This window comes from Petrotoga sp. Shatin.DS.tank11.9.2.9.3 (assembly GCF_003665005.1).
Classification (GTDB): domain Bacteria; phylum Thermotogota; class Thermotogae; order Petrotogales; family Petrotogaceae; genus Petrotoga; species Petrotoga mobilis.
In genome coordinates this window covers 257192-360798 of sequence record NZ_JGVT01000005.1, presented here as the reverse complement: position 1 = coordinate 360798, position 103607 = coordinate 257192, and the positions used below count along the sequence as shown (strand labels likewise).

Sequence of the window (103607 nt, the reverse complement as noted above, 5' to 3'; positions counted from 1 at the left end):
TCATTTGTTCATATTTCATTTTTTCTACCCACACTTTTTGGAAGAGAACCTTTTCTTTACTTTTTTGGTTTCGACAAAATGAATACTTTTCAATTTTTCTATTGAGACATTCATACTTTCTCTTATCTTTCTCAATAATTCATCCTGAACGTCTCTTATAGTCCAAGAAGTACTCCCAGCCGGTTTTTGAATGAAATCAAAAGCTCCCTTTTCTAAACATTCTATCGTAATAGAGGCCTCTTTTGAAGTTAAACTGCTCACCATAATAACCCTTGTTGGAGATTTTAACATTATCTCACTTAAAGCATCGAGTCCATTCTTTTTAGGCATTTCAACATCTAAAGTAATCACGTCTGGTGTTAAGGATAAAGCTTTTTCTACAGCTTCAACTCCATCTTTAGCCAATCCAACTACCTTCATGTCAGGTTCTTTATCTATAATGTCTTTTAGAACCATTCGCATGAAAGCAGAGTCATCAACTATTAAGACCCTTATCTGATCCAAGTATCTTCCTCCTCATTATTTTTCTCTTTTTTTATATATAAAGCCACATAAATTCAAAAAAAGCAAAAAAACTATTGCTAAAATTATACCATATTTAGGGTTCAGATTGAAAAAAGCATGACCGAAGATAATTATTCCAATTGCAACTGCGAAGATGGAAGTTATAAAAACCGATGCAGCAGAAACATCTTTGATTATCTTTACCGAAGAGCTATAAAAAGGATGAAGAAAATCCAACAGTTGTTCTGTTACAGTATTCACTGTTTCCATGATCAGCACCAGCATGACTGTGAATATTAAAAGTATAAACTCTACTTGAGTTAAGTTGGCAAAAATAGCAACAATTAATACTATCAGTCCTATTAAACTTTGTATTCTAAAGTTTCTTTGAGATTTATAAATTTCGATGAGCCCTTGCAATGCGTAAGAAAAACTTTTTTTTAGACTTCTATTTTGATTATTTTTATTCATAACCTTTCCCTAATTTTTTATACATTTTAGTTGATTCTAACGGATACCTTTTTTTGCACAAATCATAGCCAATTTTGATGGCTTTTTCATCAATCTCTATATAATTTTTCGATACGTTCAATTTGACTTCTTCTATAAGACTTTCCAAACTTATTATCTGAGTTACTGAGCAAAGAACCCCTAATCCTACCATATTTGCGACATTTTTGTTTGAGAATTCTTCTATTGCTATTTGTGAAGCTGGAACCTTGATTATTTTCTTGGTGATTCTTTCTACATACTGAGGTATACTTTCAACGAATTTTTCATCGTAGAATAAAATGCCATTTCTTTTAAGATTTCCAATATGATTTAAACCAACATTATGCATCAAATACAATATATCAAAATTTTTAGCTTCAGGATAATCTATAGGTTCTTGATCAAAAAGCACATCACAATAAGAAAGTCCTCCTCTTACCTGTGCACCATAATGCTGGGATTGAACAACCCAAAATCCTTCTTTCACCAGTGCTTTTGCAAATATTATTCCCATTAAGATGTTACCTTGACCGGCTTCTCCACTGAATCTGACCGAATTAGGTGTACTAATTAAACTACTCACTTCGGCGATACCTCCTGTGAAACCAATTTTTTCCTTAATTTTTCATACCTATCAACGTACCCTTCTTTTTCAACATTCAGAAATTCACCTATTATAATCTTATCTTTCAAGTCATTTTCATCCATATTTTTGGCTTTGCTTAGCATTACGGAGTTATCTTTAAAATATTGCAACATTTGGGTAGGTTCCGTCATTTTGTTGTATCTCCCATAATAAGTATGACAATTTGTAACTATTTCAACAACCGACATACCTTTATGCTTTAAGGCGTTTTCTATGTATTTAACGGATAACATGTAATGGAAAACGGTTGATCTAGCGACGTAAGTGGCACCAGAAGTTATAGCAAGATTAACTGCATCAAACTCGTTTTCTAAATTCCCATAAGGAGAAGTTGAAGCGTAGGTTCCGGCAGGTGTTTCAGGTGAATATTGCCCGCCTGTCATTCCATAAATAGAATTGTTGAATATAATAACTGTTAGATCCATGTTTCTACGGCAAGCGTGAATAAAATGATTTCCACCTATTGCCAGTATATCTCCATCTCCACCCATTACTACCACATTAAACTCTGGCTTTGCTAATTTAACCCCAGTGGCAAAGGCAATAGCCCTTCCATGAAGCGTGTGCATAGTGTTAAAATCTAAGTACCCGGTGACTCTTGAAGAACATCCTATACCCGATACAACTGCCACCTTATTTTTATCTAAACCTAAATTATCGACCGCTTCCACAAAATTTTTCATTATTATTCCATTACCACATCCTGGGCACCAGACGTGAGTCATTCTGTCTTTTCTTAAATATTTAAAGTATCTCTCTACAGGCATTTTATCCCACCTTTCCATTTTGATATTTATTTTGATCATTCGACAATTTTTGATTGTATGTTACACGTATCAAAAAACAATTGTGTTAGACTATCCGGATAGCCTTCTCTATAATAAACCTTTTTTATTCCAGCGTTTATTATCAACCTGGCACATACGGAACAAGGTTGATGTGTGATATAAATTGATGCGTTATCAGTACTAATCCCAAATTTAGCAGCTTGCATCAAGGCATTTTGTTCTGCATGAAGGCCATAACAAATCTCTTGGTTTTCTCCACTTTTTATACCCAAATCGTCCCTTATGCAGCCTATATCATCGCAATGGGGAAAACCAGATGGCGGTTGATTGTAACCAGTCGCTAAGATCCTTTTTTCTTTAACTATTACGGCTCCAACCTTTCTATGCAAACAGGTGGACCTTTTACTTACCAAATCCGCTACTTCCATAAAATATCTGTCCCAATCTTTCCTTTCTTTGAATAAGTTGGGATCATTAAAATTTTTATTCTTCAAATAATTTTCAACTTCGTCCTTTTTACCCAAAAATAAGCCTCCCTTAAGTTGGAGATACCTCTAACAAATTCTCAAAAACATACCTTGAAAAATTCAAGCCTTTTGTAGTTAATTTAATAGAATCATCAATAGATATATACTCTTCCAAATTCTTTTTTAACTGATTTAAGACATTGTCAACCAAATTTTTGGGGAACCTTTGTACCAAAGAATCATAGGTTATTCCCCTTGTTAGTCTCAAAGACAAAAAAAGGGTTTCTATCAATTCGGTAAACTCATCGTTCACATTTTTTGTGTCGTATGGAAGTTCCTCATTATTTAATTTTGTAATATATGCTTTAACATCTGAAGTATTGACATATCTTTCGTTGTTGATATGCCCTCCTGCGGAAACCCCAAATCCTACATAATCTAGGTTATACCAATAAAATTTATTGTGCATACATTCTTTGTTGGGTAGAGACCAACTTGAAATTTCATATCTGTTATATTCTAATTTTTCCAATTGATCATAGATATAATCAAGAAGTTCATATACAAAGTCTTCATCCGGAAGTTTCATTTCCTTGGTTTCAAGAAAATGTTTTAAAGGAGTATCGTGTGAAGAATCCAATAAATAATAAGAAATATGAGAGGGTTTCATCTTTTCTATAAACTCTAAATTACTATTAACCGTTTCAAAATTTTCATAAGGTAATCCAAGAATAAAATCCACATTTATATTATCATAAAAAGATGCCAAAAGTTTATAAGATTCTAAGCCTTTATTAAAATCATGGGCTCTTCCCACGGTTTTTAATATCTTATCAGAAGTACTCTGGAACCCCATAGATATTCTGTTAATCCCTATTTCTTTGTAAAACTGCACTTTTTTCTCATCAACACTTTCTGGATTTACCTCTATCGTGAATTCCTTTAAATCAGATAAATCCATATTTTCTTGTAATGAACGAAAGGTTTGCAAAATAAACTCTTCCTCAGTAAAAGATGGGGTTCCACCTCCAAAATAAATCGTTCTAACCTTCCTATCTTTTAATTTTTTACCTTTCAAAGCGATTTCTTTGTATAATGCGTTAAAATATTCTTCTTTTAAGGATAAATCGGTTGTAGATACATAGTCACAATAAAGGCATCTCCTCACACAAAAAGGTATGTGTAAATATAATGCAATATAATTAGAATTCAAAAAACAAACCTCCTCCTTTTTCGTTGAACGAAAAAAGTAGAGGCAACTTAAGATTTTCATTATAAATATAAAATTCGTAAAAAAAATCTTGACCAAAAGCTATTCTTGTACCAAGATGCAACTGCTGATCGAATATATTCATTGGAACTGAAAATCCAATATTTGGGTACCATTTTTGTTGTATTAACGCTGCTCCTACGTCGATTGTATCTACATAGTAGCTGTCTAGGTTAACGAGAGGAACATTTAAATAGAAACCATTTGAATAACCTAAACTAATTGGTATTTCTATAGGCCTATATATTCGAGCTTTTACTTCAAATAGATTTATATTTTTATTGTTAAAAAGAAATAAATTTCCTATAGCATATGAAGGGGCATTGAACTTAGCTTGAGTGAAGTTATATATATCGTGGTCGACATTTTTAACCTCAACTCTTTGAAAATTTTTTACTGTCAAAACTCCTAAAAAATTATTTTCAAGTTTGTACTCATATCCTACACCAAATTCACTGTTGTATACTGGTACATTCACAAACACATTAAAAAAAGACTCTCCAGTTTTCAGTTTTATCGTCCTGTTGAAGAGTTTATTTTCTATATATAAAGAGTGGTAATCGGAATAACCGATCTCTAATCCAAAATCTTCAAAAGACGATGTAGACAGTGTAAAGGTCGCACCTTTATTTTCTATCTCTGGACCGAAGGGAGTGTACCCTACATAAGATAAAAGTATTGTTGAAATAAACATAAAAAATCCGATAAAATACAATTTTCTCAAGGATCATCACCTCGTGATGATTTTCAATTATCTTCAAGTAATTCATTGAGTATTTCGTTCGTTTTTTGAGGGTTAGCTTTGCCCTTTGTTTGCTTCATAACTTCGCCAACAAAAAATCCCAAAAGTTTCTTTTTACCATTCTTATACTTTTCAACACTATCGGGATTTTCTTTTAAAACATTTTCAATTATTTTTCTTAACTCATCTTCATTTTCTATTTGTTTTAAGCCTTTCTTTTCAACGATCAGTTTGGGGCTATCACCTGTTCTATACATCTGGGGAAAAATATCTTTAGCGATCTTTGTTGAAATTGTATTTGTATCTAAAAGCATTTTTAATTCCGCAAAATGCTCGGGTTTAATTTTTACATTTTCGATACTATCCTCATTTTCTTTCATCTCTCTTAATAACTCAGTTAAGATAAAATTACTAACAAATTTGGCATCCTTAGTCAATTCTACGCATCTTTCATAATAATCAGCTAACTCTTTGTCTGAAGAGAGAATTTGTGCGTCATATTCAGGTATGTTGTACTGTGCAACAAACCTTTTAGTCTTCTCTTCTGGCATTTCAGGAATGAGTTTTTTTACTGTTTCAATAAGTTCATCGTTCAAAATTAGGATGGGGAGATCTGGTTCAGGAAAATATCTGTAGTCCATCTCTTCTTCTTTTGTTCTCATCGAAAATGTCTCTTTTTTGTTGGCATCCCACCCTCTCGTTTCTTGTATTAACTCCCTACCTTCTTCTAAATTATTAATAATCCTATCTCTTTCATATTCTAACGCTTTTTCTACAAATTTGAATGAGTTTATATTCTTAATCTCTACCCTTTTACTTATTTCTTCGTTTTTTTGGTTGAGAATAGAAATATTTGCATCACATCTCAAAGCTCCTTTTTCCATATCACCCGTTGAAATATCAGCGTATCTAAGCAAATTTCTTAATTTCTCCATAAATATCCTTGCCTGTTTAGGAGTCTCTATATCCGGCTCGGTTACAATTTCTAAAAGAGGTATGCCTGCCCTATTAAAATCGATTAAACTTTCTTGAGCATAGGAAATCTGATCCCCTTCATGAAGCATCTTAGCCGTATCTTCTTCCATATGCATCCTTCTTATTCTTATCTTTTTGCCTTCAACGTCTATGTATCCTCCACTTACTATGGGATGAAAATACTGCGTAATTTGATAACCCTTTGGCAAATCGGGGTAAAAATAATTCTTTCTATCGAACCTAGAAAACTTATTTATACGTCCATTTAATATTAATCCAGCTTTTATCGCAAGTTTAAGCGCTTCCTCGTTTAATACCGGCAACGTTCCAGGTTGGCCTGTACATACTGGACAAATATTAATATTCGGCTCAGCTTCATAATGCTCTGTACTACATGAACAAAAGGCTTTGGATTTTGTTAGTAATTGGACGTGTATTTCTAATCCTATAATGGTTTTATACATAATTTTTCAACTCCCTGGAGGTCTCTTTAAAGAAATTGTCTGCTATAGTTAATAATTCCTCATCCTTCATATATCGACCAATGAATTGTATACCAAAAGGTAACCCTTGGACATCACCAAAAGGAATACTTATGGCAGGTGATCCATTTAAATTCGCAGGGATTGTAAAAATATCCATTAAATAATAATCTAAAGGTTTTAACTTTTCCCCTATCTTTGGTGGGAGAACAGGAGATGTGGGGGTCATTATCAAATTATAATCGTTTAAAACTTCCTTTATTTTGTCACTCAACAATTTTCTTACTTTTGAGGCTTTTGAGTAATATTGATCGTAATAAAGAGAAGATAGATTAAAAGTTCCCATCATTATTCTTCTTTTTACTTCCATACCAAAACCAACTTCTCTAGTAGATTTATACATTCTATTCAAACCTAAGGCATCGTTCCTCAACCCATATTTGACACCATCGTATCTTGAAAGATTGGATGAAGCTTCAGCAGGGGCTATTATATAATAAATTGCTACTGAATATTCAAGTTCCGGTATGTCTTTTACGTCAACTATTGCTCCTTTGCTTCTCAAAAAGTTAATAGCCCTTTCAAATTGTTTTATTACATTATTATCTGCATTTTCATGGTAAACAACCTTTGGAATGCAAATTTTGGTTTTGGATAAATCTATATCTACATCTTTTACCAGATCTTTATTGTGCTCCAACGTGGTTGAATCCTTGGGATCTTTTCCTTTCATAATTTCTGTAACAGTTCTAACGTCCTTAACATTATTTGCAAAAACACCTATTTGATCCAATGAAGATGAAAAAGCGGTTAAACCGTATCGTGATATCATACCGTATGACGGCTTAAATCCAACAACACCACAAAAAGCGGCAGGTTGTCTTACTGAGCCTCCGGTATCGGATCCTAGAGAAAATGGAACGTACCCTGCTGCTACAGCTGCAGCTGAACCTCCACTACTACCCCCCGGGACTCGTGCCAAATCCTTAGGATTTCTTACAGCTCCAAAGGCTGAATGTTCGTTGGTATTACCCATGGCAAACTCGTCCATATTAGTTTTCCCTACCACTGTAAAACCTGCTTTTAAAAGCCTTTCAACGGCAGTTGCGGTATAAGGAGAATTATAATTTTCAAGGATTTTAGAACCGTTTGTTGTTTTAGTTCCTTCAACTAAAATGTTATCCTTGACCAAAAAAGGTATGCCAAAATAGTCGCCATCTTTATTCCCTTCTACCTTTTCTATTCTCAAAACTGAATTTATTTCTTTATCCTTTTCATAAATCTTTTTGATACTTTCTTCTATGACATTTTTACCAACCAAATCATCTATGGTCAAATACATCACCTCAAAAAAGAGTTTTAATTAAAATATGTAGTATCTAAAATCGAATATCAAAAGTAAAACAAAACTTGCAATAATTAATCCGTAAGACAAGTAAGAAAGCGTTCTCCACCCTTGGTAACTCCTCTTTGTGTACCTTATAGGTGTTAACCAACCAAAGGTAAAACCTATTCCTAATCCTCCTAAATGTGCAAAATTGTTTATATTAGCACCTGGTAAGAATCCCCAGATCACGTTTATTAAGATAATTGGGAGTAAAGCGGTCCCTGTTACAGGTCTCAATATAGTTGGGGTATCGTGCCTAAATCCCGCCCCAAAAAGTAGTCCTATCAATCCGAATATCGCACCTGATGCTCCTACAGAGATTGCACTAGGTAAAAATAAGTGGGTTAAAAGATTACCAAAAATACCTGATAACATGTATATTGAGATAAATCTTTCTTTTCCATAAGCCCTTTCAACTATGTTACCCACGTAAAATAAAGCGATCATATTGAAAAATATGTGAAATAACCCACCATGAACAAACATTGATGTAATCAATCTGAACCATTCTCCGGCTGTGATTAAATTACCCAATTGTGCACCAAAAAGTATGTATATACGTGGGTTAGAAAAAGCGCTAAAACCACCAAATAAAAACATCATTATAAATATCAAAACATTCAACATTATTAAGTAACTCGTGACATTTCTTTGCATCTCTTTCTCCTTTCTTTGTCTATGTGTATGGTATGCCTAGGATTCTCGAAGTTTGATCCCTTTATTGTTCAAACTTTCTAAAATAGATCTTTCGACTTGATTGACTTCTTCTTCTGTCAAAGTTTTATTTTCTGATCTATAAACTATTGAAACGGTAATACTTGTTTTATCTTCTTCTATATTTTTTCCTCTGTAAACATCAAAAATTTTAAAATCTTCTACGATATCTGCCACACTTATTATTATTTCTTGAATCTCTTTAAATTCGATGTTTATAGGAACAATCATAGAATACTCTCTTTTGATAGCAGGAAAATCTACTTTTCTGAATTCCCTTTTTATTTCTTTCTTACCTTCAAATATTTTATCCAAATTTATCTCACAGATATATATAGGGTCTTTTATTTCGTAATAATTATCGGCTATCACCGGATCAAGTAGACCTAAAAAACCAATTTCTTCGTTGTTGATAAATAGACGAGCACTTTGAGCTTTCAAAAAACCAGGTTGATCACTTCTTACGTATTCTATTTTTATATGGAATTCATTCAATAAGTTTTCTAAAACACCTTTTACAGAATAAAATGTAACCTCTCTCTTATCCGTGAAATCATCATTATTTTCTCTTCCAGTTGCCACAAAGGCAAGGTTAGTAAATTCCTTTGCACCTGTTTCACTGTCTTTATCTGCTTGGAAAACTTTATCAATTTCGAACATTTTTATATCTTTTGTTTGGTTTCTATAATTAAAAGAAACTGAATCTAACAAACCATATATCAATTTGGATGACATGTATTCTAATTCTGAGGAGATAGGATTAATCAATCTTAACTCCAATTCGTTTTCCATCCACATTCTGTTGCCATTGTTCAACGGAAAGGTCTTTGCCTCATGATAACCGTTAGCCAACATAATATTCGCTACTTTCTCTTTAAAAGAAACAAAATCTCTCTTACTTCCTATCAATCCATTTAGATTTGGGAAAGCAGGCTGAATTTTTGAGTAACCGTAAACTCTACCAACCTCTTCAACGAGATCAATATCTTGGGTAATATCTGGCCTTTTTGTGGGAATAGAAACGTTCCATTCTTCATCTATTATATCCCAAGGTAAATCAATCATCTTGACTACATCTTCCATTGCCTTCTGCTGCGAACTTTTTTCCACTATTGTGAAAGAGAAATCTAATTTTTTTAATATTTGTTCAATTTCTTTTTCTGCTAAGTCTTTCCCCAACCTATCGTTTATAAAACTTTTTTTAATCAATATTTCTTTATTTTCTATAGGCTTAGGATATATATCCGTTGTAGCTCCTTCTACCTTTCCTCCTGCCAATTCGTTAATCAATTTAATCAATCTCCCCATAACCATCTCACTATCGTTTGGATCAACTCCTCTTTCAAAACGATACGAAGAATCAGAGGTTATCTTATGGTAAGTAGAGGACTTTCTTATATTGACAGGATCGAAATGGGCAACTTCTAATAAGATATCTTTCGTATTTTCATTGATGCCGCTTAATTCTCCCCCCATTATGCCACCAAGTGCAATTATGTTGTCACCATCGGTTATAAGTGTTTCTTCCCCTTCCATGGTGTACTCTTTACCATCCAAAAGCAAGATTTTTTCGCCTTTTTTAGCTTTTCTAACTACTATTTGGTCACCTATAAGATCTAAATCGAATGCATGGATGGGGTGACCTGTCTCTAACATTACATAGTTTGTTATGTCTACAATATTATTTATACTTCTTATTCCTGACCTTCCTAACCTTTTAACCAGCCACATTGGGGATGGACCAACTTTTATATCTTTTACAACTGTTGCCATATATCGATTACATTTTTCATATTCTATTCTTACCGGAAACCCCTCACCCTTACTAATTTTTATATAGTCAGGTAAATTAAATCCCACACCACAATCTATTGTTTCTAACTCTTTGGCAACACCTAAGTAAGACAGTAAATCAGGCCTATTGGGAAGTATATCTAATTCCAAAATTTGGTCATAAAGATCAAAAAATTTTACAAAATCCGTTCCATTCGGAACGTCATCCACTATTCTGTAAATTTTATCCGCATCCCCAGATATACCTAATTCCTTCAAAGAACACATCATTCCCTCAGAGATAACTCCCTTGAATTCTCGTTCTTCTATTTTTATATTGTTTGCTAAAGTTGCCCCAGGAAGTGCAACTGGAACTTTTTCTCTAATCTTAACTGTAAGATCCCCGGTGACTATATTTTTGATATCTTTCCCTACGTCTATCTTACAAACTACTAAATTATCAGCATTTTCAAGTGGGGTTATTTCCATAATCTCTCCAACTGTTATATTATTAAGATTATTCCCCGCTTTTTCAAAACCTTCTACATCTACCGAGTGGAGTTTTATTTCTTTTACTAATTCTTCGATATTTTTTGTGACTTTTATATAATCTTCAAGCCAATTTAAAGATACTTTCATCGTTACCTCCCTCTAAAATTTTGCTTGCCAATGACGGATAATTGATTATGAATTTTCTATAAACCTAATGTCGTTTTTGTATAATTCTCTCATATCTGGAATGTTATATTTCAACATCGCTACTCTTTCAATCCCCATTCCAAAAGCAAAGCCTTGCCATGTTTTTGGATCGTAATTAACGCTTTGAAAAACGTTTGGATGAACTAAACCGGCTCCCAATATTTCTATCCATCCGGTATTTTTACAAACATTACACCCTTTTCCTCCACAAAAGATACAACTGATATCTACCTCAAAACTTGGTTCGGTAAAAGGGAAATAGCTCGGACGCAACAAGACCGAAACTTTATTTCCAAAAAATTTTTGAGCAAAAACTTCAAGATACATTTTTAAATGGGAAACGGAAACATTTCTATCAACATAGAGCCCTTCTACCTGATGAAAAACCGGGGAATGAGTGGCGTCTAATTCATCTTTTCTGTATACCCTTCCCGGGGATATTATAGCCAAGGGGGGCTTACTTTTCAACATAGTTCTCACTTGAACGGGAGAAGTATGCGTCCTTAAAAGCTTTTCTTTGTCCAAAGACAAATAAAAAGTATCCTGCATTTCTCTGGCAGGATGCCATTCAGGAGTATTAAGTGCGTCAAAATTGTACCAAGAATTTTCAATTTCTGGACCTTCAGCTACCGAAAAACCCATTCCAATGAATATTTCTTCTATTTCTTTCCTTGTTTTTGTGATCAAATTCTCTTTTCCTATCTTTCTACGAGCCCCAGGAATCGTAATATCAACCCAGTTTTTTTTCTCCTTTTCTTCTCTTTCTTTTTCTTTCAACTCACTTAACTTCTCATCAAAAAGGGTTTCTAATTCTTCTTTTAGTTCATTTACACTTTTACCATACTCTTTTTTTAATTCTACATCATCGATATCTTTAAGACTGTTCATTAGAGACTTGATTAAACCTTTCTTACCTAAATATTTAGATTTTAGATTTTGAAATTCCTGCATATCTGTTATTTCTTGTATTTCTCTTTTTAAAGTACCTATGATTTCATCTCTGTCTATTGTTAAAGCCATCAAAATCCTCCTAAATTTTAAAAATTTTAGCTTTGAAAAGTACTTTTTTCTGAATTATCATTTGAAATAATCTTTTGATCCAGATATGATAGGTTCTCCCAACATATTAACTACTCTGTCTGTGGTAGCTTGCAATAGTTCAAAAGAATCACTTATCACTAATATACTGCAATCCTTTCTATAATAAGAAATGATCGTTGAAATGTCAGAAAGCTCGTCGTAATTAATATCACACTTTTTTGCTCCTATAAATATCAAATGACGCCTTTTAGGTTTGTTTTTAAGTATGTTGTATATGCTATCTTTCCAAATTTGAGGAACCACTATATGAGTAAAAGATCTTCCCACCCAATTCATACCATTTGCAAGAAATCCATTTATTTTAACTTCCTTTGCGTACTTTTCAGGTTCAGAAATTAATTTAAAGAAATACGATGTCATTAATTCAGTCTCACTGGTATATAAACCTAACGAATTACCTTTTTCCAACTTAATCTCTGGAAAGGTGATAGAAGGTTGTACAATATCCAGCATGATGCTATTTGAAATTTCCTCTTCAATCACCTTGCACACCTCTTTTTATCATTTTTTGAATCTCTCAAAGCACTTATCTATTAAAGCTATTTTAAGACACTATTATCTAATTTATAAAGAACTACTTTTAATTGTAATCAGGTACAAAGGCATAACAATTTTTTCAGTGAATTGATTAATACCAATAGTTATCCCTCCAAAAGAAAATTATACCATAACAATAGAAAAAACTGACATCTTTATTGACAATTTGAAAAAAAGAGTTATAATTACAATATCGATTTCCGATATCGACATTAGATATAAGGAGGGAATAATTTTGATCGAATTTAAAAATGTTTCAAAAAAATTCCAAGATAAGTACGTTCTAAGAAATTTTAATCTCAAGGTTCAAGAAGGGAGTAAAACTCTTATCTTTGGAAAATCCGGAATTGGAAAAACCACTATTTTTAGATTACTTTTAGGATTCATTAAACCAGATGAAGGACAATTACTATACAAAAATGAAGAGTTGAATGGTAAAAATGTATGGGATTTAAGAAGAGATGCTGTGTACATCGGGCAGGAATTAGATATTTCTGATGGAACCGTAAGAGAAATAATTCGTACTATATTGAATTATAAAATAAATCTCAAAGTACCTTTTGAAGAATCAAAATTAATAAAATTATTTGATTTTTTTGAACTACCAGCAAATATTTTAGATAAAGACTTCCAATCTCTTTCAGGTGGAGAAAAACAAAGAGTTTTGATATCTATTTTTACACTTTTAAACAAAAAATTATACTTACTAGATGAGATTACCTCTTCTCTGGATAGAGAAATGAAAAATAAAGTCATAGAATATTTACTATCAAAAAAAGAGTGGACTTTGATTGCAATATCTCATGATCAGGAATGGTTAAATAAAGAAGGTTTGAATATAATAGAAATGGGAGGGAATAATAATGGAACCTACAACTGATATTTCTTTATTTTCACTTGCAATGGCGTATTTGTTAATATTTTTCCCCATTATCTTGAGTTATATTTTTAATTTAAAAATTACCCGAGATACTTTAATTTCAACATTCAGAATGAGCATTCAGCTTTTCATCATGTCTTTAATTTTAGTATATCTTTTCCAATTTGATTATACATGGTTGAATATAGGCTGGTTATTTTTTATGATTTCTTTTGCTGTATTTCGAGTTATTGGTAGCAGCGGTTTAAATTTCAAAAGGTTCATCTGGCCAGTATTTTTTGCCCTTGCAATTTCTAATTTTATAGTACTTTTTTACTTCGATTTTATAATTTTAAGATTGGATGATATTTTCACCGCAAGATATTTCGTTGTCCTAGGTGGAATGCTCTTAGGTAACGCTTTAACAGGAGATATTATTGGAATTAGTAATTTTTATAAAGATATAGAAAGAAATAAACAACGATATTTTTTTGCTTTGGGAAATGGGGCTACCGTTTATGAAGCCACACTTCCATATTTAAGGAACGCATTAATATCTGCCCTTAGACCAACCATAGCAAGTATGGCTACAGTTGGAATCGTGTATCTGCCTGGAATGATGACAGGTCAGATTTTGGGAGGTGCATCTCCACAAACAGCTATAAAATACCAAATTGCCATATATGTAGCTATTTTAACATCGGTTTCTCTTTCTGTAACCTTAACGATATTATTCACAATGAAAAGTAGCTTCGATGAGTATGGGATACTTCGCCAAGATATCTTTAAAAAATAAGCAAAGGAAGGTGTTCTAAAACGAAAAAAACAGCTATTGGTTTTATAGTTGCTATGGGAATTGTGAGTTTATTCGCAGACATCACACATGAAGGAGCAAGAAGTTTAATCGGTCCTTATTTAGGTTTATTAGGAGCAAGTGCTACAGCGGTGGGAATCATTTCAGGTTTAGGTGAGTTCATAGGTTATGGTTTAAGGTTGTTAACGGGTTATTTAAGCGATAAAACTCATAGATATTGGCTTTTCACATTTTTAGGTTATGGAATGGATCTATTTGCTGTTCCTTTATTGGCTCTTGCCGGAAGATGGGAAATAGCAGCCATGCTAATAATTATGGAAAGAACAGGAAAAGCTATAAGAAAGCCTTCGAAAGATACCCTTATGTCTTATGCAGCACGAAATGTGGGAAGTGGTAAAGGATTTGCCATAGCAGAGGTCCTTGATCAAATTGGAGCTGTCTCAGGACCTGTTATTTTAAGTTTGATTCTATTATTCAAGTCGGGGGATGAGTTAGCAAATTACCGATTCGCATTTGCAATATTATTGATACCTGCATTGATTACTTTAATCTTGTTGTTGATTAGTAGATTGAACTTTCCACAACCCGAGAAGTTTGAAGTGAAAGAGGAGAAAATCAACTTTGAGGGAATATCAAAATCGTACTGGTTGTATTTAGTAGCCATTTCCCTGATTGCTGCAGGTTTTGCGGATTTCCCTTTGTTGGCGTTCCATTTTCAAAGAATTGATATTTTCAATTCAACTATGATACCTTTTATGTATGCGATAGCTATGGGCGTGGATGCTATTTCTGCATTGATCTTCGGCTTCCTTTACGATAAAGTCGGAGTTACAAGTCTTATAATTGCCTCCAGCCTCTCAATATTCTTTTCACCCTTTTCATTTTTATCTGAATCTTCACTGTTAGTGATTTTAGGTGTTATTTTGTGGGGAATCGGAATGGGTGCCCAGGAATCCATTTTAAAATCTGTAGTAGCCGATATCGTCACCCCTGAGAAAAGAGGAACAGCATATGGTTTTTTTAACGCTATCTTTGGCCTTTTTTGGTTCATAGGTAGTGCAGTTATGGGAATCTTGTACGATCGCGCAATCGTGAGTTTGGTTGTCTTTTCCATGATAGTAGAAAGTGCAGCCGTTTTCACTCTTTTTCTGCTTAAATCTAAGCTTGGCAACCCTCTAAATTAAAAAGAAAGGGGGAAATAATCATAAAAGAATCAAAAGATTATATTGAAAAGAATAAATATTTGAATAAAATCTTGAATGGTTTGATTCAAATACATATATTGCACCATTCACAAAAAGCTCCAATCTATGGAAGCTGGATGATTTATGAATTAAAAAGGCATGGATACAATATTAGCCCAGGTACTTTGTATCCTTTATTACACAAGATGGAGAAAGAAAATCTTCTGAGTAAAAGAATTGAAATAGTAGAAGGTAAAAAAAGAATATACTACTCTATTACGAGCCAAGGAGAAAACTTATTAAAGGAATTAAAGGCAAAAGTAAAAGAACTATTTCATGAAATAATATAATTATATAAAAAAGGTGAGATTTGCCTTTACTTTCACATTCAAAAAGTTATGATATAATTAAAAAACATAGAAAAAAGAACGGGGAAAAGATCGACAGAGGGAGGGTATAATAGTGAATTTACAGGAATATGTCTTAAATAAGGCAAAAAAGGCTAAAGATACTTCAAGAAAATTTAGCTCCTCTTCCGAAACAGATAAGATCAGAATTCTTAACTATATTTCGGAAGAGCTAATGGCCAATAAAAACTATATAATATCAGAAAACCAAAAGGATGTCGAATCGGCTAAAAACACTGGGATGTCAAGCAGTCTTTTAGATAGATTGTTACTGAACCAGGAAAGAATCACCAAAATGGCTGAAGGTGTCCAAAAAGTCGCACAACTTCAAAGTAGTGTGGGCAACATCTCTCAGATGTGGAAAAGACCAAACGGCTTGATGATTGGAAAGATGGTAGTTCCTTTAGGGGTAATCGCCATTATATATGAAAGCAGACCAAATGTAACAGTAGATGCAGCTGCTTTATGTATAAAATCTGGTAATTGTGTGGTATTAAGAGGTGGTTCTGAAGCGATTCATTCTAACAATGCCTTAGTAAAAATTATCCACCAAGCTATTGAAAGAGCTGGTTTCTCAAAGGATATAGTGCAGTTCATTGAGATTACAGATAGGAAAGCCGTTGATGAATTGATGAAACTGTACGAATACATCGATGTTTTGATACCTCGAGGCGGACCATCTTTAATTAAAAATACCGTTGAAAATTCTATGATCCCTGTTATACAAACGGGGGCTGGAAACTGTCACGTTTATGTTGATAGACAAGCAGATCTCGAAAAGGCACTAAAAATCGTTGAAAACGCTAAAATAAGCAGACCATCAGTATGTAACGCCGCAGAAAAATTGTTGGTTCACAAAGATATAGCGGAAGAGTTTCTACCAAAAATATATACACTCTTTGAAAAGAAAGTAGAATTAAGAGGTTGTGAAAAAACCTTGAAAATAATACCTCAAATGAAAGCGGCACAAGAAGAAGACTGGTCAACTGAATATTTAGATTACATAATGGCAGTAAAAATTGTTGATAGCACTGAAGAAGCGATAAACCATATAAACAAGTACAGCACAAAACATTCTGAAGCCATTATAACCGAAAATTATACGATCGCTCAAAAATTTCTAAACGAAATAGACTCTGCTGCGGTTTATGTCAATGCTTCTACGAGATTTACCGATGGTGAAGAGTTCGGTTTTGGTGCAGAAATGGGAATAAGTACACAAAAATTACATGTTCGAGGACCGATTGGAATCAACGAGTTAACGACCACCAAATATATTATCTTGGGAAACGGGCAGGTTAGATAGTATGAATGAAAAACTGTGTGTAATAGGATTGGGAAAAATGGGGAGCACTTTAGTAAAAGGTCTAATCCAAACAAAAACACTTAAAAGAGAACAAATAATCGGAACAGATCTCTTTGAATACGATTCTGAAAAAAATTCTAATTACTCCGACATAAAAACTATCTCGGATAACGCAAAAGCGGTGAAAGAATCCGACATCGTTCTTTTAGCTGTGAAACCACAAGTAATAGACAAAGTATTGGAAGAAATAAGTTCTTCTTGTGAAAACAAGATAGTTATATCAATAGCTGCAGGAGTAAGTCTGCGCCATTTGGATAAAGCTTTACCAACTTCATCAAAGATAATAAGAGCTATGCCCAACACCCCTATTTTAGTAGGTGAAGGTGTTATTGCTATTAGCAAAAAGAAGAACGTTGACGAAAATGACTTGAAAAGGGTTAAGGAGATTTTGGAAAGCGTTGGAAAGGTATATTTGGTTGAAGAGGATATAATGGATGCGATAACGGCTTTAAGCGGGAGCGGACCAGCATATGTCTATATGATGATAGAGGCTTTATCCGACGGCGGTGTCCTGATGGGTTTACCTAGAGAGCTTTCCACTGAATTTGCCGCAAGAACATTACTTGGCGCTGCAAGGATGGTTTTAGAAACGGGAAAACATCCTGGAGAGTTGAAAGATATGGTTACTTCCCCAGGAGGCACAGCAATTAAAGGAATAGAAGTTTTAGAATCTCATGGTTTACGAGGTATCCTTATGGACGCAGTAAAAGAAGCAACTATAAGGTCAAAAGAACTTAATTCACAAAGGGGTGTGGATGTTGATTGAAAGGTACTCTCTTTCTCCAATTAAAGACATTTGGACTTTAGATGCCCAGTATAAAAGATGGCTTGAAGTAGAAATAGCTGTAATAGAAGCCTTTGAAGAACTTAACCTTGCTCCCAAAGGCACATCCCAAAACATTCGACAAAAAGCAAAATTAGACGTTCAAAAAATATTAGACACAGAAAAAATAGTGGATCATGACGTGATAGCCTTTATAAAAGTGGTAACTGAAGACATGGGAGATGAGGCAAGATACTTTCACAAGGGTTTAACATCATCAGATGTTGTCGATACAGCTTTATCCTTAGCTATAAAAAGAGCAGAAGAGATTATTCTTGATGAGCTAACTCAATACATAGCTAACCTCAAAAAATTAGCTGTGGATCATAAGTATACTATTATAGTTGGAAGAACCCATGGGGTACACGCTGAGCCAACATCTTTTGGATTAAAAATTTTAGGATTTGTTGCGGAAGAAGAAAGAAACAAAGAAAGATTAGAAAAGGCTATAGATAACATTTCCCAAGGAAAACTCAGCGGGGCGGTTGGAAATTATGCTAACATAGAACCAAAAGTAGAGGAAATCGCTTTGAAAAAACTCAATCTCAGACCTTGTAAAGTATCTACTCAAGTTTTACCAAGGGATCTTCACGCTGAATTTTTCAGTGTTTTAGCTATGATAGGAAGCAGTATAGAAAGACTTGCCATAGAAATCAGGCACCTTCAAAAAACAGAGGTCCTGGAAGTAGAAGAACCTTTTAAAAAAGAGCAACGGGGCTCTTCAGCGATGCCACATAAGAAAAACCCCATATTGTGCGAAAGGTTGACCGGGATGTCAAGAATGCTAAGATCTTATCTATCTTCTGCTTATGAGAATATCTCCTTATGGCACGAAAGAGATATTTCTCATTCGTCTGTAGAAAGGGTGTTTATACCGGATGCAACCATGCTTACTTACTATATGTTGAATAAAGCAAATTACTTAGTTGAAAACTTAGTGGTTCACAAAGATAGAATGAAAGAAAACATAGAAAAATCGTATAATTTAATTTATTCTCAACGGGTATTGCTGAAGTTAGTTGAATTAGGGGTAAGTAGAGAGGAAGCTTATAAAATAGTTCAAGAAAACGCGATGAAAGCTTGGAATGAAAGGCGTGATTTTAAAGCAATTTTATTGGAAGATAATAGAGTAAAGGCAAAATTATCAGATAAAGAAGCATTTGAAGATATATTCTCACCTGATTATTATCTAAAAAATATAAATGAAATTTATGAAAGGTTTGAACTTTAGTAGAGGGCTGCAGGCCCATTCCTTAGAAGGGTGGGGAGCGGGGCGAAGGGGCGCTATTAAACAAGTTTTTAGAATTTTTAACAACGGTAAAAGTGCAAATAATGGAGGCGTAGATAATGAAACTAACTTTAAGTGATTTTGAAATTAAAATCCCAGATATCAAAATCGATAACACTTCAGAAATAAAAATTGGTTCTTATCAAGATTACACCATACAAACGGCTGCTTGTGAAATTTTACAATTTGCCTTGGAAAGCAGCAACGATTCAAACAATGTTTTCTTAGTTGGTCCAAATCGTAGTGGTAGAAGAGGTATGACTCGAAAGATAATCGAAAGAATATCGTTAACTCAAAAAGCTCCTCAAGATCTTATGTATGTTTTTAATTTTAAGGAAGAAAAGAAACCCAAGTTGTTGAAACTGCCCGCCGGAGAAGCCAAAAATTTCAAATCTGAATTGCAATCTATTATTAATTCCTCTGTACAAGTTTTAAATAAAACGATGCAGACAGAAGAATTTCAACAAAGGTTAAGTTCGTTAGAAAAAGAATACAACGAGCAGAGGGAAAAATTGTGGTCAGATCTGAGAAAACAGGCTCAAGCTCTTGGTTTTATACTTGAGGCTTCTGAAAAAGGTATAGTGAGCGTTCCAGTGTACGATGGCAAAAAAATAAGCACCTCTGAGTTTGAAAATCTTCCGGAAGAGATAAAAGAGTATTTTCGAAAAAATTCCGAGAAGTTGCGAGAATTAATTGAAAAAACAATGGTAAAGATCACGGAGATGGATAAAGAATACTGGGAGGAAGTTAAAAACTTACGACGTTACTGGGCAGCTTTTAGCTTAGCTAAGCTTTTCGAACCCCTTGAAAAGAAATATCTCAAATATTCTGATGTTTTTGAATACCTTCAAAACTTGAAAGAGGACATAGCTTCTCACCTATCCCAATTAACTTCCGAAAATCAAAATCTAATAACTTATCTTAAAGAAAAAAGATACAATGTCAACATTATAGTGGATAATTCTTATCTACAAGGTGCACCTGTGATAGAAGAAGACAATCCCACTTTTTCAAATTTAGTTGGTAGAATAGAGTATTATTCCCAAATGGGACTCCTTCAAACGGATTTTACAATGATAAAATCTGGAGCTTTTCACAGGGCAAACGGTGGTTATCTAATAATGGAAGCAGAAAAAGTTTTAAGAAAACCTTACGCGTGGGAGGTAATTAAAAGGTTTTTATCGGAGAAAGAAGTAAAAATTGAAAATATTCAAACCGCTGAAGGCTATTCGAGTGTTGAAAGTTTGGAACCAGAACCTTTATCTTTAACCGTTAAAGTGATTCTCATAGGAGAAGAATGGGTGTACAATTTATTAAGAGTTTACGATAGCGAATTCGAAAAACTTTTTCCCATAAAATCACAATTTGACTATGAGGCAGAGTTAAGCAACGAGAATTTAAATAAATTTTTAGCTTTCTTAAGCAACACAGTGGAAGAAAACGATATCTCACACTTTACAAAAGATGCGATTGAAGAGATTATCAAGTACAGTTGTAGGATGAATGGAAACAACAAAAGGTTCTCCTTAAGATTGGGGGAAATTAAGAATCTACTAATAGACTCTTTCAACATTTCACGGAAAAATGGATCAAGCCCATACATAACCGCCAAAGATATAAAAGATACTATAAAGTTTAGAGAAAAAATGTTTTCCTTTCATAAGAAAAAATTATTTAATGCGATAAAAGAACAAAAGATTGACATAAGAACTGAAGGCTCTGAAGTCGGACAAATAAATGGATTGACTGTTTTGGATACAGGAGATTTCACCTTTGGGCATCCCATCAAAATAACAGCAAAAAGTTACAGATCCTCTTCTGAAAAAATCATAAACATACACAGGGATATCGATTTAAGCGGGAAAATATACAAAAAATCCTCATTGATCATAGAAAACTATTTCAAACATAAATTTTCTTCTTTCATAGAAACAGGTTTCGGTGTATCTTTAAATTTTGAACAAGTTTATTCTATCATCGAAGGAGACAGCGCTACAATAGCAGAAACGCTGGCTTTAATGTCTTCCATAGCTAACATTCCATTGAAACAAAATATTGCCATCACCGGATCTATGAATCAAAACGGAGAAGTTTTGCCAGTTGGAGGAATAATCGAAAAAATTGAAGGATTTTACGACGCCTGTAAAAATCTCAATTTTACTGGAGATCAAGGGGTGATTATTCCAAGTAAAAATATCGATAATATCGTATTGAAAGACGAAATAAATGAAGATATACAAAATGGAAAGTTCCATATTTGGGCTATTGATAATATAGATGAAGGGATCGAACTAATGACAGATTACAAAGCAGGGACACCAAATGAAAACGGTGAATACGAAGAAGGCACATTTTATTACTATGTAAGTGAAAACCTCAAGAAATTATCAAAAGAGGAGAAAAAAGAAAAAGACGAAAAAGATAACAAATAGCTGTGATTAATTTTAAAATCCCCCATCGTATATAGATGGGGGATTTTAATTATAAACCATAAATTGCAGAAAACTTTTCTTTTATATACTCTACAAAATATTTGGGATTAAGAGTTTCACCTGTAACCTTTTTCAAAAGTTCTTCTGGTTCGTACATTTTACCGTACTTATGGACATTCTCAACCATCCAGTTCAAAACTTCTTTTGAATCTCCTTTTTCTATTTGAGATGGATAATCTTTTAGATCTTTTTTCAATTTTGAGAACAATTGAGCACTGTAAAGATTACCCAACATATATGAAGGAAAATAACCAAATTGTCCATTTGACCAATGAACATCTTGCAAAACACCTACTGCGTCGTTTGGCGGCACAATACCTAAATATTCTTTCATTTTATCGTTCCATACCGTTGGAAGTTCATTTACTTTTATTCTATCGTTTATCAGTGCTTCTTCGATTTCAAATCTCAGCATAATATGAAAGTTGTAAGTTACTTCATCTGCCTCAGTTCTGATGAAATCTTTTTTAACTATATTAACACCTTTATACAGCTCATCACTACTTATTCCTTCAAAAGATGGGAAAATATCTTTTAACTTTTTAGAAAAGAAAACCCAAAAATGAGGCCCTCTTCCTATAATATTTTCCCAAAATCTTGATTGGGATTCATGCACAGCCATAGAAGCACCTTCATCCAAAGGAGTCTCTGAAAATTCCTCAGGGATATGAAGTTCGTATAAAGCATGTCCACCTTCGTGCATAGTTGAAAATAAAGAATATCTCAAATCTTTGTTGTTGTATCTTGTTGTAATTCTTACGTCTTTTGGACCAATTTTTGTTGTGAAAGGATGAGCAGACATGTCCATACGTCCAGAATCGAAATCGAAATTCATAAATTTTAACGCTTCCAGGGATAACTCTTTTTGCTTATTTACGTCGAAATCTCCTTCAAAGAAATCGTATCTTGGTTCTTTTCCCTTTTCTAAAAGCTCTTTCAGAAAAGGTAGTAGATACTCTTTTAAATAATTTATTGTACCTTTCACCGTTTCTGTTTTCATTCCAGGTTCGAATAAGTCTAAAAGAGCATCGTATCTATTTTTTTCATATCCCAAAGCCTCTGCTTGCTCTTTTTCTAAAGATACGACTTCTTGCAAATAAGGCTCAAATAAAGAAAAGTTATTTTCCTCCCTGGCTTTTTTCCAAAAATGACCTGCTTTTGAAGTCGTTTCGGCTAATTTTCTGACAAGCTGTGGAGGTAACTTTTTAAACTTATCGAAATCTTTCTTGGTTACTCTTACCATTGCTTGATCAATTTCACTCAATTCATCATAATTTTCCTTCTTTGAAAAATAATCCAAAAATTCACCCATCTGATCAGAAACAGACATTCTAAAAAGTGCCTCCATAAGTTCTCCCAAAGCTTTAGAACGATACTCAAAAGCATTGTTGGGAGCGTTAGTTTCTAAATCCCAGTGCATGAGTGCGATAGCCTGACTGTATCTTGAAATCTTGGCTTGAAACTCTTTAAATTCTTCCAATTTAGACATCTTTTTACCCCCTCTTACATAAATTTTTTCACTCTTTAGATATTCTAAAACTTGTTATAGCGCCCCTTTGCCCCGCTCCCCACCCTTAAGGATAAAGGAGTAACACAAATTTTGTTAGTTATCCTTATTATATCAGATTTCTTGAACTATCACAAAGTTTGCTGTATAATATTGTAACGACAACATAATTATACAAGAAACAAGATTTTCAAAATATAATCCATGGGGGTATATATGAAATATCTACTTACTTTAATTTCAGGTGTTTTAACCGGTTTGGCTATGCCGGGTAATTTATTTTCTTTTTTCATCTGGTTTTCATTGGTTTTCTTTCTTAGAAACATAGCCAGATCAAAAACTCATTATGAAAGATTACTTCATACGATAATATATTCCTCTTCCATGCTTGTAACTACTCTTTGGTGGCTGCTTCCTACTTTGTCTAAAAATATACCCCAAATTTTAAAAAATTATTCTCCAATAGTAGGTTTTTTTGGATACGTTGGAATGATAATACTTTTAATGATACCTTACCTCATCATTTGGCTGTTATCAGAACTTTACCATCGAAAAGATAGGCAATACAATTATCTTTCTTTGGTTTTTTTCTATTCTTTTGCCTACACTGTTGCGGAAATTTTGAGGGGTTTTGGAGATTTGGCTTTTATGGGAGGAAATTTATCCTACGCCCTTTACGATCATACAGGGATAATACAAATTGCCTCAATTATAGGGTCTTTTGGTCTAACTTTTATCATAGTTTTTGTCAATGCCCTGATTGCTTTCGATAATTCACGTGATAAGGTATTTAAAATTCTTGCTATATTTACTACTATATACATTTCTAACTTTGCTATAGTGAGGTATCTACCTCCCATTAATGGCACAAACGATTCCATAAAAGTTGGAGCCGTTCAAACGAATGTTCCTCAAGAGATAAAATACTCCTCAAATCCAATACAAGATTATTCAACTTTTTCTAAGAATATCGAAGAATTTAAAAATAGGGATGTGGATGTAGTAGTTTTTCCAGAATCAACTTTTCTTGAAGACATCTCAAAATCAGAAATAGAAAGTCAAATGGTAAGAGACATTCAAAACTTATACAAACCTGTAATATTAGGACACCCAAGGATAGGAAACGATAACCATTTTAACTCTGCCTGGGTATATAACCCACATGGGAGTATTGAGGGTATCTACGATAAGGTTAAATTAACACCATTTGCCGAATTTTTACCGTATGAAACTATATTTGGAAACTTTGATGTTTTTAGATTATTAAACTATTATACCCCTGGGGAAGATTACCTAACCTTTTCATTGAACGAAACTGATATTGGAGTACAAATATGTTTTGAAACCTATTTCCCGGAAGTCGCAATTAATCAAGCTAAGAATGGAGCAAATTTATTGATTGCAATATCTAACGACGGTTGGTTTAATTCGAAAACAGGCCTGTTTCAACACTTCAGTCAGGGCGTTTTTAGAGCAGTAGAAACGAGAAGAGATTTCATCCAGGTTTCAAATACAGGCTTAACCGGCTCAATCGACAAATATGGAAGAATTACCAACATATTTGAATCCAAAGAAGAAAAAACGGGAATCTTTTTTGTCAATCCAAACGATAACATCTCTTTTTATTCTAAGGCTTCAGATATATTAAAAATCTTATTTTTTATCGGAGCTCTTCTGCTTGCAATTCTTTAAATTCAGTATCCAAATTCTAAATCAATTAAGTCTTTTGCCGTACCATCTTTTAGAAAACTTTTTATATTTTCTACAGTTTCATCGATACTGTACTTTGTAGCTTCAGTGTTATAGCCTCCAACATGTGGAGACAAAACAACGTTATCAAAGGTATGAATTGGGTAATTAGCTGGCAAGATCGATGGCTTTTCTTTGGAAGGATAATTGTACCAAACATCTATAGCGGCTCCAGCTAATTTTTTAGATTTCAAAGCCTCGTATAGTGCCTTTTGATCTATAACATCACCTCTTCCAACATTTATTATGTATTTGCCAGTCATCTTATTAAACACCTTTTCGTCGATAAGACCTTTTGTATATTTCGTCAAGGGCAAAGTTACGAATACAATTTCACTTTTTTCTATTACATAATCTAAATTGGAACTAATCTCATCCACATTTTCAATATCTATATTTGCGTTTCTTTTATAACCAACAATTTTACAGTCAAAGGTTTTAAGCATTTGTGCAAGATTTTTTCCTATATTACCTAACCCCAATATTGCACAACTTTTGTTCTGAATAGATACCCATGAATCTTTAACGCTTTCTCCGGCACTAAATCCATGCCAAATTCCTTCTTTTAAATCGTTATGATAAGGTACAATTTTTCCAAGAAGAGCTAAAGCAAGAGTAAAAGCCCTTTCTGCAACTATTCTAGCATTACCATGACTATTTGCAACGCTAATGCCTTTTTCTTTAAGTATTTCTAAAGGTAATTGGTTCACTCCAGCATAGGGAACAAAAATTATTTTCAAATTCTTTGATTTTCCCAAGACGTTCTCGTCCAAGTCTCCACCAAACACTATTGCATCTGCAACTTCCATTGCATCTTCAATATTGCTGATTTCATCACTATCTAAAAATTCATCGTTGGGAAATAATTTCTTCAATTCACTAATTTTTTCTCTCCAATACGAGTTTAACTTGTTCATAAACAATACTTTCAATTTTTTCAATGCCCCCTCGAAGTGATTAATTTTACTATCTTTAGCGCCCCTTCGCCCCGCAGCCCGCCCATAAGGATAAAAGTTCTTTTCCCTTTTCCCCAGTAACCATCATTGTTTAATGATCAATAATAATTATATCACAAAAAAAGTCGGAATTAAATTAACAATTTTAAAAGCGGCTTTAGCCGCTCTTTTTATATATCATTTTTGAATTTTTGCCAACTCTTCGAAATTTCCCTTCAACGATTTATACAAATTCTTGTAAGCCTCATAATAATCATCGTAAATCTTGATATCTTGATAATTAGGTTCAATAATTTCTTTGAATTTTACCCATTTTAAAACATCTTCAAGCTGTTGGCCATCTCCTACTGCAGCCAACATAGCCGCTCCATAAGCACCACCTTCATCAATCTTTGGCATTTTAACGGGCATTTTGAAGTTTGTTGCAACTATCTTTGCCCAAGTTTTATTTTTAGCTCCTCCCCCCACTATCCTCATATCTTTTATTTCAGTTTTTTCTTTTATAAGTTCAAAGGAATCCCTCAGGCCGAAGGTTATACCTTCCATTGTTGCTCTTAGTATGTCATTTTCAGTATTCAAAGAAGAAATTCCAAAGAAAACACCTCTTGCGTTAGGGTCTCTATGTGGGGTTCTTTCTCCGTTTAAGTAAGGAAGAAAAATAATACCGTTTGAACCTGGTACTGATTGGTTTATTCTTTTTTCTATTTCTGTCCAATCTGAACTGTGAAAAAATCGATTCTTTACCCAATTTAGAGAATGAGCGGCTGAAAGCATTACCCCCATGTAGTAATATTTATCTTGTATTACACTGTTAAAGTAATGTATTTTTCCCGATAAGTCAGGTTCTTTTTTATCAGTGAGGGTTAAAACAGTGCCTGAAGTTCCGATACTAACCATCGACTCTCCTGCTTTTGATATACCTATTCCAAATGCAGCTGATGCATTATCTGCTCCCCCAGAAACAACCTTTGTGTTCTTCCATCCCAATTCTTTTTGTAAACTTTCTTTTACTTCCCCTCGAATCCCATAAGAAGGATACAATTCAGGCATTATATCCATATTAATACCAAAAGTTTCCAAAATCTCTTCATCCCAATAATTTGTTTTTACATTAAAACACGCCGTTCCAGACGCATCCGAGTAATCTATACCAATGGTTCCTGTTAACTTAAAAACTACATAATCCTTAGGTAGAAGAATCTTCTTTATTTTTTTAAAATTCTCTTTTTCATTTTCTTTTAACCACAGTATTTTGGGGAAAGTGAAACCTTCTAAAAAGGGATTGCCTATTTTGGAGATAACCTTTTCTTCGCCACCAAAAGCTTCTGTAGCTTCTTTGCACTGTGGGGTCGTCCTTTGATCACACCAAAGGATTGCAGGCCTAATAGGCTCATTATTTTCATCCAAAACCACCAAGCTATGCATTTGTCCGGAAAACCCTATTACATCTATTTGATGCGTTCTAGACACTTTTTTTAATATTTCGTATACACCAATCCACCAATCTTCAGGCTCTTGTTCAGCCCATGCCGGTTTGGGAACTTTCATATCTAATTCATAGGAATAACTATCCAATAATTCTCCTTCTTCAGATACTACTAAACCCTTCAATCCAGTTGTCCCAACGTCAATTCCTAAGTACTTATGCAAACTGATCACCTCATTCTAAATTACCGCTTTTTCTGCAAAATCATCCATTACCCTTAAATTTGCTCCTGTTAGACATGCTGTATCTATATCAAAAACAGGCCTCATAGGCTTTTTGAAAGATTTTAATGCTGGTTTCAGAGCCCGCGTCCTTATAATATTTTCAATCTCTGTGAAATACTCATCCGGAAAAAGATACCCATACCCCCCAAAAATTACAAACTCAGGATTTAAGATATTTATTAAATTAACCGTTCCTACTCCCAAATAATACAACATCTGTTTAATTATTTCATTGGCGTTTCCTTCCTTCTTCTCTGCTTTTAAAAGAAGATTTCTGAATTTTTCTTCGTAATTGTTGCCTTCCAATCGCCCATTGCTGTATTCGTATATCTTAGAAACGGTATCAATTGAAGCAAACGTCTCCCAACATCCTTGATTATTACAAAAACATTTTCTCCCATCTTCATCGATACTCATGTGACCAAACTCACCTGCTGTGTAATTAGGTCCTAAATGAATTTGACCGTCTATAAGCAAAGCTCCTCCTATCCCCTGAGATATGAAAACATAGACTCCGTTGTTTAGGTTGGCAATATTCTTGTTAAAATACATCTCTGCTTGTAGAGCTAACTTTGCCTCATTTGCAGCGAAAATTGGCTTGTCACATTCGGGTAGTTCTTTCAAAATAGCTCCTTTAAGATCGATCTCACTCCAATTAAAATGAGGTACGTATTCGATGATCAAGTTTTTTCTATCGATCATTCCTGGAAAAGAAAAAGAAAGACCCACAATATTATTCCCATTAGCGTTTTCATATATTCTTTTTATCTCAACAGCTAATTTACCAATAAAAACATTAAAATTTTTTGGGGTTTCAAATTCAACAATCCTATTTATTGAATTGTTCATATATCCAAGACCTACGACTGTTTTTTCAACTCCAACCTTAACGATAATGGAAGCAGCAACGCCTTTCGCTGCTTCCAGTTTTATAGGTTTCCTTCCAACCCTTTTGGAAGATTTTCTATCTCCTTCTTCTATTAAGTTTTTAGAAATCAAATCATACGTAATCTTTGTCACCGTACTTTTATCTAAACCTGTAAGCTTAGAAATCTCATTTCTGGAGATGCCAGAATAATATCTGATTAAATTGAAAACCATTAATTTGTTTGAGTATCCCATTCTTTCTGCATTGATTTTCTTTATCTTCAAAACAAAGGCCTCCCAATTTGTCGTCTATTCGTAGATGTATAGATTCAATAAGTTTTCCAAATATTCTTGTCTTCCCGATTTTGGTACTCCCACTTTTTTATCTAGTACATACTCTTCGAGTTCTTTGAAATTAGTTCGTCCATCCACTATCTTTTTACCCATTCCCTCATTAAAAGTATTATACCTTTTTTCTACAAAGTCTTCCAAAACCTTGTCTTCTAAAATCTTGTTGGCTAATATCAATCCTAACGCAAACGCATCCATTCCTGCTATATGTGCGTAGAACAGATCAATATTTTCGTAAGAAGGCCTTCTGACATGTGAGTCAAAGTTCAAACCACCTGGAGCTATCCCACCATTTTTAAGTATTTCATACATTGCCAAAACGTTTTCAAATACGTTTGTTGGGAATTGGTCTGTATCCCATCCTAACAATAGATCACCCATATTAGCATCAACGCTGCCCAATATATTATTTATTCGTGCATACCTTAATTCATGCTGAAAAGTATGACCAGCAAGGGTGGCATGGTTTGCTTCTATATTGAACTTGAAATACTTATCAAGATCGTACTTTTGTAAAAATGCATAAGAGCTTGCAACATCAAAATCATATTGATGTTTTGTGGGCTCTTTTGGTTTGGGTTCTATCAAAAATTGGCCATCAAAACCAATTTCTTTGGCGTAATCTACAGCCATGTGCATAAAATTAGCCAAATTGTTCAATTCCAACTCCATATTGGTGTTTAAAAGGGTTTCATATCCTTCTCTTCCACCCCAGAAAACGTAATTTTCACCATTTAATTCCTTAGTTATTTCAAGTGCCTTTTTCACTTGTGCAGCGGCATATGCATACACATCCGCATCACAAGATGTAGCCGCACCCTGCATAAACCTTGGATGAGTGAAAAGATTTGCTGTTCCCCAAAGAAGCTTTATACCTGTTTCTTTCATTCTCTCCTTTATTCTTTCTACTACTTTATCTAATAACTTATTGGTTTCTCTCAACGTCTCTTGTTCATCAACCAAGTCTCTATCATGGGTACAAAAATATTTAACTCCTAATTTGCTCATGAACTCAAATGCTGCATCACATCTTGCGTAAGCTTTATCTAAAGGATTAGAAAATTTGTTCCATTCTCTGTTGGCACTTTCGACCCCGAACATGTCCCTTCCTTCTGCGGTGAAAGTGTGCCAGTAAGCCACAGAAAATCTCAAGTGTTCTTCCATAGTTTTATTACCAATTTTTCCATTGGGATCATAATAGTGAAAAGCTAATGGATCCTTTGATTCCTTACCTACATACTCAACCTTTTTAATATCTTTGAAGTATTCTGCCATTTTAAGACCTCCTATATGTTATTTTGCAAATAGTTATGCCTCTTTCTTTTTATTTGCAACATCAAACCATACCGCAAATATTAATACTAACCCTTTTATTATAGACTGCCAAAACACAGGGACATTCATAAGACTCATTCCATTGTCTAAACTTGCCATAACAAGCGCTCCAATTACTGCACCAACAACTGTACCAATTCCTCCCATTAAGCTTGTACCACCTATAACACACGCAGCTATTGTATCTAACTCCGCTCCTTCTCCGGCTGAAACAGAAGCTGCATTAAGTCGAGAAGTTAAAAAAATACCTCCAAAAGCTGCCAACAATCCATTAATCATAAAAACTATAAGTGTAATCTTTTTTACGTCTATCCCAGATAAAGTTGCTGCTTGACTATTACCACCAATTGCATATATATATCTTCCAAAAACTGTATTTTGAGAAAGATAAGTGAAAAAAATTAAAAGAATAATAGTTATTAATACGGGAAAGGGAACTCCTTGATAAGAATTAAAAATTAGAATAAAAATAACTATTAATAAAGTATAAGCTAATAATTTTAAAAATTCTACTTTTAAAGAAGGAGCATTTAATCCATGAGATTTTTTCTTTTTCCATGAATTAAGTTCTGCTAATATTATGAGAATAGCACCAATGACTCCGATTACTATCCCTACAGTATTGGATAGATAACCCTTTCCAAGAAACTCAAAAAAACCTCTCATTGGACCAATAGTAGTACCTTTTGTAATTCCTAAGAGTACTCCCCTGAAAATGAGCATGCCACCTAACGTAACAACAAAGGCTGGTACTCCTCGATAGGCTACCCAATATCCATTCCATAAACCTATCAAAAGTCCAATACCTAAAGTAATGATGATAGAAATAAGAGGGTCCATTCCGTACCATACATGCAAAATTGCTACAATACCCCCAGTTAGCCCTACAATAGAACCAACCGAAAGGTCTATTTGCCCCAATATTATAACAAACACCATACCCATTGCTAATACCGATAGAAACACTGATTGTCTAAACAAATTAGAAATATTCCTAGCACTTAAAAAAGAACCCTCGGTCAAAATAGCAAAAAATACCCAAATTACAATGAGAGCTATTATCATCATGTAAGATCTTAAATTTAAATTAATCTTTTTCTTTTTCAAAACACCCCTCCTCCTTTAGTCGCAGTTGCAAGGTACATAACTTCTTCTTGAGTTAAATCGTGGTTAATATTTTCTAATGCTCCCATAAATTTACCTTCATGCATAACTATTACCCTATCGCTCATACCTATTATTTCTGGTAATTCAGAAGAAATCATAATTATTGATATACCTTGAGATGTTAAATCATTCATTAATGAATATATTTCTTGTTTTGCTCCAACGTCTATTCCTTTTGTAGGTTCATCCATAATCAATATTTTTGGTGTCCTTATCAAATTTCTACCAAGCAAAACTTTTTGTTGATTCCCTCCACTTAAAGTAGTGATATTCGCTTCTGGAGTAGAAGTTTTAATATTTAATTGTTTGATCATTCTAAGAGCTTCTACTATTTCCTCTTCTTCAGATATTTTAAAATAGCTACCAAACTCTTTAATAAAAGTAATTGAAAGGTTTTGTCTTACAGATAGATTGGGAAATATTCCTAATCTCTTTCTATTTTCGGATAAATAAGCTATTCCTAGTTCTAACGCTTGCCTTGGTGAACTTATTTCTAATTCTTTAGAGTTCAAAAAAATCCTTCCACTTTTATTACTCAAATTGAATCCTATTATACTAGTCATTAATTCTGTCCTACCGGCACCAACTAATCCAAAAAGACCTAAAATTTCTCCTTTTCTTAGGTTAAAACTAACATCTTCAACGACTTTTCTTTGAGGATCGTATTCCTCAAAAAGAGTATAATTACTCACTTCAAATATTATTTCGTTGGGAATATAACGTCTTTTGGGGAACATTTGATTTATTTCTCTCCCCACCATCATTTTTATTAGATCGCTTTCTTTCACTTCGCTAATCGGTCTTGTGTCAATTAATTTACCATCTCTTAGAATGCTTACTGCATCAGCTAACTCAAAAATTTCGTCAAGCTTATGTGAAATATAAATAGACGTAACCCCTTCAGATTTCAATTCTTTCAAAATATCAAATAATATCTTTGTTTCATTTTCAGTTAAAGATGAAGTAGGTTCATCCAAAATCAAAATGTTACAATTTTTAACTAAGGCTTTAGCAATCTCAATTAACTGTTGTTTTGCGGAACCTAAGTACTTTACTTTAGTAAGAACATTTTCATTTTCCATCTTCAATTTTTTTAGCCATTCCTTAGCTTCCTTGATCATCGCATTCCAATCTATTGAAACACCTTTTACAATAGCTTTTCCCATAAAGATGTTTTCAACAATATTTAATTCATCAAATAGACTCAATTCTTGGTGAACAACAGCGATTCCAGCTTCTTCTGCCTCTTTAGGATTTCTAAATTTCATTTTTTCTCCATGTAAATAAATTTCTCCTTCATATGTTCCTACCGGATATATTCCACCTAAAATACTTATTAAAGTAGACTTCCCTGCCCCATTTTCTCCACAAATAGCATGGATTGTATTCTCTTCTATTTTTAAATTGATATTTTCAAGGGCTTTTACTCCGGGAAACTCTTTTGATATGTTTTTTAATTCTAAAAGTGTGGCCATTTAATCACCTCAATTGTTATACTGTGATGATAGAAATCAGACTAAAGGGTTAGGGATTGACCCCTAACCCAAATATTCAACGTTTTGTTTAATCTACTTTCGGCCATTGGGATTTAGGAACATTTTTATAAACATCTTCTAACTTTTGGAAACCATCTTTTATAACTGTTTCTACTATGTTAGTTTTATCAACAGGAATTGGCTCCAAGAAGAAAGTAGGTACCTCTTTATACTCATTGTTAATTGTTCCGTTTGTTACAATATGAATATCCTTAGCCGCTGAAACAGCCATAATAGCAGCCATAGTAGCTATGTCCCTTATAGGTTTATAGACAGTCACTGTTTGTGTACCTTCAACTATTCTTTGGCAGGCAACCAAATCTGCATCTTGACCAGATACTAAAACTTTTCCTGCTAGTCCCTGTTCTTTTAATGCTTCTACTGCTCCTCCAGCTGTACTATCGTTGGAGGCAACAATAGCATCAATTTGATTTTGAGTTGCTGTTAAAGCATTTTCTACAATTTTCATAGCTTCTTGTGTGGACCAGTCTTTTGCCCATTGGTCTCCTACTATTTTTATTGCTCCACTGTCAATATAAGGTTGAAGAACCTTCATTTGACCTTCTCTAACGAAGTGTGCGTTCATATCGGTCGGAGATCCTCCGAGTAGGAAATAATTACCTTCTGGTTTCTTATCAACCAAGTATTGTGCTTGAATTTCTCCGATTCTTATTGGATCGAAAGTAATGTAATAATCTAAATCACATTCCATTAAAAGACGATCGTAAGCAATTACTGGAATTCCATTAGCATGAGCCTCTTCAACCACACTTCCCATAATATAACCATCATGTGCAATGATAACTAATACATCAGCTCCCTGATTCATCATATTTTCAACCTGAGAAACTTGCAATAAATCATCGTTATTAGCCGATTGTACAATAACCTTTGCACCAAGTTTTTCGGCAGTATCAACAAAAATATCCCTATCTTTTTGCCATCTTTCAAGTTGCAAGTTAGCAACAGAAAGCCCAATCAAAATCTCATCCTTCGCGAGTACAGCACCACCAAACGTTAATAAAAACACCAAAAAAACCAAAAGAACTTTCTTCATTTTACTAACCTCCCCTTTTTTTTATTTTTTTACCATTAGTACTAATGGTAAAAACCACACCTAACTACTCCAATTCTAAAATATTCTATTTAGCCTTGTCAATAGTAAGTTTATCCAATCAACTAATATTAGGAGCGATTACGGACAATTATTTGCGATTAGGAAGCTTTTTCTTAGTTTTTCTTAATTTTTGTAAAAAATTGTTTTCTAAGATTTCGTTAGATTTTCTCGTTTAATCGACTTAGATTGCTTTTAATCACCATTAATTAGCTCTATTTGAAAGTGAGAAATTTTTTTCACAGTGTTATAATTTTGTTAGAAGATGGGAAATTTTTGTTTGATCGAAAGTGAGGTCTTATATTTGAAAAAGGTCTATATAGACGGTGAACACCTGAGTTTGGAAGATGTGACTAATGTAGCTAGTCATTATTACGAGGTGGCTATCGATAAATCTGTCCTTGAGAACATTGAAAAATCCAGAAAAATTGTAGAAAAGTTTGCAGAAGAGGAAAAAGTCATATATGGTATAACTACTGGCTTTGGAGAACTCTGCAATGTTTTCATTTCGAACGATAAAACAGAGAAATTACAAAAGAATCTGATCAGAAGCCATGCATGCGGAATTGGGGATCCTTTGGATATAGAAACTGTTAGAGCGATTATGTTGCTTCGTGCGAATTCTTTGGTCAAAGGTTTTTCTGGAATAAGGTTATCCACCATACAAACTCTGATTGATATGATCAACAAGAAGGTTCACCCAATAATACCAGAAAAAGGATCTTTAGGAGCCAGTGGTGATCTTGCTCCTTTAGCCCATATGGTTTTACCGATGATAGGAGAAGGAGAAGCTTATTACGAGGGCAAACGGTTAAATGGAAAAGAAGCAATGAAGTTGGCTGGAATAGATACGATAAATCTTGTTGCAAAGGAAGGTCTTGCTTTGATAAATGGAACACAAGTTATGACGGCTATAGGTGCATTATCGATATACGATAGCATAGAACTTTTAAAAACGGCAGACATAATTTCATCGTTGAGTTTTGAGGCGCTGAACGGTGTCATCGAGGCTTTTGATGAGAGGGTACACAATCTAAGACCTCATAAAGGACAGATTGGGTCAGCTAATAATTTAAGGAAAATACTTGAAGGTAGTAAAATGGTATCTCATCAAGGGGCATTACGTGTTCAAGATGCTTATTCCTTGAGATGTATCCCGCAGGTTCACGGTGCTTCACGTGATGCGGTAAATTATGTAGAAGATATCATCGTGAAAGAGATGAATGCAGCAACCGATAATCCTTTGATATTTTCAAAAGAAGAAGAAGCAATATCCGCGGGGAATTTTCACGGCCAACCAATTGCATTGGGCATGGACTTTTTGGCGATTGCTTTGTCTGAAATTGCAAATATATCAGAAAGACGAATAGAAAGGCTTGTTAATCCTAAATTGAGTGGATTACCTCCTTTTTTGATAGAAGAAAGTGGCTTGAATTCTGGGTTTATGCTTGTTCAATATTCAGCCGCCTCGTTGGTTTCAGAAAACAAAGTCTTAGCCCATCCTGCAAGTGTTGATTCAATTCCTTCTTCTGCAAACCAGGAAGATCACGTTTCTATGGGTACAATCGCAGCGAGAAAGGCAAAGAATATTCTAAACAACGTCCAAAAAGTATTAGCTATGGAAATGCTGTGTGCTTGCCAAGCGATAGACTTACGAGGAAATAAAGGTTTAGGAAAAGGTTCAAAGATAGTATATGATATAGTTAGAGATAAGGTACCGAAGATAACCGAAGACAGAGCGATGTACGAAATGATAGATAAGAGTGAAGAAATCTTAAAATCTGGCATAATCGTTAAAGAAGTGGAAAAAGAAACTGGTAAATTATTTTAAAGAAAGGAGAAATTATCATGGTGAACAATATTGATATTTCAAATGCAATGTCCATTAAGTTGGATGATGAACTCCCTCCTATGCCCAAATTCATCGAAGGCATAAGAAGGGCACCTAAAAGACCTTTAAACTTATCAAAAAGAGAAGTAGAACTAGCCCTTGCAAACGCCTTAAGGTACGTGCCGGAAAATTTGCATGAAAAATTGGCTCCAGAATTTCTGCAAGAGTTGCTTACTCGAGGTAGAATTTATGGATACAGGTATAGGCCTGAGGGCAACATTAAGGCAAAACCTATAGATATGTACAAGGGTAAATGTACTGAAGGAAAGGCATTTCAGGTCATGATCGACAACAACTTGGATTTCGATGTTGCTTTGTATCCTTATGAACTGGTAACCTACGGTGAAACCGGTCAAGTATGTCAAAATTGGATGCAGTACAGATTGATTAAAAAGTACCTAGAAGAACTAACAAGGGAACAAACTTTAGTTGTGGCTTCAGGACATCCCCTTGGCTTGTTCAGATCAACACCAAATAGTCCACGAGTGATAATAACAAACGCCTTGATGGTTGGGATGTTTGATGACCAAGAACATTGGATCAAGGCACAAGCTATGGGAGTTGCCAACTACGGGCAAATGACTGCGGGAGGTTGGATGTATATAGGACCTCAAGGTATCGTTCATGGCACTTACAATACCTTGTTGAACGCTGGAAGGTTGAAATTAGGGATACCACAAGATAGTGATCTAAGAGGACGTTTGTTTGTTAGTTCAGGTTTAGGTGGAATGAGCGGTGCTCAAGCTAAAGCGATAGAAATCGCAAGAGGCGTTGGAATAATTGCAGAAGTGGATTATTCGAGAATACAAACAAGACTAAACCAAGGTTGGCTAAAAACCTACAGCAAAGATTTGGACGAAGTTTTTGAAATAGCCTTCGATCATCTGAATAGAAAAAAATCCATTTCCATAGGTTATTATGGCAATATTGTAGATCTATTGGAATATATTGTAAAGAAAGGTATAAAGGTAGATTTGCTATCAGATCAGACGTCTTGTCACGCAGCCTACGAGGGAGGGTACTGCCCGCAAGGCTTGACTCATGAAGAGAAGAATCAGCTCTTAGAAACAAATAAAGAGAAATTTGTTGAATTAGTCAACAATTCATTGAGAAGACATTTCGAGCTTATAAAAACAATGGTTGAAAGGGGAACCTACTTTTTTGACTATGGGAATAGTTTCATGAAGGCGGTTTTTGATGCAGGAGTGAAAGAAATAGCAAAAAATGGGTTAGATGAAAGCGAAGGGTTCATATTTCCCTCGTATGTGGAAGATATAATGGGGCCATTAATATTCGACTATGGTTATGGACCTTTCAGGTGGGTATGTTTAAGTGGAAAAAGGGAAGATCTATTGAAAACGGACAAAGCAGCGATGGAATGCATAGATCCCAATAGAAGGGGCCAGGATAGAGACAACTACATATGGATTAGGGATGCAGATAAAAACAATCTTGTTGTTGGTACTCAAGCACGAATTCTTTATCAGGATGCTATGGGAAGGATGAAGATAGCCCTTAAATTCAATGAAATGGTTAGAAAAGGGGAAGTTGGTCCCATTATGCTTGGAAGGGATCATCACGATGCGGGTGGAGCTGACTCTCCTTTTAGAGAGACAGCGAATATAAAAGATGGGAGTAATATAATGGCGGATATGGCAACCCATGATTTCGCTGGAAATATAGGAAGGGGAATGAGTTTGGTAACACTGCATAACGGAGGTGGAGTTGGTATCGGTAAGGCCATTAACGGTGGCTTTGGCTTGGTTCTGGATGGAAGTGAAAGGGTGGATGAAATAATAAAGAACGCAATTCCATGGGACGTTATGGTTGGTGTCGCCAGGCGATCATGGGCTAGGAATGAAGCTTCTATAGAAACATCAATAGAGTACAACAAAGAAAACAAAAATACAGATCACATAACTTTGCCGTACATTGCTGATGAAAATATGGTAAAAGATTTAGTTGATAAATATTATCAGGGTTAGGAGGTAGATACTTTGAACAAAATTGTAGAATGTGTTCCAAATTTCAGTGAAGGAAGAGATAAAGAAAAATTAGAGCGTATTGTAGATGAAATAAGAAAACAAGAAGGAGTAAAATTATTAGATTACTCTATGGACAGAGACCACAACAGAAGCGTAGTTACTTTTGTGGGGGAACCAGATCAAGTAATAGAAGCAGCTTTTAACGCTTGTAAAAAAGCGGCTGAGTTGATAGATTTGAGAACCCATAAAGGCGAACATCCAAGAATGGGGGCTACAGACGTCATACCGCTCATTCCAATTAAAAACATATCGATGCAAGAGTGTGTAGAGTACTCTAAAAAATTGGCAAAAAGAATAGGAGAAGAGTTGAATATCCCCGTAATATTGTATGAAAAATCAGCCAGCCGACCTGAAAGAGAGGATTTAGCTGTTATAAGAAAAGGCGAGTTCGAAGGAATGTTTGAGAAGTTAAAACAAGAAGCGTTCAAACCAGATTTTGGCCCAGATAAACCGCATGAAAGTGCAGGAGTTACCGCCGTGGGGGCAAGGATGCCTTTGATAGCTTTCAACGTGAACCTAAATACCAACAACATAGACATTGCAAAAAAGATAGCCCAAGCGGTTAGAGGTAAAAGTGGAGGATTTAAATATTGTAAAGCGTTGGGTTTTGAATTGAAAGAAAGGAATATAGTCCAAGTTTCCATGAATATGGTTGATTACACAAAAACACCTTTGTACAGGGTATTTCAAGTGATAGAAAATGAAGCGAACAGGTATGGAGTGAACGTTGTTGGAAGTGAAATAGTTGGGTTGGTACCCTTGAATGCCCTTGTTGATACAGCCGATTATTTTTTAAAATTAGAAGATTTCAGTTATGACAAAGTTTTGGAGAATAGGATTTATGGCGATTGATATGAGCGAAAAAGCTACTTTAATAATAAAAAACATCTCAAATTTAATAACGATGAAAGGGCCTAATAGACCAAGAAAGAAAGAGGAAATGTCAGAAATTGGCTTAATAAAAAATGGCATCATTGCTGCTTCAAAAGATAAGATTATCTACGTTGGAAGTGGTGATTTGCCAAAAGACATAGAAATAGCTCAAGATGCAAAAATTATAAACGCCCAAGGGAAAACTGTAACACCCGGTTTAATAGACTCTCACACTCATTTGGTCCATGGTGGCTCAAGGGAATACGAATTATTTAAAAAATTAGAAGGTGAAAGTTACTTAGATATTTTAAATTCTGGGGGAGGAATATACGACACCGTCGAATTAACTAAAAAGGCATCTTTTGATGAATTACTTAAAAAGGCAGAAAAGAGTTTAAATAGAATGTTGTCTTACGGAGTAACAACCGTTGAAGCAAAAAGCGGTTATGGGCTTGATGACTTTGACACAGAATTAAAACAGCTTGAGGTCATAAGAGAACTCAATAGAATCCACCCCATAGATTTGGTTCCTACATTTTTGGGGGCGCATGCCGTACCTAAAAAGTACCAAGACAACGTCGATAAATTCGTAGATATACTCATAACTGAAATGATCCCGTATGTAGCAGAAAAAAATTTAGCTAAATTTTGTGATGTATTCTGTGAAAAAGGAGTTTTCTCAGTTGATCAATCCAGAAAAATACTTTCTGCTGCAAAAGAACACGGTCTATTCCTCAAAATTCACGCAGACGAAATAGAACCTTTAGGAGGTACCGAATTAGCTGCTGAGTTAGGCTGCGTTTCAGCAGATCATTTGGTAGGTGCAAGCGATGAAGGCTTGAAAAAAATGGCTGAGAACAACGTTATAGCTACCCTTCTTCCTACAACAACCTTCTTTTTGCAAAGTGAGAAGTATGCAAACGCTAGAAAGATGATTGAACTTGGTATACCAATTGCATTGTCGACTGATTATAACCCAGGAAGTTCGCCTACAGAAAATTTACAATTGGTTATGACGTTTGGGGCAATAAAATTACATATGAATCCAAGGGAAATAATTACATCGGTGACTATTAACGCAGCCTGTGCGTTGAAATTAGAAGATAAAATTGGTAGTTTGGAAGTAGGTAAAAAAGCTGATATGGCGATTTTCGATGTTCCAAATATAGAATACTTAATATACCACTTCGGAGTAAACCACACTCAAACTGTTATCAAAAATGGTGAAGTGTATGACATAGCCACGGTCTCTTGACAAAGCCTATAACGTAGTGTATAATAATTTTGATATATTGACATAAATAACTTTTTCGCCGGGGTGGTGGAATTGGTAGACACGTATGGTTGAGGGCCATATGAGTATTTACACTCGTGCGGGTTCAAGTCCCGCCCCCGGCACCAGAATAAAGGATCGTGTTTTACGATCCTTTTGTTTTTTGAATTAATTTTATTATATTCCTGATTGATAATCTCACTTCTGATTTCTATCTACTGGGGGTAAAAGTATAGAAAAGAGCCCTGAAGTTAATTTCCCCTTTTTTATTGAATTATTCATTGCCTTTTCTTTGTTATTAGTACTTTCCTACTTGAATAAAGCCGCAGTATTAATAGGCTATATTGTGTTTCTTCTTCTTTTAAAAATCTTAGAGAAAGATAAATTAAAAGTCTTTTTAATCGGTGTCTTGTTGTTTCCTGGCTTGTTATACATTCCCATCAATCTCAATTCAGAAGTAGGTATTTTAGGGAAAATTATAGACAAAAGAGGAAATTATTATACGGTATTTTCAAAAAAAATCTATTATGAAAATCAATGGCAGAAATACAGGAATTATTATAAATTTTACTACGGTGAATTCAGCACGGTTCCCATCACTACGGGCAAAAACGTCTACATATACGGAACCATTGAAAACGATTTTCTTAGAGCTGAATATATGGCTCCCGCCAACAACAATTCGATTATGAAGATAAAAGATCTTGCAACCAATAGATTGTCTGAAAACATTCAAAATACCGAGGCACTTGATATATTAACGAGCTCTTTTATGGGTAACATACGGGATAAAGAGGTATTTCAAAAAACAGGGACTTTGCATCTATTTGCCGTTTCAGGTATGCACGTGTACATAATTTACTCGATGATCAGCTTCTTTCTCAACTTTTTTATCTTGAAAAGGAATTTAAGACTCATCTTATACTCCACTATTATCACTTTTTATTTGGTTTTTACCGGATTCACCCCAAGTTCTGTACGGGCTGTATCGCTTTTAGTCACTTTAAACTTATTCAGACTTTTCGACGTTCCTGTTAGCTCTTTCAACATCTTAGGATTAATAGGATATCTCAACCTATTGTTCATTCCCAATAATCTAATGAACGTTAGTTTCCAAATGAGTTATGCTGCAACTTTTATGATTTTATTTACAACGAACCATATAGAAAATCAATATTTCAGGTCTTTATCTGTCCCTATAGCAGCATACGTCGGTATATTCCCTATAGCTCTGATACACTTTGGAGAAATTTCTTTGATTGGACTTTTCATAACTCCTATTCTAACCCCTGCTATTTCATTACTAATCTTATGTAGCGTTCTTTCAATATTATTGCCTTTCAATTTTGTTCATTCTTTTTCAACTTTTTTTGCTTTGTCAATAAAAAACTTCGTAAATCTTTTTACATTTTGGGAGCCAATTGAATTTAATTCTTTATTTATTCCGTTATTTCTATGGAGTTTGATCTTTTTGCTTTATGTCTGGCTTCTTCAAGTTAACAAAAGAAAAAAGGACCCCATTTAATAAGGGCCCTTAATTTTGAATTATACTTGTCTACATTGGAGGTTCTTCATCCAAAAGATCTTCTATTTCTGATTGATCAGAAATTTCAATTTTTACAATCCATCCTTTATTTTCGGCGTCTTCGTTTATTATTTCTGGATTGTCTTCAAGATCTTTGTTAACTTCAACAATTTTTCCACTTAAAGGTACATATATATCTTCGGCTGACTTCACAGATTCTATGGTGCACAGGACTTCACCTTTTTTTACTTCTTTCCCAACTTCTGGTAATTCAACGTAGGTTACATCACCCAATTCTTCAGCAGCCTTCGCAGAAATCCCAACAGTTGCAATATTTCCTTCTATTGTTACATATTCGTGGGTAGCTGTGTATTTCTTCATAATACTTGACTCCTCCTTTTAATTTGTAATTTTTGTTGTCTATAGAAATCAAAAAAGTTGCTATAGCGCCCTTCCCCCGCATCCCACCCAAATGATGAGATAATCAATAGCCTGCCTTTTTTACCGCTCTGATTACCCCAACAGTTATTAAAATCGCTATTATGATCTCTGGAATACCGTTTGTTAGGCCTATAGCCAACACTACCCCACCTACGGCTTCCCTTGCTACTCCCATAGCGGTAGCTATCCTGTCGGCAAATAAGAGATACATCATACCTAAAACACCTGCGGTGTTAGTAAAAGTTCCTAAAGCAGCACTTACACCAATAGATACGCTATCTCTCCATTTTGAAACTTTTTCTTTATTACTCGAGAAAAGTTCAAATACTAACCTGTATGAATAATATGAAACTAAACCAATCAATATTCTTGGTAATACAGAAACTAAAGGATTAACAAAAGCAAAAGACAATATATTTGGTCTTAAAAGTGCTTGAATTATACTAGACACCCCAAATATCAAACCTATAACCATTCCTGCCACAGGTCCTTCTAATATTGCCCCAATTATAACTGGAATATGCATAGTTGTTGCATTCGCTGGAGGAATAGGGATAAATCCCAATGGAGTAAATCCTAGAACAAAAGAAATACCAGATAACAACGATATAGTTACCAAGCGTTTGGTTTTTGATCTCATGCTTTTTCTCCTTTTAATGTGAAAAGTTAGCTACAAACATTTAACTATTTTAAATAATTGTCAAACCACGCGGTAATCTCTTTTAATCTTCTTACTCGATGTTTTGGTTTTCCACTTCTGCTCAACTCATGATTTTCTCCTCTGAACATAACCAATTTTGATTCCACGCCATTGTATTTGAGTGAAGTGAACATCTGCAATCCTTCAGCCAACCAACAACGGTAATCTTCTTCCGAATGTATAAAAAGAGTTGGAGTTTTAACGTTATCTGCGTATTTCATAGGTGAATGGAACCATAACTTTTCATAATCACTCCAGGGGGTGGCTGTTTGTTGATCTTCAACGAAATAGTAACCGATATCGGTAGTGCCAAATTTAGCTATCCAATTCGCTATACTTCTTTGAGAAACAGCAGCCTTGAACCTATCAGTATGTCCAATTACCCAGTTGGTCATATAACCACCATAAGAACCACCTGTTACCCCTATTCTATTTTCGTCTATGAAAGAGAACTTTTCCAATACTTTATCAACAAAGTCCATTATGTCTTCATAGTCTATTGTTCCATACTTTCCTCTGATATCTGCAAACTCATCCCCTCTTCCATCACTTCCTCGGGGATTACAAAACATAACAACATAACCTTCATTTGCCCAATACTGCATTTCATGGAAAAAAACATCTCCACCATAAACGGTTTTAGGGCCACCATGAATATCTAAGATTGCAGGGTATTTCTTGTTCTCTTCAAAATTAACAGGTTTCATAACCCATCCTTCAATTTCTATTTCACCTTTACCGAGAAAGGTTATTCTTTCTGGCTTAGATAAAGTTTTTTCTTTCATTATCCATTCATTGAAAGTAGTTAGTTGTCTCTCTTCATTGCCTGCTAATTCGTATAGTTCTTGAAGTTTAACATCTCTCATCCCCACAAAGATGATACGATCTTTAAATACATCAAAACCATCAACGGATCCGCTTTGTGTTGTCAATTTTTCTCTCTTGCCCTTCTCATCTATTCTATTTATGAAAGAATTTCCATATTCTGTGGTTTCAAAATAAAGGTAATCGTCCTCCACTTTGAATTCACTATTAGAACCATATCTACAATCAGAGCCTACAGAACTCCAAGTACTATAATCAAAATCAGTTTGAATTTGTTTTACTTCTTTTGTTTGTAAATCCATCAAATAAAACTTGGGGTTTTCGTTGATTCCGTACTCTTTCATGTTGGAACCTAAGAAGATTATTTTCTCCTTGAGAAAGTCTGCATATACGTAATTGAAAGGGTCTTCGTGAGTTAATTTTTCAAAACTTTCTTTCTTTAAGTCGTATAAATAAAGATCGGATCTTATTTCCATTTTATCTTTAAAAGTATTGGAAATAAAAAGCATTAAATCTTTTCCTTTATTCAATTTAAAACCTTCTACGTTTGTCAATTCATCCGTTATTGGGGTAATTTTTTTATCTTTTAACGTATAAATGTATAATCTATTCCTTTTCTTGTTGGTAAATCCCCTCCCATTCGACCAGAAAGGTATTTCATCTAAAACTTCGTAATCTTTTTCTTCTTTGAGCTTATCCAATTCCTTTTCTTTTTCTTCCTTTGAAAGGCTCTCCAAATTCTTATATTTCGGATCGTAAATACCAGTTACAACAAACTTATCTTTAGATATGGGTTCGATATCTGATGCAAAGAACGGAAGTTCAAAATATTTTTGAGCCTCTCCTCCTTTGATGTTTATTATATAATAAATTGTAAAAGGTTCTCCTTTTTCCTTTCTCTTTTTATCTTTTTCTTCTCTCACCGTTGAAAAGATGATATTTTCATTGTCTAACCATAGATAAGAACTTTCTTGATTGAAAGTGGTGAGCTTGTTGATCGTTTTATTATCAACATTGTAAAGCCATATGTTTGATAGATACTTGTTTTCATCTACATCCATCTCAGAGACAACAAAAGCTAAGTTTTTACCATCCGGTGAAAATTTAGTGTTCGATATAAATTTGTACTTTGTAAAATCCTCTAAAGCTAACTTCTCCATTATGCAACCTCCTCGCAAAATATAATTATTACTGTCATTAGAAACTCTAATACTTAAACTTTTTTAAAATCAAAACCTAATTTTCAGTTTGATAGATCTTTGGTTGAGATATTTCAACAAAAGGATCATTTTGAAATATTAAAGCGTTACTTTCCATACTTTCTTGCCTGTCAATGTTGTCTATAATTTCTGGACCATAGGTAAGCTGATACAAAGAGTAATTATAAGGGATACCTATTTCTCTCAACCTTTTAATATCTCTCAACCAATCTGGTTCTTCAACTGGGGCATCTGATGAAATAAAAAGAGGCACTTGTGAACTGTATAAATCATAAAATCTAAAGGCATCTTTTACCCTTTCACCCAATCTATCTTCAATAAAAACCTTATCGGATTCTATGAATTGAGGTTGTATATCTACAACAAGATTATGTTTTTTAATTCTTTCTATTTGATTAGATCTAAGCACTATAGCATGAATTATTCTATGCCTTAATTTAGGATTGACCTTTTCAAAAACTCGTAAAATTTGTTCTATAGCCCCATCTCCTATAGCATGAGCAGCTAAATGAAGCCCATTGTCTTCACAAAACTCAACGACGGAAGTTAGCTCAGCATCTTCCCATAATTTTTCCCCGTACGTATCAGAATCGTTGTACTTATTAAGCAACAAAGCTGTTCGTGCTCCTAGGGAACCATCCAAATATATTTTAACACATTTAAATTCTTCAAAGTATCCTGATTCATAATATTTTGAAAGCTCATTATAATCCTTAATAGCAACTTTTTCATATACAAAAAACTCATTATCATGTACAAACGGCAAGTTATCTTTATAAATACCATGTAAATCATCTGAATGCACAAAACCATAACCTTTATTTTTTAGATACTTCTTTGAGGTTTCGTAATTATTTTTCACGTCTGTGAAAGGGCCAAAAGTTTTATAAAATTTATCGATAGCACTTTCTTTGATTTTTCCTTCTTCAAAATCCACGTAATTACTTGAATCTGAAAAATCAATACTCTCAAAAACCTTTGAATTCACAACCGCAAAATGTCCACATCTTCTAACCAGCATGATAGGGATTTCTCTGTTTATTGAATCCAAAAAATCTTTCTCAGGATTGGCAAATTCTTCGGTCCAACCTCTTAAAACAATTTTATAGGGTCTTTTACTGACAATTTCTTCTATGATACTTTTAATTTCAGATAGTTTCTTTTTCTCCAAAGTTGGTTGAGATAACTTTTCTCCCAATCCCAATATATGTAAATGTGAATCTGTTATCAATGGAGTAACGAATATCTGCTTGTTGTGTTTAGTGCTTACAAATTTAAACTTACCATTTCTACTGAGTTTAAACAAAATTCACTTTCCCCCTTTTTAAACACTATTTCCTATCTTATTACAATATTTTACCACTAATCTTTTTTTATTTTTTAAATTAAGCACAAGTTTCAATTTTTAAGATTTATGCTCATAATTGACTATAAAGATTAATAATTGACTAAAATCGTAAATAATCGCTTGCTATCAAGATTGCTTTGATATGTAATTGTTGGTATAATTTTTTGTGTGCATCTTGCAAATAATTATTTTGTCATTTATATTAAGGTTTAAAAAAAGGTGATTTAGTTGATTTTAAAAAACGAAACTCAATTGAAAATATTGCGTGAAATATGGCTAAAGAAAAAAACAACCATGTCAGAAATTAGCAACAATCTACAAATAGATAGATCAAACGTATCAAGAAATTTAAAAAACTTAAGAAGTATAGGTTTAGTTTATTATTCTGACAACAAGATAAAAAATACCAATCGTGGGAGAAAGACTTTACAATTACAAATCAATTACTCTTTTGCATACAATATAGGGATCGCTGTTACAGAAAATTTCTTTCTTGTTTTATTGATGGATCTGAATTTTAACGTAATCAGAAAAGAAACAATTTTCAAAGAAGTAAATGAAAAAACAATAGTCGATGATTTGATTAATTGCATAGAAATTTTTTCGGATTTTTTAGATCAGGTTCTCTTCATAGCAATATCTTTTCCGGAACCGGTTGATGATGAAAAAGGGTTGATCTTGTCTTCTGGTATTTTCCCTATAAAAGATATGTATTTGAAAAATATATTGGAAGAGAAAATAAACATCCCAGTCCATTTAGAAAATGACGCCAATGCAGGAGCTATTTATCACTATTATAAGAATAACGGTATTTATAGATTTATAAATTTCATGTTTTTAAGTTTTTATGTTAACAGAAAAAGTATTAATGCAATTCAAGGGAACGGAATAATAATTAACGGTGAGATTTATAAAGGAGCTCATAGTTTTGCGGGTGAATTACCTGTAATTATTCCCATTTGGCAACAGAACGAAAAAGATTATCTGGATATTTTAAAATTCCAACATTATATAAAAGATGAAAAAAAATCTCATATCCTGGAAGATTATATCGAGAAATACTCGAAAGCAGCTTCAATAATCATTAATTTTTTAGATCCTGAAATTTTTATATTTGGAGGGTACACAGAGATACTTCCAAAATTTTCATTAAAATCTATGGTTATTAAAACAAGAGAAAAAATTATAGATAATGAAAGAAGAAAGATAAAAATCTACATCGATAATGATGGCTTAGAAAGCATAGCAAAAGGTTCTGCCATGTCTTTTATGAATAAAATTATGAACAATTATAATCTGGCAAATAAAGCTTTTCTTAAGTTGAAAAAACCAACATTTTCTAATTTTTGATTCCTTTTTTACTCCCTTTTTATACTTCAAAAGTATTCAAAAGTGGTAGTTTTTCTTAGTGAAAAACTGGTGAAATCAAAAAGGAGGTAAGTTAGCATGAAAAAGAAAGTATGGCTAGTAACGTTGGTTGTTCTGTTGGTCGGCATAGCTTTTTCTCAGGTCTTACCAACAATTCCAAGAAGCGAAACACTCATTGTGGATAACCTACATGGACGTGTTGGTAACCCTGGAAATTTTAACTTATGGATACCAGGATCTCTCGCCGGTCATGGCCCTCAACAGGTTTTGATGGATGCTCTATGGTATGTTGATCCACAAACTGGTGAATGGATAAACGCTTTAGCTGCCCAAGAACCTGTTTACAATGAAGATTTTACACAAATAACCATTAAACTCAGACAAGGACTTTATTGGAGTGATGGTGTTCCTTTCACCGCTGACGATGTAGTATTCACTGTAAAAAACATTGCAAGCCATCCAGGTATGAATTCGAGTGCCCAACTTCAAATGTACGTAAAAGACATTTACAAAACGGATGATTACACTGTAGTTGTAGAACTTAATTCCCCCAATCCAAAAGCTCACAACATTTTTACTTCCCTAGTTTATGGAGCTCTTTTTATTCAGCCAAAACACATATGGGAGAAAGTAGATAATCCATTAACTTTCACCTTCAATCCTCCAGTTTCAATAGGGCCATATGTACTTGATAGTTACGATCCTCAAGGGTACTGGTTCTTATTCAAAAAACGTGAGGATTGGCAAAGAACAAGCGTCGGTCAATTATATGGAGAACCAAAACCCAACTATGTCCTCTTTATTTACTACGGTACCGATGACAGAAAAGTTGCGGCTCAAGCCCGCCATGAATTGGACATGATTTTCGATTTAACTCCAGAAGCATTCGAAGTCTTAAGGGCTAGAAACGAGTATTCCGTCGTATGGTACGAAGATTTCCCTTGGGCATGGATGGATGATGTTAACTCAAGAGGAATGTTCCTTAACAACGCTAGATATCCTTTAGACAACAAAGATGTCAGATGGGCATTAACCTTGGCTATAAACATTGAGGATGTTGTTATTTCGGGATATGCTGGAATAGAGAGAGTAACAGCTCTTCACTCGTGTCCAACCCAGTATTTTACTGAAATATATTATGAACCTCTAGAACCATGGCTCGAAAACTTCACGTTGGACGATGGATATAAACCTTACGATACAAACGTTGCCTACAGAATAGCTGAATGGGCTGAAGAATCTTACAATATTGAAGTGGAAGATCCCGAAGCGGTCTGGGGAATAGGTTGGTGGAAATATGATCCTCAAGAGGCAGAAAAGCTACTTTTGAATCTCGGGTTTTCAAAAGATAGAAATGGAAGATGGTTGCTACCAGATGGTACTCCCTGGAAGATCAGCATAATTGCACCAGCTGATTTTGAGATAGATGCCACAAGATTGGCATTTGCAGTAGCTGATCAATGGAGAAAATTTGGTGTTCAAGTTAACGTAGAAACCTTAGAAGCAGGCCCATTATGGACAAGACAAGCTCTCGGCGATTACGATGTTGGGTCTTTCTGGGGTGGCATGTTAGCATCCTCAGGTATTCCAGATATTTGGACGTTCATCAATGGTTTTAAATCTGACTTCTATACTCCTTTAGGAACCGCAGTTACAACTCCAAATAATTATAGATGGAAGGTTCCAGATAAAGTAGATCAAATAATTGATGAGATGGGTGCATCTTACTTTGCAGACCCGAAAGTTGTGGAATTGACAAAAGAGTTCTACAAAGTAGCTGTTGAAGAAATGCCTGTGATTCCAATGGTAATAAACAAAAAATTCAATGCCAATGATAACTATTATTGGACAAACTATCCAAATGCAAACAATCCTTATATGGCAAACGTTTCTTGGTGGGCAGAGTTTAAGTTCATGTTGCCAAGACTTGAGCCAACTGGAAGAAAATAATAGATCTTGTATGGATCACAAGCCCGCTCAATTGGGCGGGCTTTTGTTTAAATTTTTCAAAAAAGGAGGAACTTAATTTTGAAAGTTTTAAAAACATACATTATTCCTCGATTAATTCAATATTTACTAGTAATATTTATAGGGATAACTATAACTTTTATTATTCCTAGATTAACTCCTATAGATCCAGTACAGTCTGCTATAAATAGATTAACCTCTTATGGTGGAGCTTATATGGAACCTGAGGCAGTTGCAAGTTTGCAAAATACCCTAAAAGAATTATATGGATTGGAAGGGAGCTTAGTAGAACAGTATTTTGCTTTTTGGAAACATCTCTTTACTTTTGACTTTGGTCCTTCCTTATCTATGTTCCCCACACCTGTTACTGAAATTATTGCCAACTCTCTACCATGGACCTTTTTCTTACTTTTTTTCTCTCTAATCATTTCCTGGATTATAGGAAATATTTTAGGAGGATTAGCTGGATATTTTAAAGATAAAAAATGGTCCAACGTGTTAGCTGTAGTTGCAATGTCTATATATCCAATTCCATACTACGTTATGGCTTTAATTTTAGTTATTTTGTTTGTTTATATCTTTCCAATATTTCCAATGATGGGAGGATACAGCATAGGGATTCAACCATCTTTTACTTGGACATTTTTTTTGGATATCTTAAGACATAGTATTTTACCTGCAATTTCTTTGATTCTAGTAGGCATAGGTTGGTGGTTCTTAAGTATGAGATCACTGACATCCAACATAGTTGCTGAAGACTTTGTTACTTACGCTGAATTTGCGGGCTTACCCAAAAATAAGTTGTTATACAGTTATGTTATGAGAAATGGTATATTACCACAAATTACTGCTTTGGCTCTTCAAATAGGCGGAATATTCAACGGGGCCATTATAACTGAAGTAGCTTTTTCTTATCCTGGAGTCGGCTCCTTGTTACAAAAATCCATCACAAACGGCGATTTCAATTTAATGATGGGGATATCCGTTCTCTCCATAATAGCCATAGCAACTGCATCGTTGATAATAGATTTAATATACCCATTATTTGACCCAAGAATAAGGTATAGATGAGGTGATCATATGTTTGTAATACTAAAAGATCTTCTAAAAAGAGATAAAAAATTTTTGTTTGGATTCACAGTAATATCTATTTTGGTTTTCTTAGCTATTTTATCAGCATTTTCACCATACGATCCAAGGTCATGGAATGTTGTACCAAAAGATAAACCACCTAGCTTCCAGCATCTTTTAGGAACAAATTCGATGGGGCAAGATATATTCTGGAATACCACACACGCTTTAAAAAATTCTTTCATTTTAGGGTTAACGGCGGCTTGCATTTCAACTATAATAGGCACCTTAGTTGGACTAATAGCGGGTTACAGAGGAGGTATTTTAGATCGAGTTCTAATGTCCATAAACGACAGTTTCATAGTTTTGCCTTCTTTACCAATACTCGTATTCCTTTCTTTTTCCCTAAGAGAAAAAATGACCATCTTTGTTATGGGAGCGATACTTTCAATATTCTCCTGGCCTTGGGGTGGAAAACAAGTTAGAGCCCAAGTTCTAAGCCTGAGAGAAAGAGAGTTCACATACACTTCTGTATTTTCAGGGATGAACATGTGGAAGGTCGTTTTCAAAGAACATCTTCCTTTCGTGATACCCTGGGTAATAGCTAATTTTATTAACACAATTCTTTGGGCTTTAGGGATGGAGATAACTTTATCGGTTCTTGGATTGACTAGTCTAGAGACACCTACTATAGGCACAACAATCCATTGGGCAATGCAATATCAAGCAATTTTCAGAGGAATATGGTGGTGGATGCTAACTCCAATAATTTTATCTATTATATTTTTTGTAGCATTATACATGCTTTCAGTTAGTATAAGTGAATTTCTAGACCCACGAACCAGATTGCAAAGAATAAAAATGGGAGGTTAATATAGATGTCTTTACTTGAAATAAAAGACCTAACTGCTTATTATATTACCCATGTATTCGGTGTAAAAAGGGATGTAAAAGCGGTAGATAATCTGACATTTTCAGTTGAAGAAAATGAGATCCTGGGGTTAGCGGGTGAATCAGGTTGCGGAAAAAGCACGTTGCTAAAAGTTCTTTTATCTATGGTCAAGCCTCCTTTGAAAGTACTAAAAGGGGAAGTAAATTACTCATATGATAGTAAGAATTTCAATCTATTGACCTTAGATGAAGATAGCCTAAGAAAAGTACGGTGGGAAGACATATCGTATATTCCACAAGGCTCTATGAGCACGCTCAACCCTGTGAGAAAAATACGAAAAACCTTTGAAGATGTTATAAAAACACATAAAAAAAGCGCTGATAAAGAAGTTTATGAAAAACTTATGGAAGAGCATTTAAAATATTTAGGACTGCCTTTGGAGGTTTTAGATTCGTATCCCCACCAACTTTCAGGAGGTATGAGACAGCGAACAACTATCGCACTTGCAACTATACTAGAACCGAAAGTAATATTCGCTGATGAACCTACAACCGCTTTGGATGTCGTAGTCCAAAGGGGGGTTATACAGATGCTTAAACAGCTTCATAGAGAGCATAGAAATACAATGGTAATGGTTACGCATGACATGGCTGTGCACGCTAACGTTGCTGATAGGGTTGCTGTAATGTATGCTGGAAAGATAGTGGAAATTTCCAAAAAAGAACAATTGTTTACAAATCCTAGCCATCCTTACTCTAAATTTCTCATAAACTCTCTTCCAAAGATAGGAGATAGAAGGCAAAGGGCAAGTGCACCTGGTAATCCTCCATCTTTGGCGAATTCCCCTGAAGGATGCAGGTTCCATCCAAGATGTCCTTATGCCAAAGATATCTGTAAAAAATACGTACCAAAACTAATAGAAGATGAAAAAGGGCATTATGTTGCATGTTTCTTATTCTCTGATGAAGTAGAGGAAGGTGAGAAAGTTGTCCAACAAACTACTCGAGGTTAAAGATTTGGAGAAAGTATTCCATTTGGGTGGAAGATTCTTTGGAACTAAATTAAAAGCAGTAAATAGGGTAAATTTTGATTTAGAAGCAGAAAAACCTGAAATCCTTACTTTTGCTGGAGAGACCGGGAGTGGAAAAACGACTGTAGCTAGAATGATCCTGGGGCTTGAGACTCCCACTTCTGGAGAAGTTATATACAAAGGAAGGAACGTCACACACATAAAAAAAAGAAAAGAACTTTTAGAATATATGAAATACGTGCAACCCATCTTTCAAAATCCTTTTGAAACATTTAATCCGCTAAAAAAAGTAGATTCGTATCTATTTGAAATGGCTGAAAATTATAAAATAGCAAAAACAAAAGAAGAGAAACAAAAAGCCGTAGAAGAATCTCTTAACTCAGTTGGACTGACACTAAAAGAAATTAAAGGAAGGTACCCCAACGAATTATCTGGTGGGCAGTTGCAGAGAGTTTCTGTTGCCAGAGCTCTTGTAACAAGGCCTTCACTTCTAATAGCCGATGAGCCTGTTTCAATGGTTGATGCCTCTTTAAGAATGTCTATAGTGAATTTGTTTGCTGAATTAAAAACAAAGTATAACGTATCCGTTTTATACATAACTCATGATCTTGCAACCGCTTACTACATAAGTGACAGAATAGCCATAATGCTTAGAGGGGATGTGGTCGAATTTGGAGACATAGATAAAGTCATGCTTTCCCCTCTCCATCCATACACCCAAATACTTATAGAATCTGTTCCTCAGCCAGATCCAGAGGGTACGTGGAAAGAAGATATAAAATTATCCTCCTTAGAAGTCAAAGAATTTTCAAGATTAGGCTGTAAGTTCTATGAAAGATGCCCATTTGCCATGAAAATTTGTAAAGATGTTGAACCTCCATATGTTTTTAAAGATGGGAGAAAAGTGAAATGCCATCTTTACTCTGAAGAAATTAAAAACACTCAAAAGTTTGAAACAACTGTAAACTAAGTAATATTTAGAAACAGTAGGCATTGAAAAAAATAAAGGCGCTGAATTTCGAGGCCTTTATTTTTTAATGATATATATACCGAAATTTGGTAAGTTGAAATTGTAGAAGAAATATTAATTCACTTTGAAAAAATAGCTAGATATCCTAAATTGACGAAACGATATTTGATATCTTCAAACCTCATTTCGTTTATTATAATATTTGATATCAGCCTTTGAAAAGGTAGCCAAGTAATATGATCGATGGGGACCGTCATCCTTCTAGGTCTTGCTAAGTTTTCCCATAGAACCCTTCTTGTATTTTTGGGTAAGGTTTTATCAAAAGCTGCTTCTAAGAATGTTACCTTTTCTCTGTTTAAAAATTTGGCATAGGCTGCAGGATCAACCTTCATCAATGGATGTATATCTGAATTTAAAAACTCTTGAATGTTCTTAAACTCTCCTATCCTCTTTAAATCGTTTTGAAAGGTCTTTCTTAGCCTTTCTCTATCGCTTAAATAAGCTATTTGGTCTTTCTTTTTAAGCAATTCCCTTCTTGTAAATTCCAATGTAGGTGATTCCCATATAAGTTCAGCCATGTTTCCACCACTGGCTATAATGAAATTGTGCTTTATTTCAGGATTTAAAGCGTTAGCGATAACAGATACCATGCCCCCAAGGCAGTATCCTATCATGAAGTTTCGCTCGTGCCAAAGCGCGTTCGCTTTCAAAAAATCTATGATACTTAATACGTCAACAACCGCATGTTCCCAGGTGTTCAAGGTTGTATAAATATCGGCAGAAAAATAATTTTTACCACTCATAGATCCGTTAGATGTTCTGGTATAATTGTCGGGTAATAATGGTACTACAGCCCTTATGCCTAATTTGGAAAAATATCGCCCCATTTTTAAGATATAGGTAATGTTTTTAGTTCCCAAACCATGAAGTATCAAAGCAACACCCAAAGCCTTTCCTCGGGGTTCAAAAAGATAGATTTCATTAGTTTCGGTACCTTTTTTATTATATTTGTATAAAGAATTAAATTTTATTAATGATTCTCTATAATTTTTACCTTTATTTATGAAAGCTTGAGTAAATTCTATATTTTGTTTTGCATAACTAAAATCTATTTTAAAATTCTCTTGTAGCATATGTTCATCTCCCCATCTTCGTAGATCTTTATTTCTAAACAGCTCTTCTATTTAATGTATCATCAGTTTCTTTATTTTGGCATACTTTTTTAATAAAACTCACCGTTTTTTCAACAAATTTCTGGGTTAAAACATCTTTTAATTCTAATTCGAAAGAATGCTTCCCTTTTGGATGAATTAACAATGTAGAAGGAACACCACATTCTTTTATCTTCTGGTTTAACTTTATAGAAGTTGTTACAGGGACGGTAGCGTCTTTTTTCCCATGTACTAACAGTGTTGGAACCATTCTTTCAGATATATAATTTATAGGTGAATATAACTTATATTCTTCAAATTTTGTTTTAGGCGTTCCTTTCATTGTGGTTGTAACTGCAAATTGTGCAAAAAGAGAATCTACTTGATTACTCCACAGATCTAAAAGATCCGATGGAGCGTACCAAGCCACAACTCCCTTTATTCCCTTCATCTTTTCAAAATGATTGTAGTAAGAATTATATGCTGCATAATAAAGTGACAAAGTACCGCCTGCGGACGTGCCCATCAACACGATATTTTCTTTGTCTAAACTCAGCTCTTCACTATGATCTTTTATATAATTTAGGGCGTCGTGGTAATCTTCTATCAACTCTTCATATTTGTTTAAATAGCTATACCTGTAATCTATTGCAACAACGGCAAATCCTCTACTCGCTAAAAATTTTGCCCATGCGGTAACGCTTGATAATTTCCTACTTCCAGTTATCCACCCTCCTCCATGAGCAAAAAAGACTACGGGAAATTTGCTTTTTACTTTAGAAGGATAGTAAACATCTAATTTCAAAGGTAACTTTTCCTTTTTATACTCCACAGTAATTGCATCAGTATAGGAACCTTTCTTAACTTCCAATGGAAGGTTCCCAAATACAGATTTCTTAATTGTTTTTGCATTCAATAGAATTATTAGAAAAAAAGTCATCAAAGCATTCCAGAAAAAAAGAAAAAACAAAAGAATTAATCCAAAGATTTTAGCAATTTTTTTATACTCATTTTTGTCGGAATTTTCTTCATTCACCTTTTCGTTGTTTATTCAAATCACTCCGATAGAGTTTTATTGTTCGTTCATATTGATCTTTTCTCTGTTTATAACAAAAATATCAGATTCTGAATAATAATTAGTAAAAAAAACATATTTTTTGTCGGGTGTATATGTTGGATAGAAGCAGTCATTTGTCAACATGCCTGATAAATTCCTTTTTTCTCCATCATCGTATTCATATATACTGAAATAGGTTCCGTTAAACTCAGAAAACACAAGAAGCTCTGAACCATTTGACCAATTATCGGTTTGATTATTTTGTTGTGCTATTAACGGTGAGATACTGTTTTCTTCGTCAACAAAATAAACATTCATATTCGCCGTTTGATGATCCACACCATAAAAACTGATTTTGTTACCATCCCATTTGGTGGGTCTAAATTTCAAAAGATCCTTTGATTCCGTTAATTTCTCAAGTTTATCGTAGTATAAGTCATAAATCCAAACTTCCGTCCACTGACCACTATCTTCATCCATAGTGAATAGAATCAAAGTATTATCATAAAAATATGGTGAATAAGCATTCTTATCGGGTGGACTGATTTTTTGAATCTCCTCAGTTTCTAGATTATACAATACAATATCCCATTTTCCAAACAATGTAGTTTGAAAAGTTAAATACTCATCGTTTGGGGAAATATCAGGAAAATACTCAGCAGAATATTCCAATGGAATCTTATCTTGTGTACCTTCTTTAAAGTCAAAAATATAAATTTCCCTATTACCAATATATCTGTCGCTTACAAGATACAACTTATTATTTTGAAAAACAGGGTATTCATCTACCCCTTTCCAAAAAGTGATCTGTAAAACATCCCAGTTTTCTCCATACAAAAACCTTTGAATGGATAATGTCTCCAGAGTTTTTACCGCAAACTTTTCTACCCAATCACTAGTTTCACCAGATTCTTCAGAGTATGAAAAACCTCCGCCATCAAAGTATCCAAACGCAATTGTGATATTTTCCTTAGTATTTGTAAATATATTCATTGTTACATCATAATCATTGATATTTATGGAGTTAGACATCGCATCTTTTATGTTTATATTGTACATATAACTTCCGATACTTTTTATTTTTTCTGCAATTTGATTTGTTATCCATGTATCATCGTTTAAATTTATAATCATATTATCTTTTGATAGATTTGCAGCAAAAGAGACTACTATAATGGGAATAAATGCAAAAACCAAAATTATCTTTTTTATCATACCTTTTCTCACCTTATAAATTTTCTGCAATTTTCCTGAAATGGTAACCGTAAATTGAAAGAGAAATCATTTTTGGAAAAGCTTTAGGTTTCTTAAACAAACTCCAAAAAAACATTTTCCAATATTGTTTTCTTTCTTTACCAACAATCCCTAAAATAAAGATGGATTTAATAAAAGCACTAATTTCTTGAAAACCTATCTTAGCCTTGGAGAATCCAGGTACTTTATAATTAACCAAAAATTTCTTCAAACGATCATAATAGTTTTTGGGCTGATAAAGCTTAGCAACAAGATTTTTGTAATTTTTGATTAGGAATTCCAAGTTCATCTTTGGAATTATATTCGTATTGATATCCACATTGTTTCCACTTATTTCTCCCCGTAACCTATTTTCCTTGAGTAATCTTGAGTATAATTCACTTCCCCTTGGTGCATTTAAAATGCCAACCATGGCGGTAACTATGCCGTTTTTCTGAATAAACTCGAATTGCTTATCGAAAATTGTGGGCTTATCACTGTCAAAACCGACAATAAATCCTCCCTGAATTTCAAAACCAAAACTTTGAATTTTTTTGATAGACTCTTCAAGATTTTGCTTAATATTTTGATACTTATTAGCTTCTCGTAGACTATCCGGATCAGGGGTTTCTAAGCCAATAAAAACTCTGTCAAAACCCGCTTTGAACATCAAGTCCATGAGTTGATCATCATTAGAAAAATCTACAGACACTTCGGTATAAAAAGAAAACGGGTAACCATGAGCTTTTTGCCACTGTATTATTGCGGGTAACACATCTTTTTTTAATTTTGATTTATTTGAGATAAAATTATCGTCTACAAAGAAAACAGAACGCCTCCACCCTGCATCGTACAAAGATTGAAGTTCTTGAATCAACTGTACGCTTGACTTAGTTCTGGGTTTTCTACCATTCAAGGCGGCAATATCGCAAAATTCACAATTATAAGGGCAACCTCTAGAATACTGGATGCTCATGGACCCATACCATTTGAGATTTAACAGATCCCACCTGGGAACAGGCGTAGTTTCAATATTGCAAAAATTAGGTTTTGCATAATATCTTTTTAATTTGTTATTTTTTATATCTTCAACCAACTCATCCATTAATTCTTCCGCTTCTCCAAGAACAAAATGGTCAACAGTATTTTGAAATGTGTCGGGTTCCATTGTAAAAAGAGGACCACCGGCAACTATAGGTTTACCACAGTCGTTACATTGTTTGATCACTTTTATAGCAGACTCTCTTTGAACAGCCATGGCGCTTATAAAAACATAATCTGAATTTAGAATATCTTCTTTTTTTAATTTTTCACAATTCATATCCACCAACCTGATGTTCCATTCTTCGGGTAGATAAGAAGCTATTGTAATCAAACCCAAAGGCGGCAATGCAGCGCGTTTGGAAATAAATTTCAGTGCGTGTTTGAAACTCCAAAATGTTTCAGGATAAGCGGGATAAACCAAAAGTATGTTCATAGTTACCCCTCCTTCTAGGTGCTTTATTGCAACGGGGCTAACGATCCATTTATAATTTAATTATACCACATTTTTTAATTTTAAATTTTAAAAGTAAAAAAAGTGAATATCTTTAGGAAACGTTTTCATTTCTTTAAAAAAAGAGTGGTAAAATAACCAGAAGTAAACTATGGGAGGAATTTTATGTTTTTAGGATACCACATTCTAATAAAATTTTATAAAAATGGAGAATTAACAAATGATTTTCCAAAGGAGAGTTATCGCTATTACGAAAAAAATGCAATAGATGGAGATCTTCAAGGTGTCATTAAAGAATTAGACTATTTAAAAGAGCTTGGGATAGATTTGATATATCTTGGGCCTATTTTTAAAAGTAAAACCACACACGGATACGATATTACCAATTATTTTTCTATCTCAGAAAACATAAGTTCCAACTCCGAAGAAGATGCTAAAGCGATCTTTAAAAAGCTTATTGAAGATGCTCATAAAAGAGGAATAAAGGTTATCATAGATCTCGTACTTAACCATGCTTCAAAGGAGTTTGATTTTGATTCCGTTCCCAAAGATTTGAATGTTAAAACCGAATCTCCACGTTCACCCCAAGAAGAAAGATGGCAAAGATCCTTTTTGTTTTGGAATCTCGATGATAAAGAGACAAGAGAATTTTTAATAAGAGTTGGGGAGTATTGGCTAAAAAACTTTGAATTAGACGGATTTAGATTGGATCATGCCTTAGGCTTGCCATTAAACTTTTTAGAGGAATTTTCTACAAGGATGAAAAAAATAAAAAAAGATGTGGTAATTTTAGGTGAAGTATGGGAAGACGAGGGAGATAAGATAAAAAATTTTAATCTCCTTAAAAAGTTCAAAGGAGAAGATGCTCAACGTTTTACCAGTCTGTTTGATTTTGCTACATACGATACAATTAAAGAAGTTTTAGGAAAGAAAAATGGGTCGTTACTCGATTTATATAATCAAATAGTATTATCAAACCAATTAAATGAAAAGGAGTTCCAGCTAACTTATTTTATTGAAAATCACGATCTCCCAAGGTTCATAGATATATGCCAAGAATTAGAGACATTTTACATAGCACTTGGCTTATTAATGGCTCTTACAGGAAATGTGATTCTAGAATATGGCAATGAGATAGCTTTAAAAGGAGACAAAACAATTCAAAATTTTCACGAAAGTGGAAGAGTTGCCATGAGATTCAAAGAAGATTGGTCAGATCTAGAGAAACAAACTTTCAATTATTGTAAAAATCTCATTAAATTAAGAAGAGTTCACCCCTCTCTTTCATCAGGGAGTTATGAACTTATTACTTCAGAAGAAAATTTACTAATTTTTAAAAAGAAAGCAGCATGTGATGAGATAAAAGTACTAATTTATACTGGAGAACAAGAGTATCAATTAGATAAAGAATATTTTGACCTAATTAGTGATACAAAAGTTTTGAAATTAAAAAAAGGCATTTATTACCTTCAATGAATTTAAAGTATATTTTTCAGCTCTATAAGCTTGGATATAGCGAGAACATCCTTTTCTTGGATTTGAAGAGATTCCTCATGATTTTTAAACCAGATGGCATCAATTCCACATTTTATTGCCGGTAGGATGTCATTTTCAAGATCATCACCAACGTAAATAATTTCATCTTTAGACTTTTTAGACATTAAAATGGCATAATTAAAAATCCTTTCATCGGGTTTCGGAAAACCGACATCTTCTGAACTAACTAAAATACTAAAATAGTCATATATTCCCGAACTTTTCATTTTAACAATTTGAGTTTCTCTAAAGCCGTTTGTCAAAATTCCCAATTCATATTTATCTTTTAAATACTCCAAAATTTCCACTGTCCCTTCGACGAGGAGTTTTTGATTCGATAAAATATTTAGGTAAGTATTATTCATCTCTTCTATCAAATCTTCCCTATGCTTTATCTTTAAAGCATTCAAAGAAATTTCAAAACGAAGAAGTTTTAATTCATGTTGACCTATTTCTTTTTTCCTATACATTTCCCATAACTTTTTATTGATCTTTTGGTAGGATTCTACAAACTTGTCCAAAGACGTTTCACGAAAAACGTGACCGTACTTTTGATAGACCAACTTCAATGCTTCTTGTGAATTACTTTCAAAATCCCAAAGGGTATGATCTAAATCAAAGTAGATCATCTTTACTTGGTTTTTCAAATATTTCACCTCTATTCTTCAACTAGATAAAATTACTGAAAAAAATCTCTTTTTTAATTATAACATTAAACCTTTTTTATTCAAAACTTATGAAATAACCATTATTTAATCTTTCTTTATTAAAAAGCTGACAAAGTTAATTCTATTTTTACTTTTTTTTGTTAGAATAATTTTGAATCGTAATTAGTGAAAGAACTAACAATTAAAATTTTAGTGTTTAAAAATATTTTATATTTTTTCATACTTCGTGAACTATTTCACAAAGGGGGTGAAGCCTAAATATTAAACTAATGTTCTAGTAAAACTATTCTTTTAGAAATTTCAATCTTTTGTTTTAAAAATGCCTTTAGACAGGAGGAAAAAGTATGACTAAAACAGTAGAGAAAGTCCTTGGTTTGTTAAGTTTTGCACTAATTCTCATCCTAGGGAACACGCTTTTAGCAACAGATATGCTTTTTTTTAGACTCTTGATAGGAGCGGGTTTTGGATACACCTTAGCTAGAGCTTATACAGGGTTTGCCGGAAGTGTCAATAGAGCTTATAGAACCGGATCTACTCAACTCATGCGCGCGATGATTTTCATGTTTTTTATAACCTCTTTGATGATCATGGGATTTTTGTTTAATTCAGATCCAACTAATTACAGCCTTTGGATAAATCCGATTAATTTTGGTTTACTGTTAGGAGCCTTCCTGTTTGGTTTTGGTATGTCCCTTTCTGTTTGTTGTGCTACAGGTGTACTTACCGACTTAACTATGGGATTTACAAGAGCTTTGATCACATTAATATTCTTTGGAATAGGTGTTTTTCTCGGATTTCCTATTCAAAGAACCGCTGGATGGGTTACCAATTCCTGGTTTACATCACCAACTGGAGCTAAGTTCAATGGAGGCGTTTTTTTGCCAGATTTATTTACATGGGACGGTTTTCAAGGTTATTTGGGGGCTATCTTATTGCTAGCACTATTTTCCTCAATAGTGATTTTTGCATCTTACCAATATGAAAAAAAGAGAAGGAATGAAAAAACTTATTTTGGAGTTCCTTCAGAAAAGGAACAAGAAAACAGGAAAAAATTGGATATTTCTAACTTCAAACTTTTTAGTCAGGAAACTTATAATCACATATTTGTGAAACCTTGGACTTTAACTGAAGGTGCAGTAATATTAAGTGTACTCTTTGTCCTATTGTTTGGAGTTACAAAGGCTGGTTGGGGAGCTTCTACTCCACATGGGGTGCTAATAGGCAAAATACTAATGGTTTTTGGTGTTTCTGGGGAAGCTCTCGCTGAGTTTACAAAAATGCCTGCTGCTACCTTTGCTACACCTTTTTTCCAAAATCCATCACTGGTTCAAAACTTTGGAATAGTAGTAGGAGCGCTAACTTATCTTCTATCAGCAGGTAAATTTGTTGAGTCTTTTAAATCAGAGCTCCGTGTAACTGGAAAAGAAGCCTTTTTATACGCGTTGGGCGGTATTTTGATGGGATTCGGAACTCGTTTTGCCAATGGTTGTAATGTTGGAGCATTATATAGCCCTATAGCCGAATTTTCACTATCTGGTTGGATATTTTTAGTTTTCATGGTTTTAGGTGCTGTTGTTAGCAATAGGATATTTTATAAGATCCCATCAAAAACTGAGTTTAAAGTAGATAAGAATTAACACAATAGTTGTGAACTATAAAAAAAGATGAATTTCATTGATGCAATGCGATTCAGACTTTTTTTGGTCAACTAAAGGAGGCCTTTAAAATGGGTAAACGAATACTTATAGTTGGAGGAGTTGCTGGAGGTGCCTCAGTAGCAGCAAGAGCAAGAAGGCTTGATGAATCTGCTGAAATAATAATGTTTGAAAAAGGACCTCATGTTTCTTTCTCCAATTGTGCCTTACCATTTCACTTAAGTGGTATGGTAGAAAATAGTGAAGATTTAGTTTTAATGACACCAGAACAATTTAAAAAACAGTATAACATCGAAGCAAGGGTTAACAATGAAGTTATAAAGATTATAAGAGATCAAAAGAAAGTCGTTGTTAGAAATACCCAAACGGGCGAAGAATACGAAGAGCATTATGACAAATTGGTTCTTTCTCCAGGGGCAAAACCAATTCTTCCAAAAAGTATTGAAGGAATAGACAGAGCAAATGTATTTACAGTCAGAAACGTAGTAGATATAGTTAGAATTAAAGACTATATTGAAAAAAATAACATAAAAGATGTTGCAGTAGTTGGAGGAGGTTATATTGGAATTGAAGTTGCGGAAAATCTTAAATTAGCTGGTTATAACGTTCATTTGATAGAAGCATTAGATCAAGTGATGCAACCTTTTGACTACGATATGGTCCAGATCTTACATAAAGAGTTATACGATAACGGCGTAAACCTTATTTTAAGCGATTCTGTAACTAAAATTTTTGACGATTGTGTAGAACTAAAATCAGGGAAAAAAGTAAATGCTAGAGCTGTTATAATGGCTGTAGGAGTATGCCCTGAAACCTCTTTGGCAAAAGAAGCCGGCTTAGAAATCGGTGAAACAGGCGGGATTAAAGTAGACCATAACTACAGAACAAATGATGATGATATCTATGCTGTTGGAGACGCCATAGAAACTTATTGTGCTTTATCGTGTAAACCCTTAAGATTACCTCTTGCTGGACCTGCCCAAAGGCAAGCAAGGGCTGCAGCAGATCACATTTATAATATACCTCACATAAACAAAGGTACGATTGGGTCATCGGTTGTGAAAGTTTTCAATTTAAATGCGGCTGCCACAGGGTTCAATGAAAAAAAAGCTAAAGCTAACGGTATTCCTTACGACTTTGTTTATATCATTCCTCAGGATAAAGTCGGCTTAATGCCGAATAGTTATCAGCTACATTTAAAGTTGATATACGAAGTTCCTACCGGAAGAATACTGGGAGCACAAGCGATTAGCAAAGGTGATGCTGTTAAACGAATCGATGTTATAGCCACACTAATTCGTATGAATGGGACATTAGAAGACTTAAAAGAATTAGAACTATGTTATGCACCTCTGTTTTCCACTGCCAAAGACCCAGTTAATCACGCTGCGCTAGTTGGTTTAAATCTGTTACATGGAAGATTCAGACAAGTTCCTGTATCTAAAGTTAGAGAACTTGTCGAAAATGGCGCTTTCATCATTGATTGTCGTGAAAGAGATGAATACGAAAAAGGTCATCTAAAAACCGCTGTTAACATACCGTTGAGTGAACTTAGGGAAAGACTGAATGAAATACCTAAAGATCGTCCAGTCTATATTCATTGTCGTTCTTCTCAAAGAAGTTATAATGCGGTTATGGCCCTTCAAGGAAGAGGTTTCAATAATGTCATTAATATTTCCGGTTCATTCTTGGGTATAAGTTATTATGAATATTATTTAGACCAAACCACTGGTAGAGAAAAGATAGTTACGGCCTATAATTTTGATTGATTTATGTTTAGACTAAAATTGTGATACAATTCATAGGCCATCAAGAAAATTGATGGCCTTTCATTTAAAATCTTTGTAAAAAGAGAAGGAATTGTTTGCATGAATAATAATGAATCAAACAAAAAAAACAATCATATTTTATTAACAGTATTCACTTGGTTAACGATATTTTTAGCCTGGTATATTGTTACAAAACTAGAAATATTTACTCCAACCCTGCTACCCTCACCTCAAAGAGTCTGGTCCGCTTTTTTAACTTTGATCAGAGATGGATACAACAATATTCCATTATGGGTGCATATAGGAACAAGTTTCAAAAGGTTATTCGTTTCCTTAGCTTTTGCTATATTATTTGCTTTACCTATAGGGCTTTTAAGTGGCTATTTTAAAAGAGTGGAAGCAATAATAGATTCTATCGTAGAATTTTATAGGCCCTTACCACCTTTAGCTTATTACACGATCCTTATTTTATGGTTTGGTATAGGAGATTTATCAAAAGAAGTTTTACTTTTTTTAGCCGCCTTTGCTCCCATATACATAGCTTGCGTTTCCGCTGTGAGAGGAATAAACCAAGATTATATATTGAGTGCAAGATCTTTGGGAGCAGATCAAACGAATGTGTTTTTTAAAATTGTTTTACCTGCATGTCTACCAGAAATATTTACCGGTATCAGAACTTCTTTTGGTGTTGCATACACAACTCTTGTTTCTTCTGAAATGGTTGCAGCTACCTCTGGTATTGGTTGGATGGTAATTGACGCCTCTAACTATTTAAAAAGCGATGTCATATTCGTTGGCATTTTTATAATGGGAATCAGTGGTGTTTTAATAGATTATGGATTACGATCTTTAGAAAGAAAATTAATTTTCTGGAAAGGTAAGGTTTAAAAACTGGTTTCTCCTCAGAGGAGGTGTTATGGCATATATGAAAAGTAGATTAATGAAATCTTTAATATTTTTGGTTTTAATTACATTGATAACTCTTATTTTTACAAGCTGTAATAAGGGTCAGCAAGATTTACCCAAAGAGATTAACATTGGAATTTTAAGGGTCCCGAATGATGAAACTATTGCTATCGAAGAAGGGATATTTGATAAATACTTTTCTGATAAAGGTATCAAATGTAATTTTATAGTTTTTGATTCTGGAGTAGAAGCCAATCAAGCTTTCGCCTCAGGAAGTATAGATTTTGCTACCATGGGGAACATAAATTCTATCATTGCTTTCGTTAGAGACCTTGATGTAGAGTTAATTTGGATACACGAAGTCTTGGGTGATATAGAGGCCCTGGTCGTTAGAGAGAACGATGAAATAAACAGTATAAACGATCTTATTGGTAAAAAGATAGCAACTCCTTTTGCTTCCACTAGTCATTATATTTTACTGAATATTCTCAAAGAGGCAGGAATAGAAGATAAAGTTCAACTGCTAGACATGAAAACAACCGAGATAGTTGCTGCCTGGTCAAGAGGAGATATAGATGCTGCTTATACTTGGCAACCTTCTTTAGGTGAACTTATAGCAAATGGTGGAAGAGTTTTGATTTCCAGTGAGGATATGTTAGAACAAGGCTATATTACAGCAAATGTGGCTTTAGTTAGCAAAAAGTTTTCAGAAAAGTACCCTGATTTAGTTGTATCTTTTATAGACTGTTTGGCTGAAGCAAACGACATATATTTAAATGATCCAGAACGTGCTGCTGAAATAGTTTCGAAAAATTTAGGAATATCTCCTGAAACTGCTTTAACCCAAATGCAAGGCTCAATTTGGCTTACAAGAGAAGAGATGATCAGTTCTATGTATATGGGAACAAGTGAAAAACCTGGTAATTTTGTAAGAGTCATGAAAGATACGTCAGATTTTTTAAAAACTCAGGGCTATATCGAAAGTTCGCCAAGTTTAGAAGAATTTATTGAATATATTAACCCTTATTACATTGAAAAATCCTTGGAAAAGGATGATGAAATATAGACAATCTTTATAAAGAAACTTTGATAAAAATTGAAAATTTGAGTGTCAATTACGAAACAAAAACCGGTGTGATAGAAGCTTTAAAAGACGTTAATTTAGAATTGAAAAAAAGCGAGTTTCTTTGTATTTTAGGACCCTCCGGTTGCGGAAAAAGTACATTGTTAAGAGTAATAGCAGGTTTCATCCCATTAACATCAGGGAAATGTTTGATGCATGAAAACCCCATAGAAGGGCCAGACTGGCATAGAGGAGTTGTATTTCAATCTCCTACTCTATATCCATGGTTAACTGTTAAAGGAAACATCGAGTTTGGGCCAAAAAGCAGGGGTGTCGCAAAAGACAAAATCGAAGAAATTTCAAAATTTTTTATTCAAGAAGTTGATCTTACCGGTTTTGAAGAAAAATATCCCTTCGAGCTTTCCGGAGGTATGAAACAGCGAGTAGCTCTTGCAAGAGTTTTAGCAAATTATCCTGAAGTTATCTTAATGGATGAACCTTTTGGATCCTTAGACGCATTTACTAGGAGCAACATGCAAAATTTGATTCGAAATATTTGGCAAGAAAATAATTGCAGTATATTTTTTATAACTCATGATGTAGACGAAGCTTTAATGCTCGGTACGAAAGTTTTAGTTATGTCTCCCAGGCCTGGAAAAATAATAAAGGAGTTCACCCTGGATTTTACTTACAAGTTGCTAACTCAAAAAGCAAAAGACATACTTCATACAGAAGAATATTTTAATACAAAAAGCGAAATTTTAGATTTAATAAATTTTCAAAGTGTAATATAAAAAGATTATTCTTTTTTTGCTCTTAAGTTTTTTGCCTCATGTAAGTATACAAAATTTTGGGTGCTGCTTTCACAAATAATCAGCACCCTTATTATTTTTTTTCGAGAATCATTAAAGGAAGCTTCTTCTAAACTCATAAAAGGGACGTTATTAAGATCTAATTTCTCACGTAGAATTGTAGCAGGATTGAGACTTTTGATGTCAGGGGTTACAGAGAATATCACTGATATTATACGTGATATATCGTTTTTATTCATTATTTCATTCCATAACTCTATAACATTTTCAGTTAATTCTATTGGATGATCTTCGTTTAAGGAAGTCGCTCCTCTTATTCCCACTATTTTATATTCAGAATCCATATTATCATATCCCCATTTATTATCACCAAAACACTTAATTATTTAGTTTTTTGTTCCAAACCTAATTCTCGCTTAACGAATACATGCTTATAAAACTCTAATTCATCACCTTTAGTGAAATCTTCGAAATTTTCAAATTGAATTCCACATTCTTTAGGTGCTTCAATAGATTTAACTTCATCTTTATAATGTTTCAAACTCTTAATTTTTACATCGGCAATCAAACCGCCATTCCTGTAAATTCTAACTCCGCCATCTCTTTGAACGTACCCTTCATTTACTTGAACACCAGCAATTTTCCCTACACCTTTTATCTTGAACTCTTCCTTAATTACACCATTTCCCGTGAGTTCTTCCTTTTGAATAGGCTCTAACATACCTTCTAAAGCTTTCTTGATATCATCAATCAAATCAAATATAATATTGTATCTTCTGACTTCTATTCCCTCAGCTTCTGCCATCTTTAATGCCTTTGAATCAGCTTTTACTCTAAAACCCAAAACAATCGCATCTGAAGCGGAAGCTAACATTATATCGCTTGTGCTTACTGGACCTATTCCAGCATGTATAATTTCAATATTTATTTCTGGATTTTCAAACTTTTGGATAGCATTCCTCAAAGCCTCTATTTCTCCATAAGTACTAGCTTTTAATAAAATATTTAATTTCTTTTTTTCTTCCTCTTCCATTTTTTGCATAATATCTTCAAGCTTTACGTGCCTTTTAGCTGGACCTTTACTTTTTTCTTCTTCTTTTTCTTTTATTTTTTCTGCTAGCCCTCTGGCTTCTTCTTTTGAATCAATAACGTATAAAATAGAATGTGTGTTTGGAACATCGTTAAACCCCAAAACTTGAACAGGGGTGGAAGGAACGGCTCTTATTAAACTTTCTCCTTTGTCATTTATCAATCTTCTGACTCTGCCATAAGTAGAACCCGAGATAAAGTCATCTCCAACTTTCAATATTCCGTCTTTAACAATAACCGTTCCCAAAGGGCCCATAGCTTTATCAACGCGACTTTCAATTATTACTGCTCTAGCTTTTCCATCGGGAATACATCTTATCTCCTGCATTTCAGATTCTAGGAGAATCATTTCCAACAATTCATCGATTCCTTCGCCTGTTTTTGCTGAAACAAGAACTGTTATTGTATCTCCTCCCCAATCTTCCGGAATAAGATTGAGTTTAGAAACCATCTGTTGTTTTGTTAATTCAACATTGGCATTAGGTTTATCAATTTTATTTATAGCCACTATTATAGGAACGTTGGCACTTTTTGCATGATTATAAGCTTCTATTGTTTGAGGCATTACACCATCATCTGCCGCAATGATAAGAACAACTATATCAGTTACTTGAGCTCCTCTGGCTCTCATTTCTGTAAATGCTTCGTGGCCAGGGGTATCAATAAAAGTAATCCTTTGGCCGTTGTACTCTATCTGGTAAGCACCTATAGATTGAGTAATACCGCCTTCTTCTTTATCAGCGACGTGGGTATTTCTAATTTTGTCTAACAAGGTTGTTTTCCCATGATCAACGTGTCCCATAATAGTGACAACCGGAGGGCGTGGAGCCAATTTGTCTTTCTCTTTTTCATAAATATCGTTCCATTTTTTGGCAAGGATGGCTTCTATATCTTGTTCTTTTCCTTCTTCTGTTTCCTTTTTTTCAATTTCGAAATTCAATATAACGTTATAGCTCATAGCAATATTTTCTGCCAGGTTTTTATCTAGTTTCTGGCCAGGTTTTAATACTATGCCTTTCATAAACATGTCTTTTATAATATCGTTTTGTTCTAATCCAATTTGTTTTGCTAAAATATCAAGCGTTAAATCGTGGGAAGGTAAAGTAACCTCTCTTAAAAGCTTTTCTTCAACAGGTTCTTCTTTTGGTTTTTCCGTGATTTTTACTTGTTCTGAAGATTTACTTTTCTCTTTTGAAGGTTCTTTTTGCTTTTTTACTTCTTTTTTAGTTTGCCTTTCTTCTTCAATAAGATCCTTGATAACTTGCACAGTTTCTTCTTCTATAGTGCTCATATGACTTTTGACAGAAATATTTAATTCCTTTTCTAAAAATTCCATTAATTCTTTAGAGTTCATTCCCAACTCCTTTGCAACTTCATATATTCGGGTCTTCGACACCTATAAACCACCTCCACTATTGGAACATTTTCAATATTCCTTCGACGATATTTTCATCTGTAATTCCTATGACACTTATATTTTGTTTACCAAGAGCCTTAGCTAATGTTGACTTTGAGCAATATAATTCTATATAAGGTACATCAAAAATTTGACAATGTTTTATTACGTCTAGTTTCACTCTTGAACCAACATCCTTTGGAATAAGTATTAATTTCTTTTTTTGAAATGAGCGTATATAATTCCTCAATCCTTGCTTACCATAAACAATCTTCTTCGCTTTAGCAGCAAAACCCATATAACTCAAAATCTTTTGTTCATTTAAGGAATTCCCATTCCCCATGCTTTATTCAAAATCCCCTTTTTCGTGATTCTTGATTTCTTTTTTATTATAACATTTTATTGCTGTCATTCAAAATATTTTTTCATTACATTTTAAGAAAACCCAAAATAAAAAGGATAAAAAATATCCGTATTTGTACTTTAAAAAGTATGGTAAAATAAAAATAAGAAAACTTTCACAATTTTTAGAGGAGGGATACTTGTGACAAAGTTAGTAAGAAAGAACTATCTCATGGCTCCAGGACCAACCCCTGTTCCAATTGATCTTTTATTGGAAGGTGCAAAGGATACCATCCATCATAGAACCCCACAATATTTAGAAATTCAAAGCACAGCCCTAGAAAATCTTAAATATCTCTTTCAAACAAAGAATAATGTATACACCTTAGCTGCTTCTGGAACAGGAGTAATGGAAGCTGCAGTTGCCAACCTTATTTCACCAGGTGATACGGCTATTGCTGTAAATGGAGGTAAATTTGGGGAAAGATGGTGCGAATTGTGTAAAGCTTACGATGCAAATTTAGTTGAAATCGATATCGAATGGGGAAAATATGTTCGAGTAGAACAAATAAAAAAAGAACTAGAAGAGCATCCAGAAACAAAAGCTGTTTTCACCACCATAAGCGAAACCTCTACAGGTGTTGTACATCCTATCAAAGAAATAGCCGAGATTGTAAAAGAAACCAATGCAGTTTTAGTTGTTGATGCTATTTCTGGAATGCTGGCTGAACCTTTAAAAATGGATGAGTGGAACATTGATGTTGTAGTAACTGGAGTTCAAAAGGGATTTATGATGCCTCCAGGAGTAGCCATGATAGCTTTAAGTGACAAAGCAATGAAAGTTGTAGAAAATTCTAACAACCGTAGATATTACTTTGATTTAAGAGCATATAAAAAAAGTTTTCCGGATTCTCCATATACTCCTCCTGTTAACCTTGTTTATCAGTTAGCAAAGGCAACCCAGACGCTAAAAGAGGAAACAATTGAAAACGTTTGGGAAAGACACAGAATCTTGGCAGAAGCAACAAGGGCTGCTATTAAAGCGATGAACTTAGAACTTTTTGCAGAAAGACCTGGAAATGTATTAACAGCAATAAAGGTACCTCAGAATATTAATGGTGAAGGTATAGTTAAATTCTTGAGAGATGAATGGGGAGTTACCTTTGCAGGAGGACAGTCCCAGCTAAAAGGAAAAATAATAAGAATTGCTCATCTTGGTTACATGTCAAAATTTGATGTTATTGTCGCTGTAAGTGCCTTAGAAATGGCTTTTAATAAATTTGGTTTCGAAGTTGAACTTGGAAAAGGTGTAAAAGCTGCCGAAGAAGTTTTCATGAAAGAGGGGGTTTAAATAACTATGAAAATTCATATAAACGACCCTTTGGATGAAAATGCCTTAAAAAAATTACAAAATGAATTACCTGATGTTGAAATTACTTCGGAACACCTCGAAAAAGATGTTCTCAAAGATAAAATTAAAGAAATTGACGTATTAATTGTAAGAAGTGCAACTAAGGTAACGAAAGAAATATTAGAACACGCAGATAAATTAAAGATTGTCGCAAGAGCGGGCATGGGATTAGATAATATAGATGTAGATACTGCTAAATCGAAAGGAATAACCGTCTTAAATACTCCTGGCCAGAATTCCTTATCCGTTGCAGAATTGGTTATAGGAATGGTTTTAGATATTTATCGACACATTACAAGAGGGACGATCGGTTTAAAAAATGAACAATGGGAGAAAAAACAACTAGAAGGATTGGAGTTGTCGCAAAAAACCTTTGGCATCATCGGTTTTGGCTATGTAGGAAAAAATTTGGCAAAATTACTAAAAGGTTTCCAGACCAATACTCTGGTGTATGATGTTTTTGAGATAAGTGCAGAAGAGCAAAAGAATTATAACGTTAGACAGGTATCTTTGGAGGAGTTACTCCAAAATTCTGACATTATTTCTTTACATATTCCAAAAAACGAAAAAACTTACCATTTTATAAGTGAACCCCAAATCAAAATGATGAAAGATGGTGCAGTAATAATTAATGCTGCAAGGGGGGGCGTCCTCGACGAGGATGCTGTGCTTAAATATTTGAAAAATGGCAAGCTCCTTGGAGTAGGATTGGATGTTTTCGAAGAAGAACCTCCAAAGGGTGATCTATACAAGGAACTTTTTGCTTTACAAAACGTTGTCGTAACACCCCATATAGGTGCTTCTACAAAAGAAGCGCAAGAACGAGTGGGAATAAATATAATAGACAGAGTGGTAGAAGAAGTTAAAAAACAGAACTGACGAAATGAAGTTATATTTTCTTAAATCAATTTTTAAATTTAATTGAGTAGATATATGGTATAATCAGATGGCTTTAATTAGCATATGTAACAGATAGCAAAGATTTTAAAAACTATTTGGAGGTGTAGCTATGAAGATAGTTATTGACAAAGAAGCTTGTATAGGAGACGCTATATGTGAAAGTTTATGCCCAGACGTATTCCAAATGGCTGATGATGGAAAAGCCGAAGTTATTGATGAACAAAGTGACGCACCATGCGTGCAAGATGCTATCGATGCCTGCCCAACTGAAGCTATAAGTATCGAAGAATAATACGGTAACAAAAATAGTTTTTAAATTAATCGGGGATTTCTCCCCGATTTTTTTATTTTTAATCAATTTGTAGTATAATCTGTTTAGCCCTTAGAATATTATAACTTTTTTAATTTTTAAAAAATGGGCAATGTTTTCTAGTGGAGGGGTAGAGATGGAAAATGCAAAGGTGTTTGTTATTACCTCTGGAAAAGGGGGAGTTGGTAAAACTACCATCACAGCTAATTTAGGGGCCACCTTAGCAAAAAAAGGTTACAATGTTTGCCTTATAGATGCAGATATTGGATTGAAAAATCTGGATTTGATTTTGGGGTTGGAAAACAGAATAGTTTACACTATAATGGATGTTGTAAGTGGTAACAAAACTGTTATGGAAGCACTCGTAAAACACAAACAATTAAAAAATCTCTCTCTACTGGCTTCTTCTCAAATTGCCAACAAAGATTTAATGTCCCCTCAAGATATGAGCGATATAGTCTCTAAACTCTCTAAACATTTTCATTACATTATTATAGATTCCCCAGCAGGAATAGAAAGAGGATTCCAAAACGCTGTTTCATCTGCACAACACGCTATCGTTGTTACTACACCAGACCTGACTGCCATAAGCGACGCAGATAGAGTCATAGGGTTGCTTGAAAATCAAGGTTATACCGACGATCGCATATCATTAATTGTGAATCGATTAAAATTGAGACTTGTTAAAAGAAACGAAATGCTTTCCGCTGATGATATTAAAGAAGCTCTAGCATTGAATTTAATCGGAATAATACCTGATAGTGAGGAAATTTTACTTTCTTCCAACGAAGGAACTCCAATATCGACAAACCAAGAAGCTAAACTTTATTCTGTTTTCAATAATATAAGCGATAGAATCTTAGGAAAAGATATACCTTTAGAAAAAGATTTGATAGATGTCGACCACGCCCCTCAAGGATTTATAGAATTCATCAAAAGAATATTCAGAAGAGGGTGAAAGTAAATGTGGCCTTTCAAAAGTAAAAAGACTAAAACTCGGGAAACCGCAATAAAAAGAATGAATTCTTTCTTAAGTACCTCAGACCGAAAAAATGGAGGAAAGAGCCAAATTAGATTTGAAAATGTCAAACAAGAAGATTTGGATTTCGTAATAAACTATATTAAAGATTATGCTGTTAAACATCTGTCAGTAAAAAAAGAAGATGTCAAAGTACATGTCTCCAAAGAAGACAACTCTATCACTATTGTTGCTAATATATTTTACCAGTAATAAATAAGGAGTTGAGGATTATGATATATACCTACTCTTTAAAAACCCATAATAGAGAAGAAATGATCGACATAACCAGCTATATTCAACAGAGTGCCGAAAATTCAAAAATAGAAGAAGGCATTTTGATAGTATATGTCCCCCATACAACTGCCGCCGTAACAATCAACGAAAACGCAGATCCATCTGTAAGAAAAGACATCACAGATTTTCTAAGAAATAAAATCCCTAAAAGCAAAGAATATGCACATCTTGAAGGCAATGCTGACTCGCATATAAAATCAACGCTCGTTGGACCAACATTGTCTTTAATTATTGAAAATGGAAAGCTTTTATTGGGGACATGGCAAGGAATTTATTTCTGTGAGTTCGATGGTCCAAGAAACAGAAATTTTATAGTAAAAATCATCGAAGGTTAAAGTTTAAAGTTAATAATCTTTTATTACAACAAAAATTGACTGGAAATATTCCGGTCAATTTTTTTTAATTTACGTCATTTGCAAAGCAAATGAGGGTTTGAACGTTGTTTCAAAAGCATTACGAAAAAAGATTTTGCACAAATCGGCAAAATAGTTGCATTGTGAACTACTTATCTCTAAAGAGGTAAGCTTCCTAATTCAGCGACCGTTGCGAAACATCCTAGAATGAATCTAAGGGTGCTCGACTTACACAGTCTCCAAAGGCTTTACTTTCCCCAGTCCCTGGGGTAGAGTCAGTTTATACAGTGACTAGCTGTTTCCTTATCTGCCGTAAGGCAGTGTTGCAAATGCCTGTTTTAATCCAAACTGCCTAATGTTAACGGCAGCATTTATATCTCTATCATGTTTAGTTCCACATTCAGGACATACCCATTCTCTATCAGAAAGTTTTAAACCTGCGTTCTTATACCCACATACACTACAAGTTTTAGACGAAGGTTCGAACGTTCCTATCTCGATTACTTTCTTACCTAGTCTTTCTGCTTTGTATTTTAGGAACGTCTTGAATTTGTACCATCCTAAATCTGAGATACTTTTAGCTAAGTGATGATTCTTTAACATGCCTCTTATGTTGAGAGTTTCTACAACAAAGACATCAGCTTGGTTCTCACTGATTTCTTTTGTTAGTTTATGTAGAAAATCCTCTCGTGTATTTTTTATTTTCTCATGTATTCTAGCAACTTCTAATTTTGCTTTGTCCCAATTCTTTGACCCTTTTTCTTTGCTTGAAAACTTTTTATATGCGTGTTTTAATTTCCTTTCGTACTTAGACAAAACTTTAGGAGCTGGATACTTTGTTCCATCGGATAATACAACAGAATCTTTCAATCCCATATCCATACCAATTGAGTTCTCATAGTCTATATATCTTTCGGGGTAAGAACCTTCGACTTCAAATGTTATAGATACAAAATACTTACCTGTTGAAGTTTTAATGAAAGTACAATTTTTTATCTTTGCATTTGGATCTATTTTTCTATGTACTCTTACTTTGATACCTTCTTTAAACTTTGGTACGAATAGAATACTGTATTTATCGTTATTTTCATTTTCATATAGTTGTATATGTTGAGGGACTCTAAAAGATTGTCTACTTGATTTCTTTTTAAATTTAGGATGCTTAGCTTGTTTCTTGAAGAAACGTTTAAACCCACTTTCTAAATCTTTTATAGACTGTTGTAATGATTGAGAGTTGACATCATTCAACCATCGATACTTCTCTGTCTTTTTAAGAACCGTAAGCACTTTAGCCCACATATAATAATTAGTATACGTTTTAGTATTCTTATATGCCTTGTTAGCAAACTCTAAGAATAGGTTGTAAACAAATCGAGTATGTCCAAAATGTTGGCTAAATTTCTCAATTTGTTCGTTAGTTGGATATATACGAAACTTGTATGTTTTAAGCATATTCAATCACCTTAATTCGATAATTGTATGATATAATACAATTGTATCACATATACATATAATTAACAACATTTTTTGATTCAAATTCGTTTTGTGTTTGAAGCTAGCTATCATCTCTCCAATAAATTGGAGAGTGTTCTCGTTGGATTTTCACAAAATAGTAGAAAAGGGGATAGCCCTAGTTCCTGAAGGTAGACGTATTTTCCCTAATCTCACTGTTTTAGAAAACCTCCGATTGGGTTCGTATTCTCGCAAAGACTCTGAAAAAATAAACGAAGATTTCGATTGGGTACTTACACTTTTCCCACGATTAAAGGAAAGACTCAAGCAACTTGGAGGCACACTATCTGGGGGAGAACAGCAAATGCTGGCGGTTGCAAGAGGGTTAATGTCAAGGCCAAAGGTTCTAATGCTTGATGAACCTTCTCTTGGACTAGCTCCAATTCTAGTTAAAGAGGTTTTAGAAACTATAGAAAAAATATGTGAAGAGGGAGTAACCATACTGCTTGTAGAACAAAACGCCGTTGGTGCATTAAAAATCGCTCATCATGGTTATGTTTTAGAAACAGGCAAAATTGTTCTCGAAGGACCTGCAAAAGATCTCTTAGAAAACGATGAAGTTAGGAAAACTTATCTAGGAGTGACGGTTTAAAACATTGAAACCACATCACACTTTCTTAAGCTTCTTCTAAGCTTCCATTAAGTGAACATTAAGCATATTGTTTTATTATTCTGATGTATCAAAAATAAAAAAACATTACTTAGTGGAGGTGTTGGTATGAAAAAAGTTTTTCTGTCTTTCTTTATAGGTATTCTTTTAGTCGGATCGTTATTTGCACAAGTAGGACCAGCTGGTGGGGCTCCAATGTCCCAGGTACAAAATCAGGATCCTCTCAACCAAATGGTTCAGGATCAAGAAAGATTACAAGAAAGGATATTCTTTCAAGATGTTTCACCAGTAACCATTACAGGAACTGTCAAAACCATAGTGGATAACGATGTATTTCTAACCTTGAGTGTTGAAGTAGAATCCGAAATTTACTCAGTAAGGGTGCCCAAGAATCTTTTGGATGATGTAAAAGCCGGTGAAAGTATTGAACTAACAGGATACAAGGTAGTAATAAACGACATCAAAAACTTTGTACCTTTAGAGATCAAATATCAAGATAGAACAGTGAATATGCAGAGATATATGGAAAATGTTCGATCTCAAAATTTCGAAGAAAGATATCAAGGAGATTTCCAACAAAATCAAGATTATCAAAGATATAGAGACTACCAAGATTACCAAGATTTCAAAAGATATCAACAGTACAAGAATTATCAAGACTACCAAGATTTTCAAAGATACCAAAACTACCAAAGATTCAATCAACAAAGATATCAAGATTGTCCCTATTACAACGACTAATTCAAAGTAAAAACGATGAAAAGAGGCCTAAAGGCCTCTTTTTTTATACAAAGAAATAATTAACTTTATAATATTTTTCAAAAATTGAAAAAAACTTCAATATTTGGCTTTAATCGTCTCTAATCATGAAATTTTTTTCATAATCGTCTATAATCACCTTTTTTAAAAAAAGAGAATTGTGATTCAATTAATAGTAGAAACATAATACTTGTGTTTTGGACAGCGGGACGAAGGGAGTATATAATTTATTTAAGAAGGGGAAAAAATGAGAATACAAAATCATCCCATACTAAGTTTCAATAGAGATAAACAAATAAAGTTCTATTACAATGGTAAAGAATTGATAGGTTACGAAGGAGAAACCATTGCGGCAGCATTGTACGCAAATGGTGTTTTTAAATTCAGTGAAAGTAAGAAATTACACAGACCAAGAGGAATTTTCTGCGCTATTGGACATTGTTCCTCCTGTTTGATGACAGTTGATGGAGTCCCAAACGTAAGAACGTGCATAACTCCTCTAAAAGATGGAATGAAAGTGGAATCCCAAAATATCGGAGTTGAGATAAATGAGTAAAATTGAAAACCTTGAATTATTGGTTGTAGGTGGAGGTCCTGCAGGACTTTCAGCTGCACTTGCTGCTGCTAATTACGGAATTAAAGTATCTTTAGCAGAAGAAAGAGAATTTTTAGGGGGACAACTAATAAAACAAACTCATAGATTTTTCGGTTCAGAAAAAGAATACGCAGGCACAAGGGGAATAGATATACTGAGAAAGTTGATCGACGAAGTTAATAAAAATAAAAACATACAAGTGTTATTATCTTCTCGAGTCTTGGGGATCTATGAGGATAACGTTGTAACTATATTAAACGATCATAAAATGAAAAAGTATTATCCTCAAAGTATTATTTTTGCAACGGGGGCATCCGAAAAATTTTTAGCTTTTGAGAATAACGACCTTCCTGGCATTTTTGGTGCTGGGGCAGTTCAGACTTTGATGAATGTTTATGGCGTACTACCAGCGACAAATGTCTTAATGATTGGTTCGGGAAATATTGGGTTGATAGTTTCTTACCAATTATTACAAGCTGGTGTAAAAGTAGCTGCAATAGTTGAAGCAGCGCCAAAAATAGGTGGATACTCTGTTCATGCATCAAAACTCAGAAGGTTGGGCGTACCTATTTTAACATCTCATACCATAAAAAAAGCAATCGGAAAAGAAAAAGTTGAAGGAGCGGTAATATGTGAACTTGACAACGATTGGAACGAAGTAAAAGATACCGAACAACTGATCAAATGTGATGCAATCTGTCTATCTGTTGGATTAACCCCATTGGTTGACCTCTTAAAACAAAGGAAAGTAAAAACCACTTATGTCTCAGAGTTGGGCGGCTACGTCCCCTTAAGAGATGAAAATATGGAAACCTCAATTAAAAATTTATTTGTTGCAGGGGATGTTTCAGGGATAGAAGAAGCAACAGCAGCAATGATCGAAGGTCAAATAGCCGGTTTATCCGTCGCCAAAAGAATCGGAAAAAACAGCAAAAAAGAAATTGAAAAAAGAATAGAAGAAGCTAAAAATGAATTAGAATTGCTAAGATCTGGACCTGTAGGCAAGAAAATTAGGAAAGGTTTATCTAAATTAGGTTTGAATCACGGGAAAAATTATAACGAAAATTTTTCAGAAGAAACACTCGACATTTCTTATTTGATGAAAACTGGAGTACCTTCAGAAGAAAATTTAAAAAACAAGCTACCATCAGAAGAAAAGGCATTTGACAAAGGACCTATAGCCATATCCGAGTGCTTTCAAAGATTCCCTTGTGATCCATGCGTAAAAAGCTGCCCTTTCAACGCCATATCTGAAAATGGTAACATCAACAACATTCCCTATGTTGACTTTGAAAAATGTACCGGATGTGGTATATGTGTTAGCAAATGCCCAGGACTGGCAATGTTTGTAGTTCATAAAAATTTCAGTGAAACAACTTCGGTTGTTATTATGCCTTACGAATTTCTTCCAAGACCCCATAAAGGAGAAATTGTCAAGGTACTTGATAGAGAGGGAAAATACTTATGTGATGGCAAAGTAATAAGAATATTGGATGGAAAATTTCAAGACAAAACAGCCGCAGTGAGTATAGAAATTCCAAAGAGATACTATTTACAAGCCAGGAATTTTAAAGTGGAGGAATGAAGTCATGGACGAAAACAAGGTAATAATTTGTAGATGTGAAGATGTAACTTTAAAAGAAATAAGGGATGCCATAAGAGAAGGATTCACCACCGTTGAAGAAATAAAGAGGGTGACAAGAAGCGGGATGGGACCTTGTCAAGGTAAAACCTGTGGCTTGTTGATCGCAAGGGAAATTTCACAGATGACTGGCAAGCCGATGGAAGAAATAGAATTACAAAACATCAGACCTCCCTACGGAGGAATAACCTTTGAAGAAGTAACCAAAGGAACCATAGCGGAAAATGATAAATAAACCCTAATATAATTAGCAGGTGAAAAATATGAAAAATAAAGCAAACGTTGTGATAATAGGAGGAGGGGTCGTAGGTTGTTCCATTGCCTATAACCTTACCAAAAAAGGGGTTAAAGATGTAGTAGTACTTGAAAAATCCTACCTTTCAAGTGGGGCAACTGGTAGATGCGGTGCAGGAGTTAGGCAACAATGGGGCACCAAACAAAACTGTCTTCTGGCAAGTGAAAGTATGCATATTTTTGAGCACTTTGAAGATGTCCTTCAAATAAAAAGAGACATAGAATTAAAGCAAAAAGGTTACTTGTTACTGGCATACTCTAACAAAGAATTAGAACAATTTAAAAAAAATATCGAAGTTCAACACAGTTTAAATATTCCTTCTATTCTTTTAACTCCTAAAGAAGCTAAAGAAATTGTTCCAGACTTAAACATAGAAAAATTGGTAGGAGCCGCCTACTGTGCTAAAGATGGGCATGCCAACCCTTTCCAAGTGACTTTGGGTTACGCTGAAGCTGCACAAAGATTAGGTGTGGAAATAAACAAATTTACCGAAGTCAAAGATATAATAACTAAGAACGACACAGTGTTAGGGGTACAAACAAACAAAGGTTTTATAGAATGTAAAAAGTTAGTTGTAGCAGCAGGAGGTTGGACACAAAATATAGTTAAAATGGCTGGAATAGATCTGCCAATTTACTCTGAAAGACATGAAATATTGGCAACAGAATCTGTTAAAAATATACTTGATCCCATGTTAATGTCTTTCTCTTACAATATTTACTGTCAACAAGAACCTAATGGAAGTTTCATTATGGGCTATGGACCAGAGAACGAGCCCCCTACTTACAACATGGAAAGTTCATGGGAATTTCTTGAAACTATGTCAAAAAAGGCAACGTGGTTGCTACCTCCTCTTAAAAATATTCGCATCATTAGGCAATGGGCTGGCTTATACAACATTTCACCAGATAGACAACCAATAGTATCAAAGATTAATCAGGTAGAAGGTCTCTATGTGGCTTGTGGATTCAGTGGACATGGTTTTATGCTTGCACCAGCCGTTGGGATTCTAATGGCAGATATACTTACAGGAGATAAATTAACTTACGATGTAATTTTAGATTTAGAAAGATTCAACAGGGGAGAAATCATTGAAGAACCCTCTGTCGTATAAAACTTAAAAAGGAGGAATCAACTTTGAACAACTCGATACCTATTTTCGAAATGCCTGAAAACGAGCCAATTTTAAACTATGAGCCAGGAAGTAAAGAAAAGAAAGAATTAAAGGAAAAACTTTCTGAACTCAAAAGTGAGAAAATCGAAATCCCTCTTATAATTGGTGGAAAAGAAGTAAGAACAGGTGATCTTGGGAAATGTGTTATGCCTCATGATCATAGACATGTATTGGCAGAATATCACAAAGCTAGCGAGAAAGAAGTTGCAATGGCAATAGAAAGTTCCTTAGAGGCAAAGAAAATATGGGATAAATTTTCATGGGCTGATAGACTATCCATTTTCAAAAAAGCAGCTGAACTGTTATCAACGAATTGGAGATCAACATTAAATGCAGCAACCATGCTCGGTCAAAGCAAAAATGTTTTTCAAGCAGAAATAGATTCAGCCTGCGAATTGATAGACTTTTTAAGATTCAACTCATACTATGCAACAAAGATATACATGGATCAACCAAAATCTATCAAAGGTGTATGGAATAGATTAGAGTATAGGCCTTTAGAAGGATTCGTTTTCGCAGTTACTCCATTTAATTTCGCTTCTATAGCAGGAAACCTACCCACGGCACCTGCTATCATGGGAAATACGGTTTTGTGGAAACCTGCTTCTTCAGCTGTATATTCTGCATACTTCTTTATGAAATTGCTACAAGAAGCCGGCTTACCCGATGGCGTAATAAATTTCATACCTGGTTCAGGGTCCAAAATTGGAAGTATAGTTTTTAAAGATCCTAACTTTACGGGATTACATTTCACTGGTTCAGCTCCAACATTTCAAAATATGTGGGAAACAATTGGGAAGAACATAAGAAATTACAAAACTTACCCAAGAATAGTAGGGGAAACAGGTGGAAAAGACTTTGTGATTGCACACGAAAGTAGTGAAATAGAAACACTGGCAACAGCGCTAATTAGGGGAGCCTTTGAATATCAAGGTCAAAAATGTTCGGCTGTCTCAAGAGCTTATATACCTAACAACATCTGGCCGAAGGTAAAAGAAAATTTGATCGAAAATTTGAAAGAAATTAAAATCGGCTCTCCAGAAAATTTCACCAACTTTATGAATGCTGTAATTGACAAAGAGGCTTTTGATAAGATAAAAAGTTACATAGATTTTGCAAAGGAAAGTAATGAAGCAGAAATAATCTATGATGGAAAGTGTGATGATTCTATTGGATATTTCATTGAGCCAACTGTAATATTAACTACTAATCCAAAGTTTAAAACTATGGAAGAAGAAATATTCGGCCCTGTTTTGAGTATTTACGTTTACGATGCAAAAGAATTTGACAGTGTATTGAAATTATGTGATGAAACTTCACCCTATGGTTTGACTGGAGCGATCTTCGCTCAAGATAGAAATGCTATTAAAAAGGCAGAAGAAGTACTCGTTAACGCTGCCGGAAACTTCTACATCAACGATAAACCTACAGGTGCTGTAGTAGCTCAACAACCGTTTGGTGGTTCAAGGGCTTCAGGAACAAACGACAAAGCTGGAAGCGTTATAAACCTTTTAAGATGGGTTTCCACCAGAGCAATTAAAGAAAATTTTGCTCCACCAAAAGATTTCAAATATCCATTCATGAAAGAAGAATGAAGACAGCCTCACGGCAGGTAAAGAAAATGTCCCCACCAGGGGACTTTTTTGTTGGAGCGGATAATGGGATTCGAACCCACGACCCCTTGCTTGGCAAGCAAGTGCTCTACCGCTGAGCTATATCCGCAATATTTGGCTGGTGCGCGAGGTGGGACTTGAACCCACACGGATTATAAATCCACAGGATTCTAAGTCCTGCGCGTCTGCCAGTTCCGCCACTCGCGCTAATAACTATAAAAAAATGGTGACCCGCCTGGGATTCGAACCCAGGACCCTTTGATTAAAAGTCAAATGCTCTACCAGCTGAGCTAGCGGGTCACTTAGTAGTTACATATATCAAAATTCTTTTTTGCAACCGTTGAATATTATAACCGCTCACAACACTTTTGTCAAGTACAAAGTTAAAACAACAAGTAAAATTGAGTTTAATATTCATAGCTTTTTTAATTCTTTTACAATTATCTCTCTTCTTTCAGAAAAACTTTAGACGAGACAAACAAGAGAAAAAGCCCTCCTACAAACAAAACCAAATTAATTATTAAAAATTCGTTTAAGTTAATCTGTTTGATATTTCCTGTGTACCTTATTACATCCACCACATACTTAACCGGTAAAATATTACTTACCCATCTGACAGAAGTGGGCAAAAATTCAACAGGGAAATATACCCCTGAAAAGAAAGTCATTACAACATAAAGGATAGAAGCAATTTCTATTGTTACCGAAGGTTCTTTGAACAACAATAAAAGCAATATCCCAAATCCCATCATTCCTATAGATGAAGTAAAAAACACTATAACAAGCAGTCCCCAGTTGAATGTCAAACTCAAATCAAATATTATTTTACCCAAAAAAACTATAATAAACATGGATATGAGATTCAAAAAAAGCTTAGTGGATGAAGCCGATAAAGTAAATTCTATCGGTTTCATTGGTGAGGCTTTAAATCTTTTAATTGTACCTAGTTTTCGATATCTTCCAAATACATTTATCATTGAAAACATTCCACCTGATAAAAGCGATAATCCTATAACCCCTGTCAAAATAAAATCCAAAGAATTTTCTTGACTTTCTCCTATGGGGGTTTCAACAAATTCCAAGTTTATATAATCTTCATTCATACCTATTAAATACTTTTTCAAAAAACTTTGCAATTTTAACTTTAAAAATATATTGCTCTGATTATTTATGTCTGTTTCTTTTTCGACAAAAGTTATTTGATTATTCTCAACCATAATTATTCCAATATCGATTTGATCACTTTCTAAAGCTTGACTTAAAGAGTTTTTGTCCTCAAAAATCAAAATTTCATAAGGAAGAGCTTCTACAATTCCCCCTTCAAAGTTACCAGCGATTCCCAATTTATATTCCACACTTTGGTCAGTTTCTGTACCAAAAATAAACCCGAAAAGCAACAGCAATAGTACAGGTAGAAGTAGGGTAAAGAACACTTCTATACCGTTTCTAAAGGTTTCTTTATAAAATATACTCATTAACGAAAACATGCGATTATTTTTCACGGTAAACCATCCCCTTATAACTCATCGAAAAGATTAAGATAGATGCCATCATCCAGATAACAGGAACAATTATATTAACGGGGACAAGAACATTACCAGTCATCAACTTTCTCAACCCATCTACTAAATAAGTAGCAGGGTTAAAATAAACGTACCATCTTATAAACCAAGGTGTATTAGTAACTTCAAAATAAAATCCGCTTAAAAAAATGGTCGCTTGATATATGACCTGAGAAATCGCTTCGGCGGATCCCATATTTTTATAGAATGAAGAAAGAAGAAGGCCAACACTCAGTATTACCAGGATTGAAAAACCACTGTAAGCTATAAACCCTGGTTTATATATATATGAACTAACATCAAAAAGGTAAGCCTCAATGTATAAAACTATCAAAGAAATTAACAGTAAAATGAGATGTGAAAGTAAAAAACTAAAAAAATATTCGTTCCCTTTTATAGGAGTAGAGTTTAGTTTTTTAAAAACCCCTTTTTCAACGTAATATGAAAAATCAAAAGGCATATTAAATACAGCTACTGTCAAAACAGACATCAAAATAATGGCAGGAAATAGGAAATCTCTGTATCTATAAGGTTCTGATTGTTTTATCCCTATAATCTCTTCATTAACAGTTAGTTTTACTTCTTCCCCTCTTGTATACATCATTATATTGATTTCATCTATAAATACTTCAAAAATGTCTTTTGCATACATAGAAGCACTATCGTTGGTATAATAAACTTTTATATCAGGAACCTCAGTGGTTTCGATAAAAAATTTCAGATTCAGCAAATTAAAGTTTTCAGGGAACACTACAAAAGCACTTATTTCAGAATTTTTTAAATTCTGAAGCCCTTTTTCAAAAGAATCATACTCTACTACTTGAAAAGGGATATCATTGGAATCCGATGGAGAAAAGACATCATCGAAGGTGGTTTTTATTACTCCCTGCAAAGGCTCTTCGTAATATATTCCAACCTTCAAATCCAAATTTTCCGAGGTGCCAATATTTTCAAAGATACCCACGAATAAAACGAAAAATAACGTAGGAAATATTATAGTCCAAAAAGGAACAGCAAATTCTCTTGAAGAATTAACAAAAAAGGCCTTTGTGAGATTTCTGATTTTTTTCATGCTATCTCACCTAATCCCTTAAGCTTTTCCCGGTTAAATGTAAAAAGACGTCCTCTAAATTAGGTTTCCTAACAACGATATTCGATATATCAAATTTCTGTATTTTTGCATCCTCAAATATTTTTACAAGAGCACCTTCTACATCTTTTGTTTCTATGGTATAAAAATTTTCGCTTTTGGTGACTTGAAAATTTGCATCTTTGAAAAGCTCTTCTTTTACCTCATCAAAATTCCCATTAGAGTTAATTTCAAAGGTGATTATGGAATCCATTTTCAATGAATGTATAAGCTCATTAAGTGTTCCTTGGGCTATTACCCTGCCTTGATCAAAAATGTAGATTCTATCAGCCAAAAATTCAGCTTCTTCCATATAATGGGTAGTTAGTATTATGGTCTTCCCGGAATTTCTTAAGTCTTCTATTTTTTCCCATGTACTTCTTCTTGCTTGAGGATCTAACCCTGTAGTTGGCTCATCAAGAAACAACAACACAGGATCGTTAATTACCGCTGTAGCTAACGCTAATCTTTGTAATTGTCCACCTGAAAGTTTCGATACCCTACTATTCTTTTTTTCTTCAAGATTAAAATCCTTCATAATCTTATTTACATCAAGACTGTTTTTGTATAATCCCGAGAACGCCTTAAGGGTTTCCAAAACTTTTAAATTTGGGAAAAAATTAGTATCTTGTAATTGAATGCCTATTCTTTCCTTAATATTAGAATCTACGTTTTCTATCTTTTTCCCGAAATAGTAAATTTCTCCAGCATCTTTCTTTCTTAATCCTTCTATTATTTCAAGTGTTGTTGTTTTTCCAGCACCATTTGGCCCTAAAATAGCAACGATCTCTCCTTTTTTTACATCAAAAGAAACATCGTCAACCGCTTTTACACTCTTATAATACTTCTTCAAATTCTTCACTTCAATAATACTCTCCATCATGAACATCCCCCCTATAATATCCAAAACCTAAGCCTCTTCTAAAACGTTTCTAAGCCATTTTTTACTTCTATATCTGAAAAAAAGAATTATTGATTTTATAATCTCTTCCATCATCGTTAAAAAATAAACGGTGGAAAAACTCAAATCTAATAACAATCCTCCTACCGCGGCTAGAGGAACACCTATAAGCCATAACGTAGAGGCTTCAACCAAAAAAGAGAATCTTGTGTCTCCTCCGGCTCTTAAAAATCCCACAACGTTCATACCGTTGAAGATCTTTACCGGTAGAAACGCCATTGAAATAACTATTGTGACTTTTACCATATTTTTAACTTCTTCTGAAACATCGAATACATCAACTACTAAAAATGTAGTTACTATCCCTACAATAGCAGCTATTACACTTATTAATTCTGCTAATTTTAAGGCTTTTTTAGAAGTTTCAAAGGCTTCATCAAATTTAGATACTCCCAATATATTTCCAATAATTACAGATGCGGCGTTTGCTATAGAAAAAGTCACAGAAACTGCAAGCCCTTCAATAGTTGACATAACTCTTTGAGCAGCTATGACATCAGTTCCCATATGGGCATAAACAACGGTATACATAGTGAACCCTAATGACCAAGCAAATTCATTTGCCAAAGTAGGTAAGGCGTAATGAAAGAAGTTTTTCACAAATTTTGAATTCAATTCTGCAACATGTTTAAAATATGCTCTCCCGGGGAGCTTTCCAACGTAAACTATAAAAACTGTTGCAGTACATCCTATTGCCCTAGCAATCAAAGTCCCTATTGCAGCACCTTTTATACCTAAAACAGGGAAACCAAGCTTACCAAAGATTAGCAAATAATTTAGAACGATGTTTGTAGATAATTCTATAATAGTTATTATCAAAGGCAAATGAGCTTTTCCTATGCTTCTCAGCATAAAAGAAAAAACCATTGTAATGGCAAATAATGGATAACTAAAAGCAATTACCTTTAAATAAGGAATTCCCGCTTTTATAACCTCAATATCTGGACTAAAAAATCTCAAAACTAATTCTGGAGTAAAATAGCTCAATAAAAAGAAGGGAATAGAGAAGAGCAGGGAGGACAAGATAGTTAACGCAACGGAACGGGATAAACCATCCTCATCTTTTTTCCCCCAATACTGGGCAAAGAAAATACCTCCTCCAGAAACTAATCCAAACAATATCAAGTTGTATAAGAAGAAAAACTGATTTGAAAGCCCAACTGAAGCTATGGCAACCTCTCCCAAAAGGCCAATCATTAAGGTATCAACAAAATTAACACTTGTAAAGATAACTTGCTGAAGGGCTATCGGGAAAGCTATTCTAATTATTCTTTTGTAGATATCCATTGGAACCCCCACAATACATTTTGTAAAACGAAGAATATATACACAAAGGAAATTCTATCATAACTGTCATGGCTTTTATTCTAAAAAATATGAAAATAATTGTTAAGAATCACTCGAAAGAAAAACTGTGAATTTACTAGAGTAAAATTGGACAATATCAAATACTAGAAAGAAATAAGTCTACTCAAAAAGAGTTTTCTCAGAGCAGACTTAGTATACAACTTCTTTATTATATACTTTTAAATAATCTTTTCACCACAAATCTTTAGCACTTGTAGAAATAGCATGGATACCATTCTTAAAGAGTTCCAGAACTTCCTCTTCTTTACTGATTAATCCTCCAGCTATCAAACATACTTTTGTTCCTATATTTTCTAAAAAATATGGTGCTGCTATCGCTGGTAATATTTCAAAGGCATCAGGTTGAGAAGTTTTTTCCAGAAAATTTACAACAGATTTTAAAGAATTAGAATCTATCAAAAACACCCTTTGAACTGCCATTAAATTTTCTTGCATAGCTGTTTTTATAGCGTTATTTTTTGTAGATATTATTCCATCACATAATTGTTTACGAGCTAAATACTCAATACCTTTTTTATCAGAAGCGATACCTTCTAGTAAATCGATATTGATAAATAACTTTTTATTAAATTGCTTTACAATGGGCATAACATCTTCTAAAATTAATATAGATCCCGTAAGCAAAAAGATGATAGGGGATTCAGTTTTTAAAGCATCATCTAAGTCTTCTAAATTTCTTACGGCAGGAATTATCGTATTTTTTTTGATTAAATTACATAAACTATTCATTTTATCTCCTATCAAGATACTTTTTTGTATCTTATTTTTTTCTATTCACACTTCTAGTAGCTATTATATCACTACCTGTGTCCAATATATTTTGTATAACAACATCCCCTCTTTTGATAGGTGCTTTTACCTTTGTTTCTTTTAATATTTTCATTATGTCATTTATAAGTCTTAATGGAACGGGTTTATCAGACCTAACCGAAGCCATCGGGATTTCTCCATCTTCTACTTTTACGCTTGTTACCACAACTCTTAAAGGATCGGTGATTTCTTGCTTTACAAATTCTAATCCTCTTTTGCATCTGTTCCCTTTAACTTCTACAATTTCTATTTCATCCGCGTCTGCATAAATAACGTTTATTTTACATCCCAAAGGACATTGTGTACACACTATTTTCTTCTTTTTGTATTCAACCGAGTTCATGTGCACTCACCTCTATTTCTTTCAGATTTTTATCATTAAATGGCTTTATGGAAATTTCGATCATTTCAGAAGGTCTGGCTTCTTCTTCCACCAACTTAATTCCAAGAGGTTCTACTCTAACTTCTGCTCTTTTGAAAGTTTTTGAAACTCTAAGGTACAACTTTGTCCTTTCGTTGGGATCTATATACATTGGGTGCAATATATTTATATTTTTACCTTTTTTAACCTTTACCTTTTGTTCAGGAAAGTATTGTTTTTGTGCATAAAGAGCAGCATATTTACCGGCTTTTTCCCCTTCTCTTGAAACATAATCCACTAAATCAAACACAACTGTACAGTTCCCGGCTGCAAAGATCCAATCTTCAGAGGTTTGATTTGTATTAGATGTGATAAATCCAGGACCAGTTTCAACAAATTTTACAGGATCAGTTAAAGGTATAAGGCCAACGGATGTTATGAGGGCATCCACGTTAAATACTTTTTCCGTGTTTGGAATGATTTGTCTATTTTCATCCACTTGAGATACGTAAACTTTACCTAATCTCTTATTTCCCTCTACCCTTGTGACGGTATGAGAAAGATACAATGGAATATTATAATCTCTGAGACATTGTTGAACGTTCCTTTCCAACCCACCTGGGTATGGCAAAATTTCTACAACACCTTTAACTTCTATTCCCTCTAAATGAAGCCTGCGAGCCATTATCAATCCAATATCTCCAGAACCGACTATCAAGGCGCTATTAGCTGGCTTGAGGTTTTGAAGGTTGATGTATTTTTGAGCTACTCCCGCGGTAAAAATACCAGCAACCCTATCTCCAGGAACCGCAAGTGAATTAAAATGTCTTTCTCTTGCACCAGTTGCCATAACTAAAGCCTTTGTTTTTATCTGGTGTATTCCTTTATGATTAACAAAAGTCAATTGTTTATCTTTACTTACATCCAACACAAAAGCGCTGTTTAATACTTTTACATTCGTATGCTCTAATTCTTCTTGAAGAGTTTCTTTGAATTCTGGACCGGTTAAATCCTTTCTATAGTAATGTATCCCAAAACCATTGTGAATACATTGATTCAAAACTCCACCGTTTTCTTCTTCCCTCTCAATAAGAATCACGTTTGCACCATTTTTATCTGCAGCTTTAGCAGCGGCCATTCCTCCTCCACCACCACCTAATATAACAACATCCGCTTCGTATTTCATATCGCTCTCACCTCGGAATTTATTATCCACGAACCTTTTTCATTTTGGAGTACTTCTTCTGGTTTTAGCCCTGCCTCTTCTGAGATTACTTTCAATATCTTTGGTGTACAAAAACTTCCTTGACATTCTCCAAAGGAAGCTCTTGTGGCAAATTTAACATCATCTAGAGTTCTTGCTCCGTTTCTTACAGCCTGTTTAACCTCTTTTTTTGTTACTTTGTTACAATAACAGATCATTTCTCCTGCATCGGGATCTTCTTGAATAACTCTTTCCCAATAGTCGAAATCCTCTTCCACTAAATGTGGAACTTTTTCAATGTGAGTGACGTAATTTTCCCTTTTTTGTAAATTTATACGCAACTTTTCTTGAATAAGATATTCAACAACGTACTTTGCAATAGCAGGTGCAGCGGTTAATCCGGGGGATCTTATACCAGAAACATGTATAACATTCCCTCCACCTACATCGATATGAAAATCTTTTTCCTTTGTTTCAGGTCTTAGACCGGCAAATGTTTTCACCACATTCCTTGAAAAATCTAAAGTTGGGACCAATCTCAAAGTTTTCTCTTTAACTTCTAAAAGTCCTTCTTGAGTCGTGGAAAGTTCTTGTTTCGATTTCACACCATGAGCAGTAGGCCCAGCTAAGTAACCCCCATCCACAGTTGGGACCAACAAACAACCTTTTGTCAATTTGGAGGGAGTTGGGAAAATGACGGAATTCGCGTATTTTATATCCTTACCTAAAAGATAATACTCACCTTTCACAGGGAAAATGTAAGGTACCTCATCACCGAATAATTTTGCTACTTCATCCGCAAACAATCCAGCGACATTAATAACTAAATCGGCTATATAACTACTTCCATCTTCAAAGAACAATTCAAACTTGTTATCTTTCTTTTTCACTTCCACAAGTCTCTTATTTTTTAAAACTTTTCCTCCGTTAATCTCTACCGATCTTGCAGCCTGCATGGCTACTTCCCATGGTTCAGTTACACCGGCTATAGGGCAATAAAAGGATTTTAATGCATCTTTATTTAAATTTGGCTCCATTTCTAATAAATCCGTCTTATCTAAAATTTCATATTCTTTGACCCTGTTTTTAATTGCCCTCTCTTCCAACTCATCGATTGCTTTTAACTCATCTTCGTTTAATGCAACAACATGTGATCCAACTCTTTTTACATCCACAGAAAGTTCCTGCGTTATCTCATCGTATAGTTTATTACCCTTATAACACAGTTCTGACCTTAAACTTCCAGGAGTATCGTCATACCCCCCGTGAATTATTCCAGAATTTCCTTTTGTGACACCTGTTCCTATTCCGTTTCTTGCCTCAAATATGAAGACATCTTCTATATATTTGTTAATTTCTCTTGCGATTAAACTTCCTACTATTCCAGAACCTATAACCGCTATCAACTTTTACCAACCTCCTGATATTATAAAAAAAACCATACCCTTTACGAAATAATTTCGCTTTAGGATATGGTTTTCTCTTATTCTCCACCATTTTATTATTAACTTTTATTTCACCACACATTCTAACATACTTAAATTAAGTGAAAGTTAACAGACTTACAATTATTTGATTATTTTTCTTCAATCCAATTTTTTGCTCTTTCAACGGCTCTTTTCCAACCAGCGTACAATCTTTCCCTTTCATCCTCATCCATTTGAGGAGTAAAAAGGGCATCCCGTTTCCATTTTCTTAATAATTCCTCCTGACCATTCCAATATCCTACTGCCAAACCCGCCAAATATGCTGCACCTAACGCTGTCGTCTCATTAACTACGGGCCTTTCAACCTCTACACCAAGAATATCAGATTGAAATTGCAAAAGGAAATTATTTAATGCAGCACCACCATCTACTCGGAGAGTTTTAAGTTTTATACCCGAATCGGCCTCCATAGCTTCAAGAACATCTCTTGTTTGATATGCTATAGATTCCAAAGTAGCTCTAATAATGTGTGCTTTTGAAGATCCTCTTGTTAAGCCAACGATTGTACCCCTTGCATACATATCCCAATAAGGCGCTCCAAGCCCTGCAAATGCCGGCACAAAATAAACACCACCATTATCTTTGACTTTAGTTGCATAATATTCAGTATCTGCAGCACTATCAACTATCTTTAACTCATCTCTAAGCCATTGAACAGCAGCACCTGTAACGAAAATAGATCCTTCCAAGGCATAGTTAACCTTCCCATCAATTCCGTAAGCTATTGTAGTTAATAAACCATGTTTAGATTCAATAGGATCTTCCCCAGTGTTCATTAACATGAAACAACCGGTGCCATATGTGTTTTTTACCATACCTTTTTCATAGCAAACCTGACCAAACGTAGCAGCTTGCTGATCTCCTGCTATCCCAGCAATGGGTACTTCTGCGCCGAATACATCTACATCGGTATTACCATATATTTGACTCGAAGGTTTTACCTCTGGTAAAAGAGAAAAAGGTATATTTAACTCTTTAAGAAGATCTTCATCCCATTTAAGATCGAAAATATTGTATATCATTGTTCTGGATGCATTGGTATAATCAGTAACGTGAACTTTTCCATTAGTTAGCTTCCAGATTAACCACGTATCTATAGTTCCAAATCTAAGTTTTCCAGCTTCTGCTTTTTCTCTGGCTCCTTCAATATTATCCAAAATCCATTTAATTTTAGTTCCAGAAAAGTAAGCATCTACCATAAGACCTGTCTTATGCTTAATAGCTTCTTCTAAACCTTTTTCTTTCAAATTATCACAAATTTTTGAAGTCCTTCTATCTTGCCAAACGATTGCATTGTGAACAGGTTTCCCCGTTTCTGCATCCCAAATAACGGTTGTCTCCCTTTGATTAGTTATACCAATCGCACTGATCTGACTACGTTTAATATTCCCTCGAGCCATAGCATCTGCTATAACTCCCATTGTAGTTGCCCAAATTTCATTGGGATCATGCTCTACCCATCCGGGTTTAGGATAATACTGCATAAATTCTTGCTGTGCTAAACTAACAACATTCCCATCGTGATCAAAAATTATAGCCCGAGAACTTGTAGTCCCTTGATCGATTGATAAAATATACTTTTCCATTACAATCCTCCTCGTAAAATATGCACGTTTCATATTTCATTTTTTTTCTACCCACTCTTTTTGGAAGAGAATCTTTTTTATTTAATATTTCTTTTCAAGACTATAATTTCTAACTTATCAGAAGCATCTTCAGCCCTGTCTGCTATATCTCCTATCTGTAGAAAAAGATCTTTTAACTGCAACTTTTCGGATAATTCAAGGTTATTTATTTCAAATAATCTTCGTATTAAATCCTTCTCTAAAATATCTTCTTCATGTTCATGTAATTCAACTTTTTGAATATAATCACCACTTTTTTCTATATTTTCGAATACGTTTTCTATTGACTTTTTCAAAGACTTATAAGTTTTCTTTACTAATCGACTTTGTTCTAAAAAATCTGCTTTAAAATCCTTAGGTATTTTTGGTTTTTGAAAAGCTAAGATTTCTGAAACGGTTTGTGTTTTATTCATAACCTTATCAACCGATTCTATTAATTCTAAAAGCTCTCCTCTGAAATTTGGCAAAAAGGCTCCTTGATACATTTCACTTTCAGTTTTTCTTCTTAATGTGTCAGCTTCGCTTTCTATATTAGCTATTTGTTTTGATAATTCTACAGATTTTTCAATATCGTTAGTTACGTACAATTCTATTAATTCTGTAAATAAGTTTAAACCTTCTTCGACTTTTTCTAAATGTTTAGAAAAAAGTTTTATTACTTTTTCTTCCTTTTTTCCAAAAAAAAGCTTCATCGTGCACCTCCGCGTATAACTTCGCAATTTACTGTCTTCGGATTTTACCTAACGATGGTCCTCCTCACTTCCGATTAGTGGTTAACCGCACCACTTAGATCGATACGAATTTTCATCTCTTAATTGTTATGTATGTTAAGTACATTCAGAAATGTAGGAGACATATTGGACTCAACCTTTTTAAGATAATAATTGAATTAGAAATAATACTGTAAGTGAAATAAGTCCAGAAATCATAGGTGTTCCTATCCAACCAAATATTACTTTCATTATCGTATTAGTATCAAAAGTTCTAGTACCTGTTGCTAATCCAACACCTATAATGGCACCTATTGTAGCTTGTGCGGCACTGACAGGGATACCAATTAAAGAGTAGACCCACAAGGTAACTCCTGCCCCCAAAATCGATATGGATGATGAAAAATGATCTAATTCAACAATTCCTTTCCCTACGGTATATAAAACCTTTTTGTTTGTAGATAAAATTCCAACCGCTATTGCTGAACCACCTATAATAAGTAAAAGGCTAGGAGTAAATAAAACGTTTGCAAATACTCCAGTAACGTTTGCAACGTTGTTAGCCCCTAATGAATAGGCACTATAACAAATGGCGATCCATGTTAGTATTTTTAAAAACCTATCTTGGGCTGTAACCCCTAAAAATTTTCTAAATATTAGGGCCAAAAGTCTATATAATATAAAAGCAAAGAGCAAGGCACCAATAGGAGTAAATATCCACGAAACGAAAATTCTTGTTAAAATGGATGAGTTGAAATCTCCTTTTAGAATACTTACACCAATCAGAGCTCCTACAACAGCTTGAGTAGCAGATGCGGGAAGCCCAATCAAACTCATGAACATCATGGTTAAAAAAGCACAAAATAAAGCTAATGACAGTAGTTCAATATTTAAATTTGTCAAAGTCCCCAAGGTATTTAATCCATTTCTACCTCCAACAACAGAACCAACAAAAACAAGAATTGCAGATATTGTAATAGCTTTTTTGTATGGAACCAATCCAGAAGCCACAGCTGGTCCAAATACATTGGAAGAATTGTTGGAGCCTAAGGACCATCCTAACAAAATAGCCGGGATCAAGTAAAATAATATCATATTAAAAATATTCCCCCATTTTAGGAAGATTTTAAAAAATTAAAGCCCATTTTCACCATATTGGCAATCATAGGCTTTTCTCAAAAGATCGCCTTAAATTTGTGATAGCTTACTTTACTCTTTAAGCCCACTACTAACCAAGCTTTTTACGAACAAATCTTGAAGTAGAAAAAATATAATAAGGGTAGGTAAAGCAGCTAACAGTGTCCCTGCCATTATTACACCCCAATTGTTACTGGACTCTCCTGAGATCATCATCTTCACACCAACCTGTACCGTCCTCATGTTGTCTTGCATGGTAACTATCAAAGGCCAAAGATACATATTCCATGCATAAACAAAATTAATAATAGTCGCTCCAGCGATCATTGGTCCAGATAAGGGTATAAGCACCTTGAAAAAATATTGCATAGCTGAGGCACCATCTATTTTTGCTGCATCCTCTAAAGAGCGAGGGATTGTCATAAAATGTTGCCTAAATAGAAAGGTGTTGGTGGCAGACGCGGTAAAAGGTATTATCAATGCCCAGTAAGTGTTAACCCAACCAAGATTTGACATCAGCATAAACAAAGGTAAAATCATTACAGTTTCAGCAGGCAAAAATAAAGTTACAAATAGGGTTGAAAATAGTATATTCTTTCCTTTAAATCGAAAAGAAGAAAAGGCATAAGCAGCCAATGTTCCTGTTATTAACTTTCCTAATGTTGTAAATGAAGCCACAAGCAATGAATTAAACAACATTCTGCCCATTGGAACGAGGTCCATCGCCGCTATGTAATTTTTAAAATTGATACTCGAAGGAAAAAACTTAGGTGGATAAGAAAAAACCTCCGTTGGTTCCATAAAACTCATGGAAATTGCCAGTATAAAAGGTAAAAACATGAAAAATGATACAATTATTAACCCTAATTCCACAAAAATATAATTCGCTTTTTCTCTGGTAGATTTCCTCATTATTGCTTGACTCCCTTCATTGATAATGAACCCTTTTCTCACCGAATCTGAAATAAAGAAAGGTGATAAATGACATAATAATAAATAGAACAACACTTTCTGCAGCTGCTAAACTTGTTTTTTGGAAAAAGAACGCGTCTTGATATAGTTTGTAAATTAAGGTTGTGGTGCTTCCTAAAGGGCCTCCTCTTGTCATAATGTCAATGATCCCAAAAGATTGAAACATTCCATTGGTAATATTCATGATAACTAAGTAAAATGTAATGGGAGAAAGCATAGGAAATTTTATTTTCCACATCCTTTGCCACACGTTCGCTCCATCAATAACAGAACTCTCTATTATTGTTTCCGATATAGACTGTAACCCCGCAAGATAGAATATAATCGAAAAAGGCAGCATCTTCCAAACACTAGCGACTATAATTGAAATTAAGGCATATGGCACTTGATTTAACCAATTAATATTTTTCCCAATGATTTGTGACAAAAAATAATTAACATGCCCTGCTACTGGGTTCAACATAAAGGTCCACAATGCTCCCCCGATTGTAAAGGAAATAACATAAGGAACAAAAATTAAAGTTCTATAAATTTTTACCCCAAAGACCTTATTATCTAGTAATTGTGCAATAAAGTAACCTAAAATAACGACTATTATTACCGTTGTAACTATATATATAAATGTAACCTTTAAAGCATCCCAATATGCCTCATTTTCAAAAAGCTTAATGTAGTTGTCTAAACCTGCATATATTCTCTTATTGCCAAATGGTGATATTTTGTAAAAACTCATTAGAAAGGAGTTAATTGCTGGCCAATATATAAAAAGGGCAATAATTATTAGTGTAGGTGCAAGCAAAAGATAAGGTGTGTATTTTCCCCACTTCATATTTTATTTCCTCCTAAAATCCAAGGAAGAAAAAGTCTTCCTTGGATTAATAACATTTGAAATTATAGAATTATCTTAGAGATGTGATTGATAGATTACTGATAGAATTCGTTATATTCTTGGATTAATTCTGTCACTTGGTTTTCAGCCCAACTCAATGCCTCTTCAGGTGTCATTTGCCCATCAACCATTCTCTCATATGCTATTTCTATAGTCTCTCGGGTTTCAGGGAATACTCCAATAATCGCTCCAGCTGAGTTGAAATCTCTTTTAGCTAACAATAGTTGTAACAACGAAGTGAAGTAATTTGGGTTCTCGGCATAAAACTCTTCATAGTGCAACCTTTGAATGGCATCTTTTCTTACTGGGAAATACCCTGTACCTTGGTGCCATCTTATTTGTTGATCTTCACGATTGACAAACTTCATAAATTCCCAGGCAGCTTTTGTTTCTTCATCTGGGTGTCCGGCTATCAACCATAAGCTTGCTCCACCAATAACTGGACCTCCACTGACACTTATATCCGGAACAGGCAAAAAGGCTGTACCTAACTCGTAGCCATTACTTTCTAATGCTTCTTGAAAAAGCTTTACATCAGATGTGGAAAAGAAATTCATAGCAGCTTTACCCGAAAAGAAATTCTGTCTAGCCGCACTCCAATCTTCCCTAGCTGTGTTAAGAATTAAACCTTCTTTGTTCAATTGATCAAACAGTTCAAATATTTTTAAACCTGCTTCACTATTGAAAACAGCCTCTGTTGCTCTGGCGGTTCTTCCGTTATCGTTGTTAACAAGTGGTGCATCAGCGGCAGCCATAAGTTGTTCAATTATCCATGAATGGGTGGGCCAAGTTAATCCGTATTGAACAGTAGTTCCATTTGAGTCTTTCTTTGTTAAAATTCTGGAGTATTCTAACAGTTCTTCGTAGGTTTGAGGAGGTCTATTTGGGTCTAAGCCTGCCTCTTCAAAGAGTGTTTTGTTGTAATACAACAAAGCGGTAGATGAATTGAAAGGCATAGAGTACAACTTTCCATCAACTTTGTAGTAATTTAATATTGGTTCCAACAAAACACCTACATCATAAGAATCGTCTTGATCAAGTAAATCTTGCACAGGAACGATAACTCCGCTGTCTATCATCAGTCTTGTACCTATTTCGTAAATCTGTACTATGTGAGGTGCATTCCCGGATTGTACCCCTGCAATAAGCTTATTCAAAGTCTCAGGATAACTTCCTGAATATTGCACATTTACTTTTATATCCGGATAAGCCTCTTCAAAATCACTCACAATATCTTCAATCAAAGCTATCCTGTCTCCGCTCATCGCATGCCAAAACTCTATGGTTACAGGGAAAGACAAAACGCTTAACAAAGAAACCATAAATAAAAACATAACCGTCCTTTTCACAAAACTCACCTCCAATAAATTTTTGCTTTTTAAAGGGAGAAACCAGAATTTAGTATTAATTCACCTCCTTTTAACAAGATAGAAAACGACAAACTAATTTCAATATCCCTTATTTTCACTTAACCATTACCTTATTATAAAACAAAAAACCTTAACAAATATCTTTATACTGCTCAGAGCCAATACTCACTCCGCAATATATCAATACTTACTAAGGTTTTCTCTTCTTCTCCACCTTATCGCTTTTATTAACTTTAAGTCTTAAGCCTAGTTCCACTGTTTCATTATTTTACAAATTGTGGGGTTTAGAAACTTTTGAATTAATTATATATTAATGTTTTTATATTGTCAAGGTCAATTATAACCATATACAACCAATCACAGTCATTTATCATCGATTAGAGGCTTTTATTTAGTAAATACTTAGTTTTCCTTATTTTATAAAAAATGGCTACAACCATTTGCATTAAATCAATTCTTTTTTCAATTCAGTTACTTCTTTTTCTAATTCCTCTTTTATTGTTTTATCCGTCCTTTTTGCCTCTAGATATTCTCTTAATTTTTCATGTCTTTTAGAATTTATTGGATAGAATCAGTTTATACAGTGACCAGCTGTTTACTTATCTGCTGTAAGGCTATGTTGCGAATGCCTACTTTATCCCAAGCTCCCTAATATTAACAGTAGCATTTCTATCTGGTTTAGCCTCATCTTCTATCTGACGGAAATCCGTATTTCGGACATACCCATCAAGCGTTAAAGGGGCAAGCCCCTTAAGATCCCGAAGTTCAAAATCAAAATTATTTAAAAACATTATTTGCACAATAACGCAAATTCGGAGAGTTTTAAACCTTTTAAAGGTGACAGAGAGCCGTGTTACAAAAAATTATTTTAATGATTCCTTTAGCTCTTTTGCAAGATTCTTAGCCACCATTTTTGATATGTGATAAATTTCTATTCCAATAATTTGGTTGTGTACGTCATATTCTACTCTTACATTATCTGATACTTCTTCGGAATCTATTGCAGCCCCTTTTTTAAGCGATATATAAAGTATATCAGAATCTTCATCAAACCATACTTTTATATTCTCACCCATCTAATATTCTCCTTTTTGCTTATTTCTTTCTCGATGTTTCTACATGGATAGGTAGTTACTATTTTTATTCCTTCTTTTTCTTCAGTGAACACTACAATCAGATTAGTTTGGATATCTTTTATTTTTACCTTAGATATTGCGATTAAAGTCTTTTCTTTTAAATCATAAAACAAATATTCATGATTGTTTAGTACTTCTTCCAATGTTTCTAAATTAATTTGGCGTTCTATAATTTTTTGTGAAGCATGCTTTGTGAGAATTAATTTCATATTATTCTCCTAATTGATTTTTATGACTCAAGAATGTAGAATGCAAACAAATCTTATTAAATTAGGCGAAAACATTGATCCTTTCAGCTATGTGTTTTCTCAACGAGAGTATTTTCTACTTCAATAATTCTTTTAATTCTACTAAATGATACCATATTATTTAATCCTTTGATCATATTTCATTTTTTCCATCGCCTACTTTTTGGAAGAGAATCTTATTTTTGTATTTTCTATCTGGTTAAGTATATCTTCTATAATTTCCTTACTTTTTCCATCTTTTTTAATGTCATTTCTCATGTAGAGTTATCTCCTTGTCTTACTTTAAATCAATTCTTTTTTCAATTCAGTTATTTCTTTTTCTAATTCCTCTTTTATTGTTTTATTTGCTCTTTTCGCTTCTAGATATTCTCTTAATTTTTCATGCCTTTTTGGATTTAAAGGATATCTAACTGCTGCAATTATTCCTAAAACCAATAAAATTATTGGGACGAAAGAAATTATAAATCTCAATGCAAACAAAAAACTCTCAGGCTGAGGCTGCTCTACACCGTCTATTGGGTTAACAAATCCTGCTAATCCTAATGAAAAGGTAACTCCTGCGACAGCTAAGCCAGATGCCACTTTCCTAACAAACGTCATCAGGCCACTCAAAGTACCCTCTTCTCTTTTACCAAATTTTAACTCAGCAACATCGGTTACATCACCAAATATAGTATAAGGCATAACTGCGACTGCCGAAACCCCTGCACCCATTATTGCAGCCATTAAAATTACCTGGAACATCGTTACATCAGGGGAAAATGTGAAAAGAATAAATCCCGCAACACACCAAACTAAAGCACCTAAAATATAAGAGATATTTTTGGATGTCTTTTTAGCAACAAAGGCATAAAATGGGATAAAAATAATTTCAGTTATGAAAAGAGCACCTAAAGCTATGGGAAGTAAACCTTCATTTCCAATATAATATTTAGTATAATAAGCAAAAATGGTTGAAACTACATCTATCGATAAGTAGGCTAGAAGATACATAGCAATAAGGAGTCGAAAGCTTTTAATTTTAAAAGGTTCAAAAAACATATTGAAAAAGTTGAAAGTACTTTTCTCTTTTGAAAACTCTTCTCTTTCCTTGGTGAACATAAAAACACCTATCCATGGAGTTGAAAAGATTAAACCAAACGTTATTGCCATCACTATATAACCTGTTCTGATATCAGAAAAAGCATTCACAATTAACATTGGAAGCACTGCGCAAACCAAACCCGCCCCTATCGAAAAGGCAAGCCTATATGAATTTAAAGAAGTCCTTTCATTGTAATCTAACGTTAATTCGGCTCCTAAGGCAGTATAAGGAGTCATAACCATAGTAAATACGGTTGTAAAAGCTATATATGCCATTAGTGCGTAAATGAATTTCCCCAATTGATTAGGAAAACTTGCTGGATACCAAAGAATGAAAAAAGATATAAAGACCAAAAAGGTTCCTGCCAACAAGTAAGGCCTTCTTCTGCCGAACCTTGTTCTTGTATTATCGGTAATGAACCCCATCAAAGGATCTGTAACAGCATCCCAAATCTTACCAATTAAAAGAATGGGAGCAATATACTGCATCTTCAGACCAATCACATCGGTAAGGAAGATAGCGTAGAAAAAATTGATTATATTGAAAGCACCACCACCAAAAATATCCCCCGACGCGTAGAACAACTTAGTTTTCAAAGGTAGTTTTTCACTATTCATTTTTTCCATCTCCTTTATGAAAGTAATAAGAAAATAAATTTTAACCCTTAATTACCCAATTTAAATAAGTTCTTTATCTCCTGGTTAGACAACTCAGTTATCCAGCTTTCTCCTGTTTTTATGATATTTTCAGATAACTCTTTCTTTTTTTCCAGCATCTCATTTATTTTCTCTTCAAAGGTTTCTAAGGTGATGAATCTGTGAACTATCACGTCTTTTGTTTGACCAATCCTGAAAGTTCTATCTGTTGCCTGACTTTCCACTGCCGGGTTCCACCAAAGGTCGTAATGTATAACGTGGTTTGCAGCTGTTAAATTTAATCCCGTACCCCCAGCTTTTAAAGATAGGATCATAATTGGGTATCTATGCTTTGTTTGAAAGTCGTTTATCATTTCATCTCTCTTTTTCCTGTTGAGCCCTCCATGGAAAAATAGAGGTTCTATCTTAATGTTGTCTGTTAGTATCTTTGTTAATATATCTCCCATCTCTTTGTATTGAGTGAAAAGTACCGCTTTTTCGTTGTTGTCTACAATATTTTGAAGTAGGTCCAATAATTTCTCTGTTTTACCAGAATCATCCGGTAAAGGAGTCCCTTTTTTAGTGTAGTTAACAGGATGATTGCAGATCTGTTTGAGTGATGTCAACATTTTAAATATTAATCCTTTTCTTTGGATGCCATCAGCTTCCATCTTTTCCAACTCTTCTTCTACGTGTTCAACAACCTCTTTGTAAAGCGCAATTTGTGAAGGTTTTAAGTATACATATTCATCGTATGTGAACTTTTCCGGAAGGTCTTTTATGATATTTTTATCAGTTTTAATTCTTCTTATCAAAAATGGATTTATCAAACTTTGTAATCTTTTGGTTGCCATTGTATCCCCATATTTTTCAATAGGTTTTGCGAAGGTTTCTACAAAACGATTTTTTCCACCCAAATATCCAGACATAAGGAAATCGTATAAGCTCCATAATTCAGTTAATCTGTTTTCTACGGGAGTCCCTGTCATTGCGATCCTCTTTGGAGCGCGGAGGGCTTTTACCGCTTTGGTTTGTTGCGCATCCGAATTTTTTATGTTTTGCGCTTCGTCTATAACAACCATTGAAAATTCTTTTTTCGTTAGAAATTCAACCTCGTTTCTCACTACACTGTAAGTTGTTATAATTACATCTGAATTATCCTCAAACTTTCTATCGCTTCCATGGTAAATACTTACATTCAAAGTAGGTGCAAATTTTTTACACTCCTTGTACCAATTTCCAACAAGTGTCGTTGGGCATATCACTAAAACCGGATTTTCTAAGGCTTTTTCTTCTTTCATTTTGAGAATTACTGATATAACTTGGACCGTCTTACCCAACCCCATATCATCCGCTATACAAACGTTGAAACCTTTTTCTAAGTTCGTGTACAACCATCTGAATCCAGTTTTCTGATAATGCCTTAACTCCGCATTAAGATTTTTTGGCAACCTTACTGGAGAAACTTTTCTCAATTCTTCTAAAAACTTTTGAAGGTTGTTATCCAATATCACGGGAAGACCGTTCATCTCTTGCGAAAGTATAACTTTCAACGTTTCAAAGTCTGAGGTTAAATTTATATTCTTGACCTTTTCCATAATAGACTCAAACTCGTTGGCACCCAAAAACACGTAATTTTCTTTTATCTTAACTATTCCTTTTGATTTTTTTGCCAACTTTTCGAACTCTTCGAGTGAAATTTCTGAATCTCCTATCAGTACAGTATAATTGAACCGTATGAGCTTGGACAGAGATAAAAAAGATACGTGGCTGTCTGTAGAATTTGCTTTTAGGACGAGTTTTGGTCTTGAAACCTTTTGGAGACCTTTTGGTGCTAGTATTTCAACGTTCAGAAGTTTCAATATGGGCATCGCATTTATCATTATTTCAGATAATTGTTCCGTATTGACCATTATTTTAGAACTTTTTTTCTTTAAAAACTCACCAAAAAATTCCGCGTATTTTGCAATAGTTACTATCTCTTTCAAGACTTCTGACTTTCCATCTTCTTGGCTTTCAAAGAAAGTTTTTATATCTTGGTAAGTATCAAAAGGCTCATCTTTTCTGTAGATATCGAGTGATAGGTTGAAAAACAACTCTCCCATATCCTCTATACTAATAACCAATTGATACTTGCTTTGCCTCAAAAGTAAAGGTTCAAGATAGTTCTTTATACTTTCGTAGGTTCTTTTTTCTTCAAACTTTTGGGCGGTGTATACCTTGGATTCAAAGAACACATCGGTTATTTTATTTTTCAATTCTGTTTTGTAATACTTTTTTATAAGATATTTGATGTACTGGGATACAAGGTATTCAACGATTTTTTCCCTTTTCATGTATTGACCTTTTTCGTTGATTACCAGATCCACGGGAACGATAGAACTCAAATAATTAACGTAGTCCCTCACATAATCGTTAAAGTAAACAGGTGAGTAATCGATAACGAAATCTTCTTCATTTATCTTTTGTGGAGTGGGGATAAATGCCTTCATATCCATAAGCCTGTATACGAAAGAAACCAATCTTTTTAAAAATAGTGATGCTTCACTGTCCTCATCACTTGTTACGAGGGGTATCGATCCAAATAAATCAAATAAATCTTCGTAATGCACCGTAAAATAGTCCTTTTCTTTTTTACATTCTAATTTTTCTAACGGTTCACCTTCTAAAATTATATATGGAGTAATGGGAGAATAAATAAATTTTATCTCTGTCTC

General features: G+C 34.2%; 90 protein-coding genes, 4 tRNA genes and 1 pseudogene (1 of these 95 cut by a window edge). 40 read left to right on the top strand and 55 right to left on the bottom strand.

All coding sequences use genetic code 11. The features are described 5' to 3' along the window. Positions 1 to 105: 105 nt before the first annotated feature. The 13 genes and pseudogenes from BZ25_RS06650 to BZ25_RS06590 form a co-directional block, all read right to left on the bottom strand. Positions 106 to 504, bottom strand: a pseudogene (locus BZ25_RS06650) (response regulator); the annotation flags it as partial. A 15-nt stretch (positions 505 to 519) separates the two neighbouring features. Beyond that, on the bottom strand, positions 520 to 975 hold the full coding sequence (locus BZ25_RS06645; protein ID WP_121514412.1) for a diacylglycerol kinase: 456 nt from the start codon (positions 973 to 975) through the stop codon (positions 520 to 522). Next, on the bottom strand, positions 968 to 1579 hold the full coding sequence (locus BZ25_RS06640) for a 2-oxoacid:acceptor oxidoreductase family protein (RefSeq protein WP_121514413.1): 612 nt from the start codon (positions 1577 to 1579) through the stop codon (positions 968 to 970). Before BZ25_RS06640 ends, BZ25_RS06645 begins: the two co-directional genes overlap by 8 nt. Further along, complete coding sequence (locus BZ25_RS06635; protein WP_103065376.1) at positions 1576 to 2409, bottom strand: 2-oxoacid:ferredoxin oxidoreductase subunit beta; 834 nt, start codon at positions 2407 to 2409, stop codon at positions 1576 to 1578. Before BZ25_RS06635 ends, BZ25_RS06640 begins: the two co-directional genes overlap by 4 nt. A gap of 35 nt (positions 2410 to 2444) precedes the next feature. After that, a complete protein-coding gene (locus tag BZ25_RS06630) occupies positions 2445 to 2954 on the bottom strand; it encodes a dCMP deaminase family protein (protein ID WP_199171491.1) in 510 nt (169 codons plus the stop codon). Positions 2955 to 2967: 13 nt separating this feature from the next. Beyond that, positions 2968 to 4110 (bottom strand): radical SAM family heme chaperone HemW, encoded by a 1143-nt coding sequence (gene hemW, locus BZ25_RS06625; RefSeq protein WP_158245424.1) that lies wholly within the window; start codon positions 4108 to 4110, stop codon positions 2968 to 2970. Then, a complete protein-coding gene (locus tag BZ25_RS06620; RefSeq protein WP_103065378.1) occupies positions 4100 to 4891 on the bottom strand; it encodes a hypothetical protein in 792 nt (263 codons plus the stop codon). The genes hemW and BZ25_RS06620 overlap by 11 nt, the downstream gene beginning before the upstream one ends. Positions 4892 to 4914: 23 nt before the next feature. Beyond that, positions 4915 to 6351 (bottom strand): Asp-tRNA(Asn)/Glu-tRNA(Gln) amidotransferase subunit GatB, encoded by a 1437-nt coding sequence (gene gatB, locus BZ25_RS06615; RefSeq protein ID WP_369973997.1) that lies wholly within the window; start codon positions 6349 to 6351, stop codon positions 4915 to 4917. Then, positions 6341 to 7708 (bottom strand): Asp-tRNA(Asn)/Glu-tRNA(Gln) amidotransferase subunit GatA, encoded by a 1368-nt coding sequence (gene gatA, locus BZ25_RS06610; RefSeq protein WP_121514416.1) that lies wholly within the window; start codon positions 7706 to 7708, stop codon positions 6341 to 6343. Before gatA ends, gatB begins: the two co-directional genes overlap by 11 nt. Before the next feature lie 21 nt (positions 7709 to 7729). Continuing rightward, positions 7730 to 8410 (bottom strand): rhomboid family intramembrane serine protease, encoded by a 681-nt coding sequence (locus tag BZ25_RS06605; RefSeq protein ID WP_103065381.1) that lies wholly within the window; start codon positions 8408 to 8410, stop codon positions 7730 to 7732. Between the two features lie 36 nt (positions 8411 to 8446). Next, on the bottom strand, positions 8447 to 10879 hold the full coding sequence (gene pheT, locus BZ25_RS06600; protein WP_121514417.1) for a phenylalanine--tRNA ligase subunit beta: 2433 nt from the start codon (positions 10877 to 10879) through the stop codon (positions 8447 to 8449). A 45-nt stretch (positions 10880 to 10924) separates the two neighbouring features. Further along, on the bottom strand, positions 10925 to 11959 hold the full coding sequence (locus tag BZ25_RS06595; protein ID WP_121514418.1) for a phenylalanine--tRNA ligase subunit alpha: 1035 nt from the start codon (positions 11957 to 11959) through the stop codon (positions 10925 to 10927). A 57-nt stretch (positions 11960 to 12016) separates the two neighbouring features. Further along, positions 12017 to 12523, bottom strand: coding sequence for a hypothetical protein (locus BZ25_RS06590; protein WP_012208065.1), 507 nt, complete (start codon positions 12521 to 12523; stop codon positions 12017 to 12019). A 289-nt stretch (positions 12524 to 12812) separates the two neighbouring features. Between BZ25_RS06590 and BZ25_RS06585 the strand changes: the two genes are divergently transcribed. From BZ25_RS06585 to BZ25_RS06550, 8 genes are all read left to right on the top strand, one after another. After that, entirely contained in the window at positions 12813 to 13457 is a 645-nt protein-coding gene (locus BZ25_RS06585; protein WP_012208066.1) for an ATP-binding cassette domain-containing protein, read from the top strand. After that, positions 13441 to 14232 (top strand): ABC transporter permease, encoded by a 792-nt coding sequence (locus BZ25_RS06580; RefSeq protein ID WP_121514419.1) that lies wholly within the window; start codon positions 13441 to 13443, stop codon positions 14230 to 14232. The genes BZ25_RS06585 and BZ25_RS06580 overlap by 17 nt, the downstream gene beginning before the upstream one ends. A gap of 53 nt (positions 14233 to 14285) precedes the next feature. Beyond that, positions 14286 to 15434, top strand: a complete 1149-nt coding sequence (locus BZ25_RS06575) for an MFS transporter (protein WP_012208068.1) — start codon at positions 14286 to 14288, stop codon at positions 15432 to 15434. 59 nt (positions 15435 to 15493) lie between these two features. Next, positions 15494 to 15784 carry a PadR family transcriptional regulator gene (locus BZ25_RS06570; RefSeq protein ID WP_233186693.1) on the top strand — a complete coding sequence of 97 codons (291 nt, stop codon included), beginning with the start codon at positions 15494 to 15496 and terminating at the stop codon, positions 15782 to 15784. A 112-nt stretch (positions 15785 to 15896) separates the two neighbouring features. Next, positions 15897 to 17147 carry a glutamate-5-semialdehyde dehydrogenase gene (locus BZ25_RS06565; RefSeq protein WP_012208070.1) on the top strand — a complete coding sequence of 417 codons (1251 nt, stop codon included), beginning with the start codon at positions 15897 to 15899 and terminating at the stop codon, positions 17145 to 17147. Between the two features lies 1 nt (position 17148). Beyond that, a complete protein-coding gene (proC, locus tag BZ25_RS06560) occupies positions 17149 to 17973 on the top strand; it encodes a pyrroline-5-carboxylate reductase (RefSeq protein WP_012208071.1) in 825 nt (274 codons plus the stop codon). Continuing rightward, on the top strand, positions 17966 to 19261 hold the full coding sequence (purB, locus tag BZ25_RS06555) for an adenylosuccinate lyase (RefSeq protein ID WP_041534192.1): 1296 nt from the start codon (positions 17966 to 17968) through the stop codon (positions 19259 to 19261). Before proC ends, purB begins: the two co-directional genes overlap by 8 nt. 116 nt (positions 19262 to 19377) lie before the next feature. After that, positions 19378 to 21750: a Lon protease family protein gene (locus tag BZ25_RS06550; RefSeq protein WP_121514420.1), complete on the top strand. Its 2373-nt coding sequence runs from the start codon at positions 19378 to 19380 to the stop codon at positions 21748 to 21750. A 49-nt stretch (positions 21751 to 21799) separates the two neighbouring features. On the opposite strand, the gene BZ25_RS06545 is transcribed toward BZ25_RS06550, so the two are convergent. Then, positions 21800 to 23299, bottom strand: coding sequence for a carboxypeptidase M32 (locus BZ25_RS06545; protein ID WP_012208074.1), 1500 nt, complete (start codon positions 23297 to 23299; stop codon positions 21800 to 21802). A gap of 234 nt (positions 23300 to 23533) precedes the next feature. Here BZ25_RS06545 and lnt point away from each other — a divergent pair, with 234 nt between their 5' ends. Beyond that, the gene (lnt, locus tag BZ25_RS06540; protein ID WP_158584873.1) at positions 23534 to 25009 is read left to right on the top strand and encodes an apolipoprotein N-acyltransferase; all 1476 of its coding nucleotides are present in this window, start codon (positions 23534 to 23536) and stop codon (positions 25007 to 25009) included. Between the two features lie 2 nt (positions 25010 to 25011). Here lnt and BZ25_RS06535 read toward each other — a convergent pair whose 3' ends face one another. The 7 genes from BZ25_RS06535 to xylF all read right to left on the bottom strand — a co-directional run bounded on the left by BZ25_RS06535 (position 25012) and on the right by xylF (position 34044). Beyond that, positions 25012 to 25998, bottom strand: coding sequence for a 2-hydroxyacid dehydrogenase (locus tag BZ25_RS06535; RefSeq protein ID WP_121514422.1), 987 nt, complete (start codon positions 25996 to 25998; stop codon positions 25012 to 25014). 201 nt (positions 25999 to 26199) lie between these two features. Beyond that, positions 26200 to 27672 carry a xylulokinase gene (gene xylB / locus BZ25_RS06530; RefSeq protein WP_121514423.1) on the bottom strand — a complete coding sequence of 491 codons (1473 nt, stop codon included), beginning with the start codon at positions 27670 to 27672 and terminating at the stop codon, positions 26200 to 26202. A 15-nt stretch (positions 27673 to 27687) separates the two neighbouring features. Beyond that, positions 27688 to 28884 carry an ROK family transcriptional regulator gene (locus BZ25_RS06525; RefSeq protein WP_121514424.1) on the bottom strand — a complete coding sequence of 399 codons (1197 nt, stop codon included), beginning with the start codon at positions 28882 to 28884 and terminating at the stop codon, positions 27688 to 27690. A 24-nt stretch (positions 28885 to 28908) separates the two neighbouring features. Further along, positions 28909 to 30225, bottom strand: coding sequence for a xylose isomerase (gene xylA / locus BZ25_RS06520; protein WP_121514425.1), 1317 nt, complete (start codon positions 30223 to 30225; stop codon positions 28909 to 28911). Between the two features lie 33 nt (positions 30226 to 30258). After that, complete coding sequence (locus BZ25_RS06515; protein WP_121514499.1) at positions 30259 to 31353, bottom strand: sugar ABC transporter permease; 1095 nt, start codon at positions 31351 to 31353, stop codon at positions 30259 to 30261. A gap of 35 nt (positions 31354 to 31388) precedes the next feature. Then, positions 31389 to 32927, bottom strand: coding sequence for a sugar ABC transporter ATP-binding protein (locus BZ25_RS06510; protein ID WP_121514426.1), 1539 nt, complete (start codon positions 32925 to 32927; stop codon positions 31389 to 31391). A gap of 88 nt (positions 32928 to 33015) precedes the next feature. Then, on the bottom strand, positions 33016 to 34044 hold the full coding sequence (gene xylF / locus BZ25_RS06505; RefSeq protein ID WP_121514427.1) for a D-xylose ABC transporter substrate-binding protein: 1029 nt from the start codon (positions 34042 to 34044) through the stop codon (positions 33016 to 33018). A 361-nt stretch (positions 34045 to 34405) separates the two neighbouring features. On the opposite strand from xylF, the gene hutH reads away from it, so the two are divergent. The 6 genes from hutH (at position 34406) to BZ25_RS06475 (ending at position 41708) form a co-directional block, all read left to right on the top strand. Further along, a complete protein-coding gene (gene hutH, locus BZ25_RS06500; protein ID WP_121514428.1) occupies positions 34406 to 35932 on the top strand; it encodes a histidine ammonia-lyase in 1527 nt (508 codons plus the stop codon). Between the two features lie 17 nt (positions 35933 to 35949). Continuing rightward, a complete protein-coding gene (locus BZ25_RS06495; protein WP_121514429.1) occupies positions 35950 to 37977 on the top strand; it encodes a urocanate hydratase in 2028 nt (675 codons plus the stop codon). Positions 37978 to 37989: 12 nt separating this feature from the next. Beyond that, positions 37990 to 38889: a glutamate formimidoyltransferase gene (gene ftcD / locus BZ25_RS06490; RefSeq protein ID WP_103065147.1), complete on the top strand. Its 900-nt coding sequence runs from the start codon at positions 37990 to 37992 to the stop codon at positions 38887 to 38889. Beyond that, positions 38852 to 40165: an imidazolonepropionase gene (gene hutI / locus BZ25_RS06485; protein WP_304598472.1), complete on the top strand. Its 1314-nt coding sequence runs from the start codon at positions 38852 to 38854 to the stop codon at positions 40163 to 40165. Before ftcD ends, hutI begins: the two co-directional genes overlap by 38 nt. A 57-nt stretch (positions 40166 to 40222) precedes the next feature. After that, positions 40223 to 40311: transfer RNA gene (locus BZ25_RS06480), tRNA-Leu, on the top strand. Between the two features lie 218 nt (positions 40312 to 40529). Continuing rightward, positions 40530 to 41708: a ComEC/Rec2 family competence protein gene (locus BZ25_RS06475; protein WP_121514431.1), complete on the top strand. Its 1179-nt coding sequence runs from the start codon at positions 40530 to 40532 to the stop codon at positions 41706 to 41708. Between the two features lie 30 nt (positions 41709 to 41738). Here the strand turns inward: BZ25_RS06475 and gcvH are convergent, their stop codons facing one another. The 4 genes from gcvH to BZ25_RS06455 all read right to left on the bottom strand — a co-directional run bounded on the left by gcvH (position 41739) and on the right by BZ25_RS06455 (position 46200). Further along, entirely contained in the window at positions 41739 to 42089 is a 351-nt protein-coding gene (gene gcvH, locus BZ25_RS06470; protein ID WP_103078024.1) for a glycine cleavage system protein GcvH, read from the bottom strand. Between the two features lie 103 nt (positions 42090 to 42192). Beyond that, positions 42193 to 42789, bottom strand: a complete 597-nt coding sequence (locus BZ25_RS06465; RefSeq protein WP_121514432.1) for an ECF transporter S component — start codon at positions 42787 to 42789, stop codon at positions 42193 to 42195. Between the two features lie 44 nt (positions 42790 to 42833). Continuing rightward, a complete protein-coding gene (locus tag BZ25_RS06460; RefSeq protein WP_121514433.1) occupies positions 42834 to 44834 on the bottom strand; it encodes a S9 family peptidase in 2001 nt (666 codons plus the stop codon). Positions 44835 to 44910: 76 nt separating this feature from the next. Further along, complete coding sequence (locus BZ25_RS06455; protein WP_158584871.1) at positions 44911 to 46200, bottom strand: amidohydrolase family protein; 1290 nt, start codon at positions 46198 to 46200, stop codon at positions 44911 to 44913. Between the two features lie 270 nt (positions 46201 to 46470). On the opposite strand from BZ25_RS06455, the gene BZ25_RS06450 reads away from it, so the two are divergent. From BZ25_RS06450 to BZ25_RS06425, 6 genes are all read left to right on the top strand, one after another. After that, a complete protein-coding gene (locus BZ25_RS06450) occupies positions 46471 to 47592 on the top strand; it encodes an ROK family transcriptional regulator (protein ID WP_121514435.1) in 1122 nt (373 codons plus the stop codon). A 96-nt stretch (positions 47593 to 47688) separates the two neighbouring features. Beyond that, on the top strand, positions 47689 to 49560 hold the full coding sequence (locus tag BZ25_RS06445) for an ABC transporter substrate-binding protein (RefSeq protein ID WP_121514436.1): 1872 nt from the start codon (positions 47689 to 47691) through the stop codon (positions 49558 to 49560). A gap of 78 nt (positions 49561 to 49638) precedes the next feature. Beyond that, positions 49639 to 50649: an ABC transporter permease gene (locus BZ25_RS06440; RefSeq protein WP_121514437.1), complete on the top strand. Its 1011-nt coding sequence runs from the start codon at positions 49639 to 49641 to the stop codon at positions 50647 to 50649. 9 nt (positions 50650 to 50658) lie between these two features. Then, positions 50659 to 51522 carry an ABC transporter permease gene (locus BZ25_RS06435; protein ID WP_121514438.1) on the top strand — a complete coding sequence of 288 codons (864 nt, stop codon included), beginning with the start codon at positions 50659 to 50661 and terminating at the stop codon, positions 51520 to 51522. Positions 51523 to 51527: 5 nt separating this feature from the next. After that, on the top strand, positions 51528 to 52553 hold the full coding sequence (locus tag BZ25_RS06430) for an ABC transporter ATP-binding protein (RefSeq protein ID WP_121514439.1): 1026 nt from the start codon (positions 51528 to 51530) through the stop codon (positions 52551 to 52553). Continuing rightward, entirely contained in the window at positions 52528 to 53541 is a 1014-nt protein-coding gene (locus BZ25_RS06425; protein WP_121514440.1) for an ABC transporter ATP-binding protein, read from the top strand. The genes BZ25_RS06430 and BZ25_RS06425 overlap by 26 nt, the downstream gene beginning before the upstream one ends. A gap of 119 nt (positions 53542 to 53660) precedes the next feature. On the opposite strand, the gene BZ25_RS06420 is transcribed toward BZ25_RS06425, so the two are convergent. From BZ25_RS06420 to BZ25_RS06405, 4 genes are all read right to left on the bottom strand, one after another. Further along, a complete protein-coding gene (locus BZ25_RS06420; RefSeq protein ID WP_121514441.1) occupies positions 53661 to 54674 on the bottom strand; it encodes a dienelactone hydrolase family protein in 1014 nt (337 codons plus the stop codon). Between the two features lie 34 nt (positions 54675 to 54708). After that, positions 54709 to 55632: an alpha/beta fold hydrolase gene (locus tag BZ25_RS06415; protein WP_233546280.1), complete on the bottom strand. Its 924-nt coding sequence runs from the start codon at positions 55630 to 55632 to the stop codon at positions 54709 to 54711. Between the two features lie 132 nt (positions 55633 to 55764). Next, positions 55765 to 56964 carry a hypothetical protein gene (locus tag BZ25_RS06410; protein ID WP_121514443.1) on the bottom strand — a complete coding sequence of 400 codons (1200 nt, stop codon included), beginning with the start codon at positions 56962 to 56964 and terminating at the stop codon, positions 55765 to 55767. 13 nt (positions 56965 to 56977) lie between these two features. Continuing rightward, positions 56978 to 58459, bottom strand: a complete 1482-nt coding sequence (locus BZ25_RS06405) for a B12-binding domain-containing radical SAM protein (protein ID WP_121514444.1) — start codon at positions 58457 to 58459, stop codon at positions 56978 to 56980. 183 nt (positions 58460 to 58642) lie between these two features. On the opposite strand from BZ25_RS06405, the gene BZ25_RS06400 reads away from it, so the two are divergent. Continuing rightward, on the top strand, positions 58643 to 59953 hold the full coding sequence (locus tag BZ25_RS06400) for an alpha-amylase family glycosyl hydrolase (RefSeq protein WP_121514445.1): 1311 nt from the start codon (positions 58643 to 58645) through the stop codon (positions 59951 to 59953). 2 nt (positions 59954 to 59955) lie between these two features. On the opposite strand, the gene BZ25_RS06395 is transcribed toward BZ25_RS06400, so the two are convergent. Continuing rightward, positions 59956 to 60660, bottom strand: coding sequence for a YjjG family noncanonical pyrimidine nucleotidase (locus BZ25_RS06395; protein ID WP_103065158.1), 705 nt, complete (start codon positions 60658 to 60660; stop codon positions 59956 to 59958). A 365-nt stretch (positions 60661 to 61025) separates the two neighbouring features. On the opposite strand from BZ25_RS06395, the gene BZ25_RS06390 reads away from it, so the two are divergent. The 5 genes from BZ25_RS06390 (at position 61026) to BZ25_RS06370 (ending at position 66868) form a co-directional block, all read left to right on the top strand. Further along, entirely contained in the window at positions 61026 to 62318 is a 1293-nt protein-coding gene (locus tag BZ25_RS06390) for a YeeE/YedE family protein (protein ID WP_121514446.1), read from the top strand. 89 nt (positions 62319 to 62407) lie between these two features. Then, on the top strand, positions 62408 to 64105 hold the full coding sequence (locus tag BZ25_RS06385; RefSeq protein WP_121514447.1) for an FAD-dependent oxidoreductase: 1698 nt from the start codon (positions 62408 to 62410) through the stop codon (positions 64103 to 64105). A gap of 99 nt (positions 64106 to 64204) precedes the next feature. Next, entirely contained in the window at positions 64205 to 64993 is a 789-nt protein-coding gene (locus BZ25_RS06380) for an ABC transporter permease (protein WP_121514448.1), read from the top strand. Positions 64994 to 65021: 28 nt separating this feature from the next. Next, positions 65022 to 66077 carry a MetQ/NlpA family ABC transporter substrate-binding protein gene (locus tag BZ25_RS06375; RefSeq protein ID WP_233552365.1) on the top strand — a complete coding sequence of 352 codons (1056 nt, stop codon included), beginning with the start codon at positions 65022 to 65024 and terminating at the stop codon, positions 66075 to 66077. A gap of 20 nt (positions 66078 to 66097) precedes the next feature. After that, a complete protein-coding gene (locus BZ25_RS06370) occupies positions 66098 to 66868 on the top strand; it encodes an ABC transporter ATP-binding protein (RefSeq protein WP_199676867.1) in 771 nt (256 codons plus the stop codon). A 5-nt stretch (positions 66869 to 66873) separates the two neighbouring features. Here BZ25_RS06370 and aroH read toward each other — a convergent pair whose 3' ends face one another. From aroH to BZ25_RS06355, 3 genes are read right to left on the bottom strand one after another with little or no spacing between them, the layout of a single operon-like run. Continuing rightward, on the bottom strand, positions 66874 to 67230 hold the full coding sequence (gene aroH / locus BZ25_RS06365) for a chorismate mutase (protein WP_121514450.1): 357 nt from the start codon (positions 67228 to 67230) through the stop codon (positions 66874 to 66876). Between the two features lie 38 nt (positions 67231 to 67268). After that, positions 67269 to 69371: a translation initiation factor IF-2 gene (gene infB / locus BZ25_RS06360; RefSeq protein WP_121514451.1), complete on the bottom strand. Its 2103-nt coding sequence runs from the start codon at positions 69369 to 69371 to the stop codon at positions 67269 to 67271. Positions 69372 to 69387: 16 nt separating this feature from the next. Beyond that, positions 69388 to 69714, bottom strand: coding sequence for a ribosomal L7Ae/L30e/S12e/Gadd45 family protein (locus BZ25_RS06355; RefSeq protein WP_103065165.1), 327 nt, complete (start codon positions 69712 to 69714; stop codon positions 69388 to 69390). Positions 69715 to 69915: 201 nt separating this feature from the next. On the opposite strand from BZ25_RS06355, the gene BZ25_RS06350 reads away from it, so the two are divergent. The 6 genes from BZ25_RS06350 (at position 69916) to BZ25_RS06325 (ending at position 73984) form a co-directional block, all read left to right on the top strand. Continuing rightward, positions 69916 to 71064, top strand: a complete 1149-nt coding sequence (locus BZ25_RS06350) for an alanine--glyoxylate aminotransferase family protein (protein WP_121514452.1) — start codon at positions 69916 to 69918, stop codon at positions 71062 to 71064. A gap of 6 nt (positions 71065 to 71070) precedes the next feature. After that, the gene (locus BZ25_RS06345) at positions 71071 to 72003 is read left to right on the top strand and encodes a D-2-hydroxyacid dehydrogenase (protein WP_121514453.1); all 933 of its coding nucleotides are present in this window, start codon (positions 71071 to 71073) and stop codon (positions 72001 to 72003) included. A 130-nt stretch (positions 72004 to 72133) separates the two neighbouring features. Beyond that, positions 72134 to 72316 (top strand): ferredoxin, encoded by a 183-nt coding sequence (locus tag BZ25_RS06340; protein ID WP_012208110.1) that lies wholly within the window; start codon positions 72134 to 72136, stop codon positions 72314 to 72316. A gap of 154 nt (positions 72317 to 72470) precedes the next feature. Continuing rightward, positions 72471 to 73292, top strand: a complete 822-nt coding sequence (minD, locus tag BZ25_RS06335) for a septum site-determining protein MinD (RefSeq protein WP_012208111.1) — start codon at positions 72471 to 72473, stop codon at positions 73290 to 73292. Between the two features lie 6 nt (positions 73293 to 73298). Beyond that, complete coding sequence (locus BZ25_RS06330; protein WP_121514454.1) at positions 73299 to 73565, top strand: hypothetical protein; 267 nt, start codon at positions 73299 to 73301, stop codon at positions 73563 to 73565. 20 nt (positions 73566 to 73585) lie between these two features. Continuing rightward, positions 73586 to 73984 carry a secondary thiamine-phosphate synthase enzyme YjbQ gene (locus tag BZ25_RS06325; protein ID WP_121514455.1) on the top strand — a complete coding sequence of 133 codons (399 nt, stop codon included), beginning with the start codon at positions 73586 to 73588 and terminating at the stop codon, positions 73982 to 73984. 321 nt (positions 73985 to 74305) lie between these two features. On the opposite strand, the gene BZ25_RS06320 is transcribed toward BZ25_RS06325, so the two are convergent. Continuing rightward, positions 74306 to 75454: an RNA-guided endonuclease TnpB family protein gene (locus BZ25_RS06320; RefSeq protein WP_121514456.1), complete on the bottom strand. Its 1149-nt coding sequence runs from the start codon at positions 75452 to 75454 to the stop codon at positions 74306 to 74308. 91 nt (positions 75455 to 75545) lie between these two features. On the opposite strand from BZ25_RS06320, the gene BZ25_RS06315 reads away from it, so the two are divergent. From BZ25_RS06315 to pruA, 7 genes are all read left to right on the top strand, one after another. Then, positions 75546 to 76106: an ABC transporter ATP-binding protein gene (locus tag BZ25_RS06315; protein WP_121514457.1), complete on the top strand. Its 561-nt coding sequence runs from the start codon at positions 75546 to 75548 to the stop codon at positions 76104 to 76106. 126 nt (positions 76107 to 76232) lie between these two features. Then, on the top strand, positions 76233 to 76865 hold the full coding sequence (locus BZ25_RS06310; RefSeq protein WP_121514458.1) for a hypothetical protein: 633 nt from the start codon (positions 76233 to 76235) through the stop codon (positions 76863 to 76865). A 265-nt stretch (positions 76866 to 77130) separates the two neighbouring features. After that, entirely contained in the window at positions 77131 to 77439 is a 309-nt protein-coding gene (locus BZ25_RS06305; protein ID WP_041534008.1) for a (2Fe-2S)-binding protein, read from the top strand. Further along, positions 77432 to 79063, top strand: coding sequence for an FAD-dependent oxidoreductase (locus BZ25_RS06300; RefSeq protein WP_121514459.1), 1632 nt, complete (start codon positions 77432 to 77434; stop codon positions 79061 to 79063). Before BZ25_RS06305 ends, BZ25_RS06300 begins: the two co-directional genes overlap by 8 nt. Before the next feature lie 4 nt (positions 79064 to 79067). Continuing rightward, positions 79068 to 79355 (top strand): (2Fe-2S)-binding protein, encoded by a 288-nt coding sequence (locus BZ25_RS06295; protein ID WP_121514460.1) that lies wholly within the window; start codon positions 79068 to 79070, stop codon positions 79353 to 79355. 28 nt (positions 79356 to 79383) lie between these two features. Continuing rightward, complete coding sequence (locus BZ25_RS06290) at positions 79384 to 80529, top strand: FAD-binding oxidoreductase (RefSeq protein WP_121514461.1); 1146 nt, start codon at positions 79384 to 79386, stop codon at positions 80527 to 80529. A 23-nt stretch (positions 80530 to 80552) separates the two neighbouring features. Continuing rightward, positions 80553 to 82184, top strand: coding sequence for an L-glutamate gamma-semialdehyde dehydrogenase (gene pruA / locus BZ25_RS06285; RefSeq protein ID WP_233546283.1), 1632 nt, complete (start codon positions 80553 to 80555; stop codon positions 82182 to 82184). A 52-nt stretch (positions 82185 to 82236) separates the two neighbouring features. Here pruA and BZ25_RS06280 read toward each other — a convergent pair. The 21 genes from BZ25_RS06280 to BZ25_RS06180 all read right to left on the bottom strand — a co-directional run. Further along, positions 82237 to 82311: transfer RNA gene (locus BZ25_RS06280), tRNA-Gly, on the bottom strand. Positions 82312 to 82321: 10 nt separating this feature from the next. Continuing rightward, positions 82322 to 82409 (bottom strand) — tRNA-Leu (locus BZ25_RS06275). A gap of 17 nt (positions 82410 to 82426) precedes the next feature. Beyond that, positions 82427 to 82502, bottom strand: a tRNA-Lys gene (locus BZ25_RS06270). 140 nt (positions 82503 to 82642) lie between these two features. After that, positions 82643 to 83704: an ABC transporter permease gene (locus BZ25_RS06265; protein WP_041534009.1), complete on the bottom strand. Its 1062-nt coding sequence runs from the start codon at positions 83702 to 83704 to the stop codon at positions 82643 to 82645. Beyond that, positions 83694 to 84836: an ABC transporter permease gene (locus BZ25_RS06260; protein ID WP_012208126.1), complete on the bottom strand. Its 1143-nt coding sequence runs from the start codon at positions 84834 to 84836 to the stop codon at positions 83694 to 83696. The genes BZ25_RS06265 and BZ25_RS06260 overlap by 11 nt, the downstream gene beginning before the upstream one ends. Before the next feature lie 10 nt (positions 84837 to 84846). Beyond that, a complete protein-coding gene (locus BZ25_RS06255) occupies positions 84847 to 85773 on the bottom strand; it encodes an ABC transporter ATP-binding protein (RefSeq protein ID WP_121514502.1) in 927 nt (308 codons plus the stop codon). A gap of 30 nt (positions 85774 to 85803) precedes the next feature. Continuing rightward, positions 85804 to 87141: an MATE family efflux transporter gene (locus tag BZ25_RS06250; protein ID WP_121514462.1), complete on the bottom strand. Its 1338-nt coding sequence runs from the start codon at positions 87139 to 87141 to the stop codon at positions 85804 to 85806. Positions 87142 to 87393: 252 nt separating this feature from the next. Continuing rightward, entirely contained in the window at positions 87394 to 87951 is a 558-nt protein-coding gene (locus tag BZ25_RS06245; RefSeq protein WP_012208129.1) for a glycerol-3-phosphate responsive antiterminator, read from the bottom strand. Between the two features lie 31 nt (positions 87952 to 87982). Further along, entirely contained in the window at positions 87983 to 88375 is a 393-nt protein-coding gene (locus BZ25_RS06240) for a DUF1667 domain-containing protein (protein WP_121514463.1), read from the bottom strand. Then, positions 88362 to 89579, bottom strand: coding sequence for an NAD(P)/FAD-dependent oxidoreductase (locus BZ25_RS06235; protein WP_121514464.1), 1218 nt, complete (start codon positions 89577 to 89579; stop codon positions 88362 to 88364). The genes BZ25_RS06240 and BZ25_RS06235 overlap by 14 nt, the downstream gene beginning before the upstream one ends. Further along, positions 89576 to 91003: an NAD(P)/FAD-dependent oxidoreductase gene (locus tag BZ25_RS06230; protein WP_121514465.1), complete on the bottom strand. Its 1428-nt coding sequence runs from the start codon at positions 91001 to 91003 to the stop codon at positions 89576 to 89578. Before BZ25_RS06230 ends, BZ25_RS06235 begins: the two co-directional genes overlap by 4 nt. 170 nt (positions 91004 to 91173) lie before the next feature. Next, entirely contained in the window at positions 91174 to 92670 is a 1497-nt protein-coding gene (glpK, locus tag BZ25_RS06225; RefSeq protein WP_121514466.1) for a glycerol kinase GlpK, read from the bottom strand. A 77-nt stretch (positions 92671 to 92747) separates the two neighbouring features. Then, positions 92748 to 93401 carry a TIGR00153 family protein gene (locus tag BZ25_RS06220; protein WP_121514467.1) on the bottom strand — a complete coding sequence of 218 codons (654 nt, stop codon included), beginning with the start codon at positions 93399 to 93401 and terminating at the stop codon, positions 92748 to 92750. A gap of 180 nt (positions 93402 to 93581) precedes the next feature. Beyond that, a complete protein-coding gene (locus BZ25_RS06215; RefSeq protein ID WP_121514468.1) occupies positions 93582 to 94514 on the bottom strand; it encodes an inorganic phosphate transporter in 933 nt (310 codons plus the stop codon). A 114-nt stretch (positions 94515 to 94628) separates the two neighbouring features. Further along, positions 94629 to 95468: a carbohydrate ABC transporter permease gene (locus BZ25_RS06210; RefSeq protein WP_012208136.1), complete on the bottom strand. Its 840-nt coding sequence runs from the start codon at positions 95466 to 95468 to the stop codon at positions 94629 to 94631. 16 nt (positions 95469 to 95484) lie between these two features. Further along, positions 95485 to 96357 carry a carbohydrate ABC transporter permease gene (locus tag BZ25_RS06205; protein ID WP_121514469.1) on the bottom strand — a complete coding sequence of 291 codons (873 nt, stop codon included), beginning with the start codon at positions 96355 to 96357 and terminating at the stop codon, positions 95485 to 95487. A gap of 95 nt (positions 96358 to 96452) precedes the next feature. Then, entirely contained in the window at positions 96453 to 97766 is a 1314-nt protein-coding gene (locus BZ25_RS06200) for an ABC transporter substrate-binding protein (RefSeq protein ID WP_121514470.1), read from the bottom strand. Positions 97767 to 98650: 884 nt separating this feature from the next. Then, positions 98651 to 98863, bottom strand: a complete 213-nt coding sequence (locus tag BZ25_RS06195; RefSeq protein WP_121514471.1) for a DUF2283 domain-containing protein — start codon at positions 98861 to 98863, stop codon at positions 98651 to 98653. Further along, positions 98848 to 99132, bottom strand: a complete 285-nt coding sequence (locus tag BZ25_RS06190; protein WP_121514472.1) for a DUF4258 domain-containing protein — start codon at positions 99130 to 99132, stop codon at positions 98848 to 98850. The genes BZ25_RS06195 and BZ25_RS06190 overlap by 16 nt, the downstream gene beginning before the upstream one ends. A 321-nt stretch (positions 99133 to 99453) precedes the next feature. Next, positions 99454 to 100872 carry an MFS transporter gene (locus tag BZ25_RS06185; protein ID WP_121514473.1) on the bottom strand — a complete coding sequence of 473 codons (1419 nt, stop codon included), beginning with the start codon at positions 100870 to 100872 and terminating at the stop codon, positions 99454 to 99456. A gap of 47 nt (positions 100873 to 100919) precedes the next feature. Next, a protein-coding gene (locus BZ25_RS06180) for a DEAD/DEAH box helicase (protein WP_121514474.1) crosses the window boundary here: on the bottom strand, positions 100920 to 103607 show its 3' portion. It continues 771 nt past the right edge of the window; only the last 2688 of its 3459 coding nucleotides appear in the window; the start codon falls outside the window, past its right edge; it ends in the stop codon at positions 100920 to 100922.

Bases quoted from the DNA above. Each gene is read 5' to 3' on its own strand.
- BZ25_RS06645 (WP_121514412.1), bottom strand. From the start codon at position 975: ATGAATAAAAATAATCAAAATAGAAGTCTAAAAAAAAGTTTTTCTTAC.
- BZ25_RS06635 (WP_103065376.1), bottom strand. From the start codon at position 2,409: ATGCCTGTAGAGAGATACTTTAAATATTTAAGAAAAGACAGAATGACT.
- gatA (WP_121514416.1), bottom strand. From the start codon at position 7,708: ATGTATTTGACCATAGATGATTTGGTTGGTAAAAATGTCATAGAAGAA.
- BZ25_RS06605 (WP_103065381.1), bottom strand. From the start codon at position 8,410: ATGCAAAGAAATGTCACGAGTTACTTAATAATGTTGAATGTTTTGATA.
- pheT (WP_121514417.1), bottom strand. From the start codon at position 10,879: ATGAAAGTATCTTTAAATTGGCTTGAAGATTATATAAAAGTCACAAAA.
- BZ25_RS06595 (WP_121514418.1), bottom strand. From the start codon at position 11,959: ATGGCTTTAACAATAGACAGAGATGAAATCATAGGTACTTTAAAAAGA.
- BZ25_RS06580 (WP_121514419.1), top strand. From the start codon at position 13,441: ATGGAACCTACAACTGATATTTCTTTATTTTCACTTGCAATGGCGTAT.
- BZ25_RS06575 (WP_012208068.1), top strand. From the start codon at position 14,286: ATGGGAATTGTGAGTTTATTCGCAGACATCACACATGAAGGAGCAAGA.
- proC (WP_012208071.1), top strand. From the start codon at position 17,149: ATGAATGAAAAACTGTGTGTAATAGGATTGGGAAAAATGGGGAGCACT.
- BZ25_RS06550 (WP_121514420.1), top strand. From the start codon at position 19,378: ATGAAACTAACTTTAAGTGATTTTGAAATTAAAATCCCAGATATCAAA.
- BZ25_RS06545 (WP_012208074.1), bottom strand. From the start codon at position 23,299: ATGTCTAAATTGGAAGAATTTAAAGAGTTTCAAGCCAAGATTTCAAGA.
- lnt (WP_158584873.1), top strand. From the start codon at position 23,534: ATGAAATATCTACTTACTTTAATTTCAGGTGTTTTAACCGGTTTGGCT.
- xylA (WP_121514425.1), bottom strand. From the start codon at position 30,225: ATGGCAGAATACTTCAAAGATATTAAAAAGGTTGAGTATGTAGGTAAG.
- BZ25_RS06515 (WP_121514499.1), bottom strand. From the start codon at position 31,353: ATGATGATAATAGCTCTCATTGTAATTTGGGTATTTTTTGCTATTTTG.
- BZ25_RS06510 (WP_121514426.1), bottom strand. From the start codon at position 32,927: ATGGCCACACTTTTAGAATTAAAAAACATATCAAAAGAGTTTCCCGGA.
- xylF (WP_121514427.1), bottom strand. From the start codon at position 34,044: ATGAAGAAAGTTCTTTTGGTTTTTTTGGTGTTTTTATTAACGTTTGGT.
- BZ25_RS06495 (WP_121514429.1), top strand. From the start codon at position 35,950: ATGGTGAACAATATTGATATTTCAAATGCAATGTCCATTAAGTTGGAT.
- hutI (WP_304598472.1), top strand. From the start codon at position 38,852: ATGACAAAGTTTTGGAGAATAGGATTTATGGCGATTGATATGAGCGAA.
- gcvH (WP_103078024.1), bottom strand. From the start codon at position 42,089: ATGAAGAAATACACAGCTACCCACGAATATGTAACAATAGAAGGAAAT.
- BZ25_RS06465 (WP_121514432.1), bottom strand. From the start codon at position 42,789: ATGAGATCAAAAACCAAACGCTTGGTAACTATATCGTTGTTATCTGGT.
- BZ25_RS06460 (WP_121514433.1), bottom strand. From the start codon at position 44,834: ATGGAGAAGTTAGCTTTAGAGGATTTTACAAAGTACAAATTTATATCG.
- BZ25_RS06445 (WP_121514436.1), top strand. From the start codon at position 47,689: ATGAAAAAGAAAGTATGGCTAGTAACGTTGGTTGTTCTGTTGGTCGGC.
- BZ25_RS06435 (WP_121514438.1), top strand. From the start codon at position 50,659: ATGTTTGTAATACTAAAAGATCTTCTAAAAAGAGATAAAAAATTTTTG.
- BZ25_RS06430 (WP_121514439.1), top strand. From the start codon at position 51,528: ATGTCTTTACTTGAAATAAAAGACCTAACTGCTTATTATATTACCCAT.
- BZ25_RS06420 (WP_121514441.1), bottom strand. From the start codon at position 54,674: ATGCTACAAGAGAATTTTAAAATAGATTTTAGTTATGCAAAACAAAAT.
- BZ25_RS06415 (WP_233546280.1), bottom strand. From the start codon at position 55,632: ATGACTTTTTTTCTAATAATTCTATTGAATGCAAAAACAATTAAGAAA.
- BZ25_RS06410 (WP_121514443.1), bottom strand. From the start codon at position 56,964: ATGATAAAAAAGATAATTTTGGTTTTTGCATTTATTCCCATTATAGTA.
- BZ25_RS06405 (WP_121514444.1), bottom strand. From the start codon at position 58,459: ATGAACATACTTTTGGTTTATCCCGCTTATCCTGAAACATTTTGGAGT.
- BZ25_RS06400 (WP_121514445.1), top strand. From the start codon at position 58,643: ATGTTTTTAGGATACCACATTCTAATAAAATTTTATAAAAATGGAGAA.
- BZ25_RS06390 (WP_121514446.1), top strand. From the start codon at position 61,026: ATGACTAAAACAGTAGAGAAAGTCCTTGGTTTGTTAAGTTTTGCACTA.
- BZ25_RS06385 (WP_121514447.1), top strand. From the start codon at position 62,408: ATGGGTAAACGAATACTTATAGTTGGAGGAGTTGCTGGAGGTGCCTCA.
- BZ25_RS06380 (WP_121514448.1), top strand. From the start codon at position 64,205: ATGAATAATAATGAATCAAACAAAAAAAACAATCATATTTTATTAACA.
- BZ25_RS06375 (WP_233552365.1), top strand. From the start codon at position 65,022: ATGGCATATATGAAAAGTAGATTAATGAAATCTTTAATATTTTTGGTT.
- aroH (WP_121514450.1), bottom strand. From the start codon at position 67,230: ATGGATTCTGAATATAAAATAGTGGGAATAAGAGGAGCGACTTCCTTA.
- BZ25_RS06355 (WP_103065165.1), bottom strand. From the start codon at position 69,714: ATGGGGAATGGGAATTCCTTAAATGAACAAAAGATTTTGAGTTATATG.
- BZ25_RS06345 (WP_121514453.1), top strand. From the start codon at position 71,071: ATGAAAATTCATATAAACGACCCTTTGGATGAAAATGCCTTAAAAAAA.
- BZ25_RS06340 (WP_012208110.1), top strand. From the start codon at position 72,134: ATGAAGATAGTTATTGACAAAGAAGCTTGTATAGGAGACGCTATATGT.
- minD (WP_012208111.1), top strand. From the start codon at position 72,471: ATGGAAAATGCAAAGGTGTTTGTTATTACCTCTGGAAAAGGGGGAGTT.
- BZ25_RS06330 (WP_121514454.1), top strand. From the start codon at position 73,299: ATGTGGCCTTTCAAAAGTAAAAAGACTAAAACTCGGGAAACCGCAATA.
- BZ25_RS06325 (WP_121514455.1), top strand. From the start codon at position 73,586: ATGATATATACCTACTCTTTAAAAACCCATAATAGAGAAGAAATGATC.
- BZ25_RS06320 (WP_121514456.1), bottom strand. From the start codon at position 75,454: ATGCTTAAAACATACAAGTTTCGTATATATCCAACTAACGAACAAATT.
- BZ25_RS06310 (WP_121514458.1), top strand. From the start codon at position 76,233: ATGAAAAAAGTTTTTCTGTCTTTCTTTATAGGTATTCTTTTAGTCGGA.
- BZ25_RS06305 (WP_041534008.1), top strand. From the start codon at position 77,131: ATGAGAATACAAAATCATCCCATACTAAGTTTCAATAGAGATAAACAA.
- BZ25_RS06300 (WP_121514459.1), top strand. From the start codon at position 77,432: ATGAGTAAAATTGAAAACCTTGAATTATTGGTTGTAGGTGGAGGTCCT.
- BZ25_RS06295 (WP_121514460.1), top strand. From the start codon at position 79,068: ATGGACGAAAACAAGGTAATAATTTGTAGATGTGAAGATGTAACTTTA.
- BZ25_RS06290 (WP_121514461.1), top strand. From the start codon at position 79,384: ATGAAAAATAAAGCAAACGTTGTGATAATAGGAGGAGGGGTCGTAGGT.
- BZ25_RS06260 (WP_012208126.1), bottom strand. From the start codon at position 84,836: ATGAAAAAAATCAGAAATCTCACAAAGGCCTTTTTTGTTAATTCTTCA.
- BZ25_RS06255 (WP_121514502.1), bottom strand. From the start codon at position 85,773: ATGGAGAGTATTATTGAAGTGAAGAATTTGAAGAAGTATTATAAGAGT.
- BZ25_RS06250 (WP_121514462.1), bottom strand. From the start codon at position 87,141: ATGGATATCTACAAAAGAATAATTAGAATAGCTTTCCCGATAGCCCTT.
- BZ25_RS06245 (WP_012208129.1), bottom strand. From the start codon at position 87,951: ATGAATAGTTTATGTAATTTAATCAAAAAAAATACGATAATTCCTGCC.
- BZ25_RS06240 (WP_121514463.1), bottom strand. From the start codon at position 88,375: ATGAACTCGGTTGAATACAAAAAGAAGAAAATAGTGTGTACACAATGT.
- BZ25_RS06235 (WP_121514464.1), bottom strand. From the start codon at position 89,579: ATGAAATACGAAGCGGATGTTGTTATATTAGGTGGTGGTGGAGGAGGA.
- glpK (WP_121514466.1), bottom strand. From the start codon at position 92,670: ATGGAAAAGTATATTTTATCAATCGATCAAGGGACTACAAGTTCTCGG.
- BZ25_RS06220 (WP_121514467.1), bottom strand. From the start codon at position 93,401: ATGAAGCTTTTTTTTGGAAAAAAGGAAGAAAAAGTAATAAAACTTTTT.
- BZ25_RS06215 (WP_121514468.1), bottom strand. From the start codon at position 94,514: ATGATATTATTTTACTTGATCCCGGCTATTTTGTTAGGATGGTCCTTA.
- BZ25_RS06210 (WP_012208136.1), bottom strand. From the start codon at position 95,468: ATGAGGAAATCTACCAGAGAAAAAGCGAATTATATTTTTGTGGAATTA.
- BZ25_RS06205 (WP_121514469.1), bottom strand. From the start codon at position 96,357: ATGAAGTGGGGAAAATACACACCTTATCTTTTGCTTGCACCTACACTA.
- BZ25_RS06195 (WP_121514471.1), bottom strand. From the start codon at position 98,863: ATGGGTGAGAATATAAAAGTATGGTTTGATGAAGATTCTGATATACTT.
- BZ25_RS06190 (WP_121514472.1), bottom strand. From the start codon at position 99,132: ATGAAATTAATTCTCACAAAGCATGCTTCACAAAAAATTATAGAACGC.
- BZ25_RS06185 (WP_121514473.1), bottom strand. From the start codon at position 100,872: ATGAATAGTGAAAAACTACCTTTGAAAACTAAGTTGTTCTACGCGTCG.